Below are 94,724 nucleotides of genomic sequence, written 5' to 3'. Positions count from 1 at the left end.
CCCGGTAACGGGTTCAGTTGACCGGTACTAATAGGCCGAGGACTTGACTACTAAGCTGCTACGCGTCCACTGTGCAACTCTGAACAAGCGAACACCCGTGACTGTGTGCCGGGGTTGTTTGATATGTTCATAGAGTTACGGCGGTCATGGCGGAGGGGAAACGCCCGGTTACATTCCGAACCCGGAAGCTAAGCCCTCCAGCGCCGATGGTACTGCACTCGTGAGGGTGTGGGAGAGTAGGACACCGCCGGACAATCTTTCAGAAAAGCCCACCCCTTTCGGGGTGGGCTTTTCTGCGTTCCCGCATCGGGCACCGATGCCGGCGGCCGTCACCTTGGCCTAGGCTCGGCCTCGTGGATGACATCCTGATCCTCCTGGCGTTCGCCTGCTGCGTGGCCGCAGTGCTCGGCGCGCTGGCGTGGCTGGGGGTCCGTGGTCGTCGCCGCGGCGTCGGTGGTGAGGTCATGGGGCCATTCGAGGAGATGTGGCACCCGGCCGCGACCCGGTACCGGGCCGAGATCCGGATACAGGAAGAGCGCATGGTTCCGATGCCGTCGGCCGATGGGAAGGATCAGATCGCGTGACCGGAGGAGTCGAGGCGGGGATGACCGCGGAGCGACCGATGCCCACACGGGATGACGTGCTCGGATACTTCGACACGCTGTCGAACTGGGGCCGCTGGGGTGACGACGACGAGCTGGGCACCCTGAACCACATCACCGACGACGTGCGGCTGGCGGCTGCGCAGGCCGTCCGCCACGGCCGGAGTGTGTCCTGTGCGTGGGAGGTCGCCGTACCTGTCGAGATGGAACGGTCGACCACGTCGTGCCCGTGCGCCGCGGACATGCCGGGTGCCGAGAACATGCCTGTCGCAGCCTTCCACGCCGACCGGCGGTGGGGCTTCTCGACGGAGCGGCTCGGCATGACCTTCCACGGCAACACCATCACCCACATCGACTCGCCGTGCCACCTCTTCTGGGACGGCAGGATGTACAACGGGCGGTCGCACTCGCTGGTCGACGCCGAAACGGGATCGGGTTGGGCGGCAGTCACGGCCGCGGCGAACGGGATCGTCACGCGTGGCGTACTGCTGGACGTCGCGGGGGCCCGCGGTGTGCCGTGGCTGGAACCGGGCCAGGGCGTCTTTCCCGAGGACCTCGAGGAGGCCGAGCGCCGGCAAGGCGTCCGGGTGCGGCCCGGCGACGCGGTGCTGCTGCGGACCGGCTACGGCCGCTTCCGGCACGAATCCGGTGTGGCAAGCGGCTTCACGCAGGCTGGGTGGCACGCGTCCTGCCTGCCGTGGCTGCACGAGCGCGGAGTCGCGCTGATCGGCGCCGACACCCCGCAGGACGTCCAGCCCTCGGGGTACGACGACGTGCTGATGCCTGTGCACGCCGTGAGTCTCGTCGCGATGGGCCTGTGGCTGCTCGACAACTGCGACCTGGAGGCGTGCGTGACAACGGCTGCCGAGCTGAGCCAGTGGGACTTCCAGCTCGCTGTCGCACCGGTCCGCTTCGCCGGCACGTCCGGCAGCCCGGTCAACCCCATCGCCACCTTCTGACGGCGGCGCACAGCCGAGACTCGGGACGGCCGTATCGGCTCAGGAGGGCTTGGGGCCGCAGACGTAGCGGGGCTCCGCGTCGTAGCGCCAGGTGAACTTCTCTCGCTTGACGACCACGCCGCCCTTCTTGATGACGCGGAACGCGTCCTGGGCGAAGCCGTTGATGCCGTTGCTCGGGATGCACGTCGGGCCGGGCGCCAGGTGGATGACCTTCGGCGTGGTGATGTTGCGCCGAGGGCCGTACTCCGTCTTCACGCTGTCGTAGATCTTCGTGCTCCAGATGGAAACGGTCACCGAACTCGACGTGTACGAGGTGTCGATGAGCAGGCCGTGCCCGGTGTTGTTGCGGAACTTGAAGTCCAGGCTCGGCCAGAAGATGGTCGACTCGATGACGGCCGGGTACCTGTCGAACCAGTACGAGTGCGGCTTGTGCTCGACGTCCTCCAGGCCCGCGTAGTAGGTGGCGTTGAACAGGGTGGTCGTGAACTGCGAGGTGCCACCGCCGACGCCCGGCACCAGCTTGCCGTCCAGGATGACCGGCGCGTCCCGGTAGCCCTGCGCGTAGCCGCGTTCGCCGGTGTGCCCGTTCAGGGAGAACGTCCTACCCGGCAGCACGACCGTGCCATCCACCTCCTTGGCGATGGTGGCGATGTTCTGGCTGCGCGACGACGCCATGCCACCGGTGAACCGCGTGGTGAAGGTGGACACCCGTTCCTTGATGCCCAGACCGGCCAGCTTCTCCGCGGTCAGCTCCGGCGGTGTCGCCTTCAGCTCGCCGGTCACCTCGCGACCGTCCGACCGTGGCAGCACGGCCAACAGGTCACGACCCAGGGCGGCGGTGTCGAGCTGCTGGCCCGCGCGGCCGTCGGTGACCTTGGGCCGGCCACCGGAGATGGTCATCGACGCGTCCTTCGGCGGCACCTCGATCGCGAGCAGATCGTCGCCGAGGGCCGCGCGCAGCCGCTTGACGTCGACCACCGGGGTGAGCTTGCCGGCCTTGTCGGCGGTGAACCGGAGGCTCTTCGCTATTGCTGCCGGTGGCACCCGCACCGAGCCCCTGCCGGTGCGCAGGGTGACAGGCGCGGCGACGGCCGGCCTGGCCAGCTCGGCGACCAGCCGGTCCAGCTCCTCGGCCGTGGTCGCCGGCTGGCTCTCGACCAGTGGCACGGTGACCGGGGTGCCGGCCAGCCACCCGGCGCGGACGGCGTCGGCGGAGCGCTGCGCGTCGAACGCCAGGCCCGGCTTGGGGCGTACGACCTTCGGGGTGGTGCCCTGGTAGGTGATGGCCGGCATGGTCATCGGACGGACCTGGTCGCCGAGCACCCTGCGCAGGGCCGCGTCCAGCCGGTCGTTGTCGATGGTGACCACCGGGTCGACCGTTCGGGAGCCGACCAGCCGACTGACCGGGTGCGCGTCGGCCTCGGCGGCAGCTGCCACGGTGGCCGCCACGTTGACGCTCAGCCCCACGTCGGCGGGCTTGATCTCGGCGGTGCGCTCCCCGACGGTGATCCGCAGTGGCGCGGCGAGGGCCGCCGCCCGCCGGTCCAGCTCCGCCCGCAACTCGCGGTCGGCGGCACCGCGGCTCCGCCCGCCCAGTTCGGTGCCGAGCACGCTGGTGCCCCGGGGCACGTCCCCGGCGTACGCCCAGGCGCCGGCGCCCGCCACGGCGGCGAGGACACCGGCGGTGACGCCTGTCGCGAGCAGCATCCGCACCCGGCGGGGACGGCGTCCGCCGTTGCCCGGCTCGGCGGTGGCCGTCGGTGCCGTGACCGGCTCCGGCTCGTCGGGCCAGGTGACCGCGGTGACCTGCACGGTGGGCCGGTCGTCGGCGGGCGGATGTTTGTCGCCGTACAGCGTCACTGCAACCTCGATCGCCAGGTGCCACGGGAGGTCCCCCCTCCCGGAGGACACCACGGTAACCAATGCCCGGCCGTCGGCGGGCTGCGCCCGGTCCGCGCTGCCGTCGCGTGTCGGGCGGTGTGGCGCGTGGGCCGGTGGTCAGCCAGGGCCGACGCCGGGGTCGGTGCCGACGCCGGCTCGCCGCCGTGGCACGGTGACGGGGTGGACACTGCGGAGCGGGTGTTGGCGTACGGCGGCGGTTGGCTGGACCGGGCGGGCGAGCTGCGTACCGATCCGGCGCGACTTGAGGCGTTGCTGACCGAGCCGACCACTGTGGTGCTGCCGCTGTGGCGGGACCGCTGCCTTGTCGACGGGGACGGTCCGGTCCGGTTGACTGGCGACCGCGCGTCCCTCGTCCGGACGGCCGCCGATGAGACAGTCTTCCTGGGGTTCGACGGGGACGTGGCGGTGTTCGCCGTGGACCTCTCCGGGCTGGGTGAGCCCGCCGCCGTCGAGATGGCGGGCGCGGTGCGGGCCGTCGACGTACGGGCCCTGGTGGGGCGGCTCGACCCGGCCGGCGCGGCGGTTCAGGCGTACGCCCGGGGGTTGCTGCACTGGCACCGGCAGCAGCGTTACTGCGGCACCTGCGGTGCGGTGGCCGCTGCCGGCGGTGGCGGGCACGTGCGGACCTGTTCCGGCGCGGAGTGTGGTCGCCTGCTGTTTCCCCGGATCGAACCGGCGATCATCGTGCTGGTCGAGGCGCCCGGCTCGCCGGAGCGCTGCCTGTTGGCCCGGCACGCGGGCGCGGCGGAGGACTCCTACTCGACGCTGGCGGGCTTCGTCGAGGTCGGCGAGAGCCTGGAGGACGCGGTGCGCCGGGAGATGGCCGAGGAGGCCGGGATCACTGTCACGGACGTGACCTACCGGGGGTCGCAGGCATGGCCGTTTCCCGCCGGACTGATGGTGGGTTTTCGGGCCACCGCGACGTCCGAGGAGGTACGTGTGGACGGCGTGGAGCTGCTGGAGGCGCGCTGGTTCACCCGGGCGGAGCTGCGGGAGCGGGTCGCGGGTGGCCGGCGGCTCGGCCGGGTCGACTCGATCGATCACCAGCTGCTGACCGGCTGGCTTGCCGAGGCGCGGTAACGCGGTTTCCAGCGCATCGGCTCAGCCGTACGGATGAGTGACCGCTCATCTTCAGCGGTTTTTCAGCCCGACGTTACGTAAATGTAACAAAGCTGTGCCGCCGCTACGTGCGGTAAAGCCAGTGTAGTTATTCCTCATGATTTGAACGGTTTGTGCCCCGGCATAGCCGGTCCGAGTCTGACTGACGGTAACGCCTCGCGATCTTGCCGCCGGACGTGAGTTACCGGCCAGTAGCAGCGCCCTTGTGAGGTAGGTCGCTTCGCGAGAGCATCCAATCCGCACACTGCCGATCCGCCGACCGTCCCCGGAGCGGCCGCAGCGGCCACGTGCTTTCCCGCAGTCCCGAGTCGCGATCGCGATCGGTGACCCCCGGTTCGAGGAGGACCCGTGAAGGATTCGGAAACCCGTCAGGCGCAGGGCGGCACCCGCTGGCGCCGCTTCGCCGCGATGATGGTTCCCGCTGTGGCAGTTGCCGGCGGCATCGTCTTCGGCATGGCCAACGGCGCCATCGCCGCCAACATCACGGTGGCCGGCAAGCCGTTCAAGGTCTCCGCCGCCGAGCTCGACGGCGACGGCTTCAAGCAGTACGGCGGTGTGGTCACCACCAAGGACGGCAAGGTCATCCCGGTGGCCATGTCGGAGATCGGCGACGCCACGCTGACCAAGCTCTGCCAGTCCGTCGACGCCTCGGTGCCCGGTCTCCCCAGGATCGTGCTCACCATCAACGCGGGCGACGGAGGCCCCGGCAAGGAGGCCCACGCCAAGGGCATGCTGATCGCGATGGAGTCGCTCGAGGGCGACGCCGAGTTCACCAACATCAATATCGGCAGGGACGCCAGCGACCTCGGCCCGGCTCCGGCGGGCTCGTTCGGTCAGGACGCCACGCACGTGAACATCAAGGGCCTCGAGCAGGTCGCCCGCTACACCACCGCCGGCACCTTCACGCTTACCGGCCTCAAGCTGAAGGTCAACGTCGGCGCCGACGCCAAGGAATGCTTCTGAGTTGACGCCGAGGCTCGCGAGGGGCGCCCTTCGCGAGCCTCGGGCCCGCCCCACCCCTTTTCACCGCCAGGAGGACGTACGTGTCGACCGCCACTCATCGCGCGCAGCCCGGCCGTGTCGGTCGAGCCTGGCGCGGTTTCCGCCGCTGGCGGCGGTCCCGGCCCTTCTGGGGCGGGCTCTTCACGATCCTGGCCGGAGCGGAGATCCTCAGCACCACGAAGGTCAGCCTGGCCGGACTGACCCTGCAGATGGGGCCGACCGGCTTCCTGTCCTGGCTGATCCCCACCATCCTGGTGACCTGCGGCCTGCTGATGTGGCTCAGCCCGACGCAACGGATCTTCTACGCCGTCGTCGGTGCGGTGACAGCGGTCTACTCGCTTATCGGCGTCAACCTCGGCGGGTTCTTCATCGGCATGCTGCTGGGCATGGTCGGCAGCGCACTCGGCTTCGCCTGGGTGCCGGCCAAGGGCGCTGGCGCGGTGTCGCCTCCGGCCGCCGAGGAGCCGGACGACCGGCTGAGCGAGGACGATGAGTCCGGCGACGAACCGGCGCTCGTCGACGAACTCCTGCCGGCGCGGCAGCGGGAGGACGAGACGACCGGGCTGCTCACCGACACCATTCCGCAGCCACGTGGAACGCTGCGCGAGCCGACACCGCAGGCGAGCGCGAGCGACGACACCGAGGCGGCGCCCGTCGTCGAGCCCGAGGCACCGCAGACCAGGTCGACGATGGCCCGCGACCCGAAGACGTACGTCGTGACGCTGCTCCTGCTGAGCCTCGCCAGCGCGGGTCTGACGACTGTCGACGGCGCGTCGCCGGTGCGGGCGGCGGAACCCTCCTGCCCGACGCCCTCGTCGTCGGCCCGGCCCAGCACGCCCCCCGCCCCTGCCAGCCCGAGCCTCAGCCCTAGCCCCAGCCCGAGCCCCACGTCGGAGAAGTCGGACGGGAACCTGATCACCGACATCGTCGACGGCATCGGTGACCTCCTCACCGGCGGCGACGAGGCGGAACGGTCCTCCACCGATTCGAGCGTCGCCGCCACGGCCGAGTCCACCAGCGGTGCCGCGCGAGCCGGCCGGCCGGCCACCCCGAGCGCCGCCCCCACCCGTACCGCCAACGCCACCGGGACGGCGACCGCCACCCCGGACGCACCGTGTGCCAGCCCCAAGCCGACCAAGCCGGCGCCCGTCGAGCCCGGCAAGCCGCTGCCCAAGCTGGCGGCGGACCCGGCCATGCCCACGGTCGCCGCCACGCCGGCGAAGCTGACCGGCTCCAAGGTGGTGATGACGGACCTGCGGTTTCGGGGGGTCGAGCCGTTGCACACCGCCAACGGCGAGATGAAGGCGCTGAAGTTCACCATGAGCAAGGCCGTGACAAGCGACTTCGCGTTGCTGGTGGCCGGGCCGTCGGGCGGCTCACTGTTGAGCGAGACGAACGAGCTGACCATCGACGGTGACGTGACCTTCTACGCGACCCGGTTCGTCGGCCGGTTCCTGGGCATCAAGGTCACCTTGACGCCGGACCTGCCCCTTCCGGACGGCATCCCGATCACCTCGCCGGTGTCGCTGACCTTCACCGACCCGCAGATCGACCTGGCCTTCATCTCCTGCCACACGTTGACCGGCCGGCCCACCCTCAGGCAGACGCTGCACTGACCGCGCCGTGCGGTGGCGTCCCCAGACCGGACGCCACCGCTCGGTAGGGCCTAGAGCCGGGCCAGCGCCTTGCGCAGCGGGTCAAGGCCCAGGGCGCCCAGGTCCAACGCCTGTCGGTGGAACTCCCGCAGGTCGAAGTCGGCACCCTTGCGGGCCTTGGCGTCCTCGCGGGCCTGCAACCAGATCCGCTCACCCACCTTGTACGACGGCGCCTGCCCCGGCCAGCCCAGGTAGCGGTTCAGCTCGAAGCGCAGGTTCTCGTCCGGCACGCGGCAGTGCGCCCGCATGAACTCCCAGCCCAGCTCGGGCGTCCACCGCTCGCCCGGGTGGAAGCCGAACGGGTTGTCCTTCGGGATCTCCAGCTCGAGGTGCATACCGATGTCGACGATCACCCGGGCGGCGCGCATCGCCTGGCCGTCGAGCATGCCGAGCTTGTCGCCCGGGTCCTCCAGATAGCCCAGCTCGTCCATCAGCCGCTCCGAGTAGAGCGCCCAGCCCTCGCCGTGCCCGGAGACCCAGCACAGCAGCCGCTGCCAGCGGTTGAGCAGGTCGGCCCGAACGGCCGTCTGCGCCACCTGAAGGTGGTGACCCGGCACGCCCTCGTGGTAGACCGTCGTCACCTCCCGCCAGGTGGAGAAGTCGGTGATGCCCTGCGGCACCGCCCACCACATGCGCCCGGGGCGGGAGAAGTCCTCGCTCGGGCCGGTGTAGTAGATGGCGCCGTCACTGGTCGGGGCGAGGCAGCACTCGATCCGGCGGACCTGCTCCGGAATGTCGAAGTGGGTCCCGTGCAGCTCGGCGATCGCCTTGTCGGCGAGCGCCTGCATCCAGTCGCGGAACGCCTCCTTGCCCTGGATGGTCCGCGCCGGGTCGGCGTCGAGCGTGGCCACCGCCTCGTCGACGCTCGCGCCCGAGCCGGCGATACGCCCGGCCACGACCCGCATCTCCGCCTCCAGGCGGGCCAGCTCGGCGAAACCCCAGGCGTACGTCTCGTCCAGGTCGACCTTCGCGCCGAGGAAGTACTGCGAGGCGAGTTCGTAGCGTTCCCGGCCGGCGGCCTGCTTGTCCCGTCCGTGCGGGGCCAACTCGGCGCGCAGGAACTGGCCGAACTCGGCGGTCGCCGCGGTGGCCGCCGCCGCGCCTCGGCGCAGCTCGGCACCGAGCGTGCCGTCCGCGCCCAGCCGCTCGACAAGGCCGTGGAAGAAGTTGTCCCCGGTCGGGTCGGTCCAGGTGTCGCACTGCTTGGCCACCTCGACGAGCTGCACCTTCGAGCTGACCCGCCCGTCGGCGAGCGCCTCGCGCAGCGTCGTCTTGTAACCCTCCAGGGCGCCGGCCAGGCCGTTGAGCCGGGCGGCGATGTTGGCCTGGTCGTCGGCAGTCGCCGTCGGCATCAGGTCGAACACCATGCGGACCTCGTGCAGCCCGCTCTCGATCACGCTGATTTCGCTAGTCGTCTCGCCGGCCTCGTAGCGGGCCAGGTCGAGGCCGAGCCGTTCCTGCATGGCCTCCTTGGCGGTGCGTTCCGCCTCGGTGTCCGGCTCGGTCACCTCGAGCTCGGTGAGGGTGCGGCGGGTGAGGTCGGCCTTGGCCCGGTAACCCTCGGGTGAGAGGTCGTCGAGCTGGTCGTCATGGCCGGCGATGCCGACGTATGTCGCGCCGGTGGGGCTCAACGGCGCCCACTCGGCCACGTAGCGGTTGGCGAGTTCATCAATTCGTCCCACGGTGCGACACTACGTGACCGCCCCGCCCCGGTGTCGATGCTGTTTCCCGTGTCCAACCAGCAGAAAGTCGCGGGACTTTGTCGTACCCCTGCGGCAGAGTGTCAGGGGTGACCACCGATGTTGCTCCTGACAAGGCGCCGCTGCGCGCCTGGCTGCCGGGCTTCTGCGCCCTCGCCGCCATCTGGGGATCCAGCTTTCTGTTCATCAAGGTCGGTGTGGCCGAGCTGCACCCCGTCCAGCTGACCCTCTACCGCGTCGTGTCCGGCGCGCTGACCCTGCTGGTCGTCCTCGCGGTGCTGCGCGACCGGCTGCCCCGCGAGCCCCGCGTGTGGGCGCACCTCTTCGTCGTCGCCGCGTTCGGCGTGGCGGTGCCGTTCACCCTCTTCGGTTACGGCGAGCAACGGGTCGAGTCGATGCTCGCCGGCATCTGGAACGCGACGACGCCGTTGATCGTGCTGCCGCTGGCGGTGCTGGTGTTCCGCACCGAGCGGTTGACCGTGCGCCGCGCGATCGGCCTCGGGCTGGGCTTCCTCGGCGTGCTCGTGGTGCTCGGGGTCTGGGAGGGCGTCGGCGGGGCGCATTTCGTCGGGCAGCTGCTGTGCTTCGGGGCGGCCGCCTGCTACGGCGTCGCCATCCCGTACCAGAAGCGGTTCGTCGCGGGCAGCGCGCATTCCGGGCTGTCGCTGTCCACGGCGCAGTTGCTGCTCGCCGCCGGGCAGCTCGCCGTCGTCACCCCGTTCGTCGCGGGTGCGCCGCCGCTGCCCACCGAGCTGTCGCCGAAGGTGGTGGCCAGTGTGCTGACCCTAGGGGCGCTCGGCACCGGGCTCGCCTTCGTCATCAACATGCGCAACATCCGGGTGGCCGGCGCGAGCACCGCCTCCACCGTCACGTACCTGATTCCGATCTTCGCGGTGCTGATCGGCGCCGTGGTGCTCGACGAGCGGCTCAATTGGCACCAGCCGGTCGGCGCGCTCATCGTGCTGCTGGGCGTCGCGGTCGCGCAGGGCGTGTTCGGCCGGCGCAAGCCGCGGCCGGTGGCAGGTGTGGGCGCGCCCGCCACGCCCGCCGCCGAGCCCGCCGCGCCCGCCGCCGAGCCCGCCACGCCCGCCGCCGAGCCCGCCACGCCCGCCGTGCCCGCCCGCGGGTGATCAACTCGGCTTCCTTGAAGCCGGGGTGTCCTACGGTCCAGGACACCCCGGTTTCAGCGAACGCGAGTCGATCAACGCCCGAGCACCGTCAGTCCCTGGCGTGCGTCCACTCCACGAGCTGCTCGGCCGACCAGGTGTTGACCACCCGGTCGGCAGGGACGCCGCAGAGCGCGGCCCTCTCGCAGCCGAACCGCTGCCAGTCGAGCTGGCCCGGTGCGTGCGCGTCCGTGTTGATCGCGAAGCGGCAGCCCGCCTCCAGGGCGCGGCGGATCAGCCGCTTCGGCGGGTCCTGCCGCTCCGGCCGAGAGTTGATCTCGACGGCGGTGTCGTGCTCCGCGCAGGCGGCGAAGACCGCGTCCGCGTCGAAGTCGCTCTCGTTCCTGGTGCGCGCCCGGTGCCCCCGATCACCCGGGCCGGTCACCCCCGCCGGGCGGGACGACACCATCCGCCCGGTGACATGACCCAGGATGTCCAGGTGCGGGTTGGCGACGGCCTTCAGCATGCGCCGGGTCATCTTCGCCCGCTCGTCCTTCAGGCCGCTGTGCACCGACCCGACCACCACGTCCAGCCGGGCCAGCAGCTCGTCGTCCTGATCGAGTGAGCCGTCGGCGAGGATGTCCACCTCGATCCCGGTCAGGATCCGGAAACCCTCCGGCAGCGCCGCATTGACCTGCGCCACGTGGTCGAGCTGCCGGCGCAGCCGCTCGGCGGTCAGGCCGCGCGCCACCGTCAACCGGGGCGAGTGATCGGTGAGCACCACGTACTCGTGGCCCAACTCCACCGCGGCCAGCGCCATCTCCTCGATCGGTGAGCCGCCGTCGGACCAGTCCGAGTGGGTGTGGCAGTCGCCCCGCAGGGCGGCGCGCAGCGCCGTGGCCTCGGCATCCAGGTCGCTGCCCTCGGTCGCCACCAACCGGCGCAGATAGACCGGCTCCTCGCCGGCCAGGGACTCCGCCACGCAGCGGGCCGTCACGTCCCCCACACCCGCCAGCTCGGTGAGCGTGCCGTTGCCGGCCCGCTCGGTCACCTCGGCCGCCGGGAGGCCGGCCAGCGCCTTCGCCGCCGAACGGAATGCCCGCACCCGGTAGGTGGCCTCGTTCGCCCGCTCCAGCAGGAACGCGATCCGGCGTAGGTCGGCAATGGGGTCCCGGGCGCTCATCCCACCGAACCTAGTGCGTACGAGCTACGTCAGGGAGCCTTCGGGCAGCCGTGTTTCCGCTGCCACGTGGTCACCTCGGCGGCGGGCTCCCGGTTGCCACCGCGCCGCCACGAGTCCAGATACCGCGCCGGCCACAGCACACCACGCCGGATCCACCACCCGTCCTTGCCGGTGCACGGCGGCGAGATGCCGAAGTGCACGTGGCAGACGTTGTTGGCGTTACCGGTGCGGCCCACCTTGCCGAGCTGCTGCCCGGCGCGAACCCGCACCCCGGCCTCGACACCGCTGCCGACCACGCTCAGGTGCGAGCCGTAGTAGCGCACACCGTCGTCGCCGAGCAGCGAGACCGACAGGCCGCCGTTGTCCGGGCCCTGCGGCCCACTCTTGGAGTACCTGTCGACACGACTCACCTCCAGCACCTTGCCGTCGGTCACCGCCACGAACGGCTCACCGCAGTCGGCGAACACGTCCGTCGCCGGGTACGCCCCGTGCGTCGTGTGGTAGTCCACGTTGTCGGCGCGTACCGGAAAGACGTGCCGGAGCCCGGCGCGCGGCGCGCTCGGCGACGGCTTGGCCGGCGACGGCGTCGGGCTGGCCGGGCGGGTCGGAGGCGGCGTGGCCGTCGGCGCCGCCGGCTGCTCACCGGTCGCCCAGACCGCCGACGGCGTCGGCGCGGCCCCGTCCGGCGGCACCCCCGGTCGGGTGGTCGCGCAGCCGGCGGCAAGCACCGGGGCGAGCAGCAACAGGATCGGGTACGCCGGACGCACGCGGCGACCGATCGTCGGCGAGGGCATTCGGCCATCCTGACAGACCGGTACCGTGGGCACGAGCGACGCGCGTGAGGGGAGGGCAACCGTGACCATCGCCCGACCCGACCCCGTCCCGGATCCGGGTGCCGCCCGACCGGCGTCGCGTACCCCGTCGGGGCTCTTTCCGGCCGGGCCGCCGACCAGACCCACCTACCGCGAACCGCACCCGGTGACCGGCGGCGGTGTCGCCGCCGGCGGTGGCGCGGCGGCCGCCTGGCTGCTGCTGTTCGGGCTGCTCGGCACCGACGTGGCCAGCTACGCGTGGTGGACGTTGGTGGCCGGCCTGCTGGCCTGGCTGACGGCCCTGGTGCTGGTCCGCCACGGCGATCGCGGCGTGGCCACCGGGTTGGCCATCGTCACCGCCGGTGGTTGGAGCATCGCCGCCGCCGTGGTGGCGGTCCGGTGGGCGACAAGCGCTGACTGGCCGCTGTGGTGAGCGTGTGCCGACCGGCCCGGATTCGGGCGCGGACGACTGCGCCGCGTGCCCGGTTGGCTGCGTAGCGAACGCCGTCTTGACGTGGCCGTCGAGACTCGGCACCCTCGGGACTATGGCCTGGACCACCCCGCGGCAGGACCCGGATCGCAACCGCCGCCGCCTCCAGTTGCTCGCCGAGTTGGCGGGTGCTCGGGCGGTACGCCAGCGCAGCCGGCCGCAGCGACAGCGCACCGAGCGTCTGCGCCAACTGATCGCCACCCGCCGTCGGGTAGCCGGCTGATCCGACTTTGTCAGGTTTGGCCGGCGTCTCGGGGCGTTGACCGGTCGCCCGCCGACCCGACCGGCTAACGTGCACCCTTGACGAGTCGGCGCTGTGCCGAGGGCTTTTGGGGGAACCGTGTCGTACTTCGCTGCGGCCGTGGTGCGTGACGACAGTGGCTGGACCGCCGCCGAGGTCAGCCTGCGGGGCGCCACCGACATCGACGAGGTCGCCGACCGGCTGCGCGACGTCGACCAGGAAGCCGACGTGTCGCTGCTCTTCGTCGAGGCCGACGACGCGTACCTGGTGATCCTGCGTCTCGACGAGGGCGAGGATCTGCGGGTGTTCGGGTCGGACTCGGCGTTCGCCGAGGAGTCCCGACTGGGCCAACTGCTGGTCGGTGACCTGAAGACGTCCGTGACCGGGCTCGACGGCGACGACGAGCCCCGCCCGGCCGCCGGTGGCGACGAGGAGAGCGAGCAGCCCGTCGTCGATCCGGAGGCCGATCCGGTGGGCGACGCCGACCTGCTGGCCAACCTGGGCATCTCCGCGCAGAAGCTGCTGACGCTCTGCGGGACCGAGGGGATGCTGCCGGCGGACGTCACCTCCGAGATCTGTGAGGTCCTCGGGTGCGCCGACGAGGTCGAGGAGCTGCGTGAGGTCTGACCCCGCCGGGTCGGCAGCGTACGAGGGGATCGTGCCCGCGGGTGGCGCGGAACCGGCCGACGCCACCGATCCGCTGTTGGAGACGATCCGGCCGGGGCAGCCGACGCCCGGCGCGGTGGGTCGAGCCGGCCCGGGCGCGCACGAGGGGCTGGCCGACCCGGGCGACCTCGGTCGGCGGCAGCGGCACGAGCTGTGGATGCGCCGGGCCCTGGAGGTCGCCGTCACCGGTCCGGCCGCGTCAGTGGGCGCGGACGCGATCGATGACATCCCGGTGGGCGCGGTGCTCTACGGCCCGGACGGCGTCGAGCTGGCGACCGGGCGCAACGAGCGGGAGCTGACCGGCGACCCCACAGCCCACGCCGAGGTGCTGGCCCTGCGGCGTGGGGCGGAGCTCACCGGCCGGTGGCGGCTGGACGGCTGCACCCTGGTGGTCACCCTGGAGCCGTGCACCATGTGTGCCGGCGCGCTGGTGCTGGCCCGGGTCTCCACAGTCGTCTTCGGCGCGTGGGAGCCGAAGACCGGCGCGGCCGGCTCCCTCTGGGACGTGCTGCGCGACCGTCGGCTCAACCACCGTCCGGAGGTCTACGGCGGAGTGCTGGAGACCGAGACGGCCGCCGTCCTGCGCGCCTTCTTCCGCTGAACCCGAGTCGGCACACTGCCGCACCTGCCATCGCCCAGGCGGCGGTCCGGCTGTGGGCCGGGCGACGACCCGGCGATCAGGCCGCGGGAAGGGTCACCGTGACGGTCAGGCCACCGGCCGGGCGGGGCCGCGCGTCGACGGTGCCGCCGTGGGCCCGGGCCACCGCGCGGACGATCGACAGCCCCAGACCGAAACCCCGCGTGCCGGCGACCCGCTCCCGGGACAACCGGCGGAATGGCTGGAACATCGTCTCCACGTCGTAGCCGGCGACCACCGGGCCGGTGTTGCGCACCGTGAGGGTTGGCTGGCCGTCGACGAGCCCGGTGCACACCTCGACCCAGCCCTCGGTGGGCAGGTTGTGCCGCAGCGCGTTCTCCACCAGGTTGAACGCGAGCCGTTCCAGCAGCACCGGATCGCCGTTGACCTGCGCCGGCGCGAGCGAGCGGTGCACCCGGAGGTCGGGTGCCTGCTGTGCGGCCTGATCGGTCACGTGCGCGCAGACCTCGGCCAGGTCGACAGGCGTACGCTCGGTCAGCTCGTTCTCCGAGTCCGCCAGGGTCAGCAGGCCGTCGATCAGCCGCTCGTGCCGCTCGTTGACCGCCAACAACGATTCGCCCAACCGTTGGGTCTCCGCCGACGCGTCCGGACGGGTGATGGCCAGCTCCACCAGGGCACGGTTGAGCGCCAACGGGGTACGCAGCTCGTGCGAGGCGTTCGCCACGAATCGGCGCTGCCCGTCGAACGAGCGGTCGAGTCGTCCCAGCATCTCGTCGAACGTGTCGGCCAGTTCGCGTACCTCGTCGCGGGGGCCGCGGAGCGCGATCCGCTCGTGCAGGCCCCGACCGGCGGTGTCCGCGCCGGCGATCCGTCGCGCCGTGTCGGTGACCTGCTGCAGGGGCTGTAACGCCCGGCCGGCGAGCAGCCAGCCGAAGGCGATCGCCACCGCCGACACCACCACCAACGCGATGCCACCCTGCGTGAGCAGCGACTCCAACGCGCTGCGTTTCGCCTCGTCCTGCGCCTCCTGCAGGATGGCGCGCAGGTTGTCGACGTTCTGCCCGCTGGGCGTCGTGGCGCTGACCTTCGGCAGGTCGCGCAGGTTCACCCCGAACGGCTGCGGCATCCGCTGATCCACAAGCACGTACGTGACGGCGAGCAGGACAATGCCGGCCAGTAGGAAGAGGCCACCGTAGATGAGGGTGAGCCGGGCGCGGATGGTCAGGCGTTTCATCGGATCCGGTACCCCGCTCCCGGCAGCGTCTCGATCACCGGCGGATCACCGAGCTTGCGGCGCAGCTTCATCATCGTCACCCGGACCACGTTGGTGAACGGGTCGATGTGCTCGTCCCAGGCACGTTCCAGCAGGTCCTCGGCGGAAACGACAGCGCCGTCGGCGCGGAGCAGCTCGGCCAGCACCGCGAACTCCTTGCGGGACAGCGCCACGTGCCGGTCGTCGCGGCGTACCTCGTGTCGGGCCGCGTCGAGCTGGATGCCGGCGCGGCGCAGCGTCGGGGGCGCGGCAGGGCGGGCACGGCGGGTCAGCGCGTGCACCCGAGCCGACAGCTCGACCAGGGCGAACGGCTTGGTGAGGTAGTCGTCCGCGCCGAGCGCCAGGCCCGCGACCCGCTCCCGGACGGCCGCCGCGGCGGTCAGCATCAGCACCCGGGTCTCCCCGCCCGCGTCCACGATCGCCCGGCACACGTCGTCGCCGTGCACCACCGGCAGGTCCCGGTCCAGGACGACCACCGCGTACTCGTTGACGCCGAGCCGTTCCAGCGCGGCGTCCCCGTCGTACGCCACGTCGACCGCGAACGACTCCCGACGCAGCCACTCCGCGATGGCGTCGGCAAGCATGGTCTCGTCCTCGACCACAAGCACTCTCACCCCTCCATGGTGCTCGGGATGCGGTAACGGCGGCATAACCGCAGACGGTAACGCCGGGGATACGGCCGTCGGCGTCCACTGGGTGTCACGTTCGGCGAACCGCGCCGGACCTGAGCGGAAGTGGACACCATGCGACGACAGATGCTTGCGATCCCCGTCCTGCTCGCCCTGGCGCTGCCCGCGTGCGGGGCGGGAGGCGACGACGGCGGCGGGGTCGCGACCGCCGGTGGAACGACTGCCGAGGCCACGGCGAGCGGCACCCCGGTCAGTGACTCGGACCGGCAGCTCGCCTTCGCCCGGTGCATGCGGGAGAACGGGGTGGACATGCCGGACCCGGAGCCGGGTGCCCGTCCCAACCTCCGGTTCGGCGCTGACGTGGATCAGCAGAAGGTCCAGGCGGCCATGGAGAAGTGCCAGGACAAGCTGCCCAACGGCGGGCAGGGGCCGCAGCTCAACCCCGAGCAGGCCGAGCAGATGCGCGCCCTCGCCAAGTGCATGCGCGAGAACGGTGTACCGGACTTCCCGGACCCGGACGCCGAAGGGCGGCTCCGGGTCGGGACCGGGGACAACGCGATCAACATCGGGGATCCGGGCCTGAGGGCCGCGATGGAGAAGTGCCGGCAGCTCGCGCCCCAGGTCGGGGGCGGCAAGTGACCGACGCCACCCGACGCCCGGGGCTGCGCGCCGCTGTCGCCGTGGGGGTCGTCCTGGTGGTCGCCGCCGTGGGTGTCGTCGCCGCAGTGGGTTTCGGCGGCGACACCGGGGACGCCACCCACGCCAGTGGCCCGGCGGCGACCGCCCCGGTCACCCGGCAGACCCTCGCCGACACGCAGACCGCCGACGGTGAGTTGGGGTACGGAACGACGCGCACCGCCACGGCGAAACTCAGCGGCACGATCACCGGGCTGCCCGCGACCGGGTCGACAGTGCGACGGGGCAAGGCGCTGTACCTCGTCGACAACGAGGAGGTCGTGCTCCTCTACGGCGGGCTACCCGCGTACCGGACGCTCGAGCCCGGCGTCGATGGCCCGGACGTCACCCAGTTCGAGCGCAACCTCAAGGCGCTGGGCTACAGCGGGTTCACTGTCGACGACGAGTACACAGGCGCCACCGCCGACGCGGTCCGTGACTGGCAGGACGACCTCGGTCTGCCCGAGACCGGCCGGATCGAGCAGGGCCGCGTCGTGTACGCCGACGGGGAGGTCCGGGTGGAGAGCCACCAGGCCGACGTCGGTGCCGCGGCGCAGCCCGGTCAGGCGGTGTTGACCTACAGCGGCACCAGTCGCGTGGTCACCGTCGACCTCGACATGGACGACCAGCGGCTGGCCAAGCGGAACTCGAAGGTCACTGTGAAGCTGCCGGACGGACGGGCGGTCGCCGGCACGATCAGCACGGCCGAGACGGTCATCCAGGCCGGTGCCTCGGGCGCGAGCGGGCAGTCCGGCGAGGAGGAGACGAAGATCGAGGTGACTGTCGCGGTCACCGACCCGAAGGCCCTCGCCGGCTTCGACCAGGCCAGCGCCACAGTGACATTCACCGCCTCGGAGCGCCGCGACGTGCTCACCGTCCCGGTGGCGGCGCTGCTGGCGCTCGCCGAGGGCGGTTACGGCGTCGAGGTCGTCGACGGCGACGGCAGCCGGATCGTCGCGGTGACGACCGGACTGTTCGCCGACGGCCGAGTCGAGGTCAGCGGGTCGGAGATCGCCGAGGGCATGACGGTGGCGATGCCGAAATGACAGGTGACGTGATCGTCCTCGACCGGGTCAGCAAGCGGTACGCCGGTGGGGTGGTGGCGTTGGACGACGTCTCGTTGCGGATCGGTCATGGCGAGTTGGTGGCCATCGTCGGTCCGTCCGGGTCGGGCAAGTCGACGATGCTGCACCTGATCGGCACCCTGGACCGGCCGTCGTCGGGCAGCGTGCTCCTTGACGGGTACGACGTGGCGAAGTTGACCGACCGGGAGCTGTCCGCGTTGCGGGCTACCCGGATCGGCTTCGTCTTCCAGCAGTTCCACCTGGCCCCCGGCGTCCCGGTCGTGGACAACGTCGCCGACGGGTTGCTCTACTCCGGCGTACCCCTGCGGAGGCGTCGGGAGCGTGCGGAGGCCGCGTTGGTCCGGGTTGGCCTGGGTCACCGGCTCGGCCACCGGCCGCACGAGCTGTCCGGCGGCGAGCGGCAGCGGGTGGCGGTGGCCCGCGCGGTGGTCGGTGAGCCGGCGGTGCTGCTCGCCGACGAGCCGACCGGCAACCTCGACTCCCAGTCCGGCGCCGGCGTGTTGGAGTTGCTGCACGACCTGCACCGGGCCGGCACCACGGTCGTGGTGATCACGCACGACCGGGAGATCGCGGAGAGCCTGCCTCGGCAGGTGCGGATGCGCGACGGCGCGGTGCGGCACGACTCGGCCTTCGCGCCGGGCGGAGTCGGCTGATGGCGACCCTGACTCCGGCCAGGCTGGGGCCGGCGGACGTCCTGCGCGTCGGTGGGGTGGGGCTGCGGACCCGTCCGCTGCGGGCGTTCCTCTCCGCGTTGGGCATCGCGATCGGCATCGCCGCGATGATCGCGGTCGTCGGCATCTCCTCGTCGTCCCGGGCCGAACTGGACCGGGCACTCGACGCACTCGGCACCAACCTGCTCACCGTCGAGCCGGGCGACACCCTGTTCGGGGCGGACGCGCAGCTTCCCGAGGATTCGATCGCCATGATCGGCCGGATCGGTCCGGTGACGCAGGTGACCGCCACCGGGCAGGTCCCCGACGCCAAGGTGTACCGCACGGAACGGATTCCGGCGGCGGAGACCGGAGGCATCGCCACCCGGGCGGCACGGCTGGACCTGCCGGGCGCCGTCGGCGCCGAGCTGACAAGCGGCACCTGGCTCAACGAGGCCACCGCCCGCTATCCGGCGGTCGTCCTCGGCGCCACCGCCGCACAGCGGCTCGGCATCACCACAGCCGATCCGCAGGTGCAGGTGTGGCTGGGCGGACGGTGGTTCAGCGTCGTCGGCGTCCTCGCGACCGTGCCGCTCGCCCCGGAGCTGGACTCCTCGGCGCTTGTCGGCTGGGCCGCCGCGACCGACTACCTGGGGTTCGACGGGCACCCGACCACCGTCTACACGCGGGCGCAGGAGTCGCAGGTCGAGGCGGTGCGGTCGGTGCTCGGCGCGACCGCCAATCCCGAAGCGCCGAACGAGGTGGAGGTGTCCCGCCCCTCCGACGCGCTGGCCGCCGCCGAGGCGACCGACGACGCGTTCACCGGGCTGCTGCTGGGCCTCGGGGCGGTCGCCCTGCTGGTCGGTGGGGTGGGCGTGGCGAACACCATGGTGATCTCGGTGTTGGAGCGACGGGCCGAGATCGGGCTGCGCCGCTCACTCGGGGCGACCCGCGGTCAGGTACGCACACAGTTCCTCGCGGAGTCGCTGCTGCTGTCCGCGTTCGGCGGGGTCGGCGGAGTGCTGCTGGGCATCGTGGTCACCTCGGGGTACGCGCTGTCGCAGGGCTGGCCGACGGTGGTGCCGGCGTGGGCGATGCTCGGCGGAGTAGGGGCGACCCTGGTGATCGGTGGCTTCGCCGGTCTCTACCCGGCGGTCCGCGCCGCCCGCCTCTCACCCACGGAGGCCCTGACCACCGTCTGACTGGCGTGGCGGCGTTCGCGGCCGGCGTGGCGGTCTGCGGCCTCGCATATGCGGAAGAGCGGTATGACTCTGAGGAATATCTACACCTCTGAGTCATACCGCTCTCGGCAGTGACACCCGCCGGACGGGTCAGGCGATGATCGTGTCGAGCGCGATCTCGACCATCTGGCTGAAGGTCTGCTCCCGCTCCTCCGACGTGGTCTTCTCGCCGGTCTTGATGTGGTCGCTGACCGTCAACACGGTCAGCGCGCGGGCCTTGAACCGGGCGGCGATCGTGTAGAGCGCCGCCGACTCCATCTCCACCGCCAGCACGCCGTAGTCGGCGAGCGTGTCGTAGAGGTCCGGCCGGTCGGTGTAGAAGGCGTCCGCCGCCAGGATCGGCCCGACGTGCATGGTGATGCCGCGCCGCTCGGCCACCTCGACCGAGGTACGCAGCAGCCCGAAGTCGGCCACCGGGGCGTAGTCGATAAGCCCGTCGAACCGCATCCGGTTCATGTTCGAGTCGGTGGACGACCCGATCGCCGCGACCACGTCGCGCAGTTGCAGGTCCGTGCTGAGGGCCCCACAGGAGCCGACCCGGATCAGCGTCTTCACGCCGTACTCGTTGATCAACTCGTGGGCGTAGATGGAGGCGGACGGCATGCCCATGCCGGAGCCCTGGACCGAGACCTCGACGCCGTTCCAGCGGCCGGTGAAGCCCAGCATGCCCCGAACCGTCGAGTAGCAGGTGGCGCCCTCGAGGTAGGTCTCCGCGATCCACTTGGCCCGCAGGGGGTCACCCGGCATCAGGACCCGCTCGGCGATCTCGCCCGGCTTCGCGCCGATGTGCGTACTCATGGCAAAGATCCTGCCAGGCCGGCCGGAGCGATACCGGTTCGGCGTCCGAACCGGCGGTCCTGTACCCTTGTCGGCGGTGGCGTGTCCGAGCGGCCTAAGGAGCACGCCTCGAAAGCGTGTGAGGGTTAACGCCCTCCGAGGGTTCAAATCCCTCCGCCACCGCTCTGTAGTGCAGAAACGCCCGGTCGATCCGCGAGGATCGACCGGGCGTTTCCGCGTCAGAGCTGCTGCTCGCCGCCGTCGGCGAACAGCTCGCTGCCGGTCATGAAGCTGCTCTGGTCGGAGGCGAGGAAGAGCGCGGCGTTGGCGATCTCGTCCGGGTGGGCCATCCGGCCCATGGGCACGTTCGAGGCGATGCCCTTGAGCAGGCCGGGGGCCTCCTCGGGGCTGGACGCCAGGCCCGCGAGCCCCGGGGTCTCGGTGGGGCCGGGGACCAGGGTGTTGACCCGGATCTTCCGGCCGACCAGCTCGGCGGCCCAGGTGCGGCCGAACGAGCGGATGGCGGCCTTGGAGGCGGCGTAGACGCTGAACGCCGGGGTGCCGTTGCTGGCAGCAGTCGATCCGGTCAGCACGATCGAGGCGCCCTCGTTGAGCAGGGGCAGGGCCTTCTGCACGGTGAAGATGGTGCCGTAGATGTTGGTGTCGAAGGTGTTGGCGACGTGCTCGACAGTGATCGAGTCGAGCGGGCTGAACTCGCCGCCGCCGGCATTGGCGAACAGGACGTCCAGCCCCGCGCCCCGGGCCTCGATCGCCTGCATGATCCGGTCCAGGTCGTCGAGGTTGCCGACATCGCCGGCGATGCCTGTGGCGTTGGCGCCGATGCTGGCCACTGCCTCATCCAGCGGGCCCTTGCGGCGGCCGGTGACGAAGACGTACGCGCCTTCGGCGGCGAAGCGGCGGGCGGTGGCCAGGCCGATGCCCGTGGTGCCGCCGGTAACGAGGGCGGTCTTGCCGTCGAGCTGTCCCACGATTGATCTCCTCTTGGTGTGGTGCGGTTGGCCCGGCCGGGGTTGCGGCCGGTGGTCGATGGGGTGCGGGGGTCTCAGAAGCTCGGCAGGAGGGTGGCCAGGTCGCGCCACTGCGGCATGGGCAGCGTCGGGCGGCCCGGGTCGTCCGGTCGCAGTACGTGGAGGGCGACGTGGTCCGCGCCCGCGTCCAGGTGCTCCCGGATGCGCGCGGCGACCGCGTCCAGGTCACCCCAGGCGACGAGGGCGTCGATCAGGCGGTCGCTGCCGCCGGGGACCAGGTCGTCCTCGGTGAACCCGAGGCGGGCCAGGTTGGCCCGGTAGCTCGGAAAGCCGATGAACATCCCGATCCCTGCCCGGGCGGCGGCGCGGGCCCTCTCCGGATCCCCGTCCAGGACGACGGCCAGGTGCGGCGCGATCAGCGGCTGCCGCCCGACCCGTTCCCGCTGCCTCGCCGTGTAGTCCGGGGTGACGAGGAAGGGGTGCCATCCGGCGGTCCGGTCGGCCGCCAGGTCCGCCATTCGCGGTCCGAGCGCGCCGAGGATGCGCCGCTCGGCGGGGATCGGGCGTGGCGCGGCGTCCAGGGAATCCAGCCACCGGCTCATCGACTCCACCGGTCGGCCGTAGTCCTGGCCAGCCTGGGCGGCGGAGTGGGCGTTGCTCACCCCGAAGCCGAGAATCGTCCGAGGGCCGTGCGTGGCGTCCAGCGCGGCCAGCCGGTCGCCCAGAGCCGCCGGGTCCTGGCCCCAGATCGCCAGCACGCCCAGCGCGATCGTCGCGTGCGGCGCGGCCTCGGCCAGGTGCCCGATGTCGTCTACGGCCCCAGCGCCGTCCAGGCCCGGCACCCACAGTGCCCGAAAGCCCTGCTGGTCGAGTTCGGTCGCCGCGTCCCGGATGGCGGGGTCGGCGGCGCCGCGCAGCTCCATGCTCCAGAGCCCGACCGCGGGCAGCGGGGTCTTCAGTCGAGTGGCCATGCCATCCTCCCACCTTTTCTGTACCGAGCGGTATGCATCTGACCGTAGCAACCCCGGCCGGTGCCGGCAAATTTCTGTACCGATCGGTTTTCGTTGCGGGTAGGATGAGTCGCGGGAGGTGGTGGGCCGTGCCACAACGAGGGCGACCACGCGGCTTCGACGCCGACGAGGCGCTGGAGCGCGCGCTTGAGGTGTTCTGGCGTCAGGGGTACGAGGGCGCCTCGATGAGCGACCTCACCGCCGCCATGGGCATCAACAAGCCGAGCCTCTATGCCGCCTTCGGCAGCAAGGAGGAGTTGTTCCGCAAGGCCGTGGCCCGCTACGCCGAACAGGACATGGAGTACGCGCGGCGCGCTTTCGCCCAACCCACCGCGTACGAGGTCGTCGCCACTCTGCTGCGCGAGAACGTGCTCGCCGTGACCCGACCCGACCGCCCGGCCGGCTGCCTGTCCATCCAGGGCGGCACCGCCTGCTCCAGTGACAACGCCGCGGTGGCCGGCTTCCTCGCCACCAGCCGCCTGGCCGGTGAGCTGGCTCTCGCCGACCGGTTCACCCGCGCGGTGGCCGAAGGCGACCTACCCGCCGACGCCGATCCGGCCGCGCTCGCCCGCTTCGTCATGAGCGTGACCGAGGGGCAGGCGATACACGCCGCCGCCGGGGTCGCCCGGGAGGCTCTGCGTCAGACGGCGGAGATCGCGCTCGCCGGCTTCGCCGCCGTGTCCGGAGCGCGGTCCCCCGAGCAGGTCGCCCGGTCCGTCTGAGCGCTGGACTCCCGGCGGGGTGCGTTCAGCGTTCGGGTGAGCGGCGTCGGTCGTGGCGGTCTTCAGGCGACCGAGAAGGTGATCGTTCCGGTGTAGGTGCCCGCGACGGTCGCCAGGGGAATCTGGACCGAGGCCACGGGCTCCCAGGTCGCCGAGTTGTTGCCGATGCCGTCGGTCAGGGTGAACGCGGTGCGTTCAACATTGATGACCTCCGCGTCTCCGGCCGTGGGTTGGCCCGAGGTGAACGTGCCGATACCGCTCGTCGCGGTGGCCGGACCCGACCAGTAGGAGGCGTTCGTGCTGGCGATCGAGTGCACCGGAACGCCGCTGGTGACGAAGTTCGTCGCGACGACTGTCGCGGTCCACGTCGGCGCCGACAGCAGGCGCTCATCCGTCACCGTGACCGGTCCCAGGTTGCCCGAGGCGACTCCGCCGAGGCCGGCGCTGCTCAGGGTGGCCGTCTCCGGCGCGCTTATCGACAACTCGCCCGGCTCGGCGCAGGTCGACTTGGTGATCGTGTCGGTGTCCATGGTGACCGCGCCGTTGATCGCCATCGCCCGGCCGTCCACCTCGAGCGCCGCGCCCACGGTGATCGAGGTGAAGGTGAGCAGGTTGCCGCGGAACAGGGAGTCGGCGCCGAGCGTGACGGAGCTGCCCACCTGCCAGAAGACGTTGCACGACTGGGCACCGTTGGTCAGGTTGACAGTGCTCGACGCGCCCGTGATGAGTGTGCTGACGGTCTTGAAGATGAAGACCGCGTTCGGGTCGCCCTCCGCGTCGAGGGTCAGGTCTCCGCCGATGGTGAACGTGCCCCCGGCGGATCCGTACACGCCTGTGGTCTTGGTGGTGCCACCGAGTTCACTCGAGACGACGTCCGTGGTCGTGCGGGAGGCGGCGTCGTTGTAGGCGATCGCGAGATCGCTCTTGGCCTGCACGGCGGGGCCGTCGTTGGAGTGGATCGTCCCGTTCACCTGGCCGGGAGGAAGGCCCGTAACGGCGGTACCCGGGCTCACGCCGACGTCGCCGGTGATCATGCTGAGCCCGGTGTTGGTGACCGTCGTCCCGGCGAGGACCGCGAAGTTCTCGGCCGTGCCCAGCGGCACCGGCAACTCGGCGGCGCTCGCGCTGGGCGGCCCGGCCACGACGACCAGGACTGTGGTCGCACCGATCAGGGTCAGGGCGCTTGCCGTCCGGGCCATCTTGATGATCGTGCGGTGCATACCCGTGCGGGTCGTCATGGTCTCCCCGAAGCTCGACGGGTGGTGTCTCCTCAGCGACCCATACTGTCACATGTAGGCACAAATAGGACGTAATCGGTCATTGGTCGAGTAGCTGTTCCACACCGTCCAGCAGCCGTTGCAGTCCGAACTCGAAGAGGCTGTCGGCGTCGAGCTCGATCGGCGACCGAGAGAGCCGGGCCAGGTGCGGAAAATCGCCGGCCGCGAGCAGGCTGCCCAACACGTCGGCCTGAGCCACCATCCACTCGTCGTCGGTCAGGCCGGTGTCCTGTTCCGCCTCGGCTCCCTGCTGCAGGTTCACCGCCGTGCCCCGCACGTGGTTGGCCAGGGCGACCACCAGGTGAAGCTGGGTCTGCTGGTCCAGGCCGTACCCGGCGAGGGCGCGCAGGGCGCATTCTGTGTGCGCCACGGCGTGCGGTGCCATCAGCGGGCGGGTCAGCGAGACGACCTGGGCAAGCCAGGGGTGTCGACAGTAGATCGCCCACTGCAACCGGCAGAGCAGCTCCACATGGGCCCGCCACCCGGGCGGGAACGTGCCGGGCAGCCGGTGTGCGGCGAAGGCGGCGTCCGCCATCAGCAGCACCAGGTGCTCCTTGCCACGGACCTGCCGGTACAACGACATGGTCGGCACGTCCAGGTCGGCGGCGATGCGCCGCATGCTCAGCCCCGCCAACCCCTCGGAGTCGGCGATCCCGATGGCCGTCCGCACGACCTGGTCGCGGGTCACAGCGTGGGCGGGTCCGCGCCGCACGTCGGCCCGGCCGCCCCGACCCGACGCGGCCGGCTCCGAGCCGCAGACCACCATGCCCACGCCGGGCACCGCCCGGAGCAGGCTCTCCTGTCGGAGCACCGTGAGGGCGCGGCTCGCGGTCGCCATGGCGACCCCCCACTCCCGCACGATCTGCCGGGTGGACGGCACCCGGTCGCCGGGGCCCAGCTCACCCGACGCGATGCGCCGCCGCAGCTCGGCGACGATGCGCAGGTACGGGGGTGTGGATTCGTCGATCTCCGTCATCGTCGCCCTCCGGCCGGCCGGAGCCCGACCCTAGCGCACTAGAGCACCGGGATTCGTTCCACAGATGGTCCTCGCAGCGGCCCGCAGGTGCACTAGAGCTACCTGGCCACCCCGTCCCCGAGTCGACATGCTCCCCACAGGCGGCGCGTACGCCGTACAGACTCCAACGATGGGGGATCTCATGACCAGCATCCCGTACCGCCGGTGGGTCGTCGCGATCGGCGCGGCCGCGCTCCTCGCGGCGGCGACGGCAGTCGACCCGGCCGTGGCGGCCGGCCGCCCGGCCGCAGCCGTGGTGCGAACCGACCAGGGCGCCCTCCGCGGGACCGTCGCGGCGGACCACCGGACGTTCGAGGGCATCCCGTACGCGCGCCCGCCGCTGGGCGCGCTGCGCTGGGCCCCGCCGCGCCCCGGTCCGCGGTGGACGGGCGTACGGGACGCGACCCGGCCCGGTGCCGCCTGCGCCCAACTGAAGGGGCTGCCGATGGACGAAGCGTCGGCGTCCGAGGACTGCCTCTACCTGAACGTCACCACGCCGCGCACCTCCGGCCGAACGCCTCCACCGGTGCTGGTGTGGCTGCACGGCGGCGACTTCCGGTTCGGCCAGGGCGACGTCTACGGCGGGGAGAGGCTGGCCGCCGAGGGCGACGTCATCGTCGTCACTGTGAACTACCGGCTCGGTGCTCTCGGCTTCCTGGCGCATCCGGCGCTGGCCGGCCCGGACGGGTCCATCGGCAACTACGGGTTGCAGGACCAGCAGGCGGCGCTGCGCTGGGTGCGGCGCAACGCGGCGGCCTTCGGCGGGGACCCGGGCAGCGTCACCCTGGCCGGCCAGTCAGCCGGTGCGACAAGCGTCTGCGCCCACCTCGCCGCGCCCGGTTCCGCCGGCCTGTTCCACCGCGCGATCATGCAGAGCAACTCGTGCGCCAACCCGGTCCAGTCCCGGGCGGAGGCGGTCCAGGCGGCGCAGGACCTCGCCGGGCGGGTGGGCTGCACCGACCCCGGTGCGCTCGCCGCCTGCCTGCGAGGGCGGGACACGGCCACGCTCGTCGACGCGGTCGGCTACCCGGGCACGGGCGTCGACCTGGGCCCGACCGTCGACGGCCGTACCCTGCCGGTGGATCCGGCGGACGCGTTGACCCACGGCCGGTTGCGTCAGGTGCCGGTGTTGACCGGAACGACCCGCGACGAGTCCACGCTCCAGGTGTGGGGGATGGAACGTGGCGGTATGAACTGCGCCCAGCCACAGCCGCCGGGGCAGGAGCCCGAGTCGTGCCGGCTCACCGACGACCAGTACCGCGAGCAGGTGCGCGCCATGTTCGGCGACCGGGCCCAGGAGGTGCTGGCGCGCTATCCGAGCGACGGGACGCGCTCCGCCAGCGCGGCGTTGGGGGCCGTGTGGACCGATCAGGGGTACGCGGAGCCGATCTACACCGCCGCGCTGGCGTTCGCCCGGAAGGTGCCGACGTACGTGTACGAGTTCGCCGACGAGGACCCGCCGTTCTTCACCGAGGGGCCGGCGCCGACCTTCCCCACCGGCGCGTACCACTGCGCGGAACTGCCGTACCTGTTCGACGTCGACTACGCCGAGGCGCTCACCCCCACCCAGCGGCGGCTCTCCGGGGAGATGGTCCGCGCCTGGAGCGATTTTGCCCGGACGGGTCGGCCCGGGTGGCCCCGCCTGCGCGAGCACGCCCCGTACGTGCGGGTCCTGGCCGGTGGCGGCGGATCGGGCACGACGGACTTCGCGGCGGCACACTCGTACGACTTCTGGCGGTCGCTGCGCGGCTGACGTCAGGTCGGGCGGCCGGTCCACCGTGGACCGGCCACCCACTGCTTCGGGCGGGTCAGCAGGGCCCGGTGCCCTCGTCGAAGAGCCGGCGGGCCCAGTCGGCGTACCCGGCGATGGTTTTTCGGACCGTGCGTCCGTCGTGCAGGAAGAGGTACGCGCGGTCGCCGCTGCGGGCGAGTAGCCCGTCGAGCCGGTGCGTCCCCTGTGGAGCCGGGAGCCGCGCGACAGACGGGTAACGCTCCCAGACCTCGTCGATCGGTGAGCCGGCCGTGATGCCCTCCGGTGTCCGCATCGGATCTCCGACCCACAACAGCACCAGTCTGTCCTCGACGAAGACCGGGCTGACCGTGTCGTGGCCGGTGAGCACCGGGCCGCAGGCGTCCTGGTCGGTGCGCAGGACGCCTCGGCGGGTCAGTTCGGCCTCGGTGTCGCCGAACTCGATGTTCCGCAGGCCGTTCAGGTCGATGACCTCGACGGTGCCGGCGGGCCGGTTCGGCGGCATCCGGCCGGGCGGCGTCGTACCGCTGCCCGCGATCGAGGCAGCAGTCAGCAGCATGGCAATAAACGCGAATTGTCGCAATTTCATGGAATCCCCCAGTCCCCAACGGGCCGGAGCCGCTCAGGTTGCTGCCCGTCGCCGGATTACTGGTTTTCCCACTGTTCGACAAGCTCGTCCCAGTAGTCGGCGCTGAGTCGCCGCCGACCGTGCGTCAGCCACCCGTCGGTGTTGCGCTCCAGATGCAGGCCCACCTCGGCGAACGGATCGATCCACGTGCCGCGTTCGACGCCGAGCTGGACGAGTGCCGCGTTTATCGGCCACTCCTCCCGCGGCCGGTCCAGGACGTCGTCGAAGCGCGGACCCCAGGACAGGGCGCCGCCCAGCCACACCACCGCCGACTGGCGGCCGACGCCACCGCCGAACTCGGCCTCCACGTACGCCACCGGCCCCGCCCGCGACCAGAGTGCCAGCGGCTCGACCAGCGCGGGCGACAGCACCAGGTCGAACGGACGGGCGGCGCTCCGGTCTTCCGTCGCGTAGTCCGGCAGCGACCCGGTCAGCTCCAGCACCAACTGCGGGGTGATCGGCAGCAGGGCGAAATCCTGCCGCAGCTCGCCGAGGACCGCGTGATCCAGCTCGGCGGTCTGCTCGCGGAGCAGTTCGACGTCCGCGACCACCGCGCTGAGCTGGTAACCCATCGAACCCTCCGCCGTCCACAGCCTGTGGATAGAACATGTGTACGACGGGTTCCGGGTCCGCCGGTCCCTGGCACGCTACCGGTGCCACCGCCGGTGCCGCCGTCGCCGTTACGGCTGGTTCGGTCTCTGGGCCACGTCGCGCAGGGCCGCGGCGAGCAGCTGCGGGTGCGAGAGCATCGGGTGATGGCCGGTGGGCAGTTCGACGACGCGGGAGGCGCGAGCGGCCTGAGCACGTTGCAGCGCGGGTGGGGTGGCACGATCCCCGGCGCAGACGATCGCCGTCGATGGTCGGTGCCGCCAGCCGGCATGCTGGACCGGGGCGGTGAGCACCGCGGCCGGCTGGCGGGTCAGCCGGGCGAGGGCGCCCTCGGCCGCCTGCTCGTCGCAGTCGTACAGGAACAGGTCGCGCAACGACTCGCGCCGTACACCGAACGTGCCGTCCGGCGAGAAGTCCAGGTGGGGGGCCGGCTCACCCGGGCCGAGATCGGCCAGGGACTGGCCGACGTCCGGCAGGAACGAGCTGACGTACACCAGATGACGCACATCTCCGCCGACCTCGCTGTCACCGACGGCGGCCTCGCTGCGGCCGGCGGCCTCGGTCGCGACCACGCCGCCGTAGGAGTGCCCGACAAGCACTGCCGGCCCGACCTCGCGCAGCACCCGGCGGGTCTCCGCGACGTCTGCCGCGAAGTCGGGAGCCGCCCCGGGCACCTCGCCGCAGCTCGGCAGTCGGACCGCGACGCTGTCCAGTCCGTCGGCGCGCAGCGCGGTAGCGACCCGCGACCACCACCACTCCCCGTCGCGGACGCAGGCGCCGTGCACGAAGACCACAGTCATCACCGTCTCCCGTCCGGCGAGCCCTTCGGTGGGTCGCCATGCCATCGACGTTAGACGTACCGATCGTTACGTGAAAAGGTGGCGCGGTGGGACGCCGACCGCAGCCGGAGATCCGCGACAGACTGCTCGACGGGTGCGTCGACCACCTGCTGGAGCACGGTCTGCCGGTAACGTCGTTGACCCCGGTCGCGGGGGCGCTCGGGGTCAGCCCGCGCATGTTGATCTACCACTTCGCCACCAAGGACCGGCTGGTCCGGGCTGCGCTGGTTGAGGCCCGGCGACGGCAGCGGGCGCTCTTCGACGAGGCGCTGCGCCACCGCCCCGACACCCGGTACGTCGACACCCTCGCCGCGGCCTGGACGACGCTCGCCGGTCCGGGGGGCAGCCGCTACGCACGCCTGTTCAGCGTCGTGCACGCCCTGCCGCCGAGCGAGACACCGTGGCCCGACTTCCCGACGATGGCGGTGCACGACTGGCTGCCGACTATCGCCGCCGGACTGCGCGCCGACGGCCACGCCTCGCCGGACGTGTTGGCCACGCTGGTCCTCGGGGTGGCGCGCGGGCTCCTGCTCGACGATCGGGCAACCGGCGAGCACGACCGCGCCGCCGAGGCGTACCGAGCCTTCCTCACCCTGCTCGACGATTCCCTCCGCTGACACCAGCGCAAATCACCGCCGCCGGTCGCCGGCCCGTGGCCCGCGCCGGCTAGTGGCCCGCGCCGGGCACCGCCGGCTCCGGCCGTGGTCCGTGCCGGCAGATCTTGGACAGTTTCCGTTCGCGCGGAACGGAAAGTGTCCAAGATCTGCGGCGTTGAGCCCGGTGTGAGCTCAGGCGCGGCGGGGGAGGTGGGTGAGGAAGGCTCGCCAGGTTGTCGGCGCGAAGGTGAGCGCCGGCCCGTCCGGGTCCTTGGAATCCCGTACGCCGATCACGCCGGGCAGGTTGTCGGCGACCTCGACACACGCGCCGCCGTTGCCGCTGCTGCGGCTGCTCTTGCGCCACCGGGCGCCGTTCAGCTCCATGTCTCCGCCACTTCCGTCATCAGCTCGACCGACTGAGAGTGCGACAGCGCCTCGCCGCGCACGTTCTCCCATGCCGCCATCATGGCCGCGATGTCGTCCGGGTCGCTAGCCACTTGTCCCTGGAGCTGGTTGTCGAGGTAACCGGCGACCCGGTGGTCGTGACTGTGCGCGATCACGAACGGCCCGTTGAGGCCGGCGTACGCCCCGACCGTGCTCGGCACGACGTGCACCCGGATGTGCGGCTCCGCGCACGCCGCGACCACGGCCAGCAGTTGCTCACGCATGGTGGCCCGGCCGCCCACCGGACGGTGCAGGATCGCCTCGTCGATGACCGCCGTGAACTGCGGCGGGTCGTCCCGCTTGAGCACGCCCTGCCGGTTGAGCCGCACGCTGAGGTGCCGCTCGATCTCACCGCGGGGGATCAGGCCCGCGCCGCCGAGCACCGCGCGGGCGTACGCCTCGGTCTGGAGCAACCCCGGCAGAACCGTGGACTCGAACCACCGCAGCGACACCGCCTCGCGCTCGATTTCCTGCCACGGACGAAACCAGATGGGGTCACGACGTCTTGAAGTGTCCGGCCAGATGTCTGACACGTCCTTGTGGAGGGCTTCCGCTGCCGCGAAACGGTGCCGAGGATGCGGAATGCGCCCCTCCGTCAACCACCGCGCCACGGTCTTCGGGTCGACACCGACGGTCTCGGCGAGGGATTCGGTGGTGTGACCGGTGTCGTTGAGCGCCACCCGCAGCGCGTCGTTCATGGCTCCTCCATCGGATGTCTCGAATATCTGGAAACCATATAGCTACGGGGTGTACTTGTCCGATTACGCGCCCCAGGGTGGTCCACAGAAGACGGCGAGGCCGGTGGAGGCGCAGCAGCCCGGCGGCCGACGTCAGTCAGGGGCCGCCCCGACGGGGAGGGCGGGGCGGCCCCTTCCACCGCGAAGGAGGCCCGCCATGCCCCGCCGCAATCGGAACCACCTGCCCACCCGTCCCACCTGGCGCTGCGCGGCGTGCGGCATCGCCTGGCCCTGCTCGGCGGCGAAGCTCCGTCTGCTCGGCGAGTACCGGCAGGACCGGCTGGCGTTGACCGTCTACCTGGCGACGCTCCAGGCCGAAGCCGGTGAACACCTCCGGGACGTCGACCCGGCCCGGCTCACCGAACGCTTCCTCTCCTGGGCCCGCGCCCGAGGGTGAGGGCCTGGCCGGGGGCGTCCGCTGCGACGAGCGCGCGGGCGTCGCTCACCCTCTCGTCAGGGGTGCCAGATGACGACGCCCACGTCCTGTCGGCGCTCGGCGAAGCGGCCGTCCCGCGCCGCCGCCGTCAACAGCTCGCGCAGGTCGGCCTCGAAGGCGGCGAGCTGGTCGGCGAACAGGTGCGGTGCCGAACTCGACAGCGAGAACACCGCAGCGACGACCTCGTCCACCGAGCGTTCGACGACCATCCCCTGCTCGACGGTGATGCGGGTGGGCCCGGTGAAGCCCGCCGCGAGCATGATCTCCCCCTCGCCGCTCGGAGTGCCCGAGGGCAGCGATCCCTGACCGGCCCGGCGGACCGGCCCCAGGTAGCGCGCTACCAGCTCGTTGATCTCCGGCCACGGCGGCCGGGGGTACGGCAGCGAGTCATCGCCGGGCACGCCCTGATGGGTGGTGGCGCCGACGTGGACCCAGGCCCCGTCGGGCGTGAGCATGTCGCGGACCCGCCGGGCCACGAGTGGCCGATCCATCCAGTGGAACGACTGCGCGAACGTGGCGACCCGGAACGTACCCAGATCTGCCGGCAGCGCCTCGGCGCGCAGGCACCGCCACTCGACGGTGGTCCCGGCCGCCTCGGCTCGGCGTTGCGCCTCGGCGAGCATGCCCCGGTCGGGGTCGACCCCCACCGCCGCCTCGAACAGCGGCGCGAGCAGCAGCGTCAACGAGCCGGGGCCACAACCGACGTCCAGGAGGCGACCGGTGCCGTCGAGGTCGAGCGCCGTGCGGATCACGTCGGCGAGTTCGGGTGGATAGGGCAGCCGGCCCACGCTGTAGTGACGCGCGCTGCCCGCGAACAACGTCTCGTCCCACTCCCACGCCATGCCGTCGATGAGACCACAGGGGTGGACAGGGGCCGACCGATATTCGGTCGTGGTCTTCCGCAGACGACTCAGGGCCGGTCCCCATGGGGGCCGACACCATCAGCAGGTCCCGGATGCTCGGTCGAAAGCCTGACCAGATCACACCCGGTAGTACTGCACGATGCAGAACTCGTTGTCCTCCGGGTCGGTCATGACGAGGACTGCGCCCTCGTGGTAGTCATGCCGTTCACCTGTCCACCGCCCGCCCAACATCCCGATCCGATCGACCGCTTCGTCAACGTCGGCAACGGCGATGTCGAGGTGTAGTCGCGTCTTGCCGGCCTTGGGCTCCGGGACCGGCTGGAATGTCAGCACCGGGCCGCCCCCGGCGACAGTGACGCGCCGCCAGCCGGGAAGAGACTCCGTCACGCGTCCGCCAAGCACCACGGACCAGAAGTCGGCCAGTCGCTGCGGATCCCGGCAGTCGACCGTGACTCCGGCAAGTCGGCCCAGTGTCTCCACGACATCGACCATAGCGACGATGTACAGCGGCCGACTGCTCTGGGGCGATCCGGCCCGCCGGCCGGGGATGAGCAGCGACGGGCCGCCGCGCGAGCGCCCAAAACAAGGCAAGTGAGACGACAGCGACCGTAGAGACGACTCAGGGCCGGTCCCCGTGGGGGCCGGCCCTGTCGTTCTGCCTGCTCAGCGAGCGGAGGATACGAGATTCGAACTCGTGAGGGTGTAAACCCAACACGCTTTCCAAGCGTGCGCCCTAGGCCTCTAGGCGAATCCTCCGCGAGCCAGGATACAGGCCCCCGCCGGCCGGGCCACCCCACCACCCCCTGAAGATCGACGGGCGGTCGGGTAGGGTTGGCGTCACCTCCCGTGCGGCGGTATCTCGTGAACCTCCCCAGGGCCGGAAGGCAGCAAGGATAAGCGAGCTCTGCCGGGTGCACGGGAGGCCTTTTCGTCTGTAGGCCGGTTGATCCACTCGACATCCTTGATGTCGGGCCATCCCAGGCACGCGGACACCCCGATTTCCAGGAAGCCGAGTCGATCAACGCGCGCCGACCAGGCTGCCCGCAAAGCGCGGCAACCCGGGGTAACCCAAGCTGCCCGGCGGGGTGGGTGGTCACCCGCGGCCGACCGGCGCAGAATGGCTCGGTCGAGAGGAGGCGGGACGAGTGACGCTGGCGCTCTACCGCAAGTACCGGCCGCGTACCTTCGCCGAGGTCATCGGGCAGGAGCACGTCACCGAGCCGCTGTCGCAGGCGCTGCGCAGCGGGCGGCTCAACCACGCCTACCTCTTCTCCGGCCCCCGCGGCTGCGGCAAGACGACAAGCGCCCGGATCATGGCCCGCTCGCTCAACTGTGAGCAGGGCCCCACCCCCGAGCCGTGCGGCAAGTGTGACTCCTGCCGCTCGCTGGCCACCGACGGTGCCGGCTCGATCGACGTGATCGAGATCGACGCGGCCAGCCACGGCGGTGTCGACGATGCCCGCGAGCTGCGCGAACGTGCCTTCTTCGCGCCGGCCAGCAGCCGCTTCAAGATCTACATCATCGACGAGGCGCACATGGTCTCGACCCAGGGCTTCAACGCCCTGCTCAAGCTCGTCGAGGAGCCCCCGGAGTACGTCAAGTTCATCTTCGCCACCACCGAGCCGGAGAAGGTCCTCGGCACGATCCGGTCGCGGACCCACCACTACCCGTTCCGACTGTTTCCGCCGAAGGTGGTGCGCCCCTATCTGGAGCAGCTCTGCCAGGCGGAGGGAGTCACCGTCGAGCCGGCGGTCTTTCCGCTTGTGGTGCGCGCCGGTGGCGGCAGCATGCGGGACAGCCTCTCCGTACTCGACCAGCTCATCGCCGGCGCCGGCCCGGAGGGGGTCGGCTACGCCCGGGCCGTCGCGCTGCTCGGGGTCACCGACTCGGCGCTGATCGACGAGATGTGCGACGCGCTTGCCGCCGGTGACGGCGCGGCCGCGTACGCCACCGTGGACCGGGTCGCCGAGGCCGGGCACGACATGCGCCGGTTCGCCTCCGACCTGCTGGAGCGGTTCCGCGACCTGATCGTCCTGCAGCAGGTGCCGGACGCCGCCGCGAAGGGCCTGATCGACGGCCCCGCCGACCAGCTCGAGCGGATGGCGGCCCAGGCCTCGCAGCTCGGCTCCGCCACGCTGTCCCGCTGCGCCGACATCGTGCACAACGGGCTGGTCGAGATGCGCGGCACCACCGCACCCCGGTTGCTGCTGGAGCTGATCTGCGCCCGGATGCTGCTGCCCGGCGCGGACGACTCCACAGGCGGCCTGCTCCAACGCCTCGAACGGATGGAACGCCGGCTCACCCTGAGCGGCACCGACGCGCCGTCGGCCGCCGCCGGCTCCCCGTCGGCGACCCACCAAGGGGTACGCCCACAGCACGCCCCTCCGGTCCCGGCTGCCGCCACCCCGGCACCCGCCAACGCCCCGACCTCCGCACCGCCGTGGGATGTCGACCCGTCCGCGTCCCCGACACCGGGCACGCGGACCGCAGCCGCTGCGGGTTCGGGCGTTGCCAGCCCGGGTGCTGCCGAATCGGGCGTTGTGGGCTCGGGTGCTGCCGGCCTGGGCGCTGCGGGTTCGGGCGTCGTGGGGTCGGACGTTCGCGCCCCCGGCGCACCGGCGTCGTACGCACCCTCGGGGGCCGACTCACCGATTCCGGCATCGCCCGGAGCTTCGGCCGTCGCGGCGTCGACCTCCGCTGACCCGACCGCGCCCGTCTCGCCCGCCGGAGCGGGCACCGGCTCCCCGGTCCCGCGCCGCGTGGTGCCGCCGTCGGCCGTACTGCCCGACCCGGCGACACCCGTGCCACCGCGCCCTGGAGCGCCGGCTGCCGCACTGGACGCGGTCGCGGTCCGCCGTGCCTGGCCCGACGTGGTCGGCAAGGTCAACCGGACCAACAAGCGGATCGCCGCCCTCATGCGTGACGCGGTGGTGCGGGAACTCGACGGCGACATGCTGGTGCTGACGGTCAAGTCCACCGTGCTGGCAAAGATGATGGCCGATCACGCGGCGGTGCTCACCGACGCGCTCTACGAGGAGTTGGGCGGGCGCTGGCAGATCCGTTGCGAGGTGGCCGGCGAGCGGGGTGGCGTGTCGCTGTCCGGCCCGCCGCGCTCCCAGCCGGCCGCGCCACCCCGCCCGGCCGCCCCGCCGAACGCACCCGCTGCCGCTCCGACGAGCGCTCCGCCCGCGTCGAACGCGCACGCCGCCGCCCCGGCGAACGCGCACGCCGCCGGGTCGAGTGCCGCCCCGAACGCCGCGTCGAACGCGCACGCCGCCGCCCCGAGTGCCGGTCCGGCGGACGGGCAAGCCGCTGCGCCGAGTGCCGGTCCGGCGGACGGGCACGTCGCTGCGCCGAGTGCCGGCCCGAACGCCGCGTCGGACGCGCACGCTGCCGCCCCGAGCGCTGGCCCAGTGAGCGCCGCGCCGAGTGCCGGTCCGGCGAGTGGCGCGTCGAACGGGCATCCCGCCCCGCCGAGCGCCGGTCCGGCGAGTGGTGCATCGAACGCGTACGCCGCGCCCGCGACGAACACGCACGTCTCGACCAACGCGCCCACTGCCGCCGGCCCGAACGCACCGTTCACCGCAGGGAATTCCACGGGTACTGCCGGCCCGGGCTCGCGGGGCGGTGTCGGTGCGGGCGGGTCCACCGGTCACGGTGGGGGTAGCCAGCCCGCCGAGGCGGCTGCCGATGAGGATGACTGGCCGGAGCCGGCCCGTCCCGGCGGCAACGCCCCGGCCCCGGCCACGGATGACGAGGACTGGCCGGAGGCCGCTCGACCTGGCGGCGCAGCCACGGCCGACGGTGTCCCGGGCGATTCCGGCTCGGCACCCGCGCCGGTCAGCACGAACGGTGCCGGCGGCCCTGCCGGCCCGGGTGCGGCGAACGGCTCCAACGGCGGCAATCCAGCTGGCACAGGTTCGACGACAGGTAGGCCGGGCGCGGGGGCGGCCAACCCGACGGCGGTGGTCCGGCAGCCGGCGGCAGCCGGTGGCGCCCCGGTGAGCAGCGCCATCGCCGCGGCCCGCGCGGCGGCGGCGGGGCGTGGTCCGCGTACCGCATCGGCGGCCCGACCCGTCGCGGACGCCGAATGGGCCGGCGAGCCTCCCTACGACCCGGACTTCGACGGCCCGCAGCGCGGTAGGCGGCCGGGGGGCGCGGCGCCGGCGGCGGCACCGACCTACGAGGGGTTCGACCCGGGTGACGAACCGTTGGACGAGGTCATCGACGAGAAGACCGCCCGGGAGTCGAGCGAGGAGCAGGCGGTACGGCTGCTCCGGGAAACCTTCGGCGCCGAGAAGATCGACGAGGTCGACGCCCGCTAGATCCGCGTTCCCTTGATCGTTGCAAGCTGAGCGACTCGACACGCCGAGTGCCGCACCGCTGAGCTGCAACGATCGCCGTGCCCGTGTCGCTCAGCCACGCGCTGCGGCCGATTGGTTGGGTGTCGGCCGGTCGGCGGGGGTTTCGGCGAGCAGGGCGCCCAGGCAGCAGGCCCACGTCGGGAAGGGCAGCACCGCTACGCGTTCCATGCCGCCGACGCCGATCCCGAGGCCCTCCTGGGCGAAGAACAGTACGGTTCCTGCCAGCGCGGTCAGCCCGGCGGCGAGCGTGAGCGCTCTCCAGCGGCCGAGCACCGTGGTGTTCGGCGCGAAGCCGGCGAGGAGCAGCCCGACGTTGCCCAATCCCATGATCAGGAATGCGCCGAGGACGTGCAGGTTCTCGTCGACGTCGGCCGGGTAGCGGGCCGCCAGGGCGTACCCGCCGGCCGCCAGCAGCAGCAGCGTCTGCGCGGAGCGCACCAGCCCGCCACGACCGAGTGACCGCCAGGTCAGCAGGAGCCCGGCGGCGAGCAGCACGGCCGTGGTCAGCATCGCGGCGTTCATCAACGGGTGCCAGGGTGAGCAGACGTATCGGGGTCTGGTGGTGTCCCAGATGCCGCAGTGGACGTTGCCGAGGTCGCTGATGTTGTGGGTGGCCCAGCTGTAGGCCGGCTGGCGCCAGCGCAGGCCGGTGACCAGGCTGGCGACGAGGAAGATCGGTGCGGCGACCACCCAGCACAGTGCGCCGGTCCGGCCCGTGCGGTTGAGGTTCATGCCGTCGAGCAGACCAGTGCGGTGGCACCCGGCGCACTACCCGCAGATGGCCGGTTCGGGGTAGTGGTAGCCGTACCGTCACGGGGGCAGTGGTCGTCAGCGCGGCCGGCGGTTCGTCGGACACCGTGCCCGTCGTCGAGTGGCTGGTACGCGAGCAGTATGGCCGGCTGTGAGCCGCGTCATTCCCAGCCCGCGCACGGCGCCGGCAAGGCTCGGCGGGGCGGACGCACCGGGCGGGAAGGGGTCGGTCCCAGCGGTTAGGCTGGTCGGCGGCCGAGCAGACGAGTGCGAGAAGGAGCCATCCGTGCGCCCAGGTGGACAGCCGAACATGCAGCAGATGCTGAAGCAGGCGCAGAAGATGCAGCAGCAGATCGCCGCCGCCCAGGCCGAGCTGGCCGAGGCCGAGCTGACCGGCACCGCCGGCGGAGGGCTGGTCACCGCGACCGTCTCCGGCTCCGGTGAGCTGAAGACCATCAAGATCGACCCGAAGGCCGTCGACCCGGACGACGTGGAGACGCTGGAGGACCTGGTGGTCGCGGCCGTGCACAACGCCGCCGAGGCCGCGCGCGAGTTGACCGAGCGCAAGATGGGTCCGGTCGCCGGCGGCATGGGCGGCCTCGGCCTGCCCGGTTTCTGAGCCGGCAGATGTACGAGGGCGCCATCCAGGACCTGATCGACGAGTTGGGACGACTGCCGGGCGTGGGCCCGAAGAGCGCCCAGCGGATCGCGTTCCACGTCCTGTCGGCCGATCCGGCCGACGTCACCCGGCTGGCCGGCGCGCTGCGCAAGGTCAAGGAGCTGGTGCGCTTCTGCACGACCTGTTACAACGTGGCCGAGTCCGAGCAGTGCCGGATCTGCCGCGACCAGCGCCGCACCGACGAGGTGCTGTGCGTGGTGGAGGAGCCCAAGGACGTGGTGGCCATCGAGCGGACCGGTGAGTTCCGCGGTCGCTACCACGTGCTCGGCGGCGCGATCAATCCGCTGGAGGGGATCGGCCCCGACAACCTGCGCATCCGGGAGCTGATGACCCGGTTGAGCGGCGGCGCGGTCCGGGAGTTGATCCTGGCCACCGATCCGAACACCGAGGGCGAGGCGACCGCCACCTATCTGGCGCTGATGGTGAAGCCGATGGGGATCGCGGTGACCCGGCTGGCCAGTGGGCTGCCGGTCGGCGGCGATCTGGAGTACGCCGACGAGATCACGCTGGGCCGGGCCTTCGAGGGGCGCCGCGCCGTCTGAGCCCCGCAGCGTACGGCCGATGGCTGGCACCCGACCGGGGTGCCAGCCATCGCTGCGTCGTTGCCCGGAAATGATCTGACACCAGGTCCCTCATTGGGGCGGTTCGACGTAACAGTTTGGCATCGTGGGTGCGGAATATACGGTCGCGGGGCCGTTTCACCTTCGAATCGTTTGTCAAGCAGCGATTGAGGCACGATCCGATACCAACAGTCCACTCAGCGGTTTCCGGGTGGACACAACGAGAGCTATGGTCACGGCCATCGGTGACCCCTGTCACCACGTTGTCCGTACCCCCAAGGACGAGGTGAAGCACACATGCGTGCACCCAGGCCGAAGGTCGCCATCGCGGCCGTCGCGGTCGCGGCCCTCGCGGTAGCAGGCTGCGCCGAGAGCAACCGCGACGACAAATCCGGCGGTAGCAAGAAGGACACCCTCGTCTTCGGCGTCGCCGGAGACCCGAAGGTGCTCGACCCGAGCTTCGCCAGCGACGGTGAGTCGCTGCGTGTGGCGCGCCAGGTCTTCGAGACCCTGGTCCGACCGGAGGAGGGTGGCACGAAGGTCACCCCCGGCCTGGCCGAGTCCTGGACCCCGGATGCCGCCGGCACCACCTGGACGTTCAAGCTCCGCTCCGGCGTGAAGTTCCACGACGGCACCGACTTCAACGCCGAGGCGGTCTGCGCCAACTTCGACCGCTGGTACAACGCCAAGGGCCTCATGCAGAGCCCGGACGTCACCGCGTACTGGCAGGACGTCATGGGTGGCTTCGCGAAGAACGAGAACGCGGACCTGCCGCCGAGCCTCTTCAAGTCCTGCTCCGCAAAGGACGCGACCACTGTCGACCTGGCGTTCACCCGGGTCTCCAGCAAGATCCCGGCCGCGCTGATGCTCCCCTCGTTCTCCATCCACAGCCCCAAGGCGCTGAAGGAGTTCGACGCCAGCAACGTCGGCGGCACCGCGCAGGACATCAAGTACCCGGCGTACGCCACGGCGCACCCGACCGGCACCGGCCCGTTCAAGTTCAAGTCCTGGGACGTCGCGAACAAGACGCTGACCCTGGAGCGCAACGACGACTACGCCGGTAACAAGGCCAAGCTGAAGACCCTGATCTTCAAGACGATCTCCGACGAGAACGCCCGCAAGCAGGCGCTGCGCTCCGGTGACATCCAGGGCTACGACCTGGTCGGCCCGGCGGACGTCGAGCCGCTGAAGGGCGAGGGCTTCAACGTCCTCACCCGCCCGGCGTTCAACGTGCTCTACCTGGCGATCAACCAGAAGGGCAACCCGAAGCTCGCCGACATCCGCGTCCGGCAGGCCATCGCGTACGCGCTGAACCGTCAGCAGCTCGTCGACTCGAAGATGCCTCCGGGTGCGAAGGTCGCCGACAACTTCATGCCGGACACCGTCGAGGGCTGGAACGGTGACGTCACCAAGTACACCTACGACCCGGCGAAGGCGAAGGCTCTGCTGGCCGAGGCCGGCGCGTCGAACCTGACCCTGAAGTTCCACTACCCGACCGAGGTCACCCGGCCGTACATGCCGAACCCGAAGGACATCTTCGAGCTGCTGTCGGCGGACCTGAAGGCCGTTGGCATCACCGTCGAGGCGATCCCGCTGAAGTGGAGCCCGGACTACCTGAACGCCACCACGTCCGGCAGCAAGCACGACATCCACTTCCTGGGCTGGACCGGCGACTACGGCGACGCCTACAACTTCATCGGCACCTTCTTCGACCGGCCGAAGGACGAGTGGGGCTTCAACAACAAGGCCCTGTTCGAGCAGTTCAAGGACGCGGACACCACCGCGGACATCGCGGCCCGGACCGAGAAGTACAAGGCCCTGAACAAGTCCATCATGGACTTCCTGCCGGGTGTGCCGATCTCGCACTCCCCGCCGGCGATCGTGTTCGGCAAGGACGTGACCGGGGTCAAGGCGAGCCCGCTCACCGACGAGCGTTACGCCACCGCCGAGTTCAAGTAGGTCCTGCACCAACGCAAGGAACGCGGGCGGGCGCTGTCACACAGCGCCCGCCCGTAACCCTCCGCAACCCTTCGAGGCCGCCGTGTTCCGGTTCATCGTCAGACGCCTGCTGCAGCTGATACCCACGCTGTTCGGGCTCTCCCTCCTGCTCTTCATCTGGCTCCGGCGACTGCCCGGCGGCCCCGAGACCGCCATCCTCGGCGAGCGCGGCACGCCCGAGATGCGTGCCGCGATCCGGCACAACATGGGCCTCGACGAGCCCATCCTCGTGCAGTACGGCCGCTTCGTCCGACGGATGGCGCAGCTCGACCTGGGCACCTCGACCTCCACCAAGAGGCCGGTCACCACCGAGTTCATCGAGCGCTTCCCCGGCACCGTCGAACTGACCATCACCGCGATGGTGATCGCGATCGGTGTGGGTATTCCGCTGGGCTACCTGGCCGCCCGCCGTCGGGGCCGGTTCCTCGACCACGCCTCCGTGGGCGGCTCACTGATCGGCATCTGCATCCCGGTCTTCTTCCTGGGCTACGTCCTCAAGGCGATCTTCTCGGAGAACCTGCACTGGTTCCCGTCCAGCGGCCGACAGGACCCGACCCTCGGGGCGACCCGGATCACCAACTTCTTCGTCCTCGACGGGTTGATGACCCGCGAGTGGGACGCCGCCGCCGACGCGCTCTGGCATCTGGTGCTGCCCAGCATCGCGTTGGCAAGCATCCCGCTGGCGATCATCGTCCGGATCACCCGGGCGAGCGTGCTGGAGGTGCTCAACGAGGACTTCGTGCGTACCGCCGAGGCCAAGGGCCTGACCGAGCAGACGGTCCGGCGCCGGCACGTGCTGCGTAACGCGATGCTGCCGGTGGCCACCTCGATCGGTCTGCTCGCCGGCGGCCTGCTCTCCGGCGCCGTGCTGACCGAGACCGTCTTCGCCTTCAGCGGCATCGGAGCGTTCGTCGCCGAGGCGATCGGCCAGCGCGACTATCCGGTGCTGATGGGCTTCATTCTGATCATCGCGGTGGTGTACGTGCTGGTGAACCTCCTGGTCGACCTCTCCTACAGCTTCATCGATCCGAGGGTGAGGGTGCGATGACGCTCAGCCCAGGCAAGAAGCGCGAGAAGATCGACCGTCTCTCCGAGTTGGCGGCCCGCGATGACGAGCGGGGGGTGAGTCTCTGGCAGGAGGCGTTTCGCCGGCTGCGCGGCAATCCGGCCGCGATCGTCGGCGCGGTCATCCTGGCCCTCTTCGTGCTGGTCGCGGTGATCGGCCCGTTCCTCGTGCCGTACGCGCCGACCGACACGATCGGCATCCGGGAAGGGCTGATCAAGCCCGGTGTCATCCCCGGAGTCGACGGCGACCACTGGTTCGGGTACGACCACCAGGGCCGCGACGAGTTCAGCAGAATGATCGTGGGCGCCCGGCAGACCCTGCTCGTCGGTGTGGTCTCCACGCTCATCGGTCTGGCCATCGGTGCCCTGATCGGTGGCGTCTCCGGTGCCGCGGCCGGCCTCGGCGGGCGGTGGGGCCGGTGGATCGACACCACCCTGATGCGGTTCGTCGACATGCTGCTGGCGATGCCGAGCCTGCTGCTGGCGGTGAGCATCGCCGCCCTGCTCGGGGCCAGCCTGACCACTGTGATGATCGCGGTCGGCGTGGTTTCGGTGCCGGTCTTCGCCCGGCTGCTGCGCGGCTCGATGATCTCCCAGGCCAACAGCGACTACGTGCTGGCGGCCACCTCGCTCGGTGTGAAGAAGTCGAAGATCGCGCTGACCCACGTCGTACCCAACTCGCTCGCCCCGGTGATCGTGCAGGCCACCCTGACCCTGGCTACCGCGATCATCGAGGCCGCGGCGCTCTCCTTCCTCGGCCTGGGCAACCCGGACACGGCCGTACCGGAATGGGGTGTGATGCTCGCCGACGCGCAGCAGTACCTGGGTATCCGGCCGTCGCTGGCGATCTACCCGGCAATCGCGATCATCATCACCGCGCTCGGGTTCACCCTGCTCGGTGAGGCGATGCGTGAGGCCCTCGACCCGAAGCTGCGGAAGTAGGCCCCGTCATGGCACTGCTCGAAGTTGACGATCTGTCCGTCACGTTCGCCCGGCGTGGCCAGCGTGCCGTGCACGCGGTCGACGGTGTGTCCTTCTCGGTCGACGCCGGTGAGGTGGTCGGCCTGGTCGGCGAGTCCGGCTGCGGCAAGAGCGTCACGTCACTGGCGATCATGGGCCTGCTGCCGAAGCAGCCCGGGTTGCGGGTTGGTGGGAAGGCCGTCTTCGACGGCACCGACCTGCTCCAACTCGACGACCGGTCGCGGCGCGACATCCGCGGCCGGGACATCGCCATGATCTTCCAGGACCCGCTGTCCTCGCTGAACCCCGTGATCCCGATCGGGTTGCAGGTGACCGAGGTGCTCGCCCGGCACCGGGGGATGAAGGGCGAGGCCGCCACCAAGGAGGCGGCCGAACTGCTCGACCGGGTCGGCATCCCCGACCCGAGGCGCCGGCTGAAGGAGTACCCGCACCAGCTCTCCGGCGGGATGCGGCAGCGCGCGCTCATCGCCATGGCGGTGGCCTGCCAGCCTCGGCTGCTGATCGCCGACGAGCCCACCACCGCTCTGGACGTCACCATCCAGGCCCAGATCCTGGAGCTGCTCAAGGGTCTGGTCCGAGACTCCGGTACCGCGTTGCTGATGATCACCCACGACCTCGGGGTGGTGGCCGGCATGTGCGACACCGTCAACGTGCTCTACGGCGGCCGGGTGGTCGAGACCGCCCGACGTCGGCCGCTGTTCCGCGCGCCGCGCCACCCGTACACCGTGGGTCTGCTCGGCTCGGTGCCGCGCCTGGACGCCGGGCGGGGCGAGAAGCTCAACCCGATTCCCGGCTCGGTCCGCGACCTGCTGCCGTGGCCGGACGGCTGCGCCTTCGCGCCGCGCTGCGCTCGGCGGACGGACGAGTGCGTCGGCGAACCGCCGCAGCTGGTGCTCGCCCACGACGGTCGTAGCTACCGGTGCGTCAATCCGGAGCCGGTGCCCGGCACCGTGCCCGCCCCGCGCGAGGAGGAGCCAGCGTGAGCGAGCGTAGCGAGCGAACCATCAGGCACAGCAGCGTGGCGTCTCACGCCGGCGCGGAGCGAAGCGGAGTGTTGGCGTGAGCGACAACGACGCGCTCGTCGAGGTTCGCGATCTGAAGGTGCACTTCCCGATCAAGCGGGGAGTGCTGTTCGACCGGGTGGTCGGCCACGTGCAGGCCGTCGACGGTGTCGACCTGACCATCGCGCGTGGCAAGACGTACGGCCTGGTGGGCGAGTCCGGCTGTGGCAAGTCCACGCTCGGGCGGGCGCTGCTCCAGCTCACCCCGCCGACGTCCGGGGAGGTCAGCTTCGACGGCGTCGAGCTGACCACGCTCGCGCCGGGCAAGCTGCGCGCGATGCGCCGCCGCATGCAGATGATCTTCCAGGATCCGATGTCCAGTCTCGACCCGCGGCAGAACGTCGAGTCGATCCTCACCGAGGGGATGCAGACCCACGGGATCGGCGCCGACCGCACCGACCGGCGGCGGATCATCGGCGAGACGCTTGACGCGGTGGGGCTGCCGCGCTGGGCGCTGTCCCGCTATCCGCACGAGTTCTCCGGCGGGCAGCGGCAGCGCATCGGCATCGCCCGCGCGCTCGTGCTCGGGCCCGAGCTGATCGTCGCGGACGAACCCGTCTCCGCGCTGGACGTCTCGATCCAGGCCCAGGTGGTCAACCTGCTCGACGAGCTGCAGGACAGCCTGGGGCTGACCTACCTGGTGATCGCGCACGACCTCGCGGTGGTACGGCACATCTCGGACACGGTAGGTGTCATGTACCTCGGCGCGCTCGTCGAGGAGGCGCCGAGCGACCGGCTCTACACGGAGCCGCTGCACCCGTACACCCGGGCGTTGATGTCGGCGGTGCCGGTGCCGGACCCGGACGTGGAGGACCGGCGGGAGCGGATCCTGCTCGCCGGCGACCTACCCTCGCCCGCCAACCCGCCGTCCGGCTGCCGCTTCCACACCCGCTGCCCGTGGGCGCAGCCCACCCGCTGCTCCGACGAACGACCGGTGCTGCGGGAGATCGGCGCCAGCCGGGTGGCCTGCCACTTCGCCGAGCAGATCGCCAGCGGTGAGCTGCGCCCGCACCAGGTCAGCGCGCAGATCACCCGGCCCGCCGACGAGGGCGACGCGCCTGGCGTGGTGTCGGCGCCCAGCGAGCCCGGCTCGTACGTCTGACGCGCACCCGGTCCGCGTGAGCGTGGCCGGCCCGCTCGATCTGATCATCGACCGGGACCGGCCGCGCACCGCCTCCACGGGCGCTCGGTCAGCCCTCGGGGCGGTGCAGCAGGGCCACCGCCACGGCGTGCACCGCGTACAGCCCGGCCGGGTCGCCCAGCGGGACCGAGCCGCCGGTCACCGCGTACCACTCGTCCGCGTCCTTGTACTGCACCCGCAGGGTGACCTTGCCGTCGGCGTACTCGGTGCGCAGGGTCAGCTCACCGGTCACCACCCCGACCTCGTCGGTCATCACCCCGCCCGGGCCGGGCACGATGTCGGCGGTGCGGCTCTGCGCGCCACCGGCGCCGTCGGAGTCCGCGACCATGCCGGCCCCCGGCACCGCGGCCGAGGGTTCGGCGCTGCCATCGGCGGTCATGCCGGCCGCGGCCGGGCCTGTGTCGCCTTTCGGCTCGGCGTCTGTCGCAGCTCCCTCACTCATCAACAGCCCTCCAACATGTCGGTCAGGGCGGCCTTCTCGGCACTGGTCACCGTCAGCCGCCAGTGGTGCTTGACCGTCACCCAGTCTCTGGCGTACTGGCACCAGTACGACCGGTTCGCCGGCTTCCACTGGGACGGGTCCTGGTCACCCTTTGCCCGATTGGAGGACGCGGAAACCGCGAGGAGCTGGGGCCGGGTCGTGTCGTTGGCGAAGTCGCCGCGCTTCGCGTCGTCCCACTCGTCGGCGCCCGAGCGCCACGCGTTGGCCAGCGGCACCGTGTGGTCGATGTCCACGTCGGAGGGGTCGGTGGCGTTACGGCCGTCGTACGCGCTCTCCCACCGGCCGCCGACGACGTTGCAGCCGGACAGCTTCACGTCCTTGCCGTCGCGTTGCAGGATGCTGTCCCGCACGTCGCAGTTCTTCCCGGTGTTCCGCCAGTGCGGGAAGTGGTCCCGGCTGTAGCCCTTCATCGAGCCGGCAGTGGCGACGGTCAGCTGGCCCAACTGCTGAGCGGCGTTGCCGCCGTCGCCCGGTGGTGGTGGCTTGCCCGCCTCGTCCGGAGGGACGCAACCGGCTACGCCGAGCGCCAGCGCCGCGACGAGCGCGGTCACCGCCGCGCGCGGTCCTGATCTGGTACGCACAGACGACACCTCTCCAGCTTGCGGGCTTCTGGCGATTGCGCACAGTACCCGGGGACGGTTTCGGCGTTTCGTGGCGTCTCCCACATCCTGCAAGGCAGATTGGTGAGATGACCACAGCCGTACCGTCGCCCGCTCTTAGAATGGGCACCGCCGCCGGCCGGGGAACGCTGCTCGCCGCGGTGCTCGCCTCCGGCATGGTCTTCCTCGACAGCACCGTCGTCAACGTGGCGCTGCCGAAACTCGGCCAGGACCTCGGGGCCGACGTGGCCGATCTCCAGTGGACCGTGAACGGTTACCTGCTGATGTTGGCGGCGTTCGTTCTGCTCGGCGGGGCGCTCGGGGACCGCTTCGGCCGACGACGGCTCTTCCTGATCGGGGTGGTGTGGTTCACCCTGGCGTCGGTGCTGTGCGGGCTGTCCCAGGGCACCGGCTGGTTGATCGGAGCCCGGTTCCTCCAGGGAGCGGGTGGGGCGCTGCTCACGCCCGGCTCCCTGTCGGTGCTCCAGGCCAGCTTCCACCCGGACGACCGGGGGAAGGCGATCGGCGCCTGGGCCGGGCTGTCCGGCGTGTCCACCGCACTGGGCCCGTTCCTCGGCGGCTGGCTGATCGACGCGCTGTCCTGGCGGTGGATCTTCTTCCTGAACGTGCCGATAGCCGTGCTGGTGGTGCTGGCCACCGCCCGCTGGGTGCCGGAGAGCCGGGACGAGAACGCCTCCCGGACGCAGGGGCCGGGCCGGACGCGACGCCGCTTCGACGTGGCCGGGGCGCTGCTCGGCGCGCTCGCGCTCGCCGGCGTCACGTACGCCCTGATCGACGCGCCCACGCGGGGCTTCGCCTCGGCGTCGGTGCTGATCGCCGCGCTGGTCGGGGTGCTGGCAGCGGTGGCCTTCGTGCTGCTGGAACGGCGGCGCGGCGACACGGCGATGCTGCCCACCGGACTGTTCGGCAGTCGACTCTTCTCCGTCCTGAACATCTTCACCGTCGTGGTCTACGCGGCGCTCAACGGGTTCACCTTCTTCTTCGCCGTCTACCTGCAGAACGTGGTCGAGTGGTCGGCCTTCCGCACCGGGGTCGCGCTGCTGCCGATGACGCTGCTGCTGCTCGTCGGGTCGGCGCGGGCAGGTGCCCTCTCGGCACGGATCGGCCCCCGGCTGCCGCTGGCCGTCGGGCCGGTGGTGGCTGCCGCCGGTCTGCTGCTGCTGCGCGGCGTCGATCCGGGCGCGTCGTACTGGACCGACGTGCTGCCCGGGGTGCTGCTCTTCGGCCTCGGGCTGACGCTTGTGGTGGCGCCGCTGACCGCGTCGGTGCTCGCCGCGGTCGAGGACCGGTTCTCCGGGGTGGCCAGCGGCTTCAACAACGCCGCGTCCCGGGCCGGCGGTCTGCTCGCGGTGGCCGCGCTGCCGCTGCTTGTCGGCCTCTCCGGCGGCGGGTACGAGCAGAAGACTGAGCTGACCGACGCGTTCCGGGGAGCGCTGGCCTGGTCCGCGGGGCTGTTGCTGGCCGGCGCGGTGCTGGCCCTCGTGCTGGTGCACCGGCCGCCCCGGGAGGCCCCGCCGTCGCAGCCCTGTCACTCGATGCCCGCCGCCACACCCCCGAGGTAGCGAACCACCTCGGGGGCGCGCGGCGCGTGACCTCAGCCGCGGGCGCGGTTGACGGCGCTGGTGACCGCCTTGATCGAGGCCGTGACGATGTTGGCGTCGGTGCCGACACCCCAGACCGTCCGACCGTCCACCTCGCACTCCACATAGGCGGCGGCCTGCGCATCCCCACCGGAGGACAGCGCGTGCTCGTGGTAGTCGAGCACGCGGACGGCCACACCTACCGACTGGAGCGCGTTGACGTACGCGTCGATCGGGCCGTTGCCGACCGCGGCCAGCGAGCGCTGCTCGCCGCCCACGCCTACCTGCGCCTCGATCTCGACCTTGCCGTCGGTGGTGCCGATCGTGTAGCCGCCGAACCGGACCGCCGGGTTCGGCTGGTGGTCGAGCAGGTAGTGCGTCGCGAAGATCTCCCACATGGCGCGGGGGTCGACCTCGCCGCCGTCGTGGTCGGTGACCTGCTGCACGACACCGGAGAACTCGATCTGGAGCCGGCGGGGCAGGTCCAGCTGGTGCTCGCTCTTCATGATGTACGCGACGCCGCCCTTGCCGGACTGCGAGTTGACCCGGATGACGGCCTCGTAGGTGCGGCCCAGGTCCTTCGGGTCGATCGGCAGGTAAGGCACTGCCCAGGTGTGCTCGTCCATCGGCACACCGGCGGCCTGCGCGTCGACGGCGAGGGCGTCGAAGCCCTTCTTGATGGCGTCCTGATGGGAGCCGGAGAAGGCGGTGTAGACCAGGTCGCCCGCGTACGGGTGGCGCTCGTGCACCGGCAGTTGGTTGCAGTATTCGACCGCGCGCCGGATCTCGTCGATGTTCGAGAAGTCGATCATCGGGTCGATGCCCTGGGAGAAGAGGTTGAGGCCCAGCGTCACCAGGTCGACGTTGCCGGTGCGCTCGCCGTTGCCGAACAGGCAGCCCTCGATCCGGTCCGCGCCGGCCAGCAGGCCCAGCTCGGCGGCGGCCACCCCGGTGCCCCGGTCGTTGTGCGGGTGCAGGCTCAGCACCACGCTGTCCCGGCGCGGCAGGTGCCTGTGCATCCACTCGATCGAGTCGGCGTACACGTTGGGGGTGGCCATCTCGACGGTGGCCGGCAGGTTGATGATCAGCGGCCGGTCGGGCGTCGGGTCGATCACGTCGATCACCCGGGAGCAGACCTCCAGCGCGTACTCCAGCTCGGTGCCCGTGTACGACTCCGGCGAGTACTCGTAGAAGATCTCCGTGTCCGGGGTGTGGATCTCGGCGTACTTCTGGCAGAGCCGCGCGCCGGTGGTGGCGATGTCGGCGATGCCGTCACGGTCCAGGCCGAAGACCACCCGCCGCTGCAGGGTGGAGGTCGAGTTGTAGAAGTGCACGATGGCCCGCTTCGCGCCGCGCAGCGACTCGAACGTCCGGTCGATCAGGTGCTCCCGGCACTGGGTGAGTACCTGGATGGTCACGTCGTCCGGGATCATGTCCTGTTCGATGAGCTGCCGGACGAAGTCGAAGTCGGTCTGGCTGGCCGACGGGAAGCCGACCTCGATCTCCTTGTAACCCATCTGCACGAGCAGCTGGAACATCCGGCGCTTGCGTTCGGGCGACATCGGGTCGATCAGGGCCTGGTTGCCGTCGCGCAGGTCGACGGCGCACCAGCGCGGCGCGGCGTCGACCGTGCGGGTGGGCCAGGTGCGGTCCGGCAGGTCGACCCGGAACTGCTCCCGGTACGGCTGGTAGCGGTGGTACGGCATCTGGCTGGGGCGCTGCCGGGCGATCGGATCGGTCTCGGCGTCGGTGACAGGTTGAGCCATGTCGGAGTGCTCCCTGGAACATGTGGCGTCAGCAGATCGGAAGGTGTCGGCGCGCTGCCGGGCGACGATGCGCGGCGGCGCCGAGATAAGAGCTCAGATGTGCTGGACGGCGCGATGCGACTCCGCGACGAGGTGCCGGCCGGTCAGGCCTCGTCGCGGCGGCTAAGGAGGAGAAGCGCCCGCCACATGATCAGGTCACCCTACGTGATGTAGGGGAGGGTGGAAAGGCTGGTCCGGACTATGGGACCGGTGTCATGTCCGACTCCGGGGCCTCCGCGCCCAGCCTCGGCGTCCGTTGCGCCCAGGCCACCGCGGGCACGATCGCCACCGCGATCAGCACGAAGATCGCTGCCGTCGGTAACCAACCCCACCCGCCGGTGGACACCCCGAGCGCGGTCAGTCCGGCCGGGGCGACCAGGTACTGGAGTTGCACGCCGAGCCCGAGCGCCCCCACGTACGCGCCGCGCTCACCGGCCGGCGGCAGGGTGGCGGTGAGCCCCCAGGTGCCCGCCGACTCGATCAGCTCGGCCAGGATCAGCAGTAACGCGGCGGCCACCAGCACCACGACTGTGAGCGGGCCCCGGGTCATCCCGGAGATCGGCAGGACCAGGCAGGCCAGGGCGACCAGCAGCCCACCCCGGCGGGAGGCCCGCGCCGCGCCCGCCGCGGTGTCGGCGCCCCGGCTGACCCGCACCTGGAGCAGCACGATCAGGATCGTGTTGAGCAGCACCAGAGCGGCGATCACCGTCTTCGGGGCGTCGGTGTGGGTGAGGATCCACAGCGGCATGACCGTCAGGTAGAGCACCCCGTGCGCGGTGAGCAGCCCGGACAGCAGGGACACCACCATGAACGGGCGGTCCCGGAACACGGCGAGCCGATTCATCGGCTCCGCCCGTCGGGTCACCTGCGGCAGCCGGGGCAGTCGCCGCACGAAGATCGATGTCACGAGGAAGACGGTCGCGATGAACCAGGCCATTCCCCGGTACGCCGTGATCGTGTCCACCGCCAGCACCACGCCGCTGATCACCGCGCCGAGCCCGAAGCCGACGTTCAGCGACGAGCGTTGGTACGCCATCGCGGTGACCCGTTCGGCCGGTGGGAGCGCGTTGATCGAGTAGACCTGCCGGGCCACGCCGACGGCGGCGTCGACGGCGGCCAACGCCACCACCACGGCGAGGAAGCCGGCGAAGCCGCCAACGAAGGGGTACGTCGCGAACAGTGCCGCGTTCAGCACCGACCCCACCACCCAGACGCGCTGCGGTCCGTACCTGTCGGTGAGCCCGCCCAGCGGCACCGTGCCCAGCAGCGACACCCCCGCCGCGATGGAAAGCCCCAGCCCGACCTGGGCGGCGCTGAGCCCCAGCGCCCGGGTGAAGAAGACGGCGCTGCCGGCGTGGAACAGGCCGCTGCCGACGGCGGCGACCATGGCCTGCACCGCCAGGGCGCGGGTCAGCCCGGCCGGCGGTACGACGTCTCGAACTGCGGTACGAATGGTGTCTCTGGTCCCCATGGCGGGGAGTGAACCGTGCCCCCACGGGGTCGGTCGAGCCTTTTAGGCTGGACCGAATCCTGCGTGCGGGGGTGCGTGTGTCCGAGTTGCGGTTCAGCCTGGCCGACGTGGCGGGAGTGCGGCTCGCCGTGTCACCCGTCAACGAGACGGTCATGAGCATGTGGGCGCTGGCCAAACCGGTCCGCTACGCGGTGCACCTGCCCTGGATCGACCGGGCCCGGGTGACGTTGCGTCGCCCCGAGGTGGCCGACCGGGTCCGACCTCTGGTGGGGTTGGTCGTGCCGGGTCGCTGGCTGCCCGACTTCCTCACTCCGGCGGCCCGACCGAACGTGGAGCTGGCCGAGCAGCTCGACCAGATCGCCGCGACGCCGCCGGCCGTGGTGGTCCAGGACCTGCTGTCGACCACCTGGCAACGACCGCTGAGCCCGTTCGGGCAGGCGCTGCTCGCCGACCCGGGCGGGCTGCTGCCGCAGGTCGTCGGCGCGGTGCGGGTCTGGCACGACGAGGCGATCGCCCCGGACTGGCCGCGGATGCGGGCGCTGCTCGACGCCGACGTGGCGTACCGGGCCGCCCAGCTCGCCGAGAGCGGGGCCGGTCGGTTCTTCGAGCAGCTCCACCCGAGCCTGCGCTGGCACGGCGACCGCGTGATCAGCGACGACACGTTCGAGCGGGACTTCGACCTCCGCGGCCGTGGGCTGGCGCTGAACCCGACGGTGTTCACCGAGCGGCATGTGCTGTGGAACCTGCTGGAGGATTCGCTGCCGGCCGGCGCGTACCCGGTCCGTGCCCTCGGGACGCTCTGGGAGGCGACCGCGCCACCGCCCGGCGACCCACTGGTACGGGTGATCGGCGCGGGGCGGGCCGCGCTGCTGCACCTGCTCGACACGGCGACCACCACCACCGACCTGGCCCGACTCACTGGCATGTCAGCCGGAGGCGTCTCCCAGCACCTGGCCGCGCTGCACGCCGCCGGCCTGGTCGGCCGCTCCCGACAGGGTCGGCATGTGCTCTACCGCAACACCGACGCCGCCATGGTCCTGCTCCGGGCCAGCCGGGGACTGTGACCCGATCAGGCGAGCAGCAGGTCGGCGACCGGCCGGCGGTGCCGCAGGCCGGTTTCCCGGGCGCGCAGCTCGGCCGGGAGGGCGAAGGGGTCTCCGAGCCGACCGACGGCGGCCACCACAAGCGGTCGGACGCCGCCGGGCAGGTCGAGTTCGGTGGCGAGGCCGGCCCGGTCGAAGCGGACGAGCTGGCGGACGTGCAGGCCGAGCGCTGTGGCCTGCAGGGTCAGGTGGGCCATCGCCTGACCGAGGTCGTACGCGGCCCGCTCGGCGTCGCCACCTGTGTGCGCGCCGACCACGAGAGTGGCGGCGTGCCGGGCCCAGCCCTGGTCGTCGGCGGGAAGGCTGATCAGGATCCGTTTCCAGTTCTGGTCGTCGCGGTGGCCGAGCGCGAACCGCCAGGGCTGCCCGTTGTCCGCCGACGGGGCCCACCGCGCGGCCTCCAGCAGCGAGGCCGCCTCGTCCGAGGTCAGGGTGGCGCTCGGGTCGAAGGCCCGAGGGCTCCAGCGGAAGGCGAGCAGCGGAGTCAGGTCAGCCATGCGGAAATCGTCCCGTATGGGCGATTAGCGGCCTGATCCGGCCGTGCAAGATGTGGGCAAACGCACCCGTAACGGGATGAAGATCAGGGCGTTCCCGCGCTCGGGCTGAGGGACGGGTCGGGCGTCGGAGGGGCCGCGGTGTCGAGGGGTTCCGCGTCCGCCACCACCGGTCCGGCCAGCTGCACGGTGGCGGGCGCCGGGCCGGGCGGGGCCGCCAGCCGCAACGTGCCGGCCTCGGTCCGGACGCCCGTCGGAGTGCCGTCGGTGTCGTAGCAGTAGATGCCGACGTCCACCGGCGCGTTCAGCGAGGCGGAGGTGGAGTCGACCGAGTAGCACGTCCCGCTCAGGCCCTTGGGCGTGGCGGCCAGGGCCACCGCGAGCGGCGCGCGCCTGTCGGTAAGCACGTCCAGCCAGTCGGTGAGCGGATGCTGGATCCGGGGATCCAGCCGGCGCGGGAGCGCGTCGTCGCGCTCGCCGAGGCGTACGCAGCGCGCCGGCTCCGGGTGGCCGGTCGAGGGCAGGGCGCACTGGAACAGCCCGTCGCCGGTGGCGGCCAGCGAGACGTCGGCGGTGCCACCCAGCGCCCCGCCCGGCACGTCGACCCGCCAGCTGCCGTCGTTCGCGCTGGTGAACACGATGTCGCGGTCCGGTTGGCCGGTCCGGCTGAACACGTATCGCGCCACCAGGTGGCGATCCTGCGCGGCGGCGGTCAGAGCGGCCAGCTCGTCCCGGGTGGCGTCCACCTCGACCGGCCCGGGATCGGCCGGCGGCGGAGGCGGAGGCCGCTCGGTGGTGCAGGAGACGAGGACTGCCGGCAGGGCGAACACGAGCGACCCGAGCACGCGGCCGGCCGAGCGGGAGAGGACGGGCACCGGCCCATTCTGGTGGGTACGGGCCAGCCGCGGGCAGCGGCACGCAGCCGTCCGCCCCGGCGTGTCGTGCGCGGACTTTCGGCGTACCGCCCGACATCGCGGACCTGGCCACGCGCGTTGCCGGGACGGCCGCGCGGGCCGGATGGTGGGATCACCCGACCCGCCGCCGTGACCCGCCGGATACCCTCATGGGGTCTGACACGCGCCGCCGGCCCCGGTTCCGGCGGCGTCGGCACGCTCAGGGTCGCTGGGAGGGAGTGCACAGTCGTGGCACTCGTGGTGCAGAAGTACGGCGGGTCCTCCGTCGCCAACGCCGAGCGGATCAAGCGGGTGGCCGAGCGCATCGTCGCCGCCCGCAAGGCCGGCGACGACGTGGTGGTGGTGGTCTCCGCGATGGGGGACACCACCGACGAGCTGCTCGACCTGGCCAACCAGGTCAGTCCGCTGCCGCCGGGCCGCGAGCTGGACATGCTGCTCACCGCCGGGGAGCGGATCTCCATGGCCCTGCTGGCCATGGCCATCCACAACCTGGGGTACGAGGCCCGCTCGTTCACCGGCTCGCAGGCCGGTGTGATCACCACCTCCGTGCACGGCCGGGCGCGGATCATCGACGTCACGCCGGGGCGGCTCAAGGGCGCGCTCGACGAGGGCTCGGTGGTCATCGTGGCCGGCTTCCAGGGCGTCTCGCAGGACACCAAGGACGTCACCACGCTGGGTCGCGGCGGTTCGGACACCACTGCCGTGGCGCTCGCCGCCGCGCTGCACGCCGACGTCTGCGAGATCTACACCGACGTGGACGGCGTCTTCACCGCCGACCCGCGGATCGTCCCCAACGCCCGGCACATCCGGGACATCACCTACGAGGAGATGCTGGAGCTTGCCGCGTGCGGCGCGAAGGTGCTGCACCTGCGTAGCGTGGAATACGCCCGACGGGCGGGGTTGCCGATCCACGTCCGTTCGTCATACTCGACCAACACCGGCACGATGGTCACCGGATCGATGGAGGACCTTTCCGTGGAGCAGGCACTGATCACCGGGGTCGCGCACGACCGCAGCGAGGCCAAGATCACCATCGTCGGGGTGCCCGACGAGCCGGGTGCCGCCGCGGCGATCTTCGACACCGTCGCCGGCGCCGAGATCAACATCGACATGATCGTGCAGAACGTCTCCACCGAGGGCACCGGCCGCACGGACATCTCGTTCACCCTGCCCAAGGCCGACGGCCCGACCGCGATGGCCGCGCTCAGCAAGATCCAGGAACCGGTCAAGTTCAAGGGCCTGCTGTACGACGACCACGTCGGCAAGGTCTCCCTGATCGGCGCGGGCATGCGCTCGCACCCCGGTGTGGCCGCCGGCTTCTTCGCCGCGCTCGGCGCTGCCGGGGTCAACATCGAGATGATCTCCACCTCCGAGATCCGCGTCTCCGTGGTCTGCCGGGACACCGACCTCGACGCCGCGGTCCGCGCCATCCACGATGCGTTCGAGCTGGGCGGCGACACCGAAGCCGTGGTCTACGCCGGGACGGGTAGGTAGCGCCGATGACGGCGCTGCCCACCCTCGCCGTGGTCGGAGCGACAGGTGCCGTCGGCACCGTGATGTGTGAGCTGCTCAGCGGACGTCGCAACGTCTGGGGCGAGATCCGGCTCCTCGCCTCCGAGCGATCGGTGGGACGGCGGGTGCGCTGCCGGGGCGAGGACATGGTCGTCCAGGCGCTGACCCCGGAGGCGTTCGACGGGGTCGACGTGGCGATGTTCGACGTCCCCGACGAGGTCTCCGCCGAGTGGGCGCCGATCGCCGTCGCCCGCGGCGCGATCGCCGTCGACAACTCCGGCGCGTTCCGGATGGACCGGGACGTCCCGCTCGTCGTCCCGGAGATCAATCCCGAGCAGGTCCGCAACCGGCCCCGGGGCATCATCGCGAACGCCAACTGCACCACCCTCGCGATGATCGTCGCGGTCGCGCCCCTGCACCGCGAGTACGGCCTGCGGGAGCTGGTGCTCGCCTCCTACCAGGCGGCCTCCGGCGCCGGTCAGGCCGGCGTGGACATGCTGCACGACCAGCTCACCAAGGTCGCCGGGGATCGGGTGCTCGGCTCGCGTACCGGCGACGTCCGGCAGGCGGTCGGCGACGACCTCGGCCCGTTCCCGGCACCGCTGGCGCTCAACGTGGTGCCCTGGGCGGGCTCGCCGGCCGACGGCGGCTGGTCATCGGAGGAGATGAAGATCCGCAACGAGTCGCGGAAGATCCTCGGCCTGCCCGACCTCAAGGTCAGCGCCACCTGCGTACGTGTGCCCGTGGTGACCGGCCACTCGGTGGCAGTGCACGCGGTCTTCGCCACCGAGGTCGACGCCGAGGGCGCCCGCGAGGCGCTGCGCAACGCCCCCGGCGTGATCCTGGTCGACGACCCCGCCGCCGGTGAGTTCCCGATGCCTATCGACGCGGTCGGCACCGACCCGTCGTGGGTCGGCCGGATCCGTCGCGCCCTGGACGACCCGCGCGCCCTCGACTTCTTCGTCACCGGCGACAACCTCCGCAAGGGCGCAGCCCTCAACACGGCCCAGATCGCCGAACTCCTCGCCAAGGAACTCCGCACCGCCTGACCGCTCCCGAGTCACGCCGGTGGGGGTCAGGCGGCGGCTAGGTGGACTCCGTCTCGGCCCTGGCGCTTCACCTTGTAAAGGGCCTGGTCGGCTCTTCGTAGAGTGCGGTCGGGGGATTCGCCGGGGCGGGGCAGCGCGACGCCCACACTTATCGTGCGGCCGGTCCGCCGGGCCGCCTCGGCCAGTCGCTCGGCGATCCGGACCGCCTCCTCCGGACGGCTCACCTCGATCACCGCGACGAACTCGTCGCCACCGATCCGGTACAGCTCGTCGCCGTGGCGCAACGCCCCCTCCAGCGCCCGGGCCAGCCCGACCAGCACCTGGTCACCGGCCTGATGGCCGTACGTGTCGTTCACCGTCTTGAAGCCGTCCACGTCGATCGCCAGCAGAGCCGTACGCCCCGGCGTGGCCGCCGCGATCCGCTGCCCGAACGGGCCGGTGTGCCGCAGGCCCGTCAGCGGGTCCGAGCTTGCCTGCTCCCGCAGCCGGGCGAGCGTCCGCAGTCGGTCCAGGCTGGTCCACGCCTGCCCGGCGAGCAGCTCCATGAGGCTGACGGTGGTCGGGTCCGGCAGTAGCGCCCGATCGTCGGCGACGAGCAGCGCCCCACCGGCGTCCGACGGCCCGACCGGAACGGCGATCAGGGTGCGTACCCCGGCCCGGGTCAGCGGCCGGTAGTCCTCGGTCGGCGGGTGCCCCGCCTCGCCCAGCGTGTAGCCGGCGCCGTACCGGTGTGCCCGGTCGACGATCCGGCCGAGCGCCTCCGGCCCCGCCTCGGCCAACTCCGCCCGGATGCGCGCCTCCAACTCGCAGTCGGCAAGCGACGGCGGCCCGACCTGGGCGCCCTGCGGGCCGCCGATCAGCAGAACGGCTGTGGAGAGGGTGGACACCTCCCGGGCGGCACAGGTCGCCGCACCGATCACGGACTCCTCGGTCGACGCGGCGGAGAGCGCGGCGGCGTGCCGGAGCAGCTTCTCGCTGCGGCTCTCCGACGGAGGGCCACCCAGCGCGGTGATCCGCGCGCCGAGCCGGACCGCCAGCCGTTGCGCGGTCTCCCGCCACGGCTCCAGGTCGACAGGCCCACTCCACTGCAGGTCCAGTACGCCGATCACCCGGCCTGCCGGGTCGCGCACGGGCACGCACAGCTCGGCCGTCACGTCCGGGCGTACCGGGAGGTAGTCGGGGTCGGCGGTGACGTCCGGGATCACCGCCGCCACGCCTGTCGCGTACACCCGGCCGACGATTCCGGTGCGCGCCGGGACTGTCGCGAAGACCTGCCACGCGCCGGTCGCCGCCACACAGCGCAGCCGGTCGTGGGCTTCGAGCAGCACCGAGATGGTGGCCGGGGTGTGGCGGGACAGCGCGGTGACCGTCCACCGGCAGGCCTCCGGCGCGCTCGACGCCATCGACAGGCGGACGGTGACGTCACGGCTGACTCGCTGATGATCCACTCGCACGTCGTTCCAGGTAGGGGAGGGGTCGGCGCGATCAAGCGTACCCACGCCGACGAGGGCCGCCGGAGCTTCGTACACATGTGCTATCCACAGGCTGTGGACGCAGGCTGTGGAAAGCGGCGGCGGGCGATAGCGTGGAGTTCCCGCGCCGAGGAGGCGAGCCCTGATGCTCATCGCCCAGCTCAGTGACCCGCACGTGACCACCGGTCTGCTCGCCGCCGAGCCCGCCGCCGGCCTGCACCGGGCGCTCGGCCGGGTGCTGGCCCTCCGCCCGCGCCCCGACTGCGTGGTCATCACCGGCGACCTGGTCGACCACGGCCGCCCCGACGAGTACGCGGCGCTGCGCGACCTGATCGGCCGGTTCCCGCTTCCGGTGTACCTGGCCGCCGGCAACCACGACGACCGGGAGTCCCTGCTCGACGCGTTCGGGGGCACGCCCTGGCTCGGCGGCGGATTCTCCGCCTACTACCACGTCGACCACGAGGCGGCGACAGTCGTCGTGCTCGACTCGCTCACCCCCGGCAGCGGCGGCGGCAACCTGGGCGACGAGCAGCTCGGTTGGCTCGACGGCGTCCTCTCCGGTCGACCCGACGTGCCCGCCGCGATCTTCCTGCACCACCCGCCGGTAGCGGTCGGCATCCCGACGGCGGACACCATCCGGCTCGCCGACGGGCCCGCGCTGGCCGAGGTGATCGGCCGGCACCGGCACGTCGTGCGGGTCGCCTCCGGGCACCTGCACCGCACCGTCACCACGGGGTACGCGGGCACCGTGCTCACCGTGGCGCCCAGCACCTGGAAACAGTCCACGCTCACGATGGCCGCCGACGACCTGATCGGCTGGGTCGCCGAGCCCACCTCGTTCCTGCTGCACCTCGTCGAACAGGGCGGCTGCACGACGCACTCCGTGACGGTCAGCCACTCGGCCGGGCAGACCTGCGGCTTCTGACCACACCTCATGATCGACACGGTCTGGTACGTCGCGTACGGCTCGAACATGCACGCCGCCCGGCTGGCGTGGTACATCGGCGGCGGCTGCCCGCCCGGCGGCCGGCGGACGTACCCGGGTTGCCGCGACCCCCGCCCACCGAGCCGGTCGGCACCGGTGTGGCTGCCGGGCGGGATCTACTTCGCCGGCGAGTCCGGCGCCTGGACCGGTGGGATGGCGTTCTACGACCCGCAGTTGCCGGGCGAGGCTGCCGCGCGGGCCTACCTGGTCAGTATCGAGCAGTTCACCGACATCGCCGCCCAGGAGATGTACCGCCCGACCGACGACACCGCCGACCTCGTCCCGGCTACCGGCGCGGCAATCGACGCGGCGGTGGCCCACGGGCGGGCGACGCTCGGCCCGGGGCGCTACGAGACCCTGATCTGCCCCGGCCGGCGTGCCGGCGTCCCGCTGCTCACCTTCACCGCCCCCGAGTCGGCGTCGGCCGTGCGATGCCGCCCACCGGCACCGGCCTACCTGGGCATGATCGCCCAAGGGCTGCGCGAGTCACACGGCTGGCCGGCCGAGCGGATCGCCGACTACCTGGCGCAGCGCCCCGGAGTCGCGGGAGGCTGGCCGCCCGACGCGGTCAGGGCACTGGTCACCGACGCGCTCGCCGCAGCCACGCCGGTCACCGCCGACGTGCTCAGCTCAGCCGAGCAGGAACTCGCGTAGCGCAGGGGCGAGCGTGGCGGTCGGCACCTCGTGGTAGCCGCCGTCGAGACTGATGGATCGGCCGCCGGGAATCGCCTCGGCGGTGGCCCGGCTCGCATCGCGCAGCCACTGTGGACTGCCGGTGCTGTCCACCGTGAGCGTCGGGGTGGTGATCGTCCCCAGCCGGTCGACAGGGAACGAACCTCCCGCGCTCACCAGCGCGTCGTACGGCAGGGTGTGTGCGATCGCGGCCAGTGAACCCCACATCGGCTGCGCCCGCATCCCGGCGACCGCCTCGGCCGGCAGGCCCACCGAGTCGACGAGGAACATCTCCACCGCGCCGTTCCGGTCGCCGGCCGCGATCAGCTCGCCGAGTCGCACCGAGATGTCCTCCCGGATGCCCACGTGCGGGCCCACCTGGAAGGGCGGCTCGAACAGAATCAACCCGGTCAGCGGCAGGCCCTGCGCGGCCGCGAGGGCGGCCAGGATCGCGCCGGACGAGATCCCGTAGAGGGCGGCGCTGCCACCTACCGCGTCGACCACGGCCGCCAGGTCCTCGATCTCCCGATCGACCGCGTACGGCGCCGTGTCGCCGCTGTGGCCCCGCCCTCGACGGTCGTAGCCGACGGCGGTGAAATCCGGTGCCAGCGCATCGCCCAACGCCCGGGTCGTGCCGCGGTCGTTGAACGCGCCGCCCACCAGGATGATCGCCGGCCCAGCCCCGGACCGCTCGTACGCGATCGGCGTGCCGTCCGCCGATCGCACCTGCTCCACAGTTGGAGCTGTTCCGCTCACGATGCCGCCTCCATCCGCGCCGCCTGCCGTCTCGTCCTCTCTAGACCATAGGCCCGACGATCTCCGGCAGGTCGGCATCGACCACCCGCTCTGCCGGGCGTTTCCGGGCCGGCGGCATATCCGCAGCTCTGGCGGGCCGCCCGGCCCGTCCGCTCGGATTCGCCGCCCGGCTCGACCGACAGGCGTCCGGATGAGAGGCTGTCGAGGCGGGCGGCGATTCCCACCGCCGCCATTCGCGACCGACCCTTCCGACGGCGTCGGTCGGCGGCCCGGTCGACCCACAGTCCGGGCACCGCACGCGCCGATTCTCACGAGGAGTTCCATGTCCATACCCGGGATGCGTCGGGCCGCTGTCGGCCTGACCGCGCTCGCGGTGGCAGCGCTCGGCGCGGTCGCCACAACCCCCGAGCAGGCCGACGCGCGACCGAAGCCTGTCGACGTCACCCTGCTGGCGCTCAACGACTTCCACGGCAACCTCGAACCGCCGAGCGGGAGCAGCGGCACCATCGCCGGGCAGACCGCGGGCGGTGTCGAATACCTCGCGACCCACCTGGCCGAGCTGCGCGCCGCCGCCAAGAAGAAGAACACCATCACCGTCGCCGCCGGTGACCTGATCGGCGCGTCTCCGCTGCTCTCCGCCGCGTTCCACGACGAGCCGACGATCGAGGCGCTGAGCATGGCCGGGCTGGACTACGCCAGCGTCGGCAACCACGAGTTCGACGAGGGCGCCGCCGAGCTGCTGCGGATCCAGAACGGTGGCTGCCACCCGGTGGACGGCTGCGCCGACGGCACCCCGTACCGGGGCGCCGGCTTCCAGTACCTGTCCGCGAACGCCTTCAAGACCGCGACCGGCAGGCCGCTGATGGCGCCGTACGCGATCCACAAGGTGCAGGGCGTCAAGGTCGGTTTCATCGGGATGACCCTGGAGGGCACCCCGCAGATCGTCAGCCAGCAGGGTGTCGCGGGCCTCACCTTCACCGACGAGGCGGAGACCGCCAACCGGTACGCCCGCGAGCTGCGCCGCAAGGGCGTGCAGACGATCGTCGTACTGCTGCACGAGGGCGGCGCCCAGGCGGCGACCGGCGGCATCAACGACTGCGTCGGCATGACCGGGCCCATCGTGGACATTGCCAACCGGATGGACCCGTCGATCGACGTGGTGGTCAGCGGCCACACCCACCAGGCGTACAACTGCAACATCAACGGCAAGCTGGTCACCAGCGCCAGCTCGTTCGGCCGCCTGGTCACCGACATCGACCTGAAGATCGACCGTCGGACCGGCGACGTGATCTCCGCCGCCGCGAACAACGTCGTCGTCACCCGGGACGTGGCGAAGGACCCGAGGCAGACCGCACTCATCGACCGCTACAAGACGGTGCTCGGCCCGGTCGCCGACCGCCAGGTCGGCGTGACAAGCCAGGCGCTCACCAAGACCCAGGAAACCCTCTTCGGTACGACGCTGGGTGAGTCCCCGCTGGGCAACGTGATCGCTGACGCGCAGCTCGCCGCCAGCGACGACGAGCAGGGCGCGGTCGCCGCCTTCATGAACCCGGGCGGGGTCCGGGCCGACCTGGACGCCGGCCCGGTCACCTACGAGGAGGCGTTCACGGTGCAGCCGTTCGCCAACAACCTGGTGACGTTGGACCTCACCGGCGCGCAGCTCTACTGCGTCCTGGAGCAGCAGTTCGTCACCGGCCGGACGCTGTACCCGTCGTCCACGGTGGGCTACGTCGTCGACCCGGCCGGCACCACCGGCACCGCGGCCGACCCGTGCGCCGGCACGCGCGTTGTGCGGGGCAGCCTCACCATCGGCGGCACCGCCGTCGACCCGGCCGCCACCTACCGGGTGACTGTGAACAACTTCCTCTCCGGGGGCGGCGACGGCTTCAGCGCCCTCACCGCAGGAACCAACCAGGTCACCGGCCAGATCGACCTGGACGCGTTCGTGGCGTACCTGACCGCGCAGTCGCCGGTCGCCGCCCCGGCGCTCGACCGCATCCGTACCACCGCCGAGGTCCCCGCCGCCTGACGGCCCGTACCCGGCAACGATCGATCGGGCCCCGAAGCACCCGCTCCGGGGCCCGACCCGTCCCAATTCCCGTCTCCGGGTCCCTGCCTGGTGCGGATCAGACCGGGGTGGGAGCCGGCGCGGGCGCGGTGATCGTCGGGCGGCCGTCCTGGTCGACGGTGAGCAGCCGGCGCAGGGACAGCGCGATGAGCGAGGCCACCAGGCAGCCGCCGACCACCACCGCGACCCAGACCATGCCGTTGGCCGCGCCGAGGAGCGGGCCGGCGGTCACCGGGCCGATGACACCGCTGATTCCGAAGATCATCGAACTCATGGCGTTGTACCGGCCACGCAGCTCATCGGTGGCCAGAGCGTTGGTCAGCGCCGGCATCACCGGCGACAGCAGCGTCTCGCCGAGGCCGAAGATCGCCGAGCAGGCCACCACGCACAGGGCGGCCACCAGGGCGTTTTCGGTGCTGATCACGCCGGCGACGCCGAGGACGAGCCAGGCGACGGCGAACACCGCCCCGACCACGGCGAGCGCGCCGGTGCGGCTGCGCCCCTCGATGCGGCGGATCACCAGCAGTTGGGCGAGCACGATCATCACCGTGTTGGCCGCGAGCGCCCAGGCAACCACCTGGGGGTTCACCTCGGCCACGCGCACGGCGTACGCGGCGAAGCCAACCTCGACCTGGGCGTACCCGCAGGTGGTGAGGACCAGGCCGAAGATCACGAGCCGGCGGAACGGACGGTCCCGGAGCACGGTCAGGTAGCCGCCGCTCGACGGGCCGTCGCCGGCGGACCGGTGGCCGAGCCGGTTGCCGACGCTCGGCAGGGTCAACAGGATCAGGGCCGGCATCAGGTAGCTGACCGCATCCAGCAGGTAGATCGTCTGAAAGGTGCCGGGTCGTGCCGTGTCGACGATCGCGCCGGAGGTCATGCCGCCGATCCCGATGCCGAGGTTGAGCAGCGCGAAGTTCAGCCCGAAGATCCGTTGCCGCTCACCGTCGTCGGTCAGCGAGGCGAGGATGGTGTTCTGCCCGGACCAGATCGCCGAGCTGCCGACGGCCACCACGGTCATCACGAGCAGCGCCGAGTTGGTCGAGTGGACAAGCGCCAGCGAACCGGTGCCCACCGCCTCGATCAACAGGCACGGCAACACCACCCGACGTGCGCCGAACCGGTCGATGAGCGTCCCACCCAGCGGCGACAGCGCCAGGGTGACGACGCCGTACCAGCCGATCACCAGACCGGCGCGTGTGTCGGTGAGCCCCCGCACGTCGGTCAGGTAGATGAACAGGAACGGCAGGGTCAGGCCCCGCCCGATCGCCGACAGCAGGGTGCCGAGGAGGATCCAACGGGCTTCCCGACGACGGGGCAGGGCTCGACGCAGCATGTCCAGCATTCTGTTCGGTGGGTGTGACCAGACGCGAACCAGTTAGCGGCCTCGGTGAGCGAGGCCACGGCAGTCAGCACCGCTGCCGACGCCGGGGCGTGCGGCGGCTGTCGGTGTGCTCTGCCATGCTGGCCCGGTGAGCGTGACCTGGCGGCACCTGCCCGCGTCGGCCCGTGAGATCGCCAACGCGGCCGGCGAGGCCGTCGCCGCCGCCCAGGGGCGCGACCCCACGGCGTACGAGGCGGCGGTCGACCGGCTCACCGGCGCCGACCGCTCCGGCCTGGTGCTCGGCGTCGTGGTCCGGTTGCTGCTTGAGGAGACCCATCCGGACGGGCTGGACGGCGACGACGTCCGCCAGGTGTTGGAACGCTGCGTACGCTCGGCCGCCGCCTGGCGACCGGAGGTCGACCCGCACGTGATGCTGGTGCTTCTCGCCGGGGCGCTCGGCGTGTACGACCCGGGCGACGACGACAACCCTCCCGGGCCGGCGGCGGTTGCGCGACATGCGCCGCTGCTCGTCGCCGACCTGGTGTCGTCCGCCGGCCGGTCGCTCGACGGCTACCTGGCCGCCGCGTTCGTCGAGATCGAGCGCACCGAGCGGCAGGACTGAGTCCAGCACCGGCCCATCGAGGGCATGTTCGCCCGCCCGCTCTGATCCATAGCTTCGGCGAGGCGGTCTGGGCTGGTGCGTTGCAATGTCGGCACCGGCCTTTCCTCGTCTAGGGCTGGACGTCGTTGGAAAGGTTGATCCGGATCCCTGTGTTGCGGTATCCGGCGCGACGGAAAGCGGCCGCCATCGGCGCGTTGCCCATGTCGGTGGTGGCGGTGATGCGCGACTCCCCGTTGGTCGCGTGAAGACGGGTGATCTCGGCGAGCACCTCGTCCACGTAGCCGCGCCCGCGGAACTCCGGCACCACCCCGAGATAGCCGACGTTCACGTTGTACGGGGTCGCGGAGGGAATCGCCATGCCCGCCACCTCGCCCTCGCGCGTGTAGGCGATCCGCCACCACTCCCGCTTGCCCGGCGCCCCGAGATAGAAGTCCATCTCCTCGCGCACGGTCGCGTCCACGCCCTTGGCGGCCAGGTTCGCACGGGTCTGGGCATCCAGGCTGCCGTCGGCGATTCTCCTGAACACCGCGAGAAACTCCTCGTCGGAGGCCTCGGTGAACCGCAGCCTGCCGGTTGCGGGGGGCACCCCGTCGGCGGGTGCCCACTCGAACTGCAGCCGCTCCACCTCGCGGGTGAGGCCCGCCGCATGCGCCGCCGCCCGCCGCCACTCCACGGCCGCCAAGGTGGCTGGATCGTCACGCCAGCCACCGGTGACGTTGATCATGTACTCCACCGGCTCCGGGAAGCCGGCCAGCGCGGCCCTGATCAGCTCGGCGGCGACGGCGGCACGGTCGCCCATGGCCGGATCCACGTCGAGGCAGTCGAGCGCGACCGGATGCGGGCTGCCCTTCGGCCCCCACCACAGTGCCCGTCCCACGACCTGGCCGTCATGCTCGGCGATCCATGTCCATTCCGGCCGGTACATGTCCTCGGCCAGTTCGGCCAGGTAACGGTCGGCAGGGATCCACCCAACGGGCTCGGTCACGATCCACCGGGTCACGCGGTCGAGGTCCGCAGGGGCGGTAGCGCGGTAGGAGATCACGTGCAGAGGCTAGCGAAGCTCAGCACCATGATCCGCGCGGGCCGAGGGGCTCGTCTCGCTCGGCTAGAGCAAGGCTCCAGCGCCTGCGGCTCAGGTCCCTGGAGATCAACGAGGTGGCGCGGGGTGGCGGCGGCCTGAGGCTATGGGGAAGAGCGCCAGGGGGAATGACAGAAGGCCAGGTGAGAGACGATCTCACCTGGCCTTCTGGCCTCTGGTCGGGGTGGCCGGATTCGAACCGACGACCTCTTCGTCCCGAACGAACATCCAGCCGTCGATGAGCTGCTTATGCAGCAGCGACACCTGATTGCAGGGTCCACCGCAGTCCACGGATGTCCGGCCCTGCTCACATCCGTCGTCACTCAGCTAGTCACCCACCGGCCGCTCGTGCACCGAACTTGCTGCTTGGTTGCCGCACGGGTGACAGCGACGAGAGCTACGAGACTTGGCGCTTAAAGGTCCAGCTGATCGAGACTGGCACACCGGCGTTCTTGAAGCCCGCACCATTGGTGGAGACTACGGTGTCAAGTATCAATGCTGTCGAGAGCTCCCACCCTTCGGCTCCGAGTTCGTTCAGTAGCTCTGCGTACTGCTTTTCGACGGGAAACTCCTCTGACTCTTTTGCTCCTGGACGTCTCACTTTATATTTGCCTTGCCAGAACGGTTCGGCGGGCCGCCATTCGAAGCTCACGACCAGGTATTCCCATTGCGTTCTCATCGGCGCAAAAGAAGCAGGTGGCGAGCAATCCTGTCTATCTCGGCCCGCGCAGCCGCGATAGCTGCGATAGCTGCTGCCTCCTGGGCTTGAAGAGCCGCAATTTGAGCAGGATGAGGCCCGCCCGGCCATGCCTGAATCGGTCCAATCACGTCTTCTCCTCTAGGCGTGCGCCACCGACTGCTGGGGGTACGTCGGATTCACCATATGATCAAAGGGCGGGGAAGGCTACCGATAACAGAAGGCAATGTCCTAGATCCGACTAAGTCGCCATGCGTGGCTCGCAGCCAGCAAAGTGACTTCTGGCCACTGATCTCGGCCTTTACTATCTACTCTGCCGTGGGACCCCGCCCCGTCTGGGAACCGGCCTTTGGCCGGAGCCTGCCGTGTCAAGCGGACCTTGACGCCCTGGGAGTGACCGGCGACGAGTCGGGGTCGGGGTTGGCGGCGCGCACCTTGTAAGGGCAGGCCATCGGCCTGCCCACGACTCCTGCCCGAGGGTCGCAGAGGCTCCAAGGTCAAGGGCGGCCCGCAGGGCCGTCGCTTGCGACGCGTAGCGCCCTTGAGCTTGGAGGGGCGGGCCGGCACACTCGCGCCGCCAACCCCGACCCCGACGGCCGCGACCTGCCGCGCGAACCCGGCGTGCCCCACGCTTGCGCCGCGCCGATCGGGCGCGGCCCGGCCGGCTGCCGGCCCACGAACCTCAACCACCCCTGGCCCTACCGTCAGCGGCGGCCCCTGGGCTTCCCGCTCTCCGCGCCAGCCGCCGGGCGTATTGCGTGGCCGGAGTCGGAGCGCCAGCGGAGCGACGGACGCGCGCCCAGGCTGCGGCGCGTGCGGCTCGTTCAGGGCCGCCTTGAAGACGTATAGAAAGTTCTCACCAACACGGGCATGCCGTGCCTGCCGTGCCGACCTGATCTTGGCTAGTCATTGCCGTAGTCGTCGTCCTCGTAATCCCGAAAGTCGCCCTCCGTCACGAAGGTCGCTGGCAGTCCCGCTGCCTCGATGAGCTCCGGCGTATCAAAAACGAGGCGGCAGGTTTCGCAACTGAAGTGATCGGCAGGGATGGTTAGTTCTAGCAGTACGTCGTAATAGTGCTCGTCCAACTCGTCATATTTAACCTCGCGGCTCTCAGCGTCGGCTCCCTCAAGCACGCCGGAGGAACCGCACGCCGGACATGCCTGGTCAGTTCGATATTCCCAGCCGAAGCTGAGGTCTGCCGGGTTCGCCCACTCCCTGGCCAACCGGGCCGGGAGGCTTCCCGCCCTGAATTGCGCCAGCCGCTGCCGCCCCCGCTCGATTAGCATCTCAACACGATGCTCAATGTTCTTCTTGTTCTGAGCAAGATACTTTTCAGTGATGGGCAGCCGGTCAGATCCGACCAGATCATCTAGCGACTTATCCTGTGCATTCACGAGGATGGCGGCCTGCGCCCAGAAACGGGGCCACCAAGCATCCGGTGGAATCGATGTAAAAGTTGGGGAGCCGCCGTGGAGATAGGAATTTCTGGCCCAGGTGATTTGTTGGGCATCGCGCTCGCTGAAGGGTCTAAACGCCTTCTGGCAGCGACTATACAACGTGTGCGCTTTAACTGAAGTGAACTTTCCCTCCCCTTCGATCAGCCCACTTGCAATTAGCAGATTCCCACCATCCTCCGTCGGGGACGCGATGAGCAGTGGCGAAACGCGAGAGAGCGCCGCCTTTGCGAGCAACTCTAGCGCCAGCGAGGCCCAGAGAGCCCTCTCGTCGAACGCTCTGGGCTCATCGTCGTCCATTGCATGATTTACGAACAACTTGGCCTTGAACCATAGGGCCTCGTCGTCGTACTCCGAGGAGGTCACTTCTCCTCCGGCAAGTAGAAGCAGACCCTGCGAAGAATGCGCCCATTGTCGCTAGCGTCGACGGCCGCGCGTGCGTGAAGAGAAGAACGGTTATCTATCATTAACAACTGGCTCGCGGCCGACCACTCGTGTCGGTAGGCGTGAGCGAAAGCTTCCTCAAAGAATTGCACGGTACGCCGCGCTCGCTCGTCACAAGGGGCCATGCATCCCGGATCGTATCGCAATCCGCTTGAAGTGGAATACGCGGCGGCGAGGAAGCTCTCCACGCCACCCCTGACTACGAATAGGCCACCGCCTATAAATCTAGGAAGATTTGACCATGGGAATTTGGGGTTCGTTAGCTTCGAGGAGTAACTCCAGAGCATCGTCGGTGTCTCGCTTGGCTCTTGGGCAGCAAGTATGACGAGGTCCGGAGGCCGTCGTAGATGAGCGCCGTCCGTATGAAGAGGCTGCGCGCCCAGCCCGTGGATGGCGCTCAACGACTGGGGATGGGCATCATCGGCATTCGTGGGCCGCAGCTCGGCGACGGCTGGATCTCCCTTGCGGGTTGCCACTTCCTGCCACCCAAGCTTCGCGGCTGCACTTCGGACGGTCTCTACGTCTCCGGAGGAGGTCACCCAGCCTGACCGCTTGGCCGTCCGCCCGAGATCTTTAAGATCCATACCACTAGCTCCTTCAATGGCTAGGCGGTGCGAAGAGCTTAGTTGCCGCAACTTGCCTGACGCCACTCGTGGGCGAGCACCGAATACAGCTGCGAGTCACGCCACTCACCATTCGTGAAGACGTGGTCCCGAATGCGTCCCTCATGTTGCATGCCGAGGCGTTCCGCTACTGCGATGGAAGCGGCGTTGTCGGGTCCGATGGCGGCGGAGATGCGGTGCAGGTCCAGCTTCCTGAAGCCAAAATCAGTCAACGTCCGTGCCGCGTCGGTGGCGTATCCGTGGCCCCATAGGTCCGCCCGGATTGCGTAGCCCAGCTTCGCTGCCTTGACACCGTCCAAGCCGAGGCGGCTAAAGTCGATCAACTCGTCCCCTGGCAGGGTTACAGCTAGGTAGTACTCGTTGCGTGGCTCTGCCTTAGCGCGGTTCACCGCAACCTCGATCATCGCCGTCGCGGCTTCAAGGTCGCGGTTGTCGAACGAGAGCCACTGGGTCACGCGCTCGTCGCCCACAAGCGCAAGAGAAGGGGCCGCGTCGTCGCTGCGGAACTCTCGCAGGATGACGGCGCGGCCCTTCAACGTCACGGGGTACATGCCCCGATCTTGCCTTACCTGGGAAGCGCCTTCAGAGGCGTGCTGGTGAAGTCCTCGATCTGCTGGAGCAGGTCGCGTCCTTCGGCGGCCAGCCCGGCTCGGGTGATGGCCTGGTGTACCCGCTGCACGGAGTGCACGATCCCGTTGATGCGCTGGCTCGTCGGCAGTTCGAGCACCGGAGTGATGGCCTCGACGGCGCCCTCCAGATCACGGGCGGCGATCCGTGCGATCGCTAGGTCGGAGTGCGATCCGGCCTGGTCGCCGAAGGCCCAAGCGGGGTCGTTCGGGTTGGCGTAGGCGTTGACGGCTCGGGTGGAGAAATCGACTGCCTGATTTGCCTCGTTGGGAAGCCATGCGAGGGCGTCGGCGGCGTAGTAGAGCGTGCGAGGCTGGTTGAACGTGCAGATGCCGCCCAGCTCATCGACCTCGTCCGGTTCGACGCGGTTCCACGCCTCTTCGGCTGCCCGAATCGCGCTGAGGGCCTTGGCGCTGTTGCCGAGTGCGGCATATCCACGGGCGGCGCTCACCGGCAACCACACGGAGGTCGTGCCGGCGGTGCCGGCGGCGATGTTCGTGCCCGCCTCGGCAAACCGACCGGCCTCGGCGTACCGGCCCGCCCAGTAGGCCAAGACCAGGAGCGCAAGACTGCCGGCAAGGACTGGCAGCCGCTCGGGTTGGTCTTTGCCTCGACTGTCGGCACTGCCCTTGATGCGGCCAACGTCCGCCGGGCCTTCCGCCGAGTCGTCACCCTCGCCGGCCTCGATCCGGCTGCCTGGACACCGCGTGAGCTGCGGCACAGCTTCGTGTCGCTGCTGTCCGACAGCGGGGTGAGCCTGGAGGACATCGCCGACCTGTGCGGGCACTCCGGCACCACGGTCACCGAGCTGGTCTACCGTCACCAGCTCCGGCCGGTGCTGCTCCAGGGCGCGGCGGTCATGGATCGCATCTTCGCGCCGACTGCTGAGGCGTAGTCACTCAGTTGGTCACCCAGGAAGCACTAGAGGGCACATCCATGGATCGGATGTGCCCTCTGACCTGGTCGGGGTGGCCGGATTCGAACCGACGACCTCTTCGTCCCGAACGAAGCGCGCTACCAAGCTGCGCCACACCCCGAGGCGTGCCGACAAATAGTAGCCCACCCGCCCCGATGGTCAAACTCGGTACCCCCGCCGCCTGGCGCGGACGCGCCAGGCCCGGACCCGGGGCCGGCACCGGCGCGGCGTGCAGGGGTCAGCGGGGGATGAGAGTCAGGATGCTGGCCTCCGGGGGGCAGGCGAAGCGGATCGGCGCGGTCGGGTGGGTGCCGAGGCCGGCGGAGACGTGCAGCCAGGAGTCCGACCCCGGCCACCGGTGCAGCCCGCGCGCCATCGAGCGGGGCAGCCCGCAGTTGGTCACCAGCGCCCCGTACCCGGGGACGCAGACCTGCCCGCCGTGGGTGTGCCCGGCCAGCAGGAGGCCGAAGCCGTCGGCGGCCATCTGGTCGAGCACCCGGGGCTCGGGGGAGTGCGTCAGCGCGATGGACAGGTCGGCCGAGGACGAGGCCGCGCCGGCCACCGCCGGGTAGTCGTCCCGGTCGATGTGGGGGTCGTCCACGCCGACCAGGTCGAGTTGTCGGCCGCCCGCCTTGAGGGTGGTCCGGGCGTTGTTGAGGTCCGCCCAGCCGGCGCCTGTGAACACCTGGCGCAGCTCCTCGTAGGGCAGGTCGACGCCCTCGGTGTACTCCCGGTCGGGCAGGAAGTAGGTGAACGGGTTCTTCAACACCGGCCCGGTGTAGTCGTTGGAGCCGAACACGAACGCGCCCGGGTAGTCCAGCAGCGGTTGCAGCGCCCGCAGCACGCCCGGCACCGCGCCCGGGTGCGCCATGTTGTCGCCGGTCACCACGACCAGGTCCGGGTCGAGGGCGGCCAGCGACGCCACCCAGCGCTGCTTGCGCGCCTGGTCGGGCATCATGTGCAGGTCCGACAGGTGCAGCACGCGCAGCGGCTCCGCGTCGGCCGGCAGCATCGGCACGTCGTACCGCCGGAGGGTGAACATGTTGCGCTCGACGAGCGACGCGTACGCGAGCGTGGTCGCGCCGACCGCGGCGGTTCCGGCGGCAAGGCGGAATAGTGTGCGCTTTCGCATGGCGTTCAGGGTAGTTTGACCGTCCATGAGCACGCTGAAGGACCGCCTCACCGCCGACATGCGTTCCGCCCTCAAGGCGCGCGACGAGTTGACCACCTCCACGCTGCGGATGGCCCTGGCTGCCGTCGGCACCGCCGAGGTGGCCGGCAAGGCCAAGCGCGAGCTCACCGACGACGAGGTGCTCGCGGTGTTGACCAAGGAGTCCAAGAAGCGCCGGGAGGCGGCCACCGCCTTCGCCGACGCGGGCCGCGCCGAGCAGGCCGCGAAGGAGACCGCCGAGGGTGAGGTGCTGGACCGCTACCTGCCCAGGCAGCTCTCCGACGCCGAGCTGACCGAGCTGGTCGCGGGGGCGCTCGCCGCGGGCGGCTTCACCGGCAAGGCCCAGATGGGCCCGGCCATGAAGGCGGCCCAGACCGCAGTGGCCGGCAAGGCCGAGGGTGGTCGGGTGGCTGCCGAGGTACGCCGACAGCTCGGCCTCTGACACGCCGGCCCTGCCGTAGCTGTTCACCTGGGAACAAGTCGGCGGCGCCGTTCCGGCCCGACGAAACGGGCGGGCACCCGCAGTGGGTGCCCGCCCGTTTCGTGTGGCCCGCGTGTCGGCTCAGCCGTTGGGGCGGCCGGGCGGTTTCGGCTTGTTGGTGCCCGGCGGAGCGCCGCCGCCGGTGCTGATCTGGATGGTGACGATGCCGCCCTTGATGGTGCGCCCGTCCGGGCTGGTGCCGGCGGCGGTGCCCGCCGGGCAGGTGGACGGCACCTTGGTCTCGGAGACGATCGGCTCGAAGCCGGCACCGTTGATCCGGGACTTGGCGGTGTCCACCGGCTGGCACTTCACGTCGGGGATGCTGCGCTGGTCACCCTCGGAGATCTTCTGGCCCGGCGGCTCGAACTTGATCCGCGGCTTGCCCTTCATGGCGTCCCGCAGCGTCTCGTACACCGGCGGGTTGATGCCGTCCTTCTGCTCGTGCTTCATCTCGACGTTGGTCTGTGGCCAGTCCGGGTCGGCCATGATGCCGGCCACCGCGTACTGCTTGGTCATCGCGACCAGGGCGGCGGTCTTCTCCGAGTCCGTGGTGCCGGACTTGCCGGCCACCGGCGCGTCGACGATGCCCTTCACCACACCGGCGGTGCGGCTGCTGCCGCACTTGCTGGTCGTGGAGTTGTCGCCGACCGGGCAGCGGGCGGCGTCCACGGCGGCGCGGGCCACGTCGGTGCTGAACCGCTTCTCGCAGCGCGGGTTGGCGATGTCCAGCTTCTTGCCGTCCGGGTCGCGGATCTCCTCCACCGGGATCGGCTCGCAGTACTTGCCGTCCGCCGCGAGCGTCGCGTACGCGTTGGCCAGGTCCAGCGGCGTGGTGGCGGAGACGCCCAGGGTGAAGGCGCCCCACTGGTGGGCGGCGTCCTTGGTGGCGGCGAACTTGGCGTCGTTGCTGGCCCGGAACTGGATGCCGGCCCGCTTGGCCACGTCGACCACGTTCTCGGCGCCGACCTGCTGTTGCAGCGGCACGAAGTAGGTGTTGATCGACTGGGCGAAGGCGGTCCACATGTTCTGCACGCCGCCGGGCTTGTTGCCGGAGTTGGTCGGGCAGTAGAAGTGGGTGCCGGGGCAGGCGGCCTTGCTGCTGCTGTCGATGATGTATTCCGACTTGAACTGCTGCGGCGCGTTGAACGAGTAGCTGAGCGGGATGCCCTTCTCCAGCGCGGCGACGATGGTGAAGATCTTGAAGGTCGAGCCGGCCTGGTAGCCGGCGATGCCGTCGCCGCCGCTGAGCAGCGGGTTGACAGTCGCCGGGTAGTTGCCCTTGATGCCCCGCCGGCTCTTCGCCGGGTCGCTGGAGATCTTGTTCGTGGGCTTCTTCGGGTCGTCCAGCTTGAACTGCCTGTTGACCGCGAGTGCCCGCACCCGGCCGGTGCCCGGCTCCACCACGGCGACCATGGCGGCTTCCTTGCTGGTCTCCTTCTTGGCCTTGCGGACCGCCTTGTCCGCGCCCTTCTGTGCCTGCACGTCGATCGAGGTCACGACGGTGTAGCCGCCGCTCTTCAGCCGGCGCTCCCGGTCGTACCGGGTCGAGCCGAACGTCTCCTGATCCATCCACCAGCGGTAGAAGTAGTCGCAGAAGAAGCCCCAGCTGGTGACGTTGGCGGAGACGCAGCCGTTCGGGGTGCGCTTGTCCTGCACCTTCAGCTTGACGGCCTTGGCGGCGTCGGCCTCCTGCTGGGTGATGGCCTTGGTGTCGACCATGTTCTGGATGACGTAGTTACGCCGGTCCAGCGCGAGCGGATAGCCGCTCTTGGTGGTCGGGTCGTTCGTCGTCGGCGCCTTCACCATGCCGGCCAGCAGCGCGGCTTCCTCGATCTTCAGCTTGCTCGGCTGCTTGCCGAAGTAGACCTGGCTGGCGGCCCAGATGCCGTACGCGCCGTTGCCGAACGAGGCGAGGTTGAGGTAGCGGGTCAGGATCTCGTCCTTGGAGAACTCCTTGTCGACCTGCAGGGCCAGCCGCATCTCGCGGAGCTTGCGGGCGCTGGTGTCCTCGGTCGCCGCTACCACGTCGGCCGGGTGCGTGGCCGAGTAGGCGATGGCCAGCCGGACGTACTGCATGGTCAGCGTCGAGGCGCCCTGCCGGCCGGAGCCCTCGCTCTGGTTGTTGACGAACGCACGGGCGACACCGTTGATGTCGACGCCGTTGTGCTTGTAGAAGTCGTGATCCTCGGCCGCGATGATGGCCTTGATCATGTAGGGCGAGATGTCCTTGAGCCCCACGTCGAGGCGGTTCTCGTCGAACATCGTCGCCAGTGGCGTCTTGCGGTCCGACGCCAGCAGGTAGCTGATCTGTGGCGCGCGGGCCACCGTCAGCTCCGTCGGCAGGTTGCCGAATGTCTCTGCGCCGGCCTTCGCGGCCAAGCCGGACATCGCCACCGCGGGGAAGGCCGCCGCAGCTACCACCACGCCAGCCAACAGGCCACATATGAGCAGCGATGCGGCGTTGGTCAGCACATTGTGGTCACGTTTCCGCATCCAGGTCACCTCGGCATGGTACGCGAGTAGGGAACGAGGGGCGCCTGGGAGTTCTTTCCCCATTTCCTGCGCGCGCTGCCCTCGTTGTGCTAAACGCATGACCCCCGGTACGAGGTTGCGTGTGACCTGGCGTGAGTCTTCACCGTTCGGCGGAGGCCCCGCAGCGTTTTCGCCGACCTCGGCGGGGTAACCGGCGGTCGAGAGCCCGGGAAGCCGGGAGTGTCCGGAATGATGGATTTCGCCGACAACGTTGCGTAATCAGTCGACTACAGAGCATGATGATGGCGGCGACAGCGCCACATGTCGTCCGCACCGCCTTGGGGAAGGCGGGCCGGGCGATCGGGGGGAAATTGCCGGCTGCCGTGCAACGAGGTCGGTAGGTACTGCAAGGGGGGACGAGTACACATGGGCATGATCACTGACTGGCCGTCGCTGGCGGCGTGTCAGAACGGGGACCCGGACGCGTTGTTCGTACAGGGCGCCGAACAGAACGTGGCGAAGCGGATCTGCCGGAGCTGCCCAGTTCGGTACGAGTGCCTGGCCGACGCGCTGGACAACCGGATCGAGTTCGGTGTGTGGGGCGGTATGACCGAACGCGAACGCCGGGCGTTGCTGCGTCGTCACCCCCAGGTGACGAGCTGGCGCAAGATGTTCGAGGCAGCGATGAAGAAGAACAGCAAGGACAAGGCTGGCAAGGACAAGATCCTCGTCAGCGCGGCCACCTGACGCCGGTCACGACCGGCTGATCGCCGCGCCGATCGTCCGCAGCCCGTCGACGTCGTGCACGTCGGCGGGCTGCGCCGTCACCGACACCGCCGGCACCGCCGGGAACGCCTCGGTGAACCGCGCGGCGACCTCCTGCTCGCGTACCGCCTGACGGGCCAGAGCGGCGTGCGCCCGCAGCAGGTCGGCGGTGGCCTCGTGCCCACCCAGCTCGGCCAGCCGCTCCGCGGCGGCCCCACTCTGCTCGGCGTCCAGCTGCGGGACCACGGGTCGGTGCACCCGGTTGAGCACCAGGCCGGCCAGCGGCATCTTCTCCTCCCGCAGCCGGCTCGCGAAGTAGGCGGCTTCCCGGACCGCGTCCGGCTCCGGCGCCGCGACCAGCACGAAGGCCGTCTCCCGCGCCTGCAGGATGCGGTACGTCTGCTCGGCCCGCTGCCGGAAACCTCCGAACATCGAGTCGAGCGCGGCCACGAAGCCGGACAGGTCGGTAAGCAACTGTGCGCCGAGCACCTTCTGCACGACCTTCGAGAACATCCCGAAGGAGGCCGTGACCAGGTTGAACATGCTCCGCCCGCCGCTGCGCGCCGGCGCCAGCAGCAGGCGCAGCATCCGGCCGTCGAGGAAGCGGGACAACCGGGCCGGCGCGTCCAGGAAATCCAGCGCGGAGCGGGACGGCGGAGTGTCCACCACGATCAGGTCCCACTCGCCCCGGGCGTGCAGCTGGCCCAGTTTCTCCATCGCCATGTATTCCTGCGTGCCGGCGAAGGTCGAACTCATCGCCTGGTAGAACGGGTTCGCGAAGATCTCCGCGGCCTTCGTCGGGTCGGTGTGCTGAAGCACCACGTCGTCGAAGGTGCGCTTCATGTCCAGCATCATGGCGTGCAGCTCACCGCCGCTGGCCTCGACGTCGATCCCCTTGACCTGCCGGGGTGTGTTGTCCAGCTCGGTCAGGCCCAGTGACTGGGCCAGCCGGCGGGCCGGGTCGATGGTGAGCACCACAGTGCGCCGGCCGTGCTGCTCGGCGGCCCGCAGCGCCAGGGCCGCGGCGGTGGTCGTCTTACCCACCCCGCCGGCACCGCAGCACACGACGATCCGCACGCCAGGGTCGGCGAGGATCTGGTCGACGTCCAGCTGCGGCGCCGCGTCTTCGGAAGGCACCAATCGAGCGTATCGGGCCGCGTCGGTCCATGCGCCCGTGCTGAGCTCAGGTGTGAGTCAATCGGCGCTGACGAGGGCCCGGGCAAGTGTCGAGAGGCCCGTCCGGTCCACCCCGTCGGGCAGCAACGGCAGCTCGATCATCGGCAGCCCCAACTCCACCAGGTCGGCGCGGAGCGAATCCTCCAGTTCGCGCCGGATGAGCTGGTCCCGCGCCTCGTCGTGCAATCCGGCCACGATGTCCCGATCGGCCGGCAGCCCGGCGGCGACCAGGCCGCGCTCGAGTTCCGCGGCGGTCACCGCCGGACCGGCCGGCAGCGCGGGTCGGGCGCCGTTGACGATCACCTTTCCGATGCCGAAGCCGAGCGAGGTCAGGTCGGCGATGGCGTCCACCGTCTCCTGCACCGGCATCTCCTCAAGCAGCGTGACCACGTGGACCGCGGTCATCGGGGAGCGCAGCAGCGCGGAGACACCCTCGCTCTGGGTCTTGATCGGGCCGACCTTGGCGAGCCGCGCCGTCTCGGCAGTGACGTTGAGGAAGCGGCCGATCCGGCCGGTGGGCGGCGCGTCCAGGACCACCGCGTCGTACGCGCGACGCTGCCCCGAGGTGCGGGTGGTGGCCTCCTTCACCTTGCCGGTGAGCAGCACGTCACGCAGACCCGGGGCGATGGTCGTGGCGAAGTCGATGGCACCGAGCTTGCGCAGGGCCCGGCCCGCCGCACCCAGCTTGTAGAACATGTCCAGGTACTCGAGCAACGCCTCCTCGGCGTCCACCGCGAGCGCGCGCACCGTACCGCCGTCCGGCGCGTCGGCGAGGTGCCTCTCCTCGTACGGCAGCGGGTCGATGCCGAAGAGTTGGGCGATGCCCTGCCGACCCTCGACCTCCACCAGCAGGGTGCGCCGACCACCGGCAGCCAACGCCAGGGCCAGCGCCGCCGCCACGCTGGTCTTGCCGGTGCCGCCCTTCCCCGTCACGACGTGGAGACGGGCCGACCATCCGGTACCGGCCGGGTCGGACGGCCGCTCAGCTGCACGCACCCGTCGAGCCTATCCAGGCTCGCCGGTCACGCGACCTCGCAGACCCACCAACCCGTCTTCTGCACCACGGTGAAGCGCAGGTCCTGGTCGGCGACCTTCTCGTCGGCCGTGGTCATGGTGATGTGGGTGGAGACGGTGGCCCGGTCGCCGGTCTGGTTGTCGACCTTCGGGGTGGTCCACTTGAATCGGGGGTTCTGGTACTCGGAGGCGTACTTCTTCACCTCGGCCACCTTCGCCGCGATCTTCTTGTCGTCCCGCGAGGCGGCGCAGACGTGCTTGCCGGCCTTGGTCGCGTCCTGATCCTTGTAGACGGCGGTGAGGAACTCGTCGACGGCGACCGCCGGCTCCTTCGCGCCCTCGCCGGACTCGGCGTTGCGCAGGGTCAGGAACGCCACGACGCCGCCGCCCACGCAGAGCACCATGATCACGACCAGCGCGATGGCCGCGATCAACAGACCGCGCTTCTTCTTCGGCTCGACGGTGCCCTGGTACGGCGGGTAGCCGGGCGGCGGTGGCGGGATCGCGCCCGGAGGTGCCGGCGAGCCGGGCGGGCCTTCTGTCTGCGGGATACCAGAGGGCGGGGCGGGCTGGGTCGGTACGCCCGGCTGCGCGGGGAACGCCCCCGGCGCGGGCTGCCCGGGGAGGCCGGACTGCCCCGACTGGATGGGCTGGCCGGCAGGAGAGGGTGGGCCGGCAGGGGCGGGCTGGCTGGCACCAGCCTGCTGGCTGGGCGCCCCGGGAAGGGCGGGCTGGGCGGACGGGCCGGGCGGTGTGGCGCTGGCCGGCTGACCGGGTGTGGCCGACGCTCCGGGTTGCTCCTGGCCGGTCGCCGCGTCGGACTCCCCCGAGGGGGCCGTCGGATTGGGCTGGACGGGGATCGACTGGCCGGAGGGCGTCGGGGGCTGGCCGGCGACCGTCGGGCCGGGCTGTCCGGGGATGGCCGACGTCTCGGGCTGACCGGTGGACTCCGGGTGTGCCGACGGAAGGGCGCGCGGGCCGGCTTGGTCGCCGCTGGGCGGTTGGGTCATCTCGTCCCCCGGGGGTGCGGCGCCCGGCCGCCACCCCTGGCGCCGAGCGAGATCGAGCGGGCGGCCGGGCGCTGTGCGACCGTCCGACCGGAAGGGTAGCGGCCAACCGTCGCGCCAGTGTCGCCCCTGCCGCGCGCCGCACGGCATCGAGCGCATCATCCGGACGATGACATCTCTCGCAGTCGGGATTCCTACCGGCCATCTGTCGTATATGTGACTCTCGGTGACTGATCGTGCGCGTCCTGTTGTCGGGATCGCCGTTCTGGACCTACCTTCGTCCGGGCGGGGGGCCGGAACGGATGGATGGTCCGGGCCGGAAGCGTGATCCGAGAGGTACGACCGGAGGCAGTTCATGCGCGACGCGGACAACATCCCTCGCATCCAGTTCCCGACAAACGACCGGCAGCGCCGGCCCGGGTCCGTGGGAGAGGTGGCCGGCGGGCCGTTCGGCAGCCTGCCCATCAACGAGCGGTCGTACCGCCGGGTTCCGGAGCCCCCGGAGGTGATCCGGTTGTCGAGCCGGCCCGTGGAGCGGCCGCGGGACGACGACGAGGCCGGGTTCGTGATCCACCTACCGATCCGGGTGTCCGACCTGGCCTCGGCGACCGCGCTGGCCGGTCGGGTCGCGGACTCACTGGGCTTCCTGCCGGAGCTGGACGCCGGCGAGACCACGGTTTCCAACGCCGATGACCAGAACAACCGCCACCGGGTCTTCTGCGACCTGCTGCTGCCCGACCGGTCGCGCTGCCCCCAGGGGTACGAGCACGAGGGGCCCTGTGGAGAGCTGCCGGCCACGCCGGAGCAGCGTCCCGCGCCTCGTCCGGCCAGCGGACCGTAGGCTGTGCCCCGACGAAGTCCGCACCACGAGGGAGCCCTCCAGCGATGCAGAAGTGGGAATACTCCACGGTCCCTCTGCTGGTCCACGCGACCAAGCAGATCCTCGACAACTGGGGTGAGGACGGGTGGGAGCTCGTCGCCGTGGTCCCCGGCCCCAACCCGGACCAGCTGGTGGCGTACCTGAAGCGGCCCAAGGCGTGAGCGCGGGGAGTGCGGCGCAGCCGGGCCGCGCAGTCGCGAACCAGGGGGTGACGCGATGAGCAACGGTCCCCACGCGAAGCTCGCCGAGCTGGGTCTCGAACTGCCCGACGTGGTGCCGCCGGTGGCCAGCTACGTGCCGGCGGTGCAGTCCGGTCAGCACGTGTACGTCTCCGGCCAGCTGCCGATCGCCGAGGGCAAGCTGTTGGCGACCGGCAAGGTCGGCGCCGGCATCTCCGCCGAGCAGGCGAAGGACCTGGCCCAGCGGTGTGCGCTCAACGCGCTGGCGGCTGTCGACTCGCTCGTCGGCCTGGAGAACGTGATCAAGGTGGTCAAGTTGACCGGTTTCGTGGCGTCGGCCCCCGGTTTCGTCGGCCAGCCCGCCGTGATCAACGGCGCTTCCGACCTGTTCGGGACCGTCTTCGGTGAGGCCGGCCGCCACGCCCGCAGCGCCGTCGGGGTGGCCGAGCTGCCGCTGGACGCCCCGGTGGAGATCGAACTGATCGTCGAGGTCGCCTGACCGCACCGCCACCGTCCCGCGGTCGTGCGCCGCCGGCCCGGAGGAAAGCCCTGAACGGGGATGAATCAGGGGCCGGACGTGCATGATCGCGGGCCGTGGCGGGTGGGGTCGTACGATCGCAGCCATGAGCGGGCACGTGACGGGGGCGACTGCGGCGCTTGCCGACAGTCTGCCGGGCTGGGTGACACTGCTGCGCGCGCCGAACCCCGGCCCGATGACCCTCGACGGCACCAACACCTGGCTGCTGCGCGCGGCGCCGGGCGAACCGGCAGTTGTCGTCGACCCCGGACCGGCCGACGAGGGGCACCTGGCGGCGATCGCCGCACACGGCCCGATCGGGCTGATCCTGATCACGCACGGCCACGCCGACCACACCGAGGGCGCCGCCCGGCTCAGCGAGATGCTCGGCGGGACGCACGTCCTCGCCGTCGACCCGGCGCACACCATCGGGGGCACGCCCCTGACCGATGGGCACCTTGGCGGCCTCGGCCTGGACATCCGACTGCTGGACACCCCGGGGCACACCGCCGACTCGGTCTGCTTCCTGGTGGAGCACGACGACGAGCGGGTGGTGCTCACCGGTGACACCATCCTCGGCCGTGGCACCACTGTGGTGGCCCACCCGGACGGGCACCTGGGGGACTACCTGAGCAGCCTGGAGCTGCTGTCCGCGTACACCGGGATCGCGGCGCTGCCCGGGCACGGCCCGGCGCTCGCCGACTGCGCCGCGGCCGCCACCTTCTACCTCGCGCACCGCCGGGCCCGGCTCGACCAGGTGCGGGCGGCGGTGGACGCCGGGGCGCGGACGCCCGCGGACGTGGTCGCGGCGGTCTACGCGGACGTGGACCGGTCGCTCTGGTGGGCGGCGGAATGGTCGGTCCGTGCCCAGTTGGAGTATCTGGGCGTCGACACCGGGGAATCTGCGCCGGGGGTCAGTGGGTTGGAGCACATGTGACCTGCCCGGTGTGCGGAACAGTCGCTGTCCCCGGCGCACGGTTCTGCCACAACTGCGGTGCCGCGCTGCCGGCGGCCGCCACGTTGCCGGCGGCCGAGCGCCGGGTCGTCACAGTGCTCTTCGGTGACCTCTCCGAATTCACCTCCTGGTCGGAGGACCTCGACCCGGAACGGGTCGGCGCCGTCACCGACCGGGTGCTCGCGGCCCTGGCCGGCGCGGTGAAGACCTTCGGCGGGCACGTCGACAAGCTGACCGGTGACGGCATCATGGCGGTCTTCGGGGCGCCGGTGGCGCACGAGGACGACGCCGAACGGGCCGTCCGGGCCGCCCTGTCCATGCAGCGGGCCGTCCGCCGCGTGCTCGACGACGAGCGGGGCGGCGGTGCGCCGCTCGGTCTGCGCGTCGGGCTGAACACCGGCGACGTCATCGCGGGCATCCAGGCCGCGATCGAATACACGGTCATCGGCGACACGGTGAACACCGCCGCCCGACTGGCCGACGCCGCCGCGGTCGGCGCGGTCTACGCCGGCGGGCGGACCGCCGCGGCGACCCGACACGTCGCCTCCTGGCGGGCGCTGCGCCCGCTGCGACTCAAGGGCAAGCGTGAGCCGGTCGAGGCGTACGAGCTGCTGGGTCTGCTGGACGCGCCGGGCACCCGGTCGGGTCTCGGCGACGAGGCGCCCTACGTGGGTCGGGAGACCGAGATCGGCCGGGTCGCCGGCCGACTCGCCGAGGTGATCGACCAGGGTGACCCGCGGGTGCTGCTGATGACCGCCGAGGCGGGCATCGGCAAGTCCCGGTTCGCCGCCGAGGTCGAGCGCCTCGCCGCCGGGTACGACGTGGGCGCCGGCCGGTACGCGGCGCACACCGGCGCGCGGGTGCTCTCGGTGCGCTGCGCCGCCTTCGGTGAGCGACGCCGGCTCGCGCCGCTGGCCGACCTGGTCCGTGCCGCGGTCGGTCTACCCAGTGACGCGGCCACCGCGCTGACCAGGCCGGCCGTCGAGGAACGGCTGCGCCGGCTCGGTCAGCGGCTCGCCCGCGCCGGCGGCGACACGCCCCCGATCGTCACCGACCAGCTGCTCGCCCTGCTCGGCTACGCCGAACTGCCGGTGCACGGCGGCACCGACAACGGCGAGTGGGGCTCGGCCGCCTCGCCGGCCGACGCCGAGGCGGTGCCGAACGCCGTCGCCGACCTGCTCAGCGGCCTCGCCTCGGAGGCGCCGCTGGTGATCGTGGTGGACGACCTGCACGACGCCACCCCCGAGACCATCAGCGCTCTCGGGCTGACCCTGTCCCGGCTGACCGGCCCCGTGCTCGTCCTGCTGCTCGGCCGCCCCGAACTCGTCCGTACCGCCGGCGCGCTGACCCGCGTCGCCGACGCCGAGGTGCACTCCCTGCCGCCGCTGCGGGGCGCCGACGCCGCCCGGCTGCTCACCAGTTACCTCGGCGGCGGGAAGCTGCCGCCGGCCGACGCGGACCGGCTGCTCGCCACCGCTCAGGGCAACCCGTTCTACCTCGCCGAGCTGGTCACCCTGCTGATCGAGCGCGGCGCGCTGACCGCTGAGCGGCAGGCGTCCGTCGACCGTGACCAGAGCACGTCGGCCGGCTGGCGCCTCGTACCCGGTTCGCTGGGCAGCCGGCTGCTCTCCCGGGACCTCGCGGCAGTCCTCGCCGCCCGGATCGACGCGCTGCCACCGGACGCCCGTTCCGTCCTGCGGGACGCGGCGGTGGTCGGTGACACCGTGCCGACAGGCGCGCTGGAAGCGCTGCGGGAGCAGCGGGCCGGCCGCGACGGGAGGCCCTCGGCGGTTGTCGCCGTGGAGTTCGACAGGGCCGTCGAGGAGCTGCTGCAACGCCGCATGCTGCACCGCAGCCGTGCCGGTTACGCGTTCGCCACCCCGCTCATGCGGGAAGCCGCGTACGCCGGGGTGAGCAAGGCGGAGCTGGCCGAGCGGCACGCCGCGCTGGCCCGCTGGGCGGCACCCGTCGACGGTGCCACGACCGGCGGGGTGGGCGGGTTCACCGAGGAGGCCCGCGACGACTTCGTCGCCATGCACGTCCAGCGGGCGGCCACGCTCGCCGACGCGGTGAAACTGCGACCTGACGCGCCGGCTCGCGCCGTGGTCCCGCTCGGGATCGCCGCGCTCGGCCGGGCCGCCCGCCGGTCGCTGTCCGCCGGGGAGCCCACGCTCGCCATCGAGTACGCCGAACGCGCCAGCGAACTGGCCCGCGACGGGATACCGGCGATCGATCGGGTGGTACACGCCCGTGCGCTGCTGCAGATCGGTCGGGTCGTCGACGCGCTCGCCTTCGCCGAGAAGATCGCCGCGAACGCCGGGGACGACACCACCCGGGCCAGCGCCCTGCTGCTCGCCGGGCAGGCCCAGCAGACCCTCGGTGACCAGGGTCGGGCGGAGGCCGCCTGGCAGGAGGCGCTGCAGGTGGCCAAGGCCGGTGGCCTGCCCACGCTGCGCGCGTCCGCCATGCGCCGGCTCGGCATGGGCGACTTCGTGGCCGGTCGGCTCAGCCAGGCGAGCAGCCGGTTGGCCGCCGCGTACCAGGTCAGCCTCGCCGCGCAGGATCGGCGTGGGCAGGCCTGGTCGCTGCAGAACCTGGCCTGGGTGACCACCACCCGGGGCGATTTCGCCGGCACCGATGCGGTACTCGGCCGGGCCGCCCGGCTCTTCGCCGAATTGAAGGATCCGTACGGGCGGGCCTGGCTGCGGGGCACCACCGCCTTCGCCCGGCTGCTCGCCGGCCGGCTGCGCGAGGCGTGCCGGATGGCGCAGGTCTTCCTGCCCTTCGGCGAGCGGGTCGGCGAAGCGTGGGCGGTGGGCACGCTGCGCGCGGTCGCGGCGTTCGCCACCGCCGAGCTGGGCGAGCTGGCCGAGGCGGACCGGGAGGCCCGCCGGGCGTACCGCGAGTTCGCCGCCGCGTCCGACGACTGGGGGCGCGGGTTCGCGCTTGTCGTCCGGGCCGTCGTGGCGCGTGGGCTGGGCGAGCCGGAGCACGCGGCCGATCTGCTCACCGACGCCCTGGTGTACGCCGAGCAGACCTCGCACCCGCTGCTCACCGGAATGGCCGGCACGCTGCGCGGCTTCGTGGCGCTGGACATGGGCGACCACGAGACCGCCGAGCGGGCCGCCCGAGCGGTGCTGACGACTGTCGAACCGCACAACCCGCAGGCGCCTGCGCAGGTAGCGCCCCGGGTGCTGCTGGCCACCGCCCGGCTGGCCGCCGGTGACCCGGCGACAGCGGTCGGGCTGCTGGCCCCGGTGGCGACGGCCGCCGCCACCGCGCCCTCCCTGCTCTTCTCCCGCCGCCAGACCATGGCCCGGTACGCGTCGGCGCTGCTCGCTCACGGGCAGCGGGAGCAGGCGCTGGACTGGGCGCGACGGGCGGTGACCGCGCCCGCCGAGGACGTGCGCAGTCAGGTGATCGCGGCGAGCGTGCTGGCCGAGGCGCTGGCGGCCTGCGGCCACACGGTCGAGGCCCGCTCCTGCGCCGAGGCGGCGGTCCGCCTCGCGTACGCCACCGAACAACGCAGCGAACGAGCAGCAGCAGACTCCCTACAAGCTCGCCTGACCACCCCCTGAACCCCACCCCCCTCCCCGACCCCCCGGCCCCCCGGCCCCTCTGGCCTCCGGCCCCTCTGGGTCCGTTGATCATGAAGTTATTGCGCCGACACGCCGGTGTCGGTGGCAATAACTTCATGATCAACGCGGTGGGGGTGGGGTGGGGTGGGGTGGGGTGGGGGTGGGGTGGGGTGGGGTGGGCGGTTTTGGCGGTTCTGGGGATGTGGTGGTCGGGGTGAGGGGCTAGCGTGTCACCACCGCGCGCTGGTCCACAGTGGTGACCGTCGCCGTGCCTGGGGAGGCCATCATGAAGCTGCCGCGTTCCGTCGCGGGCTGGACCATCGCGGTCTTCGGCGTGCTGGCGCTGGCGATGGGCGCGGTCGGGTTGCTCTGGCCGGAGGCGCAGCTACGCCTGCTCGGGTTCGAGGTGCCGGCCACGCGTGGCGCCGGTGACTACACCGGCACGTTCCTGCTGGCGTCCTCGATGGCGTCGTTCAACATGGGCGTCTACTACCTGCTCGCCACGGTCACCGAGTGGCGGGCGTTCTACCGGTTCACGGTGGTCTTCCGGCTGGTCACCTTCACCGTGTTCAGCATCGCCGTGCTGGCCGACATCGCTCCCGACCGGTTCTTCGGGGTGGCCGCCTGGGAGGGGCTGGGCGCACTGGCCACCGCGATCGGCCTGCGCGCGGACACCCGCCGGGGCGCACCGGCCGACGCGGTGCGCTGAGCCGCCGGCCGGGTTGGGTATTTTCGAGCGGTGACCGACACCCCGACCGGCGGCTTGCCGGTGCCGATCGTGCCCGGTCTGACCGATTTGCGGGTATTTGCCCGTGGTGGTTACGCCACCGTCTACCAAGCGACCCAGATCTCGGTCGGTCGAGAGGTGGCCGTCAAGGTCGAGAACCGCACGCTGGACAGCGAGCGCGACCAGGCCCGGTTCCTGCGCGAGGCGCGGGCTGCCGGGCGGATGTCGTCGCACCCGCACGTGGTGGACCTCTTCGACGTCGGTGTCACAGTCGACCAGCACCCCTACCTGATCATGGAGCTCTGTGACGGGTCGTACGCCGAGCGGATGCGCAGCTCGCCGCTCGGCCCGGTGGAGGCCCGCGACCTCGGCATCAAGATCGCGGACGCGTTGGCGCACTCGCACGGGGCCGGAGTGCTGCACCGGGACGTGAAGCCCGCGAACATCCTCTACTCGCACTTCAACTCGGCGGTGCTTGCCGACTTCGGGTTGGCCGTGCTGGCCGAGGCGCGGGACGCCTCGGTCACCCTGGAGGTGCTCACCCCGGCGTACGCGCCGCCGGAGATGTTCAGCCACAGCCCGCCGTCGCCGGCCGTCGACGTGTACGCGCTCTGCGCCACCCTCTACGCGGTGATGCACGGCCGGCCGCCCCGCTGGCAGTCCGAGCGCAACCCCAGCCTGGTGACCGTGCTGGAGATGTTCAACCAGCCGATTCCCGGCCTGCCGGGCGTACCGGACGAGCTGATCGACGTGCTGCGCCTCGGCATGACAAACGACCCGGCCGAGCGGCCCTCCGCCCTCGAACTGCACGACCTGCTCGCCAACCTGCCGTTCGGCTCGCCGTCCGCCCCGGTGAGCGGTGTGCCGACGAGCGGCGCTCCGACGAGCGGCGCCCCGAGCCGGTCCGGCCTGTACGGCACCGGCCAGCCGGGCCCTCGTCCCCCGGTCGAGGACACCCGCCCCAGCGTTCCCGGCGGCCGGCGCTGGCGGCGGCGCTGGTTCCTCGGCGGTGCCGGAGTGCTGGCGCTCGCCGCGTCGGCCACCACCGGCGCCTGGCTGGCGAGCAGTGGCCCACCTCCAGACCCGTCCCCCTCCGTCAGCCAGGTCGCGGCGACCGGGCCGCTACCCGGCTGTACGACAGACGCCGGCACGCCGACCGAGCTGCCCAGCGGTGCCCGTTGCCTGCCCGAGCTGGAGTGCTTCGGTCCGGTACGCATCCGCGGCGCCCGCGCCGAGGCGACCCGGGTTCCCTGCGACGGCCGGCACACCTGGGAGACGTACGCCGAAGGCATCCTGCCCGTGCCGCTCGTCGGCGCGAACTACGACGATGTGGTCGCCGCCGAGTCGGTGCGGCAGGTGTGCAGCACCATGACGTTCCGACTGACCACGGAGATCACCGAGCCGGTCGGCTGGCATCTGGAGGTGTTGCCACCGGTGGACGGCAACGTCGACCGGGTCTACCGGTGCCTGGCGGGGCGCGGCGTCGACGCGCTCACCGCGCCCACTCTCACCGGTCGCTGAGCCCGCCGCGCGACCGGCCCCGGTCACGCACCCCACGCAACGCGTCCCGGCTGTCCAGGGCGTCGAGCGTGTCCGCGTCGATCCCGTAGGGCATCAGGTCCGGCGGGGCGGTGGCGTGCGGTTGGTCCACCGGCTCCGGTTCGGCACGCTGGCGGGCGGCGGACACGGCGACCGCGGCGACCATGGCCAGCAGCACGCAGAGCAGGGCGAGAACCACACCGAGAAGGTCCTGCCGGCGCAGAACGACAAGCAGGGCCAGCAGCGCGACGGCTCCCGGCGCGGCGACCGCCGCCACCATCCGCGCATCGATCCTGGACAGTCGACTCACCCCTCCAGCATGTCGTGGCCGGGTCCGCTGTCAACCGGAGAGGCGATCCGCCGCGCCGATCGGCGTTCATCGAACGGGCCAGCCCACCTGACCGGCGGGCGTGCACACCCAGTGGACCGTACTCGCTACTCTCGGTGTTCCGCAGACTGCTTCGTCAGCGAGGTCGCCATGAACGTACGCAGTTCCCGGTCCCGGCTCCGCGCGGTCGCGACGACGCTGGCGGTCGCGCTGACCCTCACCCTGGCCGCCGCTGCCGGCTGTGACAGTCGGAAGGAGCCGGACCGGCAGTCGGTGCAGGAGAAGATACGAGAGTCGCACATCTACGGGCAGTCGAAGCTGCGCATCGGCGTCGCCACCAACGAGCCGTTGATGGGTGACCTCCGCAACGGCGAGCACGTCGGCTTCGACGTCGAGATCGGTCGGTACATCGCCGCTTCCCTCGGCTACGAGGGCGAGCAGCAGTTGGAGTTCGTGTCGGCGGCCACCGAGGACCGGATCCCGTACCTGCAGGGCGGCACTGTGGACCTGGTGGTGTCCAGCTTCTCGATGACGGAGGAGCGCAAGAAGCTGGTCAGCTTCGCCGGGCCGTACTTCGTCACCACGCAGGAGGTGATGGTGCCGGTCCGGCTGAAGGACAAGATCCGCACCCTGGAAGACCTGCGCGACCCGAAGTACAAGGTCTGCACCAGCGGCGGCTCCACCACCGAGGGTGAGCTGGAGAAGCGCCAGGTCAAGGCGCTGGTGGTGAAAAACGTGTGGGACTGCGTGGCCGGCATCCGGGCCGGCCGGTACGACGCCGTCAGCTCGGACGAGACGATTCTCGCGGGCTTCCTGGCCACGTACCCCAAGGAGTTCGAGATCGTCGACCTGCCCTTCGGCACGAGCGAGCTGTTGGGGATCGGCGTGCCGATCGGCGATCCGGCGCTGCGCGACCTGGTCGCCTACTTCCTGCAGAAGAGCTACCAGCAGGGCCGCGACGGGCAGGCCAGCCCGTGGCTGACGGCGTACAACCGGACCCTGGGCCCGTGGCTGCGCGTCGAGAAGAACCAGCCCCAGCCGCTGGAGGTGCCGAAGCTTGTCGACTTCGACGACAAGGCGCCCCGGCGGTGAGCACGGCGCCAACAGGCACCGGTGACGCGAGCGCCCACGGCGCGGTCCCGCCGCCCCGGGCGTCCGTGCCGACCGACCACGTCGCGGTGGACGCCGCCGGATGGCCCACCGGGGTGCCGCGGGCCGAACCCGCCGGGCCGGTCGCCGACGTCGAGCAGGTGCCGGTGCGATGGGACCCGGCCGAGCGGCGGGCACGGGCCAGCCAGTCGTTCTGGACGGCGGTCGTGGGCGTGCCGGCGATCTTCTCGGTGCTGCGACTCGGCGTGGAGGCCGGCGGGGAACTCCAGACCACGCTGCTGCTGGTCGCCAACGTCGGGCCGGTCAACCTGCTCGCCGGGTTCCTGACCACCGCCGCCCGGCTGCTCTCCACCGGGCTGGTCGCCGTCTTCGCGCTCGGCGCGGTGCTTGCCGTGAGCGTGGACAGGTTGCCGCAAGGCACTCTTCGTCGCCCGCTGTTCGCCCGTTGGGCCGACCTCACCCCGGCCTGGGTTGTGATGGCGAGCTTCCTGCTGGCCCTGCTCACCTGGCCGCTGCTCTATCTGCCGCTGTTGTTGCCGGCGTTCGCGGCGGCGTTCCAGCTCCGTCCGGACCGGCTGCACGAGTGGGTCGTACCCCGTCTGTTGGTGATCGCCGTGCTGCTCGCCGGGTACGGCTGGTTCCTGCTGCCCACCCTGCGCGACGCTGCCGGGCAGGGCGAGCTGCTGGTCCTGGCGCTCCTCGCCGTACCGCCGGTGTTGGCGCTCTTCATCGCCGGGCCGCTGCCCGACGTGGTGATCCGCCCGCTGGCGTCGCTGACCGAGGTGGCGGTGCTGGCCATGCTGGTCTGGGCCGCGGTGCCGGTGATCAGTACACCGGTGCTACCGCTGACCGTCACGACTGTGGGTGCCGAGAACGGCCCGACCGAGGACGTACGCGGGCACGTGGTCACCACCGACGACGTCAGCATGGTGATCCTGCAGGAACGGGGTGGAGTCCGGTACGTGCCCGTCGGCCTGGTACGCGCGCAGGTGCTCTGCCCGAGCGAGGACGAACTGCCCCGACACCGGCTGCGGATCCACGACTTCCACATCGAGGACTCGCTGCTGGAGGGGATGGGCCGCCGCGTACGCCCGGTGCACCGCATCGACGCCGCCTGCCGCGCCCCCGGCTGAGCTCGCGAGGGCTGGCCGGGCCCGCAGCGGGCGTAGCCAGGCAACGGACCGCAGGTGATCGACACCGGGTTCCATGAAGTCGGGGCATCGTTGGGCCTTGGACACCCCGGAATCAAGAAACCGGTGTCGATCACCGGCCTGGCGGACCCGGCCGGCACGCTCAGTAGGACTTGTCCTGGCCGAGGACGTGCTGGGCGACGAAGTTGAGGATCATTTCCCGGCTGACCGGGGCGATCCGGCCGGCCCGTACCGCGCCGAGCAGGGTGGCCACCCCGTACTCGGTGGTCATGCCCGCCCCGCCGAGGGCCTGGACGGCGGTGTCCACGGCGAGCGCGGCGGCTTCCCCGGCCGCGTACTTGGCCATGTTGCCGGCCACCCCGGCCTCCAGGTCACGGCCGGCGTCGTACAGGGTGGCCGCCTTCTGGATCATGAGGCGGGCCAGTTCCACCTGCACCGCCGCGTGGGCGAGGGGATGCGACACGCCCTGGTGCGAGCCGATGCTGCGGCCACCCCAGACCTTGCGGGTGGCGGTGTACTCGCTGGCCCGTTCGATGGCGTACCGGCCGGTGCCCGCGCCCATCGCCGCCACCGTGATCCGCTCCGGGTTGAGCCCGGCGAAGAGCGCCGGCAGACCGGCGTCCAGGGACTCACCGAGCAGCGCGTCGGCGGGCACCCGCACGTCGTCGAGGTAGAGCAGGAACTGGTTCTCCGGGGAGACGATCTCCATGTCCAACTTGGACCGGGTCAGGCCCGCCGCGTCGGTAGGCACCAGGAACAGCGCCGGCTTGAGCTTCTGCGGGGACGCGTCCGCTGAACCGGCTGGGCCGTCATCGACGGCGACACGCGCCACGACCAGCACGTGTCCGGCCTCGTCGACCCCGGAGATGTAGCACTTGCGGCCGTTCAGCAGCCAGTCGTCGCCGTCGCGGCGAGCCACCGTGCCGAGCCGGTGGAAGTTGGAACCGGCCTCCGGCTCGGTGATCGCGAAGACGATCTTCGCCGAGCCGTCCGCCAGGCCGGGCAGGTGCCGTTTGCGCTGCTCCTCGGTGCCGTGCCGGGCGAGCACTGTCGCCGCGATGGCGGGGGAGACCACAAGCAGCAGCAGCGGGCATCCCGCCGCTGCCAGCTCCTCGCAGACGATGGCCAGCTCGGTGATGCCGCCGCCCCCGCCGCCGTACTCGGTGGGGATGTTGACCCCCAGGTAGCCGAGCCGGCCGGCCTCCGCCCACAGCTCGGTGGTGTGCTCACCGGCCTTCGCCTTCTCGACGAAGTAGGAGTGACCGTAGCGGCGGCCGAGCGCCCGCACGGCGTCGCGCAGCTGGTCCTGTTCGGGGGTGAGGTCGAAGGTCATCGGAGGTCCTCCTCGGGGTTCGACGGCGTCGGGTCGCCGGCAGCGGGGGAGCCGTCGATGACGGCCAGCACCGCGCCCGTCCGCACCTGGCCGCCGGTCGGCACCGGCAGCTCGGTGACCACACCGTCGGTCGGGGCCAGCACCTGGTGTTCCAGCTTCATCGCTTCCAGGGTGAGCAGTGGATCGCCGGCCGTGACCCGCTGGCCGACCTGGACGTGCACCCGGGTCACCGCACCGGGCAGCGGCGCGAGCAGCGACCCGGCCGCCACCGCCGCGGTGGGCAGCGGGAGACGCGGCAGCTCGACGAGGCTCGCCGCCCCGTCCGGGCCGTCCACAAAGACCTCCGACCCCACCCGGTGTACGCGGTACGCCTGCCGCACCCCGTCGACGTCGAGCACCACCCGGGCCGGGGCGGCTCCGACCAGCGCGACAGCCGACGGCTCAGCGCCGGGGCCGGCGACGCTGCTGTCGGCGGCGCTGCGGCCGGCGGCTCTGTTGTCGGCGGCGCTGCTGTCGGCCGACTCGGGGTCGGCGGCGCTGTGGTCGACGGACCACTCGGCGAGCCCGCCCGCGCGGTCCAGCCGGTAGCGGACCTCGATCTCGCAGTCCCGGCCGGTGAAGCGGCTGAGCTGCGCGACGGCCGGCACGTTGCGCCACCCCGACGGCAGCCCGGCCAGTACCCGGGCGTCGGCGCGACGGGCGGCGGCCGAGGCGAGCGCCGCCGCGAGGGCGGCCAGCGGGAGCCGGTCCGCGGGCAGCAGGGGCGCGAACACCTCCGGATGCCTGTCGAGGAAACCGGTGTCGACCCGTACCGCATCGAACTCCGGGCTGCGCAGCACCCGGACGAGCAGGTCCCGGTTGGTGGTGACGCCGTGGATCTCGGCGCGGGCCAACGCGCCGGCGAGGGCCCGTGCGGCCTCGGCGCGGGTCGGCGCCCACGCGACCACCTTGGCCAGCATCGAGTCGTAGTGCACGCCTACCGTCGAGCCGTCCACCACGCCAGAGTCGAGTCGCAGCCCCTTCGTGGGCGCGAACCCGCCCGATACGCCGGGGATCGCGAACCGGTGCAGGGTGCCGGTGGCCGGGCGGAAGCCCTGGGCCGGGTCCTCGGCGCAGAGGCGAACCTCGATCGCGTGGCCGTCGACCGGCGGGGTGGCCCCGAGCGGCAGTGGCTCGCCCTCGGCGACGAGCAGTTGCCACCGGACCAGGTCCAGCCCGGTGACCGCCTCGGTGACCGGGTGCTCGACCTGGAGGCGGGTGTTCATCTCCAGGAAGAAGAACTCCCCGCTCGGCGCGAGCAGGAACTCCACAGTGCCCGCGCCGACGTAGTCGACGGCACGGCCGGCCGACACCGCCGCCTCGTGCAGACGGGCCCGCAGCTTCGGGTCGACGATCGCCGGGGTCTCCTCGATGATCTTCTGGTGCCGCCGCTGGATCGAGCAGTCCCGCTCACCGAGCGCTGCAACCGTCCCGTGGGTGTCGCCGAAGATCTGCACCTCGACGTGCCGGCCGCGCTCGACGTACCGCTCGATGAAGACCGTGCCGTCGCCGAACGCGGCGGCCGCCTCGCGGCGCGCGGAGGCGACGGCCTCGGAAAGCCCGGCGGCGTCCCGGACGACCCGCATGCCTCGGCCGCCGCCACCGGCGGACGCCTTCACCAGCACCGGGAAGTCGGTGACCTCGTCGGTGTCGGTCCAACTCGGCAGCATCGGCACGCCCGCCTCGGCGAGCAGGGCCTTCGCCGCCAGCTTGTCGCCCATCGCGGCGATCACCTTCGCCGGCGGCCCGACCCAGGTGAGGCCGGCGTCGGTCACCGCCGCCGCGAACTCGGCGTTCTCAGCGAGAAACCCGTAGCCGGAGTGGACGGCGTCCGCGCCGCTGCGCCGGGCCGCGTCCAGGATCAGCTCGATTCGCAGGTACGTCTCGACCGGAGTGTCACCCGGCAGCCGGACCGCCTGGTCGGCCTCGGCCACGAACGGCGCGTCGGCGTCCGCGTCGGAGTGCACGGCGACGGTCTGCACGCCCATGGCGCGGCAGGTGGCGAAGACGCGACGGGCGATCTCCCCACGGTTGGCCACGAGCAGCCTGTCGATCATGGGTGGCCCTCTCTCTACATCCGGAAGACGCCGAAGCCTTCGGCGCCCCGCACCGGTCCGTTGTGGATCGCCGAGAGGCAGAGCCCGAGGACGGTACGGGTGTCCCGGGGGTCGATCACCCCGTCGTCGTAGAGCCGACCGGAGAGGAAGAGCGCTCCGGACTGCGACTCGATCTGCTGCTCGACCATCATCCGCATCGCCGCGTCGGAGTCCTCGTCGAAGGAGCGACCCCGGGCCGCGGCGGCCTGCCGGGCCACGATCGACAGCACCCCCGCCAGCTGCGCCGGGCCCATCACCGCCGACTTGGCGTTCGGCCAGGTGAACAGGAACCTCGGCTCGTACGCCCGGCCGCACATGCCGTAGTTGCCGGCCCCGTACGAGGCGCCCAGGTTGACCGTCAGGTGCGGCACCGTCGAGTTGGACACCGCGTTGATCATCAGGGCGCCGTGCTTGATGATGCCGCGCTGCTCGTACTCGGTGCCGACCATGTAGCCGGTGGTGTTCTGCAGGAAGATCAACGGTGTGTCGGACGCGTTCGCGAGCTGGATGAACTGGGCCGCCTTCTGAGCCTCCGCGCTGAACAGCACGCCCCGGGCGTTGGCCAGCACGCCCACCGGATATCCGTGCAGCTCACCCCAGCCGGTGACAAGCGCGTCCCCGTACGCCGGCTTGAACTCGTCGAAGTCGCTGCCGTCCAGGATCCGGGCCAGCACCTCCCGGGGGTCGAACGGCACCTTCAGATCGGAGCTGACGATGCCGAGCAGCTCCTCCGGGTCGTACTTCGGCCGCTGCGGCACCGCCGTGCGCGGCGACGGACCCTGCTTGCGCCAGTTCAACCGGCGTACGCACTGCCGGGCCAGCCGGATGCCGTCCCGCTCGTCGGCGGCCAGGTAGTCGGCGAGCCCCGATGTGGCGGCGTGCATCGCCGCCCCGCCCAGCGACTCGTCGTCGGTCACCTCGCCGGTCGCCATCTTCACCAGCGGTGGCCCGGCCAGGTAGACCTGCGACCGGTCCCGGATCATGATCACGTGATCGGACATCCCCGGCACGTACGCGCCACCGGCTGTGGCGTTGCCGAAGACCACGCTGACCGTGGGGATGCCTGCCGCCGAGAGCCGGGTCAGGTCCCGGAACACCCGACCGCCCGGAATGAAGATCTCCGCCTGGGTGGGCAGGTCCGCTCCGGCCGACTCGACCAGGTTGACCATGGGCAGCCGGTTGGCCAGGGCGATCTCGCCGGCCCGCCGGGTCTTGGCGAGGGACCACGGGTTGACCGCGCCGCCGCGTACCGTCGGGTCGTTGGCGACGATCAGGCACTCCACGCCCTCGACCACCCCGATGCCGGTGACCACGCTGGCCCCGACCGGGAAGTCCGTGCCGTACGCGGCTACCGGTGACAGCTCCAGGAACGGGCTGTCCGCGTCCACCAGCAGCTCGATCCGCTCCCGGGGGAGCAGCTTGCCGCGCTTGTGGTGCCGGGTCACGTACTTCTCGCCACCGCCCGCCCGCGCCTGGTCCAGTACGGCGTCCAACTCGGTCAGCCGTTCGAGCAGCGCCGCCCGGTTCGCCGCGTACGCGGGCGCGGCTGGGTCGACCGCGCTGTCCAGAGTCGTCACAGGCCCATGCCCTTCGCGATGATCTCGTTCATGATCTCGGTGGTGCCGCCGCCGATGCCGAGGATCCGGGCGTCCCGGTAGTGCCGCTCCACCTCGGCGTCACGCAGATAGCCGAAGCCGCCATGCAGTTGCAGCGCCTGGTCGACGACCTGGTCGCAGGCGGCCACCGCCACGTTCTTGGCCATCGCCACCTCGGTCACCACCGGCTCGCCGGCGGCCACCCGGGTGGCCACCTCGTGCACGTACGACCGGGCCGCCTCGGCGCGGGTGTGCATCTCGGCCAGCCGGTGCCGGACCACCTGCCGGCTGGCCAGCGGACGCCCGAAGGTCTCCCGGTCCCGGCACCAGCGCACCGCCAGCTCGACGCAGCGCTGCGCGGTCGCGTACGCCTGGGTGGCCAGCGACAGTCGCTCGGCGGCGAAGTGCTGCATGATCGCCAGGAAGCCTGTGTTCTCCGCGCCGATCCGGTTGGCGACCGGCACCCGTACGTCCGCGAAGGACAGCTCGGCGGTGTCCGAGCAGTGCCAGCCCAACTTCTCTAGCCGGCGTCCCACGGTGAAGCCGGGCAACCCCTTGTCGATGACCAGCAGGGTGAGTTCGCCGCTGCCGGAAAAGCCGGTACACACCGCCGTGGTGACGAAGTCGGCCCGGTGGCCGCTGGTGATGTACGTCTTCGACCCGTTCACCACGTAGTGGTCGCCGTCGCGGCGGGCGGTGGTGCGGATGCCGGCCACGTCGGAGCCGCCGTCCGGCTCGGTGATCGCCAGCGCGCCGATCATCGTGCCGGCCAGGGTGGGCCGGACGTACCTGTCGATCAGGCCGTCGTCGCCCGGCGACGGGGTGCTGCCGAGCCGGCCGCCCAGCGACCCGCCGGTGCGGGCACCTGCCGCGGCGACCATGTGCGGCAACGCGATGCCGTGCGTGAACAGGGCCGCGACCAGGCCGGACGAACCGCCGGAGCG

The 94,724-nt window shown here is 71.3% G+C and carries 88 protein-coding genes, 3 tRNA genes, 1 rRNA gene, 1 other RNA gene and 2 pseudogenes (1 of these 95 only partly in view); 49 read left to right on the top strand and 46 right to left on the bottom strand.

Annotated elements, in window-relative coordinates:
* The first annotated feature begins 136 nt into the window (after positions 1-136).
* From rrf to ACGFIE_RS23995, 3 genes are all read left to right on the top strand, one after another.
* A 5S ribosomal RNA gene (rrf, locus tag ACGFIE_RS24005) occupies positions 137-253 on the top strand.
* A gap of 100 nt (positions 254-353) precedes the next feature.
* Positions 354-584, top strand: a complete 231-nt coding sequence (locus ACGFIE_RS24000) for a hypothetical protein (protein ID WP_363686778.1) — start codon at positions 354-356, stop codon at positions 582-584.
* Between the two features lie 38 nt (positions 585-622).
* Positions 623-1,561, top strand: coding sequence for a cyclase family protein (locus ACGFIE_RS23995; RefSeq protein WP_393298097.1), 939 nt, complete (start codon positions 623-625; stop codon positions 1,559-1,561).
* A gap of 39 nt (positions 1,562-1,600) precedes the next feature.
* On the opposite strand, the gene ACGFIE_RS23990 is transcribed toward ACGFIE_RS23995, so the two are convergent.
* Positions 1,601-3,421 carry a VanW family protein gene (locus ACGFIE_RS23990; RefSeq protein WP_393298094.1) on the bottom strand — a complete coding sequence of 607 codons (1,821 nt, stop codon included), beginning with the start codon at positions 3,419-3,421 and terminating at the stop codon, positions 1,601-1,603.
* A gap of 201 nt (positions 3,422-3,622) precedes the next feature.
* Here ACGFIE_RS23990 and nudC point away from each other — a divergent pair, with 201 nt between their 5' ends.
* The 3 genes from nudC (at position 3,623) to ACGFIE_RS23975 (ending at position 7,200) form a co-directional block, all read left to right on the top strand.
* Positions 3,623-4,543 (top strand): NAD(+) diphosphatase, encoded by a 921-nt coding sequence (nudC, locus tag ACGFIE_RS23985; protein WP_393298091.1) that lies wholly within the window; start codon positions 3,623-3,625, stop codon positions 4,541-4,543.
* Positions 4,544-4,990: 447 nt separating this feature from the next.
* Positions 4,991-5,545: a DUF6230 family protein gene (locus ACGFIE_RS23980; protein ID WP_393298119.1), complete on the top strand. Its 555-nt coding sequence runs from the start codon at positions 4,991-4,993 to the stop codon at positions 5,543-5,545.
* 80 nt (positions 5,546-5,625) lie between these two features.
* Positions 5,626-7,200, top strand: a complete 1,575-nt coding sequence (locus ACGFIE_RS23975) for a DUF6114 domain-containing protein (protein ID WP_393298088.1) — start codon at positions 5,626-5,628, stop codon at positions 7,198-7,200.
* 50 nt (positions 7,201-7,250) lie between these two features.
* Here ACGFIE_RS23975 and ACGFIE_RS23970 read toward each other — a convergent pair whose 3' ends face one another.
* Entirely contained in the window at positions 7,251-8,921 is a 1,671-nt protein-coding gene (locus ACGFIE_RS23970) for a DUF885 domain-containing protein (RefSeq protein WP_393298085.1), read from the bottom strand.
* A 107-nt stretch (positions 8,922-9,028) separates the two neighbouring features.
* Between ACGFIE_RS23970 and ACGFIE_RS23965 the strand changes: the two are divergent.
* Positions 9,029-10,275, top strand: a pseudogene (locus ACGFIE_RS23965) (DMT family transporter); the annotation flags it as partial.
* Here ACGFIE_RS23965 and ACGFIE_RS23960 read toward each other — a convergent pair.
* Together ACGFIE_RS23960 and ACGFIE_RS23955 are read right to left on the bottom strand one after the other, a co-directional pair.
* Positions 10,158-11,228 carry a PHP domain-containing protein gene (locus ACGFIE_RS23960; protein ID WP_393298082.1) on the bottom strand — a complete coding sequence of 357 codons (1,071 nt, stop codon included), beginning with the start codon at positions 11,226-11,228 and terminating at the stop codon, positions 10,158-10,160. The pseudogene ACGFIE_RS23965 and the gene ACGFIE_RS23960 overlap by 118 nt on opposite strands.
* Before the next feature lie 29 nt (positions 11,229-11,257).
* Entirely contained in the window at positions 11,258-12,022 is a 765-nt protein-coding gene (locus tag ACGFIE_RS23955) for a M23 family metallopeptidase (protein WP_393298079.1), read from the bottom strand.
* 61 nt (positions 12,023-12,083) lie between these two features.
* On the opposite strand from ACGFIE_RS23955, the gene ACGFIE_RS23950 reads away from it, so the two are divergent.
* The 4 genes from ACGFIE_RS23950 (at position 12,084) to ACGFIE_RS23935 (ending at position 14,038) form a co-directional block, all read left to right on the top strand.
* Positions 12,084-12,473, top strand: coding sequence for a hypothetical protein (locus ACGFIE_RS23950; protein ID WP_393298076.1), 390 nt, complete (start codon positions 12,084-12,086; stop codon positions 12,471-12,473).
* A 112-nt stretch (positions 12,474-12,585) separates the two neighbouring features.
* Complete coding sequence (locus ACGFIE_RS23945; protein WP_167626078.1) at positions 12,586-12,753, top strand: hypothetical protein; 168 nt, start codon at positions 12,586-12,588, stop codon at positions 12,751-12,753.
* A 117-nt stretch (positions 12,754-12,870) separates the two neighbouring features.
* Positions 12,871-13,398, top strand: coding sequence for a tRNA adenosine deaminase-associated protein (locus ACGFIE_RS23940; protein WP_393298074.1), 528 nt, complete (start codon positions 12,871-12,873; stop codon positions 13,396-13,398).
* Positions 13,399-13,594: 196 nt separating this feature from the next.
* Complete coding sequence (locus tag ACGFIE_RS23935; RefSeq protein ID WP_363686794.1) at positions 13,595-14,038, top strand: nucleoside deaminase; 444 nt, start codon at positions 13,595-13,597, stop codon at positions 14,036-14,038.
* 76 nt (positions 14,039-14,114) lie between these two features.
* Here the strand turns inward: ACGFIE_RS23935 and ACGFIE_RS23930 are convergent, their stop codons facing one another.
* Both ACGFIE_RS23930 and ACGFIE_RS23925 read right to left on the bottom strand, forming a co-directional pair.
* A complete protein-coding gene (locus ACGFIE_RS23930; RefSeq protein WP_393298071.1) occupies positions 14,115-15,269 on the bottom strand; it encodes a sensor histidine kinase in 1,155 nt (384 codons plus the stop codon).
* A complete protein-coding gene (locus tag ACGFIE_RS23925) occupies positions 15,266-15,922 on the bottom strand; it encodes a response regulator transcription factor (protein ID WP_393298068.1) in 657 nt (218 codons plus the stop codon). The genes ACGFIE_RS23930 and ACGFIE_RS23925 overlap by 4 nt, the downstream gene beginning before the upstream one ends.
* Before the next feature lie 141 nt (positions 15,923-16,063).
* Here ACGFIE_RS23925 and ACGFIE_RS23920 point away from each other — a divergent pair, with 141 nt between their 5' ends.
* From ACGFIE_RS23920 to ACGFIE_RS23905, 4 genes are read left to right on the top strand one after another with little or no spacing between them, the layout of a single operon-like run.
* Positions 16,064-16,576, top strand: a complete 513-nt coding sequence (locus ACGFIE_RS23920) for a hypothetical protein (RefSeq protein ID WP_393298065.1) — start codon at positions 16,064-16,066, stop codon at positions 16,574-16,576.
* Positions 16,573-17,658 carry a peptidoglycan-binding protein gene (locus ACGFIE_RS23915; RefSeq protein WP_393298062.1) on the top strand — a complete coding sequence of 362 codons (1,086 nt, stop codon included), beginning with the start codon at positions 16,573-16,575 and terminating at the stop codon, positions 17,656-17,658. The genes ACGFIE_RS23920 and ACGFIE_RS23915 overlap by 4 nt, the downstream gene beginning before the upstream one ends.
* A complete protein-coding gene (locus tag ACGFIE_RS23910) occupies positions 17,655-18,350 on the top strand; it encodes an ABC transporter ATP-binding protein (RefSeq protein ID WP_363686751.1) in 696 nt (231 codons plus the stop codon). Before ACGFIE_RS23915 ends, ACGFIE_RS23910 begins: the two co-directional genes overlap by 4 nt.
* Entirely contained in the window at positions 18,350-19,549 is a 1,200-nt protein-coding gene (locus ACGFIE_RS23905) for an ABC transporter permease (protein WP_393298059.1), read from the top strand. The genes ACGFIE_RS23910 and ACGFIE_RS23905 overlap by 1 nt, the downstream gene beginning before the upstream one ends.
* Before the next feature lie 129 nt (positions 19,550-19,678).
* Here ACGFIE_RS23905 and deoD read toward each other — a convergent pair whose 3' ends face one another.
* Positions 19,679-20,386 (bottom strand): purine-nucleoside phosphorylase, encoded by a 708-nt coding sequence (gene deoD, locus ACGFIE_RS23900; RefSeq protein ID WP_074315244.1) that lies wholly within the window; start codon positions 20,384-20,386, stop codon positions 19,679-19,681.
* A gap of 75 nt (positions 20,387-20,461) precedes the next feature.
* Here deoD and ACGFIE_RS23895 point away from each other — a divergent pair.
* A tRNA-Ser gene (locus ACGFIE_RS23895) sits at positions 20,462-20,548 on the top strand.
* Between the two features lie 56 nt (positions 20,549-20,604).
* Here ACGFIE_RS23895 and ACGFIE_RS23890 read toward each other — a convergent pair.
* Positions 20,605-21,354, bottom strand: coding sequence for an SDR family oxidoreductase (locus tag ACGFIE_RS23890; RefSeq protein WP_393298056.1), 750 nt, complete (start codon positions 21,352-21,354; stop codon positions 20,605-20,607).
* 74 nt (positions 21,355-21,428) lie between these two features.
* On the bottom strand, positions 21,429-22,325 hold the full coding sequence (locus tag ACGFIE_RS23885; RefSeq protein ID WP_393298053.1) for a TIGR03620 family F420-dependent LLM class oxidoreductase: 897 nt from the start codon (positions 22,323-22,325) through the stop codon (positions 21,429-21,431).
* A 128-nt stretch (positions 22,326-22,453) separates the two neighbouring features.
* Between ACGFIE_RS23885 and ACGFIE_RS23880 the strand changes: the two genes are divergently transcribed.
* Positions 22,454-23,086, top strand: coding sequence for a TetR/AcrR family transcriptional regulator (locus ACGFIE_RS23880; RefSeq protein ID WP_363686741.1), 633 nt, complete (start codon positions 22,454-22,456; stop codon positions 23,084-23,086).
* A 62-nt stretch (positions 23,087-23,148) separates the two neighbouring features.
* Here ACGFIE_RS23880 and ACGFIE_RS23875 read toward each other — a convergent pair whose 3' ends face one another.
* Both ACGFIE_RS23875 and ACGFIE_RS23870 read right to left on the bottom strand, forming a co-directional pair.
* On the bottom strand, positions 23,149-24,324 hold the full coding sequence (locus tag ACGFIE_RS23875) for an ice-binding family protein (RefSeq protein ID WP_393298050.1): 1,176 nt from the start codon (positions 24,322-24,324) through the stop codon (positions 23,149-23,151).
* 79 nt (positions 24,325-24,403) lie between these two features.
* Positions 24,404-25,339, bottom strand: a complete 936-nt coding sequence (locus tag ACGFIE_RS23870) for a TetR/AcrR family transcriptional regulator C-terminal domain-containing protein (RefSeq protein WP_393298047.1) — start codon at positions 25,337-25,339, stop codon at positions 24,404-24,406.
* 169 nt (positions 25,340-25,508) lie between these two features.
* Here ACGFIE_RS23870 and ACGFIE_RS23865 point away from each other — a divergent pair, with 169 nt between their 5' ends.
* On the top strand, positions 25,509-27,131 hold the full coding sequence (locus ACGFIE_RS23865) for a carboxylesterase/lipase family protein (RefSeq protein WP_393298044.1): 1,623 nt from the start codon (positions 25,509-25,511) through the stop codon (positions 27,129-27,131).
* Positions 27,132-27,186: 55 nt separating this feature from the next.
* On the opposite strand, the gene ACGFIE_RS23860 is transcribed toward ACGFIE_RS23865, so the two are convergent.
* From ACGFIE_RS23860 to ACGFIE_RS23850, 3 genes are all read right to left on the bottom strand, one after another.
* Positions 27,187-27,681 (bottom strand): hypothetical protein, encoded by a 495-nt coding sequence (locus tag ACGFIE_RS23860; protein ID WP_363686792.1) that lies wholly within the window; start codon positions 27,679-27,681, stop codon positions 27,187-27,189.
* Positions 27,682-27,773: 92 nt separating this feature from the next.
* Entirely contained in the window at positions 27,774-28,328 is a 555-nt protein-coding gene (locus ACGFIE_RS23855) for a hypothetical protein (protein ID WP_393298041.1), read from the bottom strand.
* Between the two features lie 108 nt (positions 28,329-28,436).
* Positions 28,437-29,210 (bottom strand): alpha/beta fold hydrolase, encoded by a 774-nt coding sequence (locus ACGFIE_RS23850; protein ID WP_393298038.1) that lies wholly within the window; start codon positions 29,208-29,210, stop codon positions 28,437-28,439.
* 41 nt (positions 29,211-29,251) lie between these two features.
* Between ACGFIE_RS23850 and ACGFIE_RS23845 the strand changes: the two genes are divergently transcribed.
* A complete protein-coding gene (locus ACGFIE_RS23845; protein ID WP_393298035.1) occupies positions 29,252-29,821 on the top strand; it encodes a TetR/AcrR family transcriptional regulator in 570 nt (189 codons plus the stop codon).
* A gap of 171 nt (positions 29,822-29,992) precedes the next feature.
* Here ACGFIE_RS23845 and ACGFIE_RS23840 read toward each other — a convergent pair whose 3' ends face one another.
* Complete coding sequence (locus ACGFIE_RS23840) at positions 29,993-30,184, bottom strand: DUF397 domain-containing protein (RefSeq protein WP_393298032.1); 192 nt, start codon at positions 30,182-30,184, stop codon at positions 29,993-29,995.
* Entirely contained in the window at positions 30,175-30,942 is a 768-nt protein-coding gene (locus ACGFIE_RS23835) for a Scr1 family TA system antitoxin-like transcriptional regulator (protein ID WP_393298029.1), read from the bottom strand. The genes ACGFIE_RS23840 and ACGFIE_RS23835 overlap by 10 nt, the downstream gene beginning before the upstream one ends.
* A gap of 196 nt (positions 30,943-31,138) precedes the next feature.
* Between ACGFIE_RS23835 and ACGFIE_RS23830 the strand changes: the two genes are divergently transcribed.
* Positions 31,139-31,378 (top strand): flavin reductase, encoded by a 240-nt coding sequence (locus tag ACGFIE_RS23830; protein WP_393298026.1) that lies wholly within the window; start codon positions 31,139-31,141, stop codon positions 31,376-31,378.
* A 56-nt stretch (positions 31,379-31,434) separates the two neighbouring features.
* Here ACGFIE_RS23830 and ACGFIE_RS23825 read toward each other — a convergent pair whose 3' ends face one another.
* From ACGFIE_RS23825 to ACGFIE_RS23815, 3 genes are all read right to left on the bottom strand, one after another.
* Positions 31,435-32,259, bottom strand: a complete 825-nt coding sequence (locus ACGFIE_RS23825) for a class I SAM-dependent methyltransferase (protein WP_393298023.1) — start codon at positions 32,257-32,259, stop codon at positions 31,435-31,437.
* Positions 32,260-32,397: 138 nt separating this feature from the next.
* A complete protein-coding gene (locus ACGFIE_RS23820; RefSeq protein ID WP_393298020.1) occupies positions 32,398-32,760 on the bottom strand; it encodes a VOC family protein in 363 nt (120 codons plus the stop codon).
* A 191-nt stretch (positions 32,761-32,951) separates the two neighbouring features.
* Positions 32,952-33,036: transfer RNA gene (locus ACGFIE_RS23815), tRNA-Ser, on the bottom strand.
* Positions 33,037-33,118: 82 nt separating this feature from the next.
* On the opposite strand from ACGFIE_RS23815, the gene ffs reads away from it, so the two are divergent.
* Both ffs and ACGFIE_RS23805 read left to right on the top strand, forming a co-directional pair.
* Positions 33,119-33,208: signal recognition particle sRNA small type (gene ffs / locus ACGFIE_RS23810), an RNA gene on the top strand.
* A 217-nt stretch (positions 33,209-33,425) separates the two neighbouring features.
* Entirely contained in the window at positions 33,426-36,605 is a 3,180-nt protein-coding gene (locus ACGFIE_RS23805) for a DNA polymerase III subunit gamma and tau (protein ID WP_393298017.1), read from the top strand.
* Between the two features lie 90 nt (positions 36,606-36,695).
* Here ACGFIE_RS23805 and ACGFIE_RS23800 read toward each other — a convergent pair whose 3' ends face one another.
* Positions 36,696-37,376, bottom strand: coding sequence for a DUF998 domain-containing protein (locus ACGFIE_RS23800; protein ID WP_393298014.1), 681 nt, complete (start codon positions 37,374-37,376; stop codon positions 36,696-36,698).
* Positions 37,377-37,704: 328 nt separating this feature from the next.
* Here ACGFIE_RS23800 and ACGFIE_RS23795 point away from each other — a divergent pair, with 328 nt between their 5' ends.
* The 7 genes from ACGFIE_RS23795 to ACGFIE_RS23765 all read left to right on the top strand — a co-directional run bounded on the left by ACGFIE_RS23795 (position 37,705) and on the right by ACGFIE_RS23765 (position 44,840).
* Positions 37,705-38,013, top strand: a complete 309-nt coding sequence (locus tag ACGFIE_RS23795) for a YbaB/EbfC family nucleoid-associated protein (RefSeq protein WP_266249772.1) — start codon at positions 37,705-37,707, stop codon at positions 38,011-38,013.
* An 8-nt stretch (positions 38,014-38,021) separates the two neighbouring features.
* The gene (recR, locus tag ACGFIE_RS23790) at positions 38,022-38,615 is read left to right on the top strand and encodes a recombination mediator RecR (RefSeq protein ID WP_007466277.1); all 594 of its coding nucleotides are present in this window, start codon (positions 38,022-38,024) and stop codon (positions 38,613-38,615) included.
* 315 nt (positions 38,616-38,930) lie between these two features.
* Positions 38,931-40,592, top strand: coding sequence for an ABC transporter substrate-binding protein (locus ACGFIE_RS23785; protein ID WP_393298011.1), 1,662 nt, complete (start codon positions 38,931-38,933; stop codon positions 40,590-40,592).
* 82 nt (positions 40,593-40,674) lie between these two features.
* Entirely contained in the window at positions 40,675-41,679 is a 1,005-nt protein-coding gene (locus ACGFIE_RS23780) for an ABC transporter permease (RefSeq protein ID WP_393298008.1), read from the top strand.
* Complete coding sequence (locus ACGFIE_RS23775; protein ID WP_363686715.1) at positions 41,676-42,638, top strand: ABC transporter permease; 963 nt, start codon at positions 41,676-41,678, stop codon at positions 42,636-42,638. Before ACGFIE_RS23780 ends, ACGFIE_RS23775 begins: the two co-directional genes overlap by 4 nt.
* A gap of 8 nt (positions 42,639-42,646) precedes the next feature.
* Positions 42,647-43,660 carry an ABC transporter ATP-binding protein gene (locus ACGFIE_RS23770; RefSeq protein WP_393298004.1) on the top strand — a complete coding sequence of 338 codons (1,014 nt, stop codon included), beginning with the start codon at positions 42,647-42,649 and terminating at the stop codon, positions 43,658-43,660.
* Positions 43,661-43,736: 76 nt separating this feature from the next.
* Positions 43,737-44,840: an oligopeptide/dipeptide ABC transporter ATP-binding protein gene (locus ACGFIE_RS23765; protein ID WP_363686711.1), complete on the top strand. Its 1,104-nt coding sequence runs from the start codon at positions 43,737-43,739 to the stop codon at positions 44,838-44,840.
* A gap of 88 nt (positions 44,841-44,928) precedes the next feature.
* On the opposite strand, the gene ACGFIE_RS23760 is transcribed toward ACGFIE_RS23765, so the two are convergent.
* Both ACGFIE_RS23760 and ACGFIE_RS23755 read right to left on the bottom strand, forming a co-directional pair.
* On the bottom strand, positions 44,929-45,321 hold the full coding sequence (locus ACGFIE_RS23760; RefSeq protein ID WP_393298001.1) for a hypothetical protein: 393 nt from the start codon (positions 45,319-45,321) through the stop codon (positions 44,929-44,931).
* Positions 45,321-45,962, bottom strand: a complete 642-nt coding sequence (locus tag ACGFIE_RS23755; RefSeq protein WP_363686707.1) for an HNH endonuclease family protein — start codon at positions 45,960-45,962, stop codon at positions 45,321-45,323. The genes ACGFIE_RS23760 and ACGFIE_RS23755 overlap by 1 nt, the downstream gene beginning before the upstream one ends.
* Positions 45,963-46,069: 107 nt before the next feature.
* On the opposite strand from ACGFIE_RS23755, the gene ACGFIE_RS23750 reads away from it, so the two are divergent.
* Entirely contained in the window at positions 46,070-47,563 is a 1,494-nt protein-coding gene (locus tag ACGFIE_RS23750; RefSeq protein WP_393297998.1) for an MFS transporter, read from the top strand.
* A gap of 32 nt (positions 47,564-47,595) precedes the next feature.
* Here the strand turns inward: ACGFIE_RS23750 and leuA are convergent, their stop codons facing one another.
* Both leuA and ACGFIE_RS23740 read right to left on the bottom strand, forming a co-directional pair.
* Entirely contained in the window at positions 47,596-49,347 is a 1,752-nt protein-coding gene (leuA, locus tag ACGFIE_RS23745) for a 2-isopropylmalate synthase (protein ID WP_393297995.1), read from the bottom strand.
* 238 nt (positions 49,348-49,585) lie between these two features.
* Positions 49,586-50,857, bottom strand: coding sequence for an MFS transporter (locus ACGFIE_RS23740; protein WP_393297992.1), 1,272 nt, complete (start codon positions 50,855-50,857; stop codon positions 49,586-49,588).
* Between the two features lie 71 nt (positions 50,858-50,928).
* Here ACGFIE_RS23740 and ACGFIE_RS23735 point away from each other — a divergent pair, with 71 nt between their 5' ends.
* Positions 50,929-51,921: an ArsR family transcriptional regulator gene (locus tag ACGFIE_RS23735; RefSeq protein WP_393297989.1), complete on the top strand. Its 993-nt coding sequence runs from the start codon at positions 50,929-50,931 to the stop codon at positions 51,919-51,921.
* A gap of 5 nt (positions 51,922-51,926) precedes the next feature.
* Here the strand turns inward: ACGFIE_RS23735 and ACGFIE_RS23730 are convergent, their stop codons facing one another.
* Positions 51,927-52,457: a nitroreductase family protein gene (locus ACGFIE_RS23730; protein WP_393297986.1), complete on the bottom strand. Its 531-nt coding sequence runs from the start codon at positions 52,455-52,457 to the stop codon at positions 51,927-51,929.
* Positions 52,458-52,540: 83 nt separating this feature from the next.
* Positions 52,541-53,329: a hypothetical protein gene (locus tag ACGFIE_RS23725; RefSeq protein ID WP_393297983.1), complete on the bottom strand. Its 789-nt coding sequence runs from the start codon at positions 53,327-53,329 to the stop codon at positions 52,541-52,543.
* Positions 53,330-53,596: 267 nt separating this feature from the next.
* Between ACGFIE_RS23725 and ACGFIE_RS23720 the strand changes: the two genes are divergently transcribed.
* Both ACGFIE_RS23720 and ACGFIE_RS23715 read left to right on the top strand, forming a co-directional pair.
* The gene (locus tag ACGFIE_RS23720; protein ID WP_007466238.1) at positions 53,597-54,862 is read left to right on the top strand and encodes an aspartate kinase; all 1,266 of its coding nucleotides are present in this window, start codon (positions 53,597-53,599) and stop codon (positions 54,860-54,862) included.
* A 5-nt stretch (positions 54,863-54,867) separates the two neighbouring features.
* Positions 54,868-55,929, top strand: a complete 1,062-nt coding sequence (locus tag ACGFIE_RS23715; protein WP_393297979.1) for an aspartate-semialdehyde dehydrogenase — start codon at positions 54,868-54,870, stop codon at positions 55,927-55,929.
* 26 nt (positions 55,930-55,955) lie between these two features.
* Here the strand turns inward: ACGFIE_RS23715 and ACGFIE_RS23710 are convergent, their stop codons facing one another.
* Positions 55,956-57,332 carry a diguanylate cyclase gene (locus ACGFIE_RS23710; RefSeq protein WP_393298115.1) on the bottom strand — a complete coding sequence of 459 codons (1,377 nt, stop codon included), beginning with the start codon at positions 57,330-57,332 and terminating at the stop codon, positions 55,956-55,958.
* A 214-nt stretch (positions 57,333-57,546) separates the two neighbouring features.
* On the opposite strand from ACGFIE_RS23710, the gene ACGFIE_RS23705 reads away from it, so the two are divergent.
* Together ACGFIE_RS23705 and ACGFIE_RS23700 are read left to right on the top strand one after the other, a co-directional pair.
* The gene (locus tag ACGFIE_RS23705; RefSeq protein ID WP_393297976.1) at positions 57,547-58,326 is read left to right on the top strand and encodes a phosphodiesterase; all 780 of its coding nucleotides are present in this window, start codon (positions 57,547-57,549) and stop codon (positions 58,324-58,326) included.
* A 9-nt stretch (positions 58,327-58,335) separates the two neighbouring features.
* Positions 58,336-59,040 (top strand): histone deacetylase, encoded by a 705-nt coding sequence (locus ACGFIE_RS23700; protein ID WP_393297973.1) that lies wholly within the window; start codon positions 58,336-58,338, stop codon positions 59,038-59,040.
* On the opposite strand, the gene ACGFIE_RS23695 is transcribed toward ACGFIE_RS23700, so the two are convergent.
* Positions 59,017-59,814 carry an alpha/beta fold hydrolase gene (locus ACGFIE_RS23695; protein WP_393297970.1) on the bottom strand — a complete coding sequence of 266 codons (798 nt, stop codon included), beginning with the start codon at positions 59,812-59,814 and terminating at the stop codon, positions 59,017-59,019. The genes ACGFIE_RS23700 and ACGFIE_RS23695 overlap by 24 nt on opposite strands.
* Before the next feature lie 322 nt (positions 59,815-60,136).
* Between ACGFIE_RS23695 and ACGFIE_RS23690 the strand changes: the two genes are divergently transcribed.
* Complete coding sequence (locus tag ACGFIE_RS23690; protein ID WP_393297967.1) at positions 60,137-61,843, top strand: bifunctional metallophosphatase/5'-nucleotidase; 1,707 nt, start codon at positions 60,137-60,139, stop codon at positions 61,841-61,843.
* Between the two features lie 97 nt (positions 61,844-61,940).
* Here the strand turns inward: ACGFIE_RS23690 and ACGFIE_RS23685 are convergent, their stop codons facing one another.
* Positions 61,941-63,218 carry an MFS transporter gene (locus ACGFIE_RS23685; RefSeq protein ID WP_393297964.1) on the bottom strand — a complete coding sequence of 426 codons (1,278 nt, stop codon included), beginning with the start codon at positions 63,216-63,218 and terminating at the stop codon, positions 61,941-61,943.
* Between the two features lie 136 nt (positions 63,219-63,354).
* On the opposite strand from ACGFIE_RS23685, the gene ACGFIE_RS23680 reads away from it, so the two are divergent.
* Positions 63,355-63,828, top strand: coding sequence for a hypothetical protein (locus tag ACGFIE_RS23680; protein WP_363686679.1), 474 nt, complete (start codon positions 63,355-63,357; stop codon positions 63,826-63,828).
* A 109-nt stretch (positions 63,829-63,937) separates the two neighbouring features.
* On the opposite strand, the gene ACGFIE_RS23675 is transcribed toward ACGFIE_RS23680, so the two are convergent.
* The 6 genes from ACGFIE_RS23675 to ACGFIE_RS23650 all read right to left on the bottom strand — a co-directional run bounded on the left by ACGFIE_RS23675 (position 63,938) and on the right by ACGFIE_RS23650 (position 68,851).
* Positions 63,938-64,870 (bottom strand): GNAT family N-acetyltransferase, encoded by a 933-nt coding sequence (locus tag ACGFIE_RS23675; protein ID WP_393297961.1) that lies wholly within the window; start codon positions 64,868-64,870, stop codon positions 63,938-63,940.
* Between the two features lie 433 nt (positions 64,871-65,303).
* Positions 65,304-65,558, bottom strand: a complete 255-nt coding sequence (locus ACGFIE_RS23670; RefSeq protein ID WP_393297958.1) for a hypothetical protein — start codon at positions 65,556-65,558, stop codon at positions 65,304-65,306.
* A gap of 947 nt (positions 65,559-66,505) precedes the next feature.
* Positions 66,506-67,423 carry a hypothetical protein gene (locus ACGFIE_RS23665; RefSeq protein ID WP_393297955.1) on the bottom strand — a complete coding sequence of 306 codons (918 nt, stop codon included), beginning with the start codon at positions 67,421-67,423 and terminating at the stop codon, positions 66,506-66,508.
* Positions 67,420-67,626, bottom strand: a complete 207-nt coding sequence (locus tag ACGFIE_RS23660) for a TauD/TfdA family dioxygenase (protein WP_393298112.1) — start codon at positions 67,624-67,626, stop codon at positions 67,420-67,422. The genes ACGFIE_RS23665 and ACGFIE_RS23660 overlap by 4 nt, the downstream gene beginning before the upstream one ends.
* 497 nt (positions 67,627-68,123) lie before the next feature.
* Positions 68,124-68,675, bottom strand: a complete 552-nt coding sequence (locus ACGFIE_RS23655; protein ID WP_393297952.1) for a GNAT family N-acetyltransferase — start codon at positions 68,673-68,675, stop codon at positions 68,124-68,126.
* Positions 68,676-68,689: 14 nt separating this feature from the next.
* Positions 68,690-68,851 (bottom strand): hypothetical protein, encoded by a 162-nt coding sequence (locus ACGFIE_RS23650; RefSeq protein ID WP_393297949.1) that lies wholly within the window; start codon positions 68,849-68,851, stop codon positions 68,690-68,692.
* A gap of 381 nt (positions 68,852-69,232) precedes the next feature.
* Here ACGFIE_RS23650 and ACGFIE_RS23645 point away from each other — a divergent pair.
* Positions 69,233-69,646 (top strand): annotated as a pseudogene (locus ACGFIE_RS23645) (tyrosine-type recombinase/integrase); the annotation flags it as partial.
* A gap of 65 nt (positions 69,647-69,711) precedes the next feature.
* Here ACGFIE_RS23645 and ACGFIE_RS23640 read toward each other — a convergent pair.
* Positions 69,712-69,788, bottom strand: a tRNA-Pro gene (locus ACGFIE_RS23640).
* Positions 69,789-69,905: 117 nt separating this feature from the next.
* Positions 69,906-70,799: a metallophosphoesterase gene (locus ACGFIE_RS23635; RefSeq protein WP_393297946.1), complete on the bottom strand. Its 894-nt coding sequence runs from the start codon at positions 70,797-70,799 to the stop codon at positions 69,906-69,908.
* A 25-nt stretch (positions 70,800-70,824) separates the two neighbouring features.
* Here ACGFIE_RS23635 and ACGFIE_RS23630 point away from each other — a divergent pair, with 25 nt between their 5' ends.
* Positions 70,825-71,280 (top strand): GatB/YqeY domain-containing protein, encoded by a 456-nt coding sequence (locus ACGFIE_RS23630; RefSeq protein ID WP_393297943.1) that lies wholly within the window; start codon positions 70,825-70,827, stop codon positions 71,278-71,280.
* Positions 71,281-71,400: 120 nt separating this feature from the next.
* Here the strand turns inward: ACGFIE_RS23630 and ACGFIE_RS23625 are convergent, their stop codons facing one another.
* Positions 71,401-73,812 carry a penicillin-binding protein gene (locus ACGFIE_RS23625; RefSeq protein WP_393297940.1) on the bottom strand — a complete coding sequence of 804 codons (2,412 nt, stop codon included), beginning with the start codon at positions 73,810-73,812 and terminating at the stop codon, positions 71,401-71,403.
* 405 nt (positions 73,813-74,217) lie between these two features.
* On the opposite strand from ACGFIE_RS23625, the gene ACGFIE_RS23620 reads away from it, so the two are divergent.
* Positions 74,218-74,538, top strand: a complete 321-nt coding sequence (locus ACGFIE_RS23620; RefSeq protein WP_007466209.1) for a WhiB family transcriptional regulator — start codon at positions 74,218-74,220, stop codon at positions 74,536-74,538.
* 6 nt (positions 74,539-74,544) lie between these two features.
* On the opposite strand, the gene ACGFIE_RS23615 is transcribed toward ACGFIE_RS23620, so the two are convergent.
* The 3 genes from ACGFIE_RS23615 to ACGFIE_RS23605 are packed head-to-tail and all read right to left on the bottom strand — an operon-like array spanning position 74,545 to position 77,297.
* Positions 74,545-75,696, bottom strand: coding sequence for an ArsA-related P-loop ATPase (locus ACGFIE_RS23615; RefSeq protein ID WP_363686670.1), 1,152 nt, complete (start codon positions 75,694-75,696; stop codon positions 74,545-74,547).
* A 54-nt stretch (positions 75,697-75,750) separates the two neighbouring features.
* On the bottom strand, positions 75,751-76,728 hold the full coding sequence (locus ACGFIE_RS23610) for an ArsA-related P-loop ATPase (protein WP_363686668.1): 978 nt from the start codon (positions 76,726-76,728) through the stop codon (positions 75,751-75,753).
* Between the two features lie 26 nt (positions 76,729-76,754).
* Entirely contained in the window at positions 76,755-77,297 is a 543-nt protein-coding gene (locus tag ACGFIE_RS23605; protein ID WP_393298109.1) for a hypothetical protein, read from the bottom strand.
* Positions 77,298-78,108: 811 nt separating this feature from the next.
* On the opposite strand from ACGFIE_RS23605, the gene ACGFIE_RS23600 reads away from it, so the two are divergent.
* From ACGFIE_RS23600 to ACGFIE_RS23570, 7 genes are all read left to right on the top strand, one after another.
* Positions 78,109-78,594, top strand: a complete 486-nt coding sequence (locus tag ACGFIE_RS23600) for a hypothetical protein (protein ID WP_393297936.1) — start codon at positions 78,109-78,111, stop codon at positions 78,592-78,594.
* Between the two features lie 44 nt (positions 78,595-78,638).
* The gene (locus tag ACGFIE_RS23595) at positions 78,639-78,794 is read left to right on the top strand and encodes a DUF4177 domain-containing protein (RefSeq protein ID WP_007466198.1); all 156 of its coding nucleotides are present in this window, start codon (positions 78,639-78,641) and stop codon (positions 78,792-78,794) included.
* Between the two features lie 55 nt (positions 78,795-78,849).
* Positions 78,850-79,311, top strand: coding sequence for a RidA family protein (locus ACGFIE_RS23590; protein WP_363686665.1), 462 nt, complete (start codon positions 78,850-78,852; stop codon positions 79,309-79,311).
* Positions 79,312-79,435: 124 nt separating this feature from the next.
* Positions 79,436-80,266 (top strand): MBL fold metallo-hydrolase, encoded by an 831-nt coding sequence (locus tag ACGFIE_RS23585; protein ID WP_393297933.1) that lies wholly within the window; start codon positions 79,436-79,438, stop codon positions 80,264-80,266.
* Positions 80,263-83,862, top strand: a complete 3,600-nt coding sequence (locus tag ACGFIE_RS23580; RefSeq protein WP_393297930.1) for an adenylate/guanylate cyclase domain-containing protein — start codon at positions 80,263-80,265, stop codon at positions 83,860-83,862. Before ACGFIE_RS23585 ends, ACGFIE_RS23580 begins: the two co-directional genes overlap by 4 nt.
* Before the next feature lie 286 nt (positions 83,863-84,148).
* The gene (locus ACGFIE_RS23575; protein WP_393297927.1) at positions 84,149-84,571 is read left to right on the top strand and encodes a hypothetical protein; all 423 of its coding nucleotides are present in this window, start codon (positions 84,149-84,151) and stop codon (positions 84,569-84,571) included.
* Between the two features lie 30 nt (positions 84,572-84,601).
* Positions 84,602-86,110, top strand: a complete 1,509-nt coding sequence (locus ACGFIE_RS23570; RefSeq protein ID WP_363686657.1) for a serine/threonine-protein kinase — start codon at positions 84,602-84,604, stop codon at positions 86,108-86,110.
* On the opposite strand, the gene ACGFIE_RS23565 is transcribed toward ACGFIE_RS23570, so the two are convergent.
* Entirely contained in the window at positions 86,097-86,438 is a 342-nt protein-coding gene (locus ACGFIE_RS23565) for a hypothetical protein (RefSeq protein ID WP_393297924.1), read from the bottom strand. The two genes, ACGFIE_RS23570 and ACGFIE_RS23565, sit on opposite strands and share 14 nt — an antisense overlap.
* A 168-nt stretch (positions 86,439-86,606) precedes the next feature.
* Here ACGFIE_RS23565 and ACGFIE_RS23560 point away from each other — a divergent pair, with 168 nt between their 5' ends.
* A complete protein-coding gene (locus tag ACGFIE_RS23560) occupies positions 86,607-87,548 on the top strand; it encodes a transporter substrate-binding domain-containing protein (RefSeq protein WP_393297921.1) in 942 nt (313 codons plus the stop codon).
* Positions 87,545-88,699 (top strand): hypothetical protein, encoded by a 1,155-nt coding sequence (locus ACGFIE_RS23555; protein ID WP_393297918.1) that lies wholly within the window; start codon positions 87,545-87,547, stop codon positions 88,697-88,699. Before ACGFIE_RS23560 ends, ACGFIE_RS23555 begins: the two co-directional genes overlap by 4 nt.
* A 160-nt stretch (positions 88,700-88,859) precedes the next feature.
* On the opposite strand, the gene ACGFIE_RS23550 is transcribed toward ACGFIE_RS23555, so the two are convergent.
* The 4 genes in view from ACGFIE_RS23550 to ACGFIE_RS23535 are tightly spaced (at most 14 nt apart) and all read right to left on the bottom strand, a layout consistent with a single transcriptional unit that may run on beyond the window.
* Complete coding sequence (locus tag ACGFIE_RS23550) at positions 88,860-90,050, bottom strand: acyl-CoA dehydrogenase family protein (RefSeq protein WP_393297916.1); 1,191 nt, start codon at positions 90,048-90,050, stop codon at positions 88,860-88,862.
* Positions 90,047-92,146 carry a biotin carboxylase N-terminal domain-containing protein gene (locus ACGFIE_RS23545; RefSeq protein ID WP_393297913.1) on the bottom strand — a complete coding sequence of 700 codons (2,100 nt, stop codon included), beginning with the start codon at positions 92,144-92,146 and terminating at the stop codon, positions 90,047-90,049. The genes ACGFIE_RS23550 and ACGFIE_RS23545 overlap by 4 nt, the downstream gene beginning before the upstream one ends.
* A 14-nt stretch (positions 92,147-92,160) precedes the next feature.
* The gene (locus ACGFIE_RS23540) at positions 92,161-93,762 is read right to left on the bottom strand and encodes an acyl-CoA carboxylase subunit beta (RefSeq protein ID WP_393297910.1); all 1,602 of its coding nucleotides are present in this window, start codon (positions 93,760-93,762) and stop codon (positions 92,161-92,163) included.
* Positions 93,759-94,724, bottom strand: partial view of an acyl-CoA dehydrogenase family protein gene (locus ACGFIE_RS23535; protein WP_393297907.1) — the 3' portion only. It continues 231 nt past the right edge of the window; the window shows 966 of its 1,197 coding nt (coding positions 232-1,197); the start codon falls outside the window, past its right edge; the stop codon is at positions 93,759-93,761. Before ACGFIE_RS23535 ends, ACGFIE_RS23540 begins: the two co-directional genes overlap by 4 nt.

It is taken from the genome of Micromonospora sp. NPDC049275, from assembly GCF_043197115.1.
Lineage (GTDB): Bacteria > Actinomycetota > Actinomycetes > Mycobacteriales > Micromonosporaceae > Micromonospora.
This window is presented reverse-complemented; position numbering and strand designations above follow the sequence as displayed.

Bases quoted from the DNA above. Each gene is read 5' to 3' on its own strand.
- ACGFIE_RS23995 (WP_393298097.1), top strand. From the start codon at position 623: ATGCCCACACGGGATGACGTGCTCGGATACTTCGACACGCTGTCGAAC.
- ACGFIE_RS23980 (WP_393298119.1), top strand. From the start codon at position 4,991: ATGATGGTTCCCGCTGTGGCAGTTGCCGGCGGCATCGTCTTCGGCATG.
- ACGFIE_RS23960 (WP_393298082.1), bottom strand. From the start codon at position 11,228: ATGAGCGCCCGGGACCCCATTGCCGACCTACGCCGGATCGCGTTCCTG.
- ACGFIE_RS23955 (WP_393298079.1), bottom strand. From the start codon at position 12,022: ATGCCCTCGCCGACGATCGGTCGCCGCGTGCGTCCGGCGTACCCGATC.
- ACGFIE_RS23945 (WP_167626078.1), top strand. From the start codon at position 12,586: ATGGCCTGGACCACCCCGCGGCAGGACCCGGATCGCAACCGCCGCCGC.
- ACGFIE_RS23935 (WP_363686794.1), top strand. From the start codon at position 13,595: ATGCGCCGGGCCCTGGAGGTCGCCGTCACCGGTCCGGCCGCGTCAGTG.
- ACGFIE_RS23930 (WP_393298071.1), bottom strand. From the start codon at position 15,269: ATGAAACGCCTGACCATCCGCGCCCGGCTCACCCTCATCTACGGTGGC.
- ACGFIE_RS23920 (WP_393298065.1), top strand. From the start codon at position 16,064: ATGCTTGCGATCCCCGTCCTGCTCGCCCTGGCGCTGCCCGCGTGCGGG.
- ACGFIE_RS23910 (WP_363686751.1), top strand. From the start codon at position 17,655: ATGACAGGTGACGTGATCGTCCTCGACCGGGTCAGCAAGCGGTACGCC.
- ACGFIE_RS23905 (WP_393298059.1), top strand. From the start codon at position 18,350: ATGGCGACCCTGACTCCGGCCAGGCTGGGGCCGGCGGACGTCCTGCGC.
- deoD (WP_074315244.1), bottom strand. From the start codon at position 20,386: ATGAGTACGCACATCGGCGCGAAGCCGGGCGAGATCGCCGAGCGGGTC.
- ACGFIE_RS23885 (WP_393298053.1), bottom strand. From the start codon at position 22,325: ATGGCCACTCGACTGAAGACCCCGCTGCCCGCGGTCGGGCTCTGGAGC.
- ACGFIE_RS23875 (WP_393298050.1), bottom strand. From the start codon at position 24,324: ATGACGACCCGCACGGGTATGCACCGCACGATCATCAAGATGGCCCGG.
- ACGFIE_RS23870 (WP_393298047.1), bottom strand. From the start codon at position 25,339: ATGACGGAGATCGACGAATCCACACCCCCGTACCTGCGCATCGTCGCC.
- ACGFIE_RS23865 (WP_393298044.1), top strand. From the start codon at position 25,509: ATGGGGGATCTCATGACCAGCATCCCGTACCGCCGGTGGGTCGTCGCG.
- ACGFIE_RS23855 (WP_393298041.1), bottom strand. From the start codon at position 28,328: ATGGGTTACCAGCTCAGCGCGGTGGTCGCGGACGTCGAACTGCTCCGC.
- ACGFIE_RS23850 (WP_393298038.1), bottom strand. From the start codon at position 29,210: ATGGCATGGCGACCCACCGAAGGGCTCGCCGGACGGGAGACGGTGATG.
- ACGFIE_RS23840 (WP_393298032.1), bottom strand. From the start codon at position 30,184: ATGGAGCTGAACGGCGCCCGGTGGCGCAAGAGCAGCCGCAGCAGCGGC.
- ACGFIE_RS23835 (WP_393298029.1), bottom strand. From the start codon at position 30,942: ATGAACGACGCGCTGCGGGTGGCGCTCAACGACACCGGTCACACCACC.
- ACGFIE_RS23830 (WP_393298026.1), top strand. From the start codon at position 31,139: ATGCCCCGCCGCAATCGGAACCACCTGCCCACCCGTCCCACCTGGCGC.
- ACGFIE_RS23825 (WP_393298023.1), bottom strand. From the start codon at position 32,259: ATGGCGTGGGAGTGGGACGAGACGTTGTTCGCGGGCAGCGCGCGTCAC.
- ACGFIE_RS23800 (WP_393298014.1), bottom strand. From the start codon at position 37,376: ATGAACCTCAACCGCACGGGCCGGACCGGCGCACTGTGCTGGGTGGTC.
- ACGFIE_RS23795 (WP_266249772.1), top strand. From the start codon at position 37,705: ATGCAGCAGATGCTGAAGCAGGCGCAGAAGATGCAGCAGCAGATCGCC.
- recR (WP_007466277.1), top strand. From the start codon at position 38,022: ATGTACGAGGGCGCCATCCAGGACCTGATCGACGAGTTGGGACGACTG.
- ACGFIE_RS23785 (WP_393298011.1), top strand. From the start codon at position 38,931: ATGCGTGCACCCAGGCCGAAGGTCGCCATCGCGGCCGTCGCGGTCGCG.
- ACGFIE_RS23775 (WP_363686715.1), top strand. From the start codon at position 41,676: ATGACGCTCAGCCCAGGCAAGAAGCGCGAGAAGATCGACCGTCTCTCC.
- ACGFIE_RS23770 (WP_393298004.1), top strand. From the start codon at position 42,647: ATGGCACTGCTCGAAGTTGACGATCTGTCCGTCACGTTCGCCCGGCGT.
- ACGFIE_RS23760 (WP_393298001.1), bottom strand. From the start codon at position 45,321: ATGAGTGAGGGAGCTGCGACAGACGCCGAGCCGAAAGGCGACACAGGC.
- ACGFIE_RS23750 (WP_393297998.1), top strand. From the start codon at position 46,070: ATGACCACAGCCGTACCGTCGCCCGCTCTTAGAATGGGCACCGCCGCC.
- leuA (WP_393297995.1), bottom strand. From the start codon at position 49,347: ATGGCTCAACCTGTCACCGACGCCGAGACCGATCCGATCGCCCGGCAG.
- ACGFIE_RS23740 (WP_393297992.1), bottom strand. From the start codon at position 50,857: ATGGGGACCAGAGACACCATTCGTACCGCAGTTCGAGACGTCGTACCG.
- ACGFIE_RS23730 (WP_393297986.1), bottom strand. From the start codon at position 52,457: ATGGCTGACCTGACTCCGCTGCTCGCCTTCCGCTGGAGCCCTCGGGCC.
- ACGFIE_RS23715 (WP_393297979.1), top strand. From the start codon at position 54,868: ATGACGGCGCTGCCCACCCTCGCCGTGGTCGGAGCGACAGGTGCCGTC.
- ACGFIE_RS23710 (WP_393298115.1), bottom strand. From the start codon at position 57,332: ATGGCGTCGAGCGCGCCGGAGGCCTGCCGGTGGACGGTCACCGCGCTG.
- ACGFIE_RS23705 (WP_393297976.1), top strand. From the start codon at position 57,547: ATGCTCATCGCCCAGCTCAGTGACCCGCACGTGACCACCGGTCTGCTC.
- ACGFIE_RS23700 (WP_393297973.1), top strand. From the start codon at position 58,336: ATGATCGACACGGTCTGGTACGTCGCGTACGGCTCGAACATGCACGCC.
- ACGFIE_RS23690 (WP_393297967.1), top strand. From the start codon at position 60,137: ATGTCCATACCCGGGATGCGTCGGGCCGCTGTCGGCCTGACCGCGCTC.
- ACGFIE_RS23685 (WP_393297964.1), bottom strand. From the start codon at position 63,218: ATGCTGCGTCGAGCCCTGCCCCGTCGTCGGGAAGCCCGTTGGATCCTC.
- ACGFIE_RS23660 (WP_393298112.1), bottom strand. From the start codon at position 67,626: ATGGCCCCTTGTGACGAGCGAGCGCGGCGTACCGTGCAATTCTTTGAG.
- ACGFIE_RS23655 (WP_393297952.1), bottom strand. From the start codon at position 68,675: ATGTACCCCGTGACGTTGAAGGGCCGCGCCGTCATCCTGCGAGAGTTC.
- ACGFIE_RS23635 (WP_393297946.1), bottom strand. From the start codon at position 70,799: ATGCGAAAGCGCACACTATTCCGCCTTGCCGCCGGAACCGCCGCGGTC.
- ACGFIE_RS23630 (WP_393297943.1), top strand. From the start codon at position 70,825: ATGAGCACGCTGAAGGACCGCCTCACCGCCGACATGCGTTCCGCCCTC.
- ACGFIE_RS23625 (WP_393297940.1), bottom strand. From the start codon at position 73,812: ATGCGGAAACGTGACCACAATGTGCTGACCAACGCCGCATCGCTGCTC.
- ACGFIE_RS23620 (WP_007466209.1), top strand. From the start codon at position 74,218: ATGGGCATGATCACTGACTGGCCGTCGCTGGCGGCGTGTCAGAACGGG.
- ACGFIE_RS23600 (WP_393297936.1), top strand. From the start codon at position 78,109: ATGCGCGACGCGGACAACATCCCTCGCATCCAGTTCCCGACAAACGAC.
- ACGFIE_RS23595 (WP_007466198.1), top strand. From the start codon at position 78,639: ATGCAGAAGTGGGAATACTCCACGGTCCCTCTGCTGGTCCACGCGACC.
- ACGFIE_RS23590 (WP_363686665.1), top strand. From the start codon at position 78,850: ATGAGCAACGGTCCCCACGCGAAGCTCGCCGAGCTGGGTCTCGAACTG.
- ACGFIE_RS23585 (WP_393297933.1), top strand. From the start codon at position 79,436: ATGAGCGGGCACGTGACGGGGGCGACTGCGGCGCTTGCCGACAGTCTG.
- ACGFIE_RS23575 (WP_393297927.1), top strand. From the start codon at position 84,149: ATGAAGCTGCCGCGTTCCGTCGCGGGCTGGACCATCGCGGTCTTCGGC.
- ACGFIE_RS23560 (WP_393297921.1), top strand. From the start codon at position 86,607: ATGAACGTACGCAGTTCCCGGTCCCGGCTCCGCGCGGTCGCGACGACG.
- ACGFIE_RS23550 (WP_393297916.1), bottom strand. From the start codon at position 90,050: ATGACCTTCGACCTCACCCCCGAACAGGACCAGCTGCGCGACGCCGTG.
- ACGFIE_RS23545 (WP_393297913.1), bottom strand. From the start codon at position 92,146: ATGATCGACAGGCTGCTCGTGGCCAACCGTGGGGAGATCGCCCGTCGC.